Origin of the sequence: Streptomyces peucetius (genome assembly GCF_025854275.1) — a bacterium.
GTDB classification, from domain to species: Bacteria; Actinomycetota; Actinomycetes; order Streptomycetales; family Streptomycetaceae; genus Streptomyces; species Streptomyces peucetius_A.
Genome location: NZ_CP107567.1, coordinates 5,985,498 through 6,100,840 on the forward strand (window position 1 = coordinate 5,985,498; position 115,343 = coordinate 6,100,840).

Annotated in this window: 72 protein-coding genes and 2 pseudogenes (2 of these 74 cut by a window edge); 53 read left to right on the top strand and 21 right to left on the bottom strand. The window is 71.7% G+C overall.

The features are described 5' to 3' along the window. The 17 genes from OGH68_RS27415 to OGH68_RS27495 form a co-directional block, all read left to right on the top strand. Positions 1-666, top strand: partial view of a beta-ketoacyl-[acyl-carrier-protein] synthase family protein gene (locus OGH68_RS27415; protein ID WP_264247676.1) — the 3' portion only. Its footprint begins 486 nt before the window's first position; only the last 666 of its 1,152 coding nucleotides appear in the window; its start codon lies off the left edge, out of view; its stop codon occupies positions 664-666. Next, positions 663-1,541, top strand: a complete 879-nt coding sequence (locus tag OGH68_RS27420; RefSeq protein ID WP_264247677.1) for a beta-ketoacyl synthase N-terminal-like domain-containing protein — start codon at positions 663-665, stop codon at positions 1,539-1,541. The genes OGH68_RS27415 and OGH68_RS27420 overlap by 4 nt, the downstream gene beginning before the upstream one ends. Next, on the top strand, positions 1,541-2,389 hold the full coding sequence (locus tag OGH68_RS27425) for an alpha/beta fold hydrolase (protein ID WP_264247678.1): 849 nt from the start codon (positions 1,541-1,543) through the stop codon (positions 2,387-2,389). Before OGH68_RS27420 ends, OGH68_RS27425 begins: the two co-directional genes overlap by 1 nt. Beyond that, positions 2,386-3,357 (top strand): thioesterase family protein, encoded by a 972-nt coding sequence (locus OGH68_RS27430; protein ID WP_264247679.1) that lies wholly within the window; start codon positions 2,386-2,388, stop codon positions 3,355-3,357. Before OGH68_RS27425 ends, OGH68_RS27430 begins: the two co-directional genes overlap by 4 nt. After that, positions 3,354-3,701 (top strand): DsrE family protein, encoded by a 348-nt coding sequence (locus tag OGH68_RS27435; RefSeq protein ID WP_264247680.1) that lies wholly within the window; start codon positions 3,354-3,356, stop codon positions 3,699-3,701. The genes OGH68_RS27430 and OGH68_RS27435 overlap by 4 nt, the downstream gene beginning before the upstream one ends. Continuing rightward, complete coding sequence (locus OGH68_RS27440; protein WP_264247681.1) at positions 3,702-4,109, top strand: hypothetical protein; 408 nt, start codon at positions 3,702-3,704, stop codon at positions 4,107-4,109. Then, positions 4,109-4,519 (top strand): hypothetical protein, encoded by a 411-nt coding sequence (locus tag OGH68_RS27445; RefSeq protein ID WP_264247682.1) that lies wholly within the window; start codon positions 4,109-4,111, stop codon positions 4,517-4,519. Before OGH68_RS27440 ends, OGH68_RS27445 begins: the two co-directional genes overlap by 1 nt. 90 nt (positions 4,520-4,609) lie before the next feature. After that, entirely contained in the window at positions 4,610-5,722 is a 1,113-nt protein-coding gene (locus OGH68_RS27450) for a beta-ketoacyl synthase N-terminal-like domain-containing protein (protein ID WP_264247683.1), read from the top strand. Positions 5,723-5,744: 22 nt separating this feature from the next. Further along, on the top strand, positions 5,745-6,014 hold the full coding sequence (locus tag OGH68_RS27455) for an acyl carrier protein (RefSeq protein ID WP_264247684.1): 270 nt from the start codon (positions 5,745-5,747) through the stop codon (positions 6,012-6,014). Continuing rightward, the gene (locus OGH68_RS27460; RefSeq protein WP_264247685.1) at positions 6,014-6,418 is read left to right on the top strand and encodes a 3-hydroxyacyl-ACP dehydratase FabZ family protein; all 405 of its coding nucleotides are present in this window, start codon (positions 6,014-6,016) and stop codon (positions 6,416-6,418) included. Before OGH68_RS27455 ends, OGH68_RS27460 begins: the two co-directional genes overlap by 1 nt. Then, positions 6,415-6,900 carry a 3-hydroxyacyl-ACP dehydratase FabZ family protein gene (locus OGH68_RS27465; protein ID WP_264247686.1) on the top strand — a complete coding sequence of 162 codons (486 nt, stop codon included), beginning with the start codon at positions 6,415-6,417 and terminating at the stop codon, positions 6,898-6,900. Before OGH68_RS27460 ends, OGH68_RS27465 begins: the two co-directional genes overlap by 4 nt. 25 nt (positions 6,901-6,925) lie before the next feature. Beyond that, positions 6,926-7,672 (top strand): 3-oxoacyl-[acyl-carrier-protein] reductase, encoded by a 747-nt coding sequence (gene fabG / locus OGH68_RS27470; protein WP_264247687.1) that lies wholly within the window; start codon positions 6,926-6,928, stop codon positions 7,670-7,672. A gap of 29 nt (positions 7,673-7,701) precedes the next feature. Beyond that, positions 7,702-8,340, top strand: coding sequence for a 2-hydroxychromene-2-carboxylate isomerase (locus OGH68_RS27475; protein WP_264247689.1), 639 nt, complete (start codon positions 7,702-7,704; stop codon positions 8,338-8,340). Positions 8,341-8,343: 3 nt separating this feature from the next. Next, entirely contained in the window at positions 8,344-8,559 is a 216-nt protein-coding gene (locus tag OGH68_RS27480; protein ID WP_264247690.1) for an MbtH family protein, read from the top strand. A 175-nt stretch (positions 8,560-8,734) separates the two neighbouring features. Continuing rightward, the gene (locus OGH68_RS27485) at positions 8,735-9,430 is read left to right on the top strand and encodes a thioesterase II family protein (protein WP_264247691.1); all 696 of its coding nucleotides are present in this window, start codon (positions 8,735-8,737) and stop codon (positions 9,428-9,430) included. Beyond that, complete coding sequence (locus OGH68_RS27490; protein WP_264247692.1) at positions 9,427-10,317, top strand: SDR family oxidoreductase; 891 nt, start codon at positions 9,427-9,429, stop codon at positions 10,315-10,317. The genes OGH68_RS27485 and OGH68_RS27490 overlap by 4 nt, the downstream gene beginning before the upstream one ends. A 39-nt stretch (positions 10,318-10,356) precedes the next feature. Further along, entirely contained in the window at positions 10,357-13,065 is a 2,709-nt protein-coding gene (locus tag OGH68_RS27495; RefSeq protein WP_264247693.1) for an amino acid adenylation domain-containing protein, read from the top strand. Here OGH68_RS27495 and OGH68_RS27500 read toward each other — a convergent pair. Then, complete coding sequence (locus OGH68_RS27500) at positions 13,056-13,646, bottom strand: hypothetical protein (RefSeq protein WP_264247694.1); 591 nt, start codon at positions 13,644-13,646, stop codon at positions 13,056-13,058. The genes OGH68_RS27495 and OGH68_RS27500 overlap by 10 nt on opposite strands. 158 nt (positions 13,647-13,804) lie before the next feature. Between OGH68_RS27500 and OGH68_RS27505 the strand changes: the two genes are divergently transcribed. Genes OGH68_RS27505 through OGH68_RS27520 form a run of 4 tightly spaced genes read left to right on the top strand, consistent with a single transcriptional unit; the run spans position 13,805 to position 50,696 of the window. Next, a complete protein-coding gene (locus OGH68_RS27505; protein ID WP_264247695.1) occupies positions 13,805-38,581 on the top strand; it encodes a non-ribosomal peptide synthase/polyketide synthase in 24,777 nt (8,258 codons plus the stop codon). A gap of 14 nt (positions 38,582-38,595) precedes the next feature. Next, positions 38,596-48,822, top strand: coding sequence for a non-ribosomal peptide synthetase (locus OGH68_RS27510; protein ID WP_264247696.1), 10,227 nt, complete (start codon positions 38,596-38,598; stop codon positions 48,820-48,822). A gap of 51 nt (positions 48,823-48,873) precedes the next feature. Beyond that, a complete protein-coding gene (locus tag OGH68_RS27515) occupies positions 48,874-49,905 on the top strand; it encodes an ATP-binding cassette domain-containing protein (protein WP_264247697.1) in 1,032 nt (343 codons plus the stop codon). Continuing rightward, the gene (locus tag OGH68_RS27520) at positions 49,902-50,696 is read left to right on the top strand and encodes an ABC transporter permease (RefSeq protein ID WP_264247698.1); all 795 of its coding nucleotides are present in this window, start codon (positions 49,902-49,904) and stop codon (positions 50,694-50,696) included. Before OGH68_RS27515 ends, OGH68_RS27520 begins: the two co-directional genes overlap by 4 nt. Positions 50,697-50,792: 96 nt before the next feature. Here OGH68_RS27520 and OGH68_RS27525 read toward each other — a convergent pair whose 3' ends face one another. The 4 genes from OGH68_RS27525 to OGH68_RS27540 form a co-directional block, all read right to left on the bottom strand. Beyond that, positions 50,793-52,754 carry an ABC1 kinase family protein gene (locus OGH68_RS27525; protein ID WP_264247699.1) on the bottom strand — a complete coding sequence of 654 codons (1,962 nt, stop codon included), beginning with the start codon at positions 52,752-52,754 and terminating at the stop codon, positions 50,793-50,795. Then, positions 52,751-53,296 (bottom strand): hypothetical protein, encoded by a 546-nt coding sequence (locus OGH68_RS27530; RefSeq protein WP_264247700.1) that lies wholly within the window; start codon positions 53,294-53,296, stop codon positions 52,751-52,753. Before OGH68_RS27530 ends, OGH68_RS27525 begins: the two co-directional genes overlap by 4 nt. Positions 53,297-53,440: 144 nt before the next feature. Next, complete coding sequence (locus OGH68_RS27535; protein WP_264247701.1) at positions 53,441-55,615, bottom strand: MMPL family transporter; 2,175 nt, start codon at positions 55,613-55,615, stop codon at positions 53,441-53,443. Between the two features lie 120 nt (positions 55,616-55,735). Beyond that, a complete protein-coding gene (locus OGH68_RS27540) occupies positions 55,736-56,458 on the bottom strand; it encodes a hypothetical protein (protein WP_264247702.1) in 723 nt (240 codons plus the stop codon). Between the two features lie 227 nt (positions 56,459-56,685). Here OGH68_RS27540 and OGH68_RS27545 point away from each other — a divergent pair, with 227 nt between their 5' ends. From OGH68_RS27545 to OGH68_RS27560, 4 genes are all read left to right on the top strand, one after another. Further along, positions 56,686-57,735 carry a polyprenyl synthetase family protein gene (locus OGH68_RS27545; protein ID WP_264247703.1) on the top strand — a complete coding sequence of 350 codons (1,050 nt, stop codon included), beginning with the start codon at positions 56,686-56,688 and terminating at the stop codon, positions 57,733-57,735. A 110-nt stretch (positions 57,736-57,845) separates the two neighbouring features. Further along, positions 57,846-59,393: an acyl-CoA carboxylase subunit beta gene (locus tag OGH68_RS27550; protein WP_413471037.1), complete on the top strand. Its 1,548-nt coding sequence runs from the start codon at positions 57,846-57,848 to the stop codon at positions 59,391-59,393. A gap of 10 nt (positions 59,394-59,403) precedes the next feature. Further along, the gene (locus OGH68_RS27555) at positions 59,404-59,628 is read left to right on the top strand and encodes an acyl-CoA carboxylase epsilon subunit (protein ID WP_264247704.1); all 225 of its coding nucleotides are present in this window, start codon (positions 59,404-59,406) and stop codon (positions 59,626-59,628) included. A 135-nt stretch (positions 59,629-59,763) separates the two neighbouring features. Then, positions 59,764-62,751 carry an AfsR/SARP family transcriptional regulator gene (locus OGH68_RS27560; protein ID WP_264247706.1) on the top strand — a complete coding sequence of 996 codons (2,988 nt, stop codon included), beginning with the start codon at positions 59,764-59,766 and terminating at the stop codon, positions 62,749-62,751. Between the two features lie 15 nt (positions 62,752-62,766). On the opposite strand, the gene OGH68_RS27565 is transcribed toward OGH68_RS27560, so the two are convergent. Continuing rightward, a complete protein-coding gene (locus OGH68_RS27565) occupies positions 62,767-63,072 on the bottom strand; it encodes a hypothetical protein (RefSeq protein ID WP_264247707.1) in 306 nt (101 codons plus the stop codon). 239 nt (positions 63,073-63,311) lie between these two features. Between OGH68_RS27565 and OGH68_RS27570 the strand changes: the two genes are divergently transcribed. Next, the gene (locus OGH68_RS27570) at positions 63,312-65,207 is read left to right on the top strand and encodes a transcriptional regulator (RefSeq protein ID WP_264247708.1); all 1,896 of its coding nucleotides are present in this window, start codon (positions 63,312-63,314) and stop codon (positions 65,205-65,207) included. Between the two features lie 96 nt (positions 65,208-65,303). On the opposite strand, the gene OGH68_RS27575 is transcribed toward OGH68_RS27570, so the two are convergent. Further along, entirely contained in the window at positions 65,304-65,543 is a 240-nt protein-coding gene (locus OGH68_RS27575) for a DUF6269 family protein (protein ID WP_264247709.1), read from the bottom strand. Positions 65,544-65,711: 168 nt separating this feature from the next. Here OGH68_RS27575 and OGH68_RS27580 point away from each other — a divergent pair, with 168 nt between their 5' ends. Beyond that, positions 65,712-67,409, top strand: coding sequence for a tryptophan 7-halogenase (locus OGH68_RS27580; protein WP_264247710.1), 1,698 nt, complete (start codon positions 65,712-65,714; stop codon positions 67,407-67,409). 194 nt (positions 67,410-67,603) lie between these two features. Beyond that, complete coding sequence (locus OGH68_RS27585; protein WP_264247711.1) at positions 67,604-69,187, top strand: HD domain-containing phosphohydrolase; 1,584 nt, start codon at positions 67,604-67,606, stop codon at positions 69,185-69,187. A gap of 22 nt (positions 69,188-69,209) precedes the next feature. Here the strand turns inward: OGH68_RS27585 and OGH68_RS27590 are convergent, their stop codons facing one another. The 3 genes from OGH68_RS27590 to OGH68_RS27600 form a co-directional block, all read right to left on the bottom strand. Continuing rightward, on the bottom strand, positions 69,210-70,028 hold the full coding sequence (locus OGH68_RS27590; RefSeq protein WP_264247712.1) for an alpha/beta fold hydrolase: 819 nt from the start codon (positions 70,026-70,028) through the stop codon (positions 69,210-69,212). Beyond that, positions 70,025-70,915 (bottom strand): alpha/beta fold hydrolase, encoded by an 891-nt coding sequence (locus tag OGH68_RS27595; protein WP_264247713.1) that lies wholly within the window; start codon positions 70,913-70,915, stop codon positions 70,025-70,027. Before OGH68_RS27595 ends, OGH68_RS27590 begins: the two co-directional genes overlap by 4 nt. Before the next feature lie 217 nt (positions 70,916-71,132). Further along, the gene (locus tag OGH68_RS27600) at positions 71,133-72,503 is read right to left on the bottom strand and encodes an FAD-binding oxidoreductase (protein WP_264247714.1); all 1,371 of its coding nucleotides are present in this window, start codon (positions 72,501-72,503) and stop codon (positions 71,133-71,135) included. A 105-nt stretch (positions 72,504-72,608) separates the two neighbouring features. On the opposite strand from OGH68_RS27600, the gene OGH68_RS27605 reads away from it, so the two are divergent. The 3 genes from OGH68_RS27605 (at position 72,609) to OGH68_RS27615 (ending at position 75,891) form a co-directional block, all read left to right on the top strand. Beyond that, the gene (locus OGH68_RS27605; RefSeq protein WP_264247715.1) at positions 72,609-73,298 is read left to right on the top strand and encodes a winged helix-turn-helix transcriptional regulator; all 690 of its coding nucleotides are present in this window, start codon (positions 72,609-72,611) and stop codon (positions 73,296-73,298) included. Between the two features lie 94 nt (positions 73,299-73,392). Further along, a complete protein-coding gene (miaB, locus tag OGH68_RS27610) occupies positions 73,393-74,919 on the top strand; it encodes a tRNA (N6-isopentenyl adenosine(37)-C2)-methylthiotransferase MiaB (RefSeq protein WP_264247717.1) in 1,527 nt (508 codons plus the stop codon). 264 nt (positions 74,920-75,183) lie between these two features. Further along, positions 75,184-75,891, top strand: a complete 708-nt coding sequence (locus OGH68_RS27615) for a class III extradiol dioxygenase subunit B-like domain-containing protein (RefSeq protein ID WP_264247718.1) — start codon at positions 75,184-75,186, stop codon at positions 75,889-75,891. 123 nt (positions 75,892-76,014) lie between these two features. Here OGH68_RS27615 and OGH68_RS27620 read toward each other — a convergent pair whose 3' ends face one another. Both OGH68_RS27620 and OGH68_RS27625 read right to left on the bottom strand, forming a co-directional pair. Continuing rightward, positions 76,015-76,254 (bottom strand): antitoxin, encoded by a 240-nt coding sequence (locus tag OGH68_RS27620; RefSeq protein WP_264247720.1) that lies wholly within the window; start codon positions 76,252-76,254, stop codon positions 76,015-76,017. Between the two features lie 42 nt (positions 76,255-76,296). Beyond that, a complete protein-coding gene (locus OGH68_RS27625) occupies positions 76,297-76,506 on the bottom strand; it encodes a gliding motility protein (protein ID WP_264247722.1) in 210 nt (69 codons plus the stop codon). Positions 76,507-76,752: 246 nt separating this feature from the next. Here OGH68_RS27625 and miaA point away from each other — a divergent pair, with 246 nt between their 5' ends. The 6 genes from miaA to hflX all read left to right on the top strand — a co-directional run bounded on the left by miaA (position 76,753) and on the right by hflX (position 84,654). Continuing rightward, positions 76,753-77,691, top strand: a complete 939-nt coding sequence (miaA, locus tag OGH68_RS27630; protein WP_264247723.1) for a tRNA (adenosine(37)-N6)-dimethylallyltransferase MiaA — start codon at positions 76,753-76,755, stop codon at positions 77,689-77,691. Positions 77,692-77,797: 106 nt separating this feature from the next. After that, entirely contained in the window at positions 77,798-78,244 is a 447-nt protein-coding gene (locus OGH68_RS27635; RefSeq protein WP_264250322.1) for a hypothetical protein, read from the top strand. A 34-nt stretch (positions 78,245-78,278) separates the two neighbouring features. Next, positions 78,279-79,193 carry a diaminopimelate epimerase gene (gene dapF, locus OGH68_RS27640; RefSeq protein ID WP_264247724.1) on the top strand — a complete coding sequence of 305 codons (915 nt, stop codon included), beginning with the start codon at positions 78,279-78,281 and terminating at the stop codon, positions 79,191-79,193. Positions 79,194-79,332: 139 nt separating this feature from the next. Continuing rightward, positions 79,333-81,414: a RelA/SpoT family protein gene (locus OGH68_RS27645; protein WP_264247725.1), complete on the top strand. Its 2,082-nt coding sequence runs from the start codon at positions 79,333-79,335 to the stop codon at positions 81,412-81,414. A 77-nt stretch (positions 81,415-81,491) separates the two neighbouring features. Next, entirely contained in the window at positions 81,492-82,982 is a 1,491-nt protein-coding gene (locus tag OGH68_RS27650) for a M1 family metallopeptidase (RefSeq protein WP_264247726.1), read from the top strand. Positions 82,983-83,163: 181 nt separating this feature from the next. After that, positions 83,164-84,654, top strand: a complete 1,491-nt coding sequence (hflX, locus tag OGH68_RS27655) for a GTPase HflX (protein WP_264247727.1) — start codon at positions 83,164-83,166, stop codon at positions 84,652-84,654. Between the two features lie 93 nt (positions 84,655-84,747). On the opposite strand, the gene OGH68_RS27660 is transcribed toward hflX, so the two are convergent. Together OGH68_RS27660 and OGH68_RS27665 are read right to left on the bottom strand one after the other, a co-directional pair. After that, positions 84,748-85,917: a trypsin-like serine peptidase gene (locus OGH68_RS27660; RefSeq protein WP_264247728.1), complete on the bottom strand. Its 1,170-nt coding sequence runs from the start codon at positions 85,915-85,917 to the stop codon at positions 84,748-84,750. 416 nt (positions 85,918-86,333) lie between these two features. Continuing rightward, complete coding sequence (locus OGH68_RS27665) at positions 86,334-87,509, bottom strand: trypsin-like serine peptidase (protein ID WP_264247730.1); 1,176 nt, start codon at positions 87,507-87,509, stop codon at positions 86,334-86,336. Between the two features lie 427 nt (positions 87,510-87,936). Between OGH68_RS27665 and OGH68_RS27670 the strand changes: the two genes are divergently transcribed. The 5 genes from OGH68_RS27670 to OGH68_RS27690 are packed head-to-tail and all read left to right on the top strand — an operon-like array spanning position 87,937 to position 96,175. Beyond that, positions 87,937-89,313 carry a diaminobutyrate--2-oxoglutarate transaminase family protein gene (locus OGH68_RS27670; protein ID WP_264247731.1) on the top strand — a complete coding sequence of 459 codons (1,377 nt, stop codon included), beginning with the start codon at positions 87,937-87,939 and terminating at the stop codon, positions 89,311-89,313. Positions 89,314-89,342: 29 nt separating this feature from the next. Then, positions 89,343-91,451 (top strand): IucA/IucC family protein, encoded by a 2,109-nt coding sequence (locus tag OGH68_RS27675; RefSeq protein WP_264247732.1) that lies wholly within the window; start codon positions 89,343-89,345, stop codon positions 91,449-91,451. A gap of 59 nt (positions 91,452-91,510) precedes the next feature. After that, the gene (locus OGH68_RS27680; RefSeq protein WP_264247733.1) at positions 91,511-92,272 is read left to right on the top strand and encodes a GNAT family N-acetyltransferase; all 762 of its coding nucleotides are present in this window, start codon (positions 91,511-91,513) and stop codon (positions 92,270-92,272) included. 59 nt (positions 92,273-92,331) lie between these two features. Further along, positions 92,332-94,152 (top strand): IucA/IucC family protein, encoded by a 1,821-nt coding sequence (locus tag OGH68_RS27685; protein ID WP_413471038.1) that lies wholly within the window; start codon positions 92,332-92,334, stop codon positions 94,150-94,152. Between the two features lie 52 nt (positions 94,153-94,204). After that, positions 94,205-96,175 carry an ATP-dependent DNA helicase gene (locus tag OGH68_RS27690; RefSeq protein ID WP_264247734.1) on the top strand — a complete coding sequence of 657 codons (1,971 nt, stop codon included), beginning with the start codon at positions 94,205-94,207 and terminating at the stop codon, positions 96,173-96,175. 162 nt (positions 96,176-96,337) lie between these two features. On the opposite strand, the gene lexA is transcribed toward OGH68_RS27690, so the two are convergent. Next, positions 96,338-97,123, bottom strand: coding sequence for a transcriptional repressor LexA (lexA, locus tag OGH68_RS27695; RefSeq protein WP_189888369.1), 786 nt, complete (start codon positions 97,121-97,123; stop codon positions 96,338-96,340). Positions 97,124-97,695: 572 nt separating this feature from the next. On the opposite strand from lexA, the gene nrdR reads away from it, so the two are divergent. After that, positions 97,696-98,208 carry a transcriptional regulator NrdR gene (gene nrdR / locus OGH68_RS27700; protein WP_264247735.1) on the top strand — a complete coding sequence of 171 codons (513 nt, stop codon included), beginning with the start codon at positions 97,696-97,698 and terminating at the stop codon, positions 98,206-98,208. 169 nt (positions 98,209-98,377) lie between these two features. After that, positions 98,378-101,260, top strand: coding sequence for a vitamin B12-dependent ribonucleotide reductase (locus OGH68_RS27705; RefSeq protein ID WP_264247736.1), 2,883 nt, complete (start codon positions 98,378-98,380; stop codon positions 101,258-101,260). 137 nt (positions 101,261-101,397) lie between these two features. Here OGH68_RS27705 and OGH68_RS27710 read toward each other — a convergent pair whose 3' ends face one another. Together OGH68_RS27710 and OGH68_RS27715 are read right to left on the bottom strand one after the other, a co-directional pair. After that, positions 101,398-101,928 (bottom strand): TerD family protein, encoded by a 531-nt coding sequence (locus OGH68_RS27710; protein WP_264247737.1) that lies wholly within the window; start codon positions 101,926-101,928, stop codon positions 101,398-101,400. A 54-nt stretch (positions 101,929-101,982) separates the two neighbouring features. Beyond that, a pseudogene (locus OGH68_RS27715) lies at positions 101,983-102,755 on the bottom strand (hypothetical protein). A 121-nt stretch (positions 102,756-102,876) separates the two neighbouring features. Here OGH68_RS27715 and OGH68_RS27720 point away from each other — a divergent pair. Then, complete coding sequence (locus OGH68_RS27720) at positions 102,877-103,482, top strand: YdbC family protein (protein ID WP_264247738.1); 606 nt, start codon at positions 102,877-102,879, stop codon at positions 103,480-103,482. Here OGH68_RS27720 and OGH68_RS27725 read toward each other — a convergent pair whose 3' ends face one another. Continuing rightward, a complete protein-coding gene (locus OGH68_RS27725; RefSeq protein WP_264247739.1) occupies positions 103,483-104,106 on the bottom strand; it encodes a TetR/AcrR family transcriptional regulator in 624 nt (207 codons plus the stop codon). It lies immediately after the preceding gene. Positions 104,107-104,242: 136 nt separating this feature from the next. On the opposite strand from OGH68_RS27725, the pseudogene OGH68_RS27730 reads away from it, so the two are divergent. The 3 genes and pseudogenes from OGH68_RS27730 to OGH68_RS27740 form a co-directional block, all read left to right on the top strand. Next, positions 104,243-104,547 (top strand): annotated as a pseudogene (locus tag OGH68_RS27730) (ATP-binding cassette domain-containing protein); the annotation flags it as partial. Positions 104,548-104,566: 19 nt separating this feature from the next. Beyond that, positions 104,567-105,226: a histidine phosphatase family protein gene (locus OGH68_RS27735; RefSeq protein ID WP_264247741.1), complete on the top strand. Its 660-nt coding sequence runs from the start codon at positions 104,567-104,569 to the stop codon at positions 105,224-105,226. 12 nt (positions 105,227-105,238) lie between these two features. Next, positions 105,239-106,153 (top strand): ADP-ribosylglycohydrolase family protein, encoded by a 915-nt coding sequence (locus OGH68_RS27740; RefSeq protein ID WP_264247742.1) that lies wholly within the window; start codon positions 105,239-105,241, stop codon positions 106,151-106,153. A gap of 207 nt (positions 106,154-106,360) precedes the next feature. Here the strand turns inward: OGH68_RS27740 and OGH68_RS27745 are convergent, their stop codons facing one another. Continuing rightward, the gene (locus OGH68_RS27745; protein WP_413471039.1) at positions 106,361-107,914 is read right to left on the bottom strand and encodes an MFS transporter; all 1,554 of its coding nucleotides are present in this window, start codon (positions 107,912-107,914) and stop codon (positions 106,361-106,363) included. A gap of 121 nt (positions 107,915-108,035) precedes the next feature. Here OGH68_RS27745 and OGH68_RS27750 point away from each other — a divergent pair, with 121 nt between their 5' ends. From OGH68_RS27750 to OGH68_RS27760, 3 genes are all read left to right on the top strand, one after another. Then, the gene (locus OGH68_RS27750) at positions 108,036-108,683 is read left to right on the top strand and encodes a TetR/AcrR family transcriptional regulator (protein WP_264247744.1); all 648 of its coding nucleotides are present in this window, start codon (positions 108,036-108,038) and stop codon (positions 108,681-108,683) included. A gap of 52 nt (positions 108,684-108,735) precedes the next feature. Then, positions 108,736-109,437 (top strand): ribonuclease HII, encoded by a 702-nt coding sequence (locus tag OGH68_RS27755; RefSeq protein WP_264247745.1) that lies wholly within the window; start codon positions 108,736-108,738, stop codon positions 109,435-109,437. A gap of 82 nt (positions 109,438-109,519) precedes the next feature. Next, positions 109,520-110,140, top strand: coding sequence for a hypothetical protein (locus tag OGH68_RS27760; RefSeq protein ID WP_264247746.1), 621 nt, complete (start codon positions 109,520-109,522; stop codon positions 110,138-110,140). Between the two features lie 72 nt (positions 110,141-110,212). Here OGH68_RS27760 and OGH68_RS27765 read toward each other — a convergent pair whose 3' ends face one another. Together OGH68_RS27765 and OGH68_RS27770 are read right to left on the bottom strand one after the other, a co-directional pair. After that, a complete protein-coding gene (locus OGH68_RS27765; protein ID WP_264247747.1) occupies positions 110,213-110,842 on the bottom strand; it encodes a hypothetical protein in 630 nt (209 codons plus the stop codon). A 219-nt stretch (positions 110,843-111,061) separates the two neighbouring features. Beyond that, complete coding sequence (locus tag OGH68_RS27770) at positions 111,062-113,233, bottom strand: RecQ family ATP-dependent DNA helicase (protein ID WP_264247749.1); 2,172 nt, start codon at positions 113,231-113,233, stop codon at positions 111,062-111,064. Between the two features lie 110 nt (positions 113,234-113,343). Here OGH68_RS27770 and OGH68_RS27775 point away from each other — a divergent pair, with 110 nt between their 5' ends. Further along, the gene (locus tag OGH68_RS27775; RefSeq protein WP_264247750.1) at positions 113,344-114,693 is read left to right on the top strand and encodes a DUF4192 domain-containing protein; all 1,350 of its coding nucleotides are present in this window, start codon (positions 113,344-113,346) and stop codon (positions 114,691-114,693) included. 404 nt (positions 114,694-115,097) lie between these two features. Then, a protein-coding gene (locus OGH68_RS27780; RefSeq protein ID WP_264247752.1) for an NUDIX hydrolase crosses the window boundary here: on the top strand, positions 115,098-115,343 show its 5' end (the start). 519 nt of this gene lie beyond the right edge of the window; the window shows 246 of its 765 coding nt (coding positions 1-246); it begins with the start codon at positions 115,098-115,100; its stop codon lies off the right edge, out of view.

The following is a 115,343-nucleotide window of genomic DNA, read 5'->3' on the forward strand; positions in this document are numbered from 1 at the left end:
CCCGACACCGTGATCGTCGCGGGCGTCGACGTGCTGACGGAGTCCATGTACGGGCTGCTCGAGCGCGTGCACCCGCAGCCGCCGGACCGGGTGCGGCCCTTCGACCGCAACCGCACCGGTGTGCTGATGGGCGACGGCGCCGCGGCGATCGTGCTGCGCCGCACCGAGCACGGCGCACCCCAGGTGCACGGCAGGCTGCGCGGCGTCGCCGTCAACTGCGACGCCTACCACGTCACCGCGCCCTCCCCCGAGGGCATCGCGGAAGCCATGCGCTCCGCCCACCGGCTCGCCGGCGTCAAGCCGTCCGACGTCGACCTGGTGATGCTGCACGGCACCGGCACCCTCCTCAACGACGAGGCGGAGGCCGCCGCGCTCGCCGACGTACTCGGCGACTGCGCATCCGGACCCCTGATGACCGCGGTGAAGTCCATGACCGGGCACACCTCGGGGGCGTCCGGTCTGATCAACCTGATCGTGGGCGTCCGCGCCCTGAACGAGGGGCGGGTGCCGCCGACCGTGGGCCTCGAGGAGCCGGTCGAGGAGGCCGCGCCCTTCCGCTTCGTCACCGGGGAAGCGGCCGGCTCCCGGCAGCTGAACGTGGCGCAGCTCAACGCCTTCGGATTCGGCGGCATCAACGCCGTCGCCATAGTGGAGGGCCCCCGATGACCACGCAGAGCACCGACACCACCGTGGTGGTCTCCGGCGCCGCCGTGCTGCTGCCCGGCGCCGTCACCGTACGGGCCCTCGCCGACGGCCCGGCCGCGGGCGGCGCCCCCGTCGAGCCGGCGGAGCACGTCGGCCGCAAGGGGCTGCGATACAAGGACCGGGCCACCCAGCTCGGCTACTGCCTGACCGCGGCGGCCCTGAAGGACGCCGGTCTGCTCGGCGACGACGGGCTCACCTGCGCCCCCGCGAGCGTGGGCGTGGTCGCCAGCTCCAACTTCGGCAACCTCGACACCGTGGCCCGGGCGCTGGACACCATCCGGGAGGAGACCGTCACCGCGACCAGCCCGATGGACCTCCCCAACGCGTCCAGCAACGTCATCGCCTCGTCCGCGGCCATCCGCTACGGTCTGCGCGGCCCCAACCTGATGGTCTGCAACGGCGAGACGTCCGGTCTGGACGCCGTCCACTGGGCGACCACGATGATCGCCGCGGGACGGGCCGAACGCGTCCTCGTGCTCGGTGTCGAACCGGACAACGACGTGGTGCGCAGGCTCCTCGGCGGCGCCCGGGCCCTGGACGGCGGCGCGGCACTCGTGCTCGAGTCCCGGCAGGCCGCCGAACAGCGCTCGGCGACCGTACGCGCGGTCCTCGGCCCGTACACCAGGAGCGCGGGCGCCCCCGGTCCCGCCCGCGGGCGCCGCTGGGAGCTGCCGGAGCACCTCGGGCGCGCCTCGGGCGCGCACGGAGTCCTCCAGTGCGCCGCCGCCGTCGGCTGGTTCGACGCGGGAGAGCGCGGCCCGGTCCACGCCGTCGCCGGCACCGCCGCCGACGACGCGAGCGCCGACCTGCTGCTGATGGCCCCCGAGGCGGCGTGATGACCACCCATGTCGACCTCCGGCCCGTGTCCGTGCAGCAGTGCACCGAGGGCTCCGGCCCCCGGGTGCTGCTGCTGCACGGCCTCGCCGCCAACGACAGCGTCTGGGCGCGCACGCTGCCGCTGCTCCAGGGCGACTACGAGCTGTGGACCGCGCGTCTGCCGTGGCGCACGGAGACCATCGCCGAGTGGGGCGAGCAGCCCAACCTCAGAGGCTGGCTGGCCAAGGCCCTGGAGGCGGTGCCGGGCGGGCCGACGGTGGTCGTGGCGCACTCCATGGCGGCGAACGTGCTGCTGGACCTGCTCGACCAGAAGAACCGGGGCGGCGTCGACGCGCTGCGTCAGTTCGGCATCCGCGCCCTCGTCCTCGTCTCGCCGTTCTACCGCGGGTCGGCCGACGAGTTCGACTGGAACACCATCAGCTACTACCTCAACGACTTCCATCTGATCATGGAGGAGGGGATCCGGGTCCACTCGGACGGCCGGTTCCCCGCCGACCTGCAGGGGGCCATGGGCCGGCGGGTGCGCGACCGGGTCGGGCCCTACGGCTGGTTCCGGTTCTTCGACCTCTATCTGCGCACGCCGACCCTGCAGACCGGCCGCATCACCGTCCCCACCCTGGTCCTGGGCGGCGAGAGGGACTTCGCCGCCCGCCCGGACGAGAGCGTGGCGCTCGCCGGCGCGCTCCCCGACGCGGTCTCCCGCGTCCTGCCCGGCTGCGGGCACTTCCCGATGCTCGAGGCGGCAGAGGAATTCGCCGCCGCGGTACAGGACTTCGTCAACCCGACCATGGGCGTCACCCCCCAGCGCGGGACCGCCCCCCTCAACGCTCTGGAGCCCCAGCGATGACCCTCGTCACCGACACCGCCGTCAAGGCGCTCCTCGACACCACCACGACCACGCAGGTGCGCCCCCGCTACGAGGGCTCCAACATCTGCACCTGGATCGGCTTCAAGCACGTCAACTACCTCGTCGAGGAAGCCGTACTGGACCACTTCCGGCAGGCCGGACTGCCCGCCCGCGCGCTCTACGAGGAGCACGGTCTCGGCCTCGACATCGTCTCCATCGACAGCCGGATCCTGCACGCCTTCCACATGGACGACATCGCCGACGCCGAGGTCGTGCCGTGGACGAAGGAGGACGACTCCACGATCGGCTTCAAGGTCACCATCCAGTTCGAGCGCGGCGGTGAGATCCACAAGGCCGTGACCTCCAAGGTCCGCGTCTCGCTGCGCATCGACACCTACCTCGAGGCGGCCGGTGAAGTCCCCGCCCCGCTCACGCGGTTCGCCGTCGCGACCCTCGGCGACGACCTGGAGCGCGAGGCGGGCGCCACCGCCCCGGCCGAGGAGGAGATCCTCGCCTCGCTCACCGCCGGCCAGAACGCGTACGCCTGGAAGTGGAACATCCCGTACCCGTACTGCCACTTCACCGAGCGCATCCAGATGTCCGGCTACCTGCGGCTGATGGAGGAGGGCAAGGACCGCTTCGTCGCCGACCGCGGCATCTCCATCAAGACCCTGCTCGACGACCGCCGCTGGATCCCGGTCGTGCCCCGCTCCGACATCCGCATCCTCGACGAGGCGCTGATGGAGGAGGACCTCTACACGGTCTACACCGTCGAGGAGGTCTTCAAGGACTTCACCTACACCTCCCGCATGGACTTCTACGTCCTGCGCGACGGCAAGCTGGTCAAGACCGCCACCGGCCGCATCGTGCACGGCTACGCCGTCATCGAGAACCGCCGCGACTGGAGCCTGGTCAACTTCGACCAGCGGGTGATCGACGCGATCAACGGCAAGGCGCCGCAGGCGTGACGGAGATCTGGGAGAGCGGCGGCCCGCCCCGGCTGCTGCTCATCGAGAGCCAGGGACGCGTCGCGCAGGACACCGGTTTCCGGCGCGACGCCGTCACCCAGGTGCTCACGGGGAGCTCCGTGCTGCTCTTCCTGGTGCAGGACGGTGTCCTGCTGGCGGTGCCCGGCAGCGACGAGGACCTGGACCGGTTCCAGAAGGGCGGCGGGGTGCTCGCCGCCGACGGGTTCTCGCTCGCCCAGCGGGGACTCGACACGGATCTGCTCAGACCCGAGCTGCGGGTCGTCGGCATGGACGAAGTGGCGGGCTGGCTCCTCGACCCCGCCGTCCGGGTGGTGTGGCACTAAGTGGCCAGGAGGATTCCCGAGACCGATGTGCTGATCACCCTCATGGGTGCCCCGCACGGCAGCGACCAGGTCACCAGCGCACTGCGGCTGACCCAGGCACTGCTGGAGCGGGGGGCCAGTGTGCAGGTGTGGACCTGCGGCTACGCCACGCTGCTCACCCAGCGCGCGCTGGGCCCGGACAAGCCGCGCAACCTCGCCGACTGGAACCGCGACTACCCGTCCACGGCGGCACTGGCCGAGGAGCTGCTCACCGCATTCCCCGGCCGGCTGTACTGGTACGGCTGCCGGTTCTGCAGCGACGACCGGGGCGCCGCGGAGCATCTGCCCCAGGTGGTGCTGCGTCCGCCCGCCGGATACGCCGCCAATGTGGCCGCCGCCGGCAAGACCATTCTCGTCGGAGTGATCTGATGGCCTTTCAGGAACACCCCGACGGACGGGTGCTCGCCATCGTGGAGCACGGCTTCCGGGGCGCGCTGGAGAAGCAGTTCTTCGACGAGCTCTACCTCGCCACCGAACTGCACCGGCAGCTCGGCGGTCTCGACATCCTGCTGCGCGGCCAGGCCGTGACCTACGCCCTGGACGCGCCGCCCGTACCGCCGCTGCGCATCGGCAACCGCACGGTGGACACGCTCAGCGACCCCCGACAGGGGCTGCGCACCCTCCTCGACGCGGGAGTGGGCGTCTGGGCGGAGGAGCCGGGGCTCGCCGCACTCGGCGCGGCCGGCTCACCCGGTCGTCTGCTGGCCGGCATCCACATCGCGCGGGAGGACGAGACCGCCGCCCGCTGGACCGACTACCGGATGGTCTGTTTCTTGTGACCGCCGCACGAACCGCCGCACCGACGGCGTGCGGGCTGCTGTGACTTCGCGAGCTCGACGAGCTCGATGAGCGGAAGGAATACGACGGACATGTCCACACTCACCACCGGCGCCGGACGCCCGGTGATCACCGCATGGTCGGCCGTGTCGTCGTACGGCATCGGCAGGGCCGCGTTCACCGAGGGCCTGCGCGAACGGCGCCGGACCGTGGCGGAACTCGGCACCGAGCACGGCGAGACCCCCGACGGCACCGGCTGCGTGGTGCCCGGCTTCGACATCCGCAAGGTGCTCGGCAAGAAGGGCACCCGCTCCATGGACCGGGTCACCGGCCTGGCCGTCACCGCCGTCGGCGCCCTCCTCGACGACGGCGACCGCAACCGCGCGGTCGGCACCGGCGAGGGCGCCGCCTTCGCGCTCGGCACCACCACCGGCAGCGCCCAGTCCATGATGGACTTCACCAGGGACTCCCTCACCGGCGAACAGCCCTTCTTCGTCGACCCGGCGCGCTTCCCCAACACCGTGATGAACTGCGCCGCCGGCCAGAGCGCCATCTGGTACCAGCTCAAGGGCCCCAACGCCACCATCGCGGGCGGCCGCACCGCCGGTCTGCACGCGCTCAACTACTCGCGCAGGCTGCTCACCGCCGGCCGCGCCCGTACCGTCCTGTGCGGCGCGGCCGAGGAGTTCTCGCAGGCTCGCGCCTGGCTGGAGCGCCGGGCCGGTGAGGAGGGCGAAGGCGCCACGGGCGCCCCGCTCGGCGAGGGCTGCGCCATGCTCCTGGTCGAACCGCAGAACCCGGACGACACCACCCAGCCGGTCCTCGCCGAGCTCGTCGCCGTCGAACTCGGCGTCGTCCAGGGCGGCGACACCCGTCCCGCTCTGGTGTCCTGCCTGCGCTCCGCGCTGCGCCGGGCGGGCGTCGAGGCGGACCAGGTCGTGGCGGTCGCCCGCTCCGGCGCACCCGGACGCGAGGGCTGCGGGGAGGCCGACGCCGTGGCCGAGGTCTTCGGCGGCGTCGACCACGCCGACCTCACGCCCACCGGGCTGATCGGCGACACCGGGGCCGCCGCCGCGGCCTTCCAGGCAGCGGCACTGCTGTCGTACGCCGCCGACCGGCCCGAGGCGGCGGCCGGCCGGATCGGCGTGATCACCTCCGTGGACCGCACCGGCACCGTCGGCTGCGCCCTGCTCGGCCTGCGCTGAGCTCCGCCCCACCCACCAGCTGATGAGAGGAACGCCAACCGTGCTGGACAAGGAAGAACTGCGCGCCGTCGTGGCGCAGGTGCTGGACGTCGACGAGTCCGAGATCACCGACGACGCCAAGTTCGTCGACGACCTCGAGGTCGACTCGCTCATGGCCCTGGAGATCGTCGTCGTACTGGAGAAGAAGTACGGCATCAAGCTGCCCGAGTCCGAGCTCAAGCAGATCGTCACCCTGCAGAGCGCCTACGACCTGCTGCTCGGCAAACTCGACGCGGCACAGCGGGCCGCCTGATGCCCGCCGCGAGCCCGCTCGCGGGACTGGTCGAGGTGCTGCCGGCCGAGGACGAGTCGCACACCGCCGCCCGCTTCACCGTCGAGGACGGCGAGAGGGTGCTGCCCGGCCACTACCCGGGCTTCCCGATCTTCCCCGGGGTCTGCCTGGTGGAGTGCACCCATCTCGCCGCTCTCGCCACCGCTCCCGACGGTGCGAAGGACGGCGAGCTGGCGGCCGTGGAGTCCACCCGGTTCACCGGGCCGGTCTTCCCCGGCGACCGGCTGGAGATCGCCATGGGCTGGAAGCAGACCGCGGCCGGTGACTGGCAGTGCCGGGCCAGGCTCGCCACCCGCCGCGGTGACGCCGCGACGGTACGGCTGCGCTACCGCCCGCGTGCCACGGCCCCGGAGGTCGCCGCATGACCGGCCAGCGCGACATCCGGGCACGGCTGCCGCACCGCTTCCCGATGCTGCTCGTCGACCGGGTCGTCGACGTCGTACCCGGCGAGCGGCTGACCGCCCTCAAGGCGGTCACCTGCAACGAGCCCTGGTACGAGAAGCTCGGCCCGGACACCCCCGAGGAGGACTTCGCCTACCCGAGGTCGCTGCTGGTGGAGTCGTGGTGCCAGTCGGCGGGGGTCCTCGCCACCTGGGACGGCCCCAATCCGGACGTCCTCGACGGGCAGGTGATGCTCTTCGGGTCCATGACCGGTGTCGAGTTCCTCCGGCCCGTGCTGCCCGGCGAGGTCCTGGAGCACCGCGTCAGGCTCGACCGCCGGGTCGACGACACCGTTCTGTTCGAGGGCGAGAGCCGCTCCGCCGGCGAAACGGTGATGACCGTCGGCCGGATCGTCATGGCCTTCCGCCCGGCCGAGGCGCTGCGCCCCACCGCCCAGGCCACCTGACCCCGCACACTCACGGAGAAACCTCATGCCAGACACCACGAACCGGGTGGCCCTCGTCACCGGCGGCTCACGCGGCATCGGCCGCGCCACGGTCCACGCGCTGGCCCGCGACGGATTCGACGTCGCCTTCTGCTACCGCTCGGACGACGAGGCCGCCCGCACGCTGGAGAAGGAGACCGCCGACCGCGGTGTGCGCGTGACGGGAAGCCGGGTCGACGTCGCCGACGCCGAGTCCGTACGCGCCTGGATCACCGCCACCGAGGAGGAGTTCGGGCAGATCGACGCGGCCGTCACCGCCGCCGGCATCACCCGCGACAACCCGCTGGTCCTCATGGAGGACGAGCAGTGGCGGCAGGTCATCGACACCAACCTGGACGGCGTCTACCACGTCTGCCGGTCCGTCGTCTTCGGCATGATGAAGCGCCGCACCGGAGCGATCGTCAACATCTCCTCCGTCGCCGGCGTGTACGGGCACGGCACCCAGACCAACTACTCCGCATCCAAGGCCGGGATCATCGGCTTCTCCCGCGCCCTGGCCAAGGAGACCGGCCGGTCCGGCATCCGGGTCAACGCGGTCGCCCCCGGCTTCATCGAGACCGACATGGTCGCCGCGATGAACGACAAGGCCCGCAAAGAGGCGCTCTCCTCGATCCCGCTGCGCCGCATGGGCACGGCGGAAGAGGTGGCCGACCTCGTCGCCTACCTCGTCTCCGACCGCGCCGCCTACATCACCGGAGCCGTGCTCCAGATCGACGGCGGCATCACCATCTGAACCACCCGCGAACCCCCTTGGAGGCGGTGATGGCACGACGCGGACCACGCTGGTACTTCTCCTTCCGCAGCCCGTACTCCTGGATGGCCTACCGGGACCTGACCGGCAGCCACCCGGACGTGGCGGAGCGGATCGAGTGGCTGCCCTTCTGGGAGCCGGACGAGTCCGCCCGGGACCACCTCGAACGCAACGACATCACGCTGCCGTACGTGGCGATGTCCAAGGAGAAGCACCTCTACATCCTTCAGGACGTCCGCAGGCTCGCCCGGGCCCGCGGCCTCGAAATGGTGTGGCCCGTGGACCCGGCGCCGCGCTGGGAGGTGTCGCACCTCGCCTATCTGGCGGCGGAGGAACTCGGCGCCGGGCGGGAGTTCATCGACGAGACCTACCGCGCCCGGTGGCAACTCGGCGACGACATCTCCGATCCGGAGACGATGGGACGGATCGGCAAGACCCTCGGTCTCGACCCCGACGCGCTCGCCGGGGCGCACGAGGACCCGCGGATCCGCGAGCGCGGCCTCGCGGCCCTGGCCTCCCTGCACCGCGACGGAGTGTTCGGGGTGCCCTTCTTCATCAGCGGATTCGACAAGTTCTGGGGTGTGGACCGGCTGTCCGACTTCGTCGGGACGGCCCGCGCCCACCTCGACCGACACACAGTGAAGGACTGAATCATGGCCACGAACCCCTTCGAGAACGACGACGCCCGCTACCTCGTCCTCGTCAACGAGGAGAACCAGCATTCGCTCTGGCCGGTGTTCGCCGAGGTGCCGGCCGGCTGGACCGTGGTGTACGGGGAGGACAGCCGCCAGGCCTGCCTCGACCACATCAACGAGAACTGGACCGACATGCGGCCCAAGTCGCTGGCCGTCGCGATGGACGCCGCCTGACATCCGCAAGAGCAACCACCCCTTCCGGGCGGCCCGGCAACGGGCGTTGGCAGCTATGTGCAACGCCCGTTGCCCGACGGCCTCGCCGATGTGACCGTGGCACTGACGCCGCTGCGAGCGTGGCGACCGCGCCGCCTCGAGGGAAGCAGCACCCTTTCAGAAAGCGATGCCGCTCATGACCCATGCACTGGTGTGCCTCCCCTTCGCGGGAGGCGGCGCCGGTTTCTACCGCGCCTGGAAACAACTGCCCGACCACGCTCCGCGCATCGTGCCCCTCCAGCTCCCGGGCCGCGAGGAGCGGTTCATCGACGATCCGTTCCGGGACGTGATCGAGGCCGCCGACGCGCTCGCCCCGCAGATCCCCGACCTGGCCGGGGACGCCCCGGTGGCCCTCTTCGGGCACAGCCTCGGCGCCGTCCTCGCCTACGAGCTCGCCCGCCGGCTGGAGCACGACGGCGCCGTCGAGCTGAGCCACCTCTTCGTCAGCGGCTCCCCGGGGCCCTGGACCGGCCGGAGCCGCCGGGCCACCGGCCTGCCGGACAGCGAGTTCCTCGCCCGGGTGCAGGAGTTCGCCGGCTACGAGCACGACGCCCTCGCCGACCCGGACATGCGGGAGTTGCTGCTGCCGATCCTGCGGGCCGACGTGGAGATGCACGAGAACTACAAGCCCGTCTCCGACGAACCGCTGCGCACCCCCGTCACATCGCTGCGCGCCACCGGGGACCAGCTCGTCACCCGGGAGCAGGCCGAGGAGTGGCAGCACGCCACCACCGGGGCCTTCCGCCTGGTCGAGCCCGACGGCGGCCACATGTACCTCATCGACTCACCGCTGCCGCTCATCGACGCGGTCACCGCGGCGCTGCCGTCATGACGGCAGCCGGCGCTCACCACGGGGCCGCCGCCCTGACGTCCGGCGGGGACCGGGCACCGCGCGCACTGCTGCGGGGCAAGGCCGCCGTCGTCACCGGCGCCGCCCGGGGCCTCGGCAGGGCCTGCGCGGTGCGCTTCGCCGAGGAGGGCGCCGACCTGGTCCTCGTCGACGTCGGCGGTGACCTGCCCGGGGTCCCGTACCCGCTCGGCTCCGGGACCCAGCTGGAGCACACGGCGAAGCTGTGCCGGGCGCACGGCGCCGCCGTCGTCACCGTCGCCGCCGACGTGCGGCGGCCCGAGGCCGTCGAGGAGGCGGCCCGGCAGGCGCTGGACCGGTTCGCGACCGTGGACGTCCTGCTCAACAACGCCGGCATCGCCGCCCCCTCCGGCAAGGCCGTGCACGAGATCGCCGAGGACGAGTGGGACCTGATGGTCGGCATCGACCTCACCGGTGCCTGGCGGATGATGAAGGCCGTGGTGCCGTCCATGGTGGAGCAGCGGTCCGGCAGCGTCATCAACGTGGCGTCCACGGCGGGGCTCGTCGGCTACCGCCACTTCGCCGGCTATGTCGCGGCCAAGCACGGCCTGATCGGCCTGACCAAGGCCGCCGCACTCGACTACGCGCCGTTCCGGGTGCGGGTCAACGCGCTGTGCCCCGGTTCCGTGCGCGACGACCCGCTCAACGAGGGCCGGATGCTCGCCGAGATCGCGCGCTCCCTCGAAGTCGACGTCGACGAGCACGAGGAGATCTTCGTCCAGTCCCAGCCGATGAACTCCCTCATCGAGCCCCAGGACATCGCGGGCGCGGCCGTCTGGCTCGCCGGGGACGACTCCCGGCAGGTCACCGGGACCACGCTCACCGTCGACGGCGGTTTCAGCGCCCGCTGACCACCCCCACACACCTCGCACTGCTTCAGGAGTCCCGCCATGTCGAGAAGTCAGGCCAGGTCCTGCCACAGCCTGGTGGTCCGGGTGCCGGGCCCGGTCGATGCCGCAGAACTTCAGCGCCGTCTGCGTGCCGGGGCCACCGGCTCCTGGCCCGGGACGGCCGCCCGGCTCCGGCTGTGGGAGGAGGCGCTGCCCTTCGACGCCGGCCACCCCGCCGCCCGGCACCGGGTCGCCGCGGAGGCCGAACGGCCGCTGCACGCCGACGGGCCGCCGCTGCGCGCCGTGCTCGTGCGCTACGCCGACGGCGACGCCGACCTCGTCCTGGTGGCCCGGCACGAACTCACCTTCGACGAGCCCCGCTTCACCTTCGGCCGGAGCCCCGCGGCGGCCCTGCCGGGCGAGGACGCGACGCCGCCGGAGTGGGGCCTGGGCGACCCGGCCCAGTCGGGCCGCACCGGTGACGTGCCGGTTCCGCTGCCCGGCACCGTACGCGCCGACGACGCCCTGCTCACCGGGGCGGTCCTGCTGGTCCTCGCCCGCTACGGGACGGGTCGGCCTCTCGACGAGTCGCAGCGCACCGGCGACTTCCTGGCGTCGCTGAACGGGGCGGAGGCCGAGCCCCTGCCGGGTGTCGGCCTGCGCATCGACACGGCCAGACCCGGGGAGCGGCGGCTGCCGTCCCTCGCCCCGGCCGGACCCGCGGAACTCCACTTCCTGCGGCACGAGGACGGCAGCGCCACCGGCGTGCTCCGCCACGACCTCGGCGCTCTGTCCCCGGCCGTCGCGGAGCGCTTCGCCGGTCATGTCGCCCACGTGGCGGGCCAGTTGGCCGGTGACCCCGACCGCGCCCTCGACGCCGTGGAACTGATGACGGAGGACGAGTCCCGGTCGGTGCTGCGGCTGGGCGTCACGCCTCCCGTGGGCAGTGCCCGAGCGGCCGGACGGACGCTGCACGGACTCTTCGCCGACGTCGCCCGCGAGCACCCCGACGCGATCGCCCTCACGGCCGGCGACACCAGCCTCACCTACGCCGAGCTCGACGCCCGGTCCGAGCGGACCGCGGCCGGTCTCTCGGCCCTCGGCGTGACCCCGGGCAGCCTGGTCGGCGTCGCCCTGGAGCGCAACGCCGACCTGGTGGTCACCCTGCTCGGCATCCTCAAGGCCGGCTGCGCCTATGTGCCCATGGACCTGCGCTACCCGCAGGAGAGGCTGCGCTACACGGTGGAGGACGCCGGGGCGTCCGTCGTCGTCGGCGGTGCCGACGAGCCGTTCCCCGACATCGAGGGCGTACGGGTCGTCACCCCCGGCGAACTGCGGGCCCTCGGCGACGGCGGCAGCGCTCCGCTGCTCGCGGAGGACGGCTCGGCCACCGCCTACGTCATCTACACCTCCGGGTCGACCGGGCGGCCCAAGGGCGTCGTCGTGCCGCACCGCAACGTCGCCGCCCTCCTGGAGGCGACCCGCGAGGACTTCGGGCTCAGCGGGGACGACGTGTGGACGCTGTTCCACTCGAGCGCCTTCGACTTCTCCGTCTGGGAGATCTGGGGCTGCCTGCTCACCGGCGGGCGCCTGGTCGTCGTCGACTACTGGGTGACCCGGGACACCGACCTCTTCCACGAGCTGCTCGTCCGCGAGCACGTCACCGTGCTGAACCAGACTCCGTCCGCGTTCGCCCAGATCGTCGAGGCGGACCGGCAGCGGCGCGCGGAGCTCTCGCTGCGCCTGGTCGTCTTCGGCGGCGAGCCGCTCGACGTGCGGATGCTCGCCCCCTGGTTCGCCCGGCACTCCCACACCGAGTGCCGGCTGGTGAACATGTTCGGCATCACGGAGACCACGGTCCACGTCACGGCGCACACCGTGACCCCCGCCGACGTCCTCGCCGCCGGCCGCAAGGTCGGTCCCGCACTGCCCGGCTGGTCCCTCTCGGTGCGCGACCCCCGTGGCAGGCTCCTGCCGCTCGGCGTCCCCGGCGAGATCTGCGTCGGCGGCGCCGGAGTCGCCGACCGCTACCTCGGCCGGCCCGAACTCACCGCCGACCGCTTCGTCACCGACCCGTACGGCGGCGGCCGGATCTACCGCAGCGGCGACTGCGGGCGGCTGCGCCCCGACGGGAGCCTCGACCACCTCGGCCGGCTCGACAGCCAGGTCAAGGTGCGCGGCCACCGCATCGAGCTGGACGAGATCCGCAACGTGCTGCTCAGCCACCCCGCCGTCGCGGGCGCGGCGGCCGTGCTGAACCACGACACCCCCGGTGACTCCGCGACCGCCAGGATCGACGCCTACGTGGCGCTGCGCGCGGCGGCCTCGACCGCCGATGTGCTGGCCCACGCCCGGGGCGTGCTCCCGGCGTACATGGTCCCGGCCTCCGTGACCGAACTCCCCTCGATCCCCCTGACCATCAACGGCAAGGTGGACACGGCGGCACTGCCGGCGCCCGAGGCGGCGAGGCCGGGCCGGGAGCGTCCGACGGCCGGGACGGGGAGCGCCGGGACGAAGGAGCCGGCGGCGTCGATCGACGGTGAATCCGACAGGCTGACCGAGCAGATTCTCGGGCTCTGGGGACACGCCCTCAACACCGACGTCACCCTGAAGGACAATTTCTTCGAGCTCGGCGGCAATTCACTGCTCGTCATCCGGGTACTGCGGGAAATGCGCGAACAAGGCCTGCCGAAGGTTGCGACGCAGGACTTCTATCGCAACTCGACGGCAGGCCGGTTCGTCGAACTCGTCAGGGATGCTCAGGGCTGACCCTGGCTGTCTGCGGGCCGCTGCTCCGAGCGGCCCGCAGACTTCTTGCGCCCGCCGTCGACCCGACGCTTGATCGCGGCCAGAATGGCGATCCTGATGACCCCGCTCGGCACCCGGATCACCGCCCAGTAACGGCCGAAGCTGCGCCGGGTCCGCTCGTCCGTCGCGAGAATCCGGGTCTCCGTGGCCAATTTCCCGTCGTGGTAGAGCATATTGAAACCGACCTTGGTGCAGCCGGGCTCCGCATAGTCCCGGAACACCTCGTGCATCGGCTGCTCTGGGGTCACGGGGCCGGCCTGCGAGCCGATGCCGCCGTAGAGGAACTCGTTGTCACCCAGGGCGAGTACGGTGTCACCGCCCATGGCGAAGTCGTCGAGCACCCGGCCGTCCGGACGCAGCCGGTTGCGCGTGAACGCCAGCAGGAAACGGGCCACCGGCGCCTCGCGCCAGGTGATCTCCCGGGCTGCTCGCAGGACTTCCTCGCGCGGTGCCTCCACCGCCACCCAATGATGCTCGCGGAAATGCCATTTCGGCATGTGGTGATCGAGCAGCGTTGCCTCTGATTTTCTGTCTCCGGTCATACCGGCGACGCTAGCACGCGTGCCCGCGAGGGGACTTGGCGTCGGGTGGCAACTTTCTGCAAGCGCCGTTGTCCCGGCCGAAACGGGGCTGTTAGACATGGCCAAGTTGTCATGCTTGGCAATTCTCGTTTACATCACTGCATTGAGGGTGAGTGGCTGTGTCAGACGTTCGGGGCGCCCTTCTTCCGCTGACCGCTGCCCAGTCGGGTGTGTGGTACGCGCAGCAGTTGAATCCGCAGAACACGATCTTCAACACCGGTGAATTCCTGGAAATCGCGGGACCGGTGGACGCCGGCCTGTTCGAGGCCGCTCTGCGCCGGGTCGTCGCCGAGGCAGAGACCCTGCGGCTGCGCTTTTTCGAGGCGGACGGCGGCCCCGTCGCCCGGATCGTCCCGGCCGACAGCTTCGACCGGTACCTGCACGTGGTGGACGTCAGCGCCGAACCCGACCCGACGGCCGCGGCCCGCGCCTGGATGGCCGAGGACTTCGCCAAGCCCCTGGACACCGAGCACGACCAGCTCTTCCTCTTCGCCCTCTTCAAGATCGCCGACGACCGTTACTTCTGGCTGCACCGCTACCACCATCTGCTGGTCGACGGCTTCACCGTCAACATGGTCGCCCGCCGGACCGCGGAGGTGTATTCGGCGCTGGCGGCCGGCGAACCCGTGCCCGGCACCCCCTTCGCCCCGCTGACGCGCCTCCTCGACGAGAAGGCCGACTACCAGGACTCCGAGCGGTTCGCGCGCGACCGCGCCTACTGGATCGACCGGCTCAAGGAGTGCCCGGAGCCGGTCAGCCTCTCCGGCGAGCAGCCCACCCTGGCCCGTTCCCTGGCCCGCCGCACCGCCCATCTCGCCCCGGCGGACACCGACCGGCTGCGCGCCCTGGCCTCCGACGCCTCCGTCACCTGGCCGCCCGCGCTGATCGCGGCCGTGGCCGCCTGGCTCCAGAACCTCACCGGCGCCCCGGAGGTCGTGCTCGGCCTGCCGGTGTCCACCCGGCTCGGCCGTACCGGCCGGAGCGTCCCCGGCATGGTCTCCAACGTGGTGCCGCTGCGTATCGCCGTCGAACCCGGCCTCACCGTCGAAGAGCTGCTGACCCGGGTGTCCGCGGAGACGCGCGCGGCGATGAAGCACCAGCGCTACCAGTTCGAGGACCTGCGGCGTGATCTCGGCATGCTCGCCGACGAACGACGCCTGGTCGGACCGCACGTCAACATCATGATGTTCGACTACGACGTCACCTTCGGCGGACACCCCGCCAAGCCGCACAACCTCTCCATCGGCCCCGCCGACGACATCTCCTTCATCGTCTACGACCGGGGCACCGGCGCCGGGCTGCAGATCGACTTCGACGCCAACCCCGACCTGTACGAGGACGACGCGCTCCGCGCCTACCAGGAGACCTTCCTCGACTTCCTGCACCGGCTCGGCTCCGCCGCCCTGGACGAGCGGGTCGACTCCATCGCGCTCGACGCCGAGCAGGTCGCGGCCCTGCCCGTACGCCGGCAGACCGCCGGGCGGACCGGGCAGGAGCCGCTCGGGGCGGGCGGGCACCGGGCGCCGCGCACCGCGCAGGAGGAGGCGCTGTGCCGTCTCTTCTCCGAGGTGCTCGGCGAGGACGTCGTCTCCGTCGACGACAACTTCTTCCTCCGGGGCGGAAGTTCGCTCCAGGTGACCCGGCTCGTCGGCCGTATCCGCCGGGAGCTGAACGCGGAACTGACGCTGCGCACCGTGTTCGAGAACGCCACCGTCGCCACACTCGCCGAGGCGCTCGGCTTCGCGCCCGGCGCCCGGCCGGCCCTGACGGTCCGTCCCCGGCCGGAGCTGCTGCCGCTGTCGGCGGCGCAGAACCGGCTGTGGTTCCTGAACCAGATGGAGACAGGCGGCGCCGCCTACAACGACGGCCTGACGGTGGAGCTGTCCGGCCGGCCGGACGTCGAAGCGCTGCGCACGGCGCTGGCGGACGTGGTGGCGCGGCACGAGAGCCTGCGGACCGTGTTCCCCGTCCGTGACGGCGCCCCGCACCAGTACGTGTCCGCGCCCGAGGACGCCCGGCCCGAGCTCCTCACCGCCGACGTCACCGACGGCGAGCTCGAGGGTGAGCTCGCCGCGGCGGCACACCGCGGTTTCGACCTCGCGTCCCAGATCCCCGTCCGGGCGCACCTGTTCTCCACGGCACCCGAGCGGCACGTCCTGCTCGTGGTGGTGCACCACATCGCGGGCGACGGCTGGTCGGTGGCGCCGTTCACCCGTGACCTGTCGGCCGCCTACGTGGCCCGGCTGGGCGGCGCCGCGCCCGAGTTCACGCCGCTGCCCGTCCAGTACGCCGACTACACGCTCTGGCAGCAGGAGCTTCTCGGCGACGAGAACGACCCCGCGAGCGTCCTCGCCCGGCAGATCGCGCACTGGCGCACCGCGCTGGCCGGCCTGCCGGAGGAACTCGCCCTGCCGGTGGACCGGCCGCGCCCCGCGGTGGCGAGCCACGAAGGCGGCAAGATCGCGCTCCGGCTCGGCCCCGACGTCCACGCACGACTGCGGAGCATCGCCCACGAGAGCGGCGCGAGTGTGTTCATGGTGGCGCAGGCCGCCCTCGCGGCGCTGCTGAACCGGCTCGGCGCCGGCGACGACATCCCGGTCGGCACGGTCATCGCCGGCCGTACCGACGAAGCCCTCGGCGACCTCGTCGGGTTCTTCGTGAACACCCTGGTGCTGCGTACGGACGTGTCCGGCGACCCCACGTTCCGTCAGCTGGTGGACCGAGTACGGGAGACGGACCTGGCGGCGTACGCGAACCAGGACGTGCCGTTCGAGCGGCTGGTCGAGATCCTCAACCCGGTGCGTTCGCTCGCCCGGCACCCGCTGGCCCAGGTCACCCTCGCCCTCGAGGACAACGAGGCACCGGTGCTCGACCTCCCCGGGATCAGCGCGTCCCCCCGCCACCTGGAGACGGACACCGCCAAGTTCGACCTCGGGTTCCGCCTCGGCGAGCGCTTCACCGGCACCGGGGAACCGGCCGGTGTCGACGTCCGGCTCGAGTACGCCCGCGACCTCTTCGACGAGTCCACCGCGGCCGGCATCGGGGAGCGCTTCCTGCGGCTCTTCGAGGCCGTCACCGCGGACCCGGACGGCCGGGTCGCGGCCGTCGACATCCTGTCCGGCGACGAACGCGAAGACCTCCTCACCGGCTGGAACGACACCGCCCAGGACGTCCCGTACGCCACCGTCCCCGAGTTGTTCGCCGAACAGGTCCGCACCACACCGGACGCCACCGCCCTCGTCGCCGACGACGTGTCCTACGGCTACCGGGAACTCGACGCCCGGGCCGCCCGCCTGGCCGCACTCCTGCGCGACCGCGGCGTCCGCCGCGGCTCGGCGGTGGCCGTCGCCCTGGGCCGCTCCGCCGACACCGTCGTCTGTCTCCTCGCCGCGATGAAGGCCGGCGCCGCCTACGTGCCCGTCGACCCCGCCTACCCCGCGGACCGCATCGCGTACATCCTCGGCGACGCGCGCCCCGCGCTCGTCGTCACCACCCGCGCCCTCCAGGACGCGCTCCCCGGCGACGGACCCGAGCGGCTGCTCCTCGACGAGACCGAGCTGCCCGCCGAAGGCCACGGGGCGACCCGCCTCGTGCCGCTGGACGCCGCGTACGTCATCTACACCTCGGGCTCCACCGGACGCCCCAAGGGCGTCGTCGTCACCCACACCGGCGTCGCCAGCATGACCGCCGCCCACCGCAGCTGGTTCGGCGGCGGCGCGGGCCACCGGGTGCTCCAGTTCTCGTCCCCCAGCTTCGACGCGTCGATGTGGGAGATCCTCACCACGCTGCTGAACGGGTCCACCCTGGTCGTCCCGTCCGCGGAGCGGCTGGCCGCCGGCGAGCCCCTGGCCGGCCTGCTCGCCGAGCGGCAGGTCACCCACGCCACCCTGCCCCCCGTCGTGCTCTCCGCGATGGGCGAGGCGCAACTGCCCGCCGCGATGACCCTGGTCACCGCCGGAGAGGCCTGTTCCGCGGAGCTCGTCGACCGCTGGGCCCCCGGCCGGAAGATGGTCAACGCCTACGGCCCCACGGAATCCACCGTCTGCGCCACCATGAGCGCACCCCTGCGCCCCGGCGTGGGCACCCCCACCATCGGCCGGCCCATCACCAACACCCGCGTCTACGTGCTCGACGCCGGCCTGCGGCCCGTACCCGCCGGCGTCCCCGGCGAGCTGTACCTCACCGGCGCCGGACTCGCCCGCGGCTACCACGACCGCCCCGCGCTCACCGCGGAACGCTTCCTCGCCGACCCGTACGGCGCTCCCGGCTCACGTATGTACCGCACCGGCGACCTCGTGAGATGGAGCGCCGACGGCGAACTGGAGTACCTCGGCCGCGTCGACGACCAGGTCAAGATCCGCGGCTTCCGCATCGAACTCGGCGAGATCGAGGCACGGCTGCTCGCCCACGACGACGTCGCCCAGGCCACCGTGATCGTCCGCGAGGACCGCCCCGGCGACAAGCGGCTCGTCGCCTACACCGTCGCCGCCGACCCGGCCCGCCCCGCCGCCGACCCGGCCGCACTGCGCGGACACGTCGCCGCCGCCCTGCCCGACTACATGGTGCCCGCCGCCGTCCTGACCCTGGACCGGCTGCCGGTGACGGTCAACGGCAAGCTGGACCGCAAGGCGCTGCCCGCCCCCGACTTCACCCGGCTCAGCACCGGACGCGCCCCGCGCACCCGCCGGGAGAGCGTGCTGTGCGAGCTGTTCGCCGAGGTCCTCGACCTCGAAACCGTCACCGTCGACGACGGCTTCTTCGACCTCGGCGGCCACTCGCTGCTCGCCACGCGCCTCATCAGCCGCATCCGGACCGCCCTCGGGGCCGAACTCACCGTACGCAACCTCTTCGAGACGCCCACCGTCGCCGCCCTCGCCGAACACCTCGGCGGCGCCGGACAGGCCCGGGAGGCGCTGACCGTACGCGAGCGCCCCGCCGAGATCCCCCTCTCGCACGCCCAGCGCCGCCTGTGGTTCCTCAGCCACCTCGAAGGCCCGAGCGGCACCTACAACCTGGGACTGTCCCTGCGGCTCACCGGGCGCGTCGACACCGACGCCCTCGAGGCGGCCCTCGCCGATGTCACGGCACGCCACGAGGCGCTGCGCACCCTGTTCCCCGACGTCGACGGCCGGCCCCGTCAGATGGTCCTCGACGCCGCCGACACGGCGGCCCGGCCCCGGCTGCACCTCGCCGGGACGGACCTCGACGCACTCGACGAGACGCTGAGCGCCGCCGCCGCACAAGGGTTCGACGTGGCCCGCGAAATCCCCGTCCGGGCTCACCTGTTCACCCTCGCACCGGACGACCACGCACTCCTGGTCGTCGTCCACCACATCGCGGGCGACGGCTGGTCGCTCGCCCCGCTCGCGAAGGACCTGTCGACGGCGTACGCGGCCCGGCTGGGCGGCGGCGCGCCCGGCTTCGCGCCGCTGCCGGTGCAGTACGCGGACTACACGCTGTGGCAGCGGGACGTGCTCGGTGACGAGGACGACCCGGACAGCGAGCTCTCGCGCCAGGTCGACCACTGGCGCGCCGAGCTGGCGGACCTGCCCGAGGAGCTGGCACTGCCGGCGGACCGACCGCGCCCCGCGGAGATGAGCCACCGCGGCGAGACACTCGACTTCACCGTCCCCGCCGAGCTGCACGCCCGTCTCTCCGAGGTCGCCCGGGAGACCGGCACCAGCCTCTTCATGGTCTTCCAGGCCGCACTGGCCACCCTGCTGCACCGCCTGGGAGCAGGGACGGACATCCCGATCGGCTCGCCGATCGCCGGCCGCACGGACGAGGCGCTCGACGACCTCGTCGGCTTCTTCATCAACACGCTGGTGCTGCGCACGGATGTGTCCGGTGACCCGACGTTCCGTGAACTGCTGGAGCGGGTGCGGGAGACGGATCTGGCGGCGTACGCGAACCAGGACGTGCCGTTCGAGCGGCTGGTGGAGGTGCTCAACCCCGAGCGCTCCATGGCCAGGCACCCGCTCTTCCAGGTCTCCCTCCAGCTCCAGAACATCCCGGCGTCCGACATCGCCCTCCCCGATGTCGAAGCCCGCCGCCAGCCCGTCCGTCTGAACACCGCGAAGTTCGATCTGTCGTTCACGTTGGCGGAGACGGCCGAGGGTGTGGAGGGGAGTGTGGAGTTCGCGGTCGATCTGTTCGACCGGGTGTCGGTTCAGGTGCTGGCGGCGCGGTTGGTGTCGGTGCTGGACGTGGTGGCGGCTGATCCGGATGTGCGGGTCGGTGCGGTGGACGTGTTGGGTGCGGTCGAGCGTGAGCGGGTGCTGGGGGAGTGGGCCGGGGTCAAGTGTGCGCTGGAGCCGGTGACGTTCCACGGGTTGTTCGAGGCTGCGGTGGACCGGTGTCCGGATGCGCCGGCGGTGGTGGGTGCGGATGGTTCGGTGTTGTCGTATGCGCAGGTGGAGGCGTGGGCGAACCGGTTGGCGGGTTGGCTGGTGGGCCGGGGTGTGGGGCCGGAGGGTGTGGTGGCGTTGGTGCTGCCGCGTTCGGTGGACATCGTGGTGGCGCAGTTGGCGGTGCTGAAGGCGGGGGCGGCGTATCTGCCGGTGGATCCGGACTATCCGCAGGAGCGGATCGACTACATGCTCCAGGACGCCCGGCCGGTGCTGGTCCTGCGCGAGCTGCCGGAGATCGACGAGCAGGCGGACGGTGGCCGTCTCGCGGTTTCGGTGGCGTCGTCGAGTCCGGCGTATGTGATCTACACGTCGGGGTCGACGGGGCGGCCGAAGGGTGTGGTGGTTCCGCATGCGGGGCTGGCGTCGTTCGCGGCGGCGGAGGTGGAGCGGTTCGCGGTCGATGCGCAGAGCCGGGTGCTGCAGTTCGCGTCGCCGAGTTTCGATGCGTCGGTGCTGGAGCTGGTGATGACGTTCGCGGCGGGTGCGGCGTTGGTGGTGCCTTTGCCGGGTCCGTTGGCGGGTGAGGTGCTGGCCGAGGTGCTGGTGTCGCAGCAGGTGTCGCATGCTCTGGTGCCGCCGGCGGCGTTGGCGAGTGTTCCGGCGGGTGAGTATCCGCACTTCCGGTCGTTGGTGGTGGGTGGTGATGCGACGTCGGCGGAGCTGGTGGACCGGTGGGCTCCGGGGCGGCGGATGGTCAACGCCTATGGTCCGACCGAGTCGACGGTGGCGGCGACGATGTCGCAGCCGTTGGTGGCGGGTTCGGGTGTGCCGTCGATCGGTACGCCGATCGCGAACACGCGGGTGTATGTGCTGGACGGTGGTCTGCGTCCGGTGCCGGCGGGTGTGGCCGGGGAGTTGTACATCGCGGGTGCGGGTCTGGCGCGCGGCTATCTGGGTCGGCCGGGGTTGACGGCGGAGCGGTTCGTCGCCGATCCGCACGGCCCGGCGGGTACGCGCATGTACCGGACGGGGGATGTGGCGCGCTGGTCGCGTGCGGGTGAGCTGGAGTATCTGGGCCGGGCGGACGATCAGGTCAAGGTGCGTGGTTTCCGCATCGAGCTGGGCGAGATCGAGACGGTTCTGGGTGCGCATGAGGCGGTCGCTCAGGTGGCGGTGGTGGTGCGGGAGGACCAGCCGGGCATCAAGCGTCTGGTCGCCTACCCGGTCCCGGCCACCGACGAAGGCGTGGACGTCGACGCCCTGCGGGCCCACGTCGCGGCGAGTCTGCCGGACTACATGGTGCCCTCGGCGTTCGTCGTCCTCGACGCGCTGCCGTTGACCGTCAACGGCAAACTCGACCGCAAAGCCCTCCCCGCCCCCGAGTTCACCGGAGCCGGTCAGGGCCGGCAGCCGCAGACCGTCAAGGAAGACATCCTCTGCGGCATCTTCGCCGAGCTGCTGGGTCTGGAGTCGGTGTCGGTCGACGACAGCTTCTTCGAGCTGGGTGGCGACAGCATCGTGTCGATCCAGTTGGTGAGCCGGGCGCGTAGGGCCGGGTTGGTGTTCTCGGCGCGTGAGGTGTTCCAGCACCGTACGCCGGAGGCTCTGGCGGCCGTGGCGGTGTCGTCTTCGTCGGTGCGGGCGGAGGATCCGGCGGCGGGTCTGGGGCTGGTGCCGGAGACGCCGATCGTGGGCTGGCTGCGTGAGCTGGGCGGCCCGGTGGACGGGTTCAATCAGGCGATGCTGGTGCGGACGCCGGCGGGCGCGACGCTGGAGCGGATCGAGTCGGCGTTGCAGCGGGTGCTCGACCACCACGACGTGCTGCGCTCGCGGCTGGTGCGCGGCGACGGCACCTGGAACCTCGAGGTCGCCGCGCCCGGTGCCGTTCGGGCAGCCGGCCTTCTCCGCCGTGCCGAAGGTGACATCGCCGCCGAGGCGCGTGCCGCTCAGGAGCGGCTGGCGCCGGACGCGGGTGTGATGGTGCAGGCCGTCTGGTTCGAGGACACGGACCGGCTGCTGCTCATGGCCCACCACCTCGTCGTCGACGGCATCTCCTGGCGCCTTCTCCTCCCCGACCTGGCCCTGGCCTACGAGGGCGCGGACCTGGAGCCGGTGGGCACGTCGTTCCGCCGGTGGGCGCAGGAGCTGCGGGCTCTCGCCGAGGACCGGACGGCGGAACTGCCGCTGTGGCAGGAGATGCTGGCCGGTGACGACGCGCCGATCGGCTCTCGTCCGCTGGACCCGGCCGTCGACACCGCCTCGGCCGTCCGGCACCTGTCCCTGACGCTCCCCGCCGACGTCACCGCACCGCTCCTCACCCGCGTCCCCACGGCCTACCGGGCGGGCATCAACGATGTGCTGCTCACCGGCTTCGCGCAGGCGGTGGCCCGGTGGCGGGGCGACGGTTCGTCCAGCATCCTCGTGGACCTGGAGGGCCACGGCCGTCAGGACGTCGTGGACGGGGCGGACACGTCCCGCACGGTCGGCTGGTTCACCAGCATGTTCCCCGTCCGGCTCGACGCCGGCCGGGACAGCGACCCGGGTCGTGCGCTGAAGGCGGTCAAGGAGGAGCTGCACGCCCTGCCCGACAACGGCATCGGCTACGGCCTCCTGCGCCATCTCGCCCCGGAGACCTCCGCCGCGCTCGCCGAACTCCCCTCGCCGCAGATCGGCTTCAACTATCTGGGCCGTTTCGACGCCGCTGACAACGCCGGCACACAGGCCGCCGACTGGTCCCTGTGCTCCGACGCCGACCTCGGCGACGGCCGCGACCCCGGTATGCCCCTCACCCACGCCCTCGACCTCAACGCCGTCACCCAGGACCACGCCGACGGCCCGCGCCTGGTGGCCGACTGGTCCTGGCCCGCGGAACTCTTCTCCGAGGACGAGGTGCGGGCGCTGGCCGAGGGCTGGTTCGCCGCTCTCCGCGCTCTTTCCGAGCACGCGGCCCAGCCGTCCGCCGGTGGTCTGACGCCCTCCGACCTGCGTCCGCTGGTCTCCGTGACCCAGGAGCAGATCGACGCCCTGGAGGCCGAGCACGGGCGGATCGCGGACATCCTCCCCCTCTCCCCCCTCCAGCAGGGCCTGTTCTTCCACGCCGTCTACGACGAGCAGGGCGACGACGTCTACACCGTCCAGCTCGCCCTCGACATCGAAGGCCCCCTGCGGGCGGACGCCCTGCGCGCCGCCGCCGGCACACTGCTCGCCCGGCACGCGGGCCTGCGGGCGGCCTTCCGCCACGAGGGCCTCGACACCGCCGTGCAGGTCATCCCGGAGAGCGTCGGACTGTCCTGGTCCCAGGTGGACTTCAGCGCAGTCCCGGTCGCGGACCGGGACGCGGCCGTACGCCGCTGGATGGACGACGACCGGGCCGCACGCTTCGATCCCGCCCGCGCTCCGCTGATGCGCTTCGCGCTGCTGAGGACCGCCGGCGACCGGCACCGACTGGTGATCACCAATCACCACATCCTGCTCGACGGCTGGTCCATGCCCGTCCTGGTCAAGGAACTGCTGGCGCTCTACGGCCACGCCGGGGACGGCACCCGGCTGCCCCATGTCACCCCCAACAGGGAGTATCTGACCTGGCTCGCCGGCCAGGACCGCACCGCCGCGGAGGCGGCCTGGCGGCAGGTCCTCGACGGGCTCGACGAGCCGACCCTGGTCGCCCCCGGCGGCCGGGACGGCAGCCCCGCCGCGCCCGACCGTGTGACGGTCGAGCTCCCGGCGGCGCTCACCGAACGGCTCACCGCCCTCAGCCGGACCGGTGGAGTCACCCTCAACACCCTGTTCCAGGGCGCCTGGGCGATGGTCCTCGGTCAACTCACGGGCCGTCAGGACGTCGTCTTCGGCGGCACGGTCTCCGGCCGCCCGCCGCAGGTCCCCGGCATCGAGTCCATGGTCGGCCTGTTCATCAACACCCTCCCGGTGCGGGTCACCCTCGACCCGGCCCAGCCTCTCGGCGCGCTGCTGGAGCGGCTCCAGGACCAGCAGGCCGCTCTCATGGACCACCAGTACCTCGGTCTCACCGACATCCAGCAGGCGACCGGACTCGGTGAACTCTTCGACACCCTGGTGGTGTTCGAGAACTATCCGCTCGACGCGGACGTACTGGAGATCGGGCACGGCCTCACGGTCACCGGCATCGAAGGACACGACGCCACCCACTACCCGCTGATCCTCACCGCCGTCCCCGGCGAGCGGCTGCAACTGCGGCTGGACTTCCGTACCGACCTGTTCGACACCGCCGCCGCCGACACCCTGATGGGCCGGCTGGTGCGGCTGCTGGAGAACGCCGCCGAGCAGTTCGGCACGCCCGTCGGCCGGATCTCCCTCCTCGGCCCGGACGAGCGCCACCGGCTGCTCGTCACCTGGAACGAGAGCGAGGGCGACGAACGCGACGACCGGGCGGTGCCCGCCCTCTTCGGCGACCTCGCCTCCTGGTCGCCGTCCGCCGCGGCCGTCGTCGGTGACACCGGCACCGTCTCGTACAAAGAACTCGACGCGCGGGCCAACCGGCTGGCGCACCGGCTGCTCGCCGCGGGCGTCGGGCCGGAGGACCGGGTCGCGCTGTACATGGAGCGCTCGGCCGACCTGGTGGCCGCCCTGCTCGCCGTCCTGAAGGCGGGCGGCGCGTACGTGCCGCTCGACCCCCGGTTCCCTCAGAGCCGGATCGGTCACATCCTCACCGAGACGGGCGCCACCTTGCTGCTCGTGGACTCGGCCGCCGACGTTCCCGGTGCGGCGTCCGGACTGACGGTGATCGAGGCCCAGGCGGCCCTCGCCGCGGCCGACGCGCCCTCGCACGACACGGGCGTCACCGTGCGCCCCGACCAGCTGGCGTACGTCATGTTCACCTCCGGGTCCACCGGTCTGCCCAAGGGCGTCGCCGTCACCCACCGCGACATCGCCGCGCTGGCCGCCGACCGCCGCTTCGAGGACGGGCACGAGCGCGTGCTGCTGCACTCGCCGACCGCCTTCGACGCGTCCACCTACGAGCTGTGGGTCCCGCTGCTCGGCGGCGGACAGGTCGTCGTCGCCCCGCCCGGGGACCTCGACGCGGTGACACTGCGCGACCTCGTCGACCGGCACGGGGTCACGGCCCTGTGGCTGACCGCGGGCCTGTTCCGCCTGATCGCCGAGGAGGGCCCCGGCTGCCTCGCCCGTGTCCGCCAGGTGTGGACCGGCGGTGACGTCGTCCCGGCCGCCGCCGCCCGGCGGGTGCTCGAGGCGTGCCCCGGAGTGGTGCTCGTCGACGGCTACGGACCGACGGAGACCACGACCTTCGCCACCACCTGCCGTGTCGAGTCGGCGTCCGAGGTGCCGCAGTCCCTGCCGATCGGCAGGCCGCTCGACGGCATGCGGGTGTACGCACTGGACGCGGCCCTGCGCCCGGTGCCCGCCGGAGTCGCCGGTGAGCTGTACATCGCCGGCGCCGGCCTGGCCCGCGGCTACCTCGGCCGGCCCGGCCTGACCGGTGAGCGGTTCGTCGCCGATCCGTTCGGCCCGGCGGGCAGCCGGATGTACCGCACCGGTGACCTGGTCCGCTGGAACGCGCACGGCCAGGTCGAGTACCTGGGCCGCACCGACGACCAGGTGAAGGTCCGCGGCTTCCGTATCGAGCTCGGTGAGATCGAGGCGGTGCTCGCCCGTCACGGGAGCGTCGCGCAGGCGTCGGTGATCGTCCGTGAGGACCGTCCCGGTGACCAGCGGATCGTCGCCTACGCGGTGCCCGCCGAAGGCGCCGCGGCCGACCCGGCGGCGCTGCGCGACCATGTGGCCGCCGCCCTGCCCGAGTACATGGTGCCGTCCGCGTTCGTCACCCTCGCCGCCCTTCCGCTGACCGGCAACGGCAAGGTCGACCGCAGGGCGCTGCCCGCGCCGGAGCTGGGTGCCACGGCGTCCGGGCGCGGCCCGCGCAGCGCCCAGGAGGAGATCCTCGCCGGGCTGTTCGCCGAAGTGCTCGGCCTGCCCGCGGTCTCCGTCGACGACAGCTTCTTCGACCTGGGCGGCCACTCGCTGCTGGCCACCCGGCTCGTCAGCCGCATCCGGTCCGTCTTCAGCGCCGAACTCGCCGTCCGCGCCCTGTTCGAGGCGCCGACCGTGGCCACCCTCGCCGGCCGCATCGCCGGTGCGGGAGGCGCGCGCACGGCACTGACGGCACGGACACGGCCGGAGGAGATCCCGCTGTCCCCGGCCCAGCGCCGCCTGTGGTTCCTGAACCGCTTCGAAGGGCCCGGCGCCACCTACAACCTGCCGCTGGCGCTCCGCCTCACCGGACACCTCGACCCGGCCGCCCTCCATGCCGCGCTCGCCGACGTGGTCGCCCGGCACGAGAGCCTGCGCACCGTCTTCCCCGAGGTAGACGGGCGGCCCCGCCAGCTCGTGCTGACGGCCGACGCGTCCAGGCCCGCCCTGCCGACGGTGGACGTCGCAGCGGACGAACTCGACACCGTCCTCGGCGAAGCCGCCGCGGAAGGCTTCGACCTCGCCTCCCAGCCGCCCCTGCGGGCACGGCTGCTGCGGATCTCCGCGACCGAGCACGTGCTGCTCGTCGTGGTGCACCACATCGCCGGCGACGGCTGGTCCATGGCCCCCTTCGCCCGCGACCTCGGCCTCGCCTACGACGCACGGCGCGGCGGCGCCGCCCCCGCGTGGGAGCCGCTGCCCGTCCAGTACGCCGACTACACGCTCTGGCAGCGGGACGTCCTCGGTGACGAGACGGACCCGGACAGCCCCCTGGCCCGGCAGATCGACCACTGGCGCACCACCCTCGCCGGGCTCCCGGAGGAGCTGTCCCTCCCCGTGGACCGGCCGCGTCCCGCCGAGGTCACCTACCGCGGCGACAGCATCCCGCTGCGGCTGCCGGCCGAGGTCCACGAGCGGATCGTCGCCGTCGCCCGGGAGAACCGCGCCAGTGTCTTCATGGTGGTCCAGGCCGCTCTGGCGTCGCTGCTGGGCCGTCTCGGCGCGGGCGAGGACATTCCCGTCGGCAGCGTGATCGCGGGCCGTACGGACGAGGCGCTGAACGACCTCGTCGGGTTCTTCGTGAACACCCTGGTGCTGCGGACCGACCTCTCCGGCGACCCGACCTTCCGTGAACTCGTCGAACGGGTACGAGAGACGGATCTGGCGGCGTACGCCAACCAGGACGTGCCGTTCGAGCGGCTCGTGGAGATCCTCAACCCGGTCCGCTCACTCGCCCGCCACCCGCTGTTCCAGGTGATGCTGGCCTTCCAGAACAACGCGGAGGCCACCCTCGGCCTCGACGGCGTGCGGGCGGACGCCCTGCCGATCGGGCTCGCGGCCGCCAAGTTCGACCTGCTGTTCTCCCTCGAGGAGACCTTCACCGAGGACGGCGCCCCCGCCGGACTGAGCGGCGTCGTCGAGTACTCCGCCGACCTGTTCGACCGCACGACCGTCGAGGCCGTCGGCGAGCGGCTCGTCCGCCTGCTCGACGCCGTCACCGAGGCACCCGACACCCGCATCGGCTCCGTCGACGTGCTCACCGGCGCGGAGCGGCACCGGGTCCTCACCGAGTGGAACGACACCCACCGGGAGGTCCCGCCCGCCACGCTGCCCGAGCTGTTCCAGGACCAGGTGGCCCGCACGCCCGGGAAGGCGGCCGTCGGGCACGCCGGCCAGGAACTGCGCTACGCGGAGCTCGACGAGCGTGCCAACCGGCTCGCCCGTCTGCTGATCCGGCACGGTGCCGGGCCGGAGCAGTTCGTCGCGCTCGCCCTGCCACGCTCCGCCGAGATGATCGTCGCGCTGCTGGCCGTACTGAAGTCCGGTGCCGCCTATCTGCCCGTCGACCCGGGCTACCCGGCCGACCGCATCGCCTTCATGCTCTCCGACGCCCGGCCCACGCTGGTGCTCACCACGAAGGAGGCGGCCGCCGCACTCCCGGAGGGCACCGACGCGCTGCTGCTCGACGACCCGCGACACCGGCGCGAACTGGCGGCACTCCCGGGCGGCGCCCCCACCGACGCCGACCGGGTCCGCCCGCTCACCCCGGACCACCCGGCGTACGTGATCTACACGTCCGGCTCGACCGGCCGCCCCAAGGGCGTCGTCGTCGCCCACCGCAGCGTCGCCGACTTCGCGGCCTGGGCCGTGTCCGACATCGGCGAGGAGCGGCTGTCCGACGTCCTCGCCGCGACCTCGCTCAACTTCGACGTCTCCGTCTTCGAGATGTTCGGACCGCTGCTCAGCGGCGGCAGGATCGAGGTCGTCCGCGACGTGCTCGCCCTGCTGGAGAGCACCGAGGACCGCACGTACAGCCTGATCAGCGCGGTGCCGTCGGCCCTCGCGCACACCATCGGCCAGGGCGGACCCGCCCGGTTCGGCGCCGGTCTGGTCGTGCTCGCCGGTGAGGGCCTGTCCGCCCACACCGCGAACGCCGTCCGGGCCGCCGTCCCCGGCTCCACGATCGCCAACATCTACGGGCCGACAGAGGCCACCGTCTATGCCACCGCCTGGTACGGCGGCGACACGGACACCGACCGCACGCCGCCGATCGGCAGGCCGCTGCACAACACCCGCGCCCATGTGCTCGACGCCGGGCTGCGCCCGGTGCCGCCGGGCGTGCCGGGAGAGCTCTATCTCGCGGGCACGGGCCTCGCCAGGGGCTATCTGAACCGGCCGGCGCTGACCGCTGAGCGGTTCGTCGCCGACCCGTTCGGCCCGGCGGGCAGCCGGATGTACCGCACCGGTGACCTGGTGCGGTGGAACGCCGACGGCGAGATCGAGTACCTCGGCCGCACCGACGACCAGGTGAAGGTCCGCGGCTTCCGCATCGAACTCGGCGAGATCGAGGCCGTGCTCGCCCGCCACGAGGCCGTCGCCCGCACCGCCGTCGTCGCCCGTGAGGACCGGCCGGGCGACCAGCGGATCGTCGCCTACACGGTCCTGGCCGAGGGCGCCGGCACCGACGCGGCCGCGCTGCGGGAGCATGTGGCCGCCGCGCTGCCCGAGTACATGGTGCCGTCCGCGTTCCTGTTCCTGGACGCACTGCCGCTCAACCCGAACGGCAAGCTGGACCGGCGGGCCCTGCCCGCACCCGACTTCGCATCGGACGCCGGCACCGGCCGGGCGCCGCGCACCGAGCGCGAGCACACGCTCTGCGCACTGTTCGCCGAAGTCCTCGGCGTGGAGCGGGTCTCCATCGACGACAGCTTCTTCGACCTGGGCGGCCACTCCCTGCTCGCCACCCGGCTCGTCAGCCGGGTGCGGACGCTCTTCGGCGCCGAACTCGTCGTCCGCGCACTGTTCGAGAGCCCGACGGTCGCCGCCCTCGCCGAGCAGCTCGGCGACAGCGCGGCCGCCCGGCCCGCCCTGGTGGCCCGGGTGCGCCCGGAGAACGTGCCGCTGTCCCCGGCCCAGCGCCGGCTGTGGTTCCTGAACCGCTTCGAGGAGCGCAACGGCACCTACAACCTGCCCCTGGCCGTGCGCCTCACCGGCGACCTCGACCCGCACGCCCTGCAGGAGGCGCTCGGTGACGTGGTGACCCGCCACGAGAGCCTGCGCACCGTCTTCCCCGACACCGACGGCCGGCCGCGCCAGCTGGTCCTGGCGCCCGAGCAGGCACGCCCCGGACTCCCCGTGTGCGACCACGACCCGCAGGCCCTCGCCGCGGCCGCGGCCCAGGACTTCGACCTGGCCGCCGAACCGCCCCTGCGGGCACGGCTGTTCCGGATCTCCGCGACCGAGCACATCCTGCTCGTCGTCGTCCACCACATCGCGGGGGACGGCTGGTCCATGGCGCCCCTCGCCCGTGACCTGGGCCAGGCGTACCGGGCACGGTGCGCCGGCGAGGCGCCCGCCTGGCAGCCGCTGCCCGTCCAGTACGCCGACTACACGCTCTGGCAGCGCGACGTGCTCGGCGACGAGGACGACCCGGACAGCGGACTCGCACGGCAGACCGCGTTCTGGCAGCACACCCTCGCGGGACTCCCGGAAGAGCTGGCGCTGCCGGCCGACCGCCCCCGCCCCGCGGAGATGAGCTTCCGCGGCGACACCGTCCCGCTGGAGATCCCGGCCGCGGTGCACGCACCGCTGGCGGCGCTGGCACGCGAGAGCCGGGCCAGTGTCTTCATGGTGGTGCAGGCCGCGCTCGCCGCACTCCTCGGCCGGCTCGGCGCCGGCACGGACATCCCGATCGGCTCGCCGATCGCGGGCCGCACGGACGAGGCTCTCGACGACCTGGTCGGCTTCTTCGTCAACACCCTCGTCCTGCGCACCGACGTGTCGGGCGACCCGACCTTCCGCGAGCTGGTGGAACGGGTGCGGGAGACCGATCTCGCCGCCTACGCCCACCAGGACGTGCCCTTCGAGCGGCTCGTCGAACTCCTCAACCCGGAGCGCTCCCTCGCCAGGCACCCCCTGTTCCAGGTCATGCTCTCCCTCCAGAACAACGCGGAGGCCGCCCTCGACCTCGACGGCCTGCGGATCGAGCCGCACGACACCACGGTGGACGGCGCCAAGTTCGACCTGTCGTTCCAGCTGGCGGAGCGGTTCGCCGAGGACGGCAGCCCGGCCGGCATCGGCGGACGCGTCGAGCTCGCCACCGACCTGTTCGACCCGCAGACCGTGCGGGAGCTCGCGGAGCGCCTGGTGCGGCTGACCGCCGAACTGGTCACCGACCCCGACCGGCGGCTGTCGGCGGTGGACGTCCTCACCGAGGAGGAGCGCCACCGCGTGCTCCACGAGTGGCGGGGCACCACGCGTGACGTTCCCGCCTCGACGCTGCCGGAGCTCTTCGCGCAGCAGGCGGCACGCACCCCGCACGCCGTCGCCCTCGTCGCCGGCGACACGCGCCTGACCTTCGCCGAACTCGACGCCCGCGCGGGCAGGCTGGCCCGGCTCCTCATCGGCCACGGCGTCGGCCCGGAGCAGTACGCCGCCGTCGCCCTGCCTCGTACCGCAGACCTGGTCGTCGCCGTCCTCGCCGTCATGAAGGCGGGTGCCGCCTATGTGCCGGTCGACCCGTCGCTGCCGGCGGACCGGATCGCGCTCCTGCTCCGGGACGTCGGCACCAGCGCCGTGCTCACCTCGCAGGCCACCCGCGACGCGATCCCCGCGGACCGCGGCCCGATCCGTATCGAGGTCGACGCCCCCGCCGTCGTACAGGCGCTGGAGGAACTGCCGGGGACGGCTCTGGACGACTCCGAACGGACCGCCGCCCTGCGGCCCGACCACCCGGCCTACGTCATCCACACCTCCGGCTCCACCGGCCGTCCCAAGGGCGTCGTGGTCGCCCACCGCTCTCTGGGCAACCTGTTCCACCACCACTTCGACGAGCTGTACGCCGACCTGATCGCCGATGCGGGCCGGCCGCTGCGCGCCGCCCTCACCGCCGCCGTGTCGTTCGACGCCTCGCTCGACCCGCTGCTGTGGATGGTGGCGGGCCACGAACTGCACCTCGTCGACGACGACACCCGCCGTGACCCGGCCGCGCTGATCGCCTGCGTACGCGACGCGGGCATCGACTTCATGGAGCTCACGCCGTCCTACGCCGAACAGCTCATGGAGGAAGGACTCGTACGGGACCCGGCGGCACGGCCCCGGATCCTCGCCCTCGGCGGCGAGGCCGTGAGCCCGGCTCTGTGGCGCGAGCTGGCCGAGACGCCCGGCGTCACCGGCGTCAACCTCTACGGGCCCACCGAGACCACCGTCGACACGCTGACCGCACGCACCGGCGAAACGGCGCGGCCGCTCATCGGCCGGCCCGTCGGCAACAGCCTCGTCCAGGTGCTGGACGAGGCACTGCGGCCGGTCGCGCCGGGTGTGGCGGGCGAGTTGTACATCGCGGGTGCCGGTCTGGCGCGCGGCTACCTCGGCCGGCCAGGGCTGACGGCGGAGCGCTTCGTCGCCGACCCGTACGGCCCGGAGGGCTCGCGGATGTACCGCACCGGGGACGTCGTGCGCTGGACCCGTGACGGCGAACTGGAGTACTTGGGCCGGGAGGACGACCAGGTCAAGGTGCGTGGTTTCCGGATCGAACTCGGTGAGATCGAGTCCGTGCTGTCCCGCTACGAAAACTCCGCGCAGGTCGCGGTGGTGGTACGGGAGGACCGTCCCGGCATCAAGCGCCTGGTCGCCTATCTCGTACCGCGTGCGGGGGAACTGGACACGGTGGCGGCCCGCGCCCATGTGGCGCAGGCGCTTCCCGAGTACATGGTCCCTTCCGCCTTCGTGGCACTGGACGCGCTGCCGCTCACCGCGAACGGCAAGCTGGACCGGCGAGCCCTGCCGGAGCCCAAGGCCACAGGCAGCGGCACCCGGCGGGCCCCGCGCACCGAGCGCGAGGAACTGCTGTGCCGGCTGTACGGCGAGCTGCTGGGTCTGGAGTCGGTGTCGGTCGACGACAGCTTCTTCGAGCTGGGTGGCGACAGCATCGTGTCGATCCAGTTGGTGAGCCGGGCGCGTAGGGCCGGGTTGGTGTTCTCGGCGCGTGAGGTGTTCCAGCACCGTACGCCGGAGGCTCTGGCGGCCGTGGCGGTGTCGTCTTCGTCGGTGCGGGCGGAGGATCCGGCGGCGGGTCTGGGGCTGGTGCCGGAGACGCCGATCGTGGGCTGGCTGCGTGAGCTGGGCGGCCCGGTGGACGGGTTCAATCAGGCGATGCTGGTGCGGACGCCGGCGGGCGCGACGCTGGAGCGGATCGAGTCGGCGTTGCAGCGGGTGCTCGACCACCACGACGTGCTGCGCTCGCGGCTGGTGCGCGGCGACGGCACCTGGAACCTCGAGGTCGCCGCGCCGGGCACGGTGCCGGCCGTGGAGGTGCTGCGACGCGGGACCGGTGACATCGCCGCCGAGGCGCGTGCCGCTCAGCAGCGGCTGGCGCCGGACGCGGGTGTGATGGTGCAGGCCGTCTGGTTCGAGGACACGGACCGGCTGCTGCTCATGGTCCACCACCTGGTGGTGGACGGAGTGTCCTGGCGGATCGTGCTGCCGGATCTGGCCCTTGCCTATGAGGGTGGGGAGCTGGAGCCGGTGGGCACGTCGTTCCGCCGGTGGGCGCAGGAGCTGCGGGCTCTCGCCGAGGACCGGACGGCGGAACTGCCGCTGTGGCAGGAGATGCTGGCCGGTGACGACGCGCCGATCGGCTCTCGTCCGCTGGACCCGGCCGTCGACACGGCCTCGGCCGTCCGGCACCTGTCGCTGGCGCTTCCCGCCGAGGTCACCGGGCCGTTGCTCACCGAGGTGGCGGCCAGGTACCGGGCGGGCGTCAACGATGTGCTGCTCACCGGCTTCGCGCAGGCGGTGGCCCGGTGGCGGGGCGACGGTTCGTCCAGCGTCCTCGTGGACCTGGAGGGCCACGGTCGGGAGGACGTGGTCGAGGGGGTGGACACCTCCCGGACGGTGGGCTGGTTCACCAGCATGTTCCCCGTTCGGCTCGACGCCGGCCGGGACAGTGACCCGGGTCGTGCGCTGAAGGCGGTCAAGGAGCAGCTGCACGCCCTGCCCGACAACGGCATCGGCTACGGCCTCCTGCGCCATCTCGCCCCGGAGACTTCCGCCGCGCTCGCCGAACTCCCCTCGCCGCAGATCGGCTTCAACTATCTGGGCCGTTTCGACGCCGGTGACGGCGCCGGCACACAGGCCGCCGACTGGTCCCTGTGCTCCGACGCCGACCTCGGCGACGGCCGCGACCCGCAGGGCCGTGTCGCCCACGCGCTCGACGTCAACGCCGTCACCCTCGAACAGGCCGACGGCCCGCGTCTGGTGGCCGACTGGTCCTGGCCCGCCGGCCTGTTCTCGGACGACGAGGTGCGGGCGCTGGCCGAGGGCTGGTTCGCCGCCCTCCGTGCTCTCGCCGAGCACGCGGCCCAGCCGTCCGCCGGTGGTCTGACGCCCTCCGACCTGCGTCCGCTGGTCTCCGTGACCCAGGAGCAGATCGACACGCTGGAGGCCGGGCACGGGCGGATCGCGGACATCCTCCCCCTCTCCCCCCTCCAGCAGGGCCTGTTCTTCCACGCCGTCTACGACGAGCAGGGCGACGACGTCTACACCGTCCAGCTCTCGTTCGACATCGAGGGCTCCGTGGACCGCGACGCGCTGCGCGCCAGTGTGCGGACGCTTCTCGACCGGCACCCGAACCTGCGGGCGGCCTTCCGCCACGAGGGCCTCGAAGCGCCGGTCCAGATCCTCCCGGCCGACGTCGAACTCCCCTGGGAGGAGGCCGATCTGACCGGTCTCCCCGAGGCGGAGCGGGCCGCGGCCGCCGACCGGCTGGCCGCCGACGACCGGGTACGCCGGTTCGACCTCGCGGCGCCCCCGCTGATGCGGTTCACCCTCGTCACCACGGCGCCCGGCCGGCACCGGCTCCTCGTCAGCCATCACCACCTCCTGCTGGACGGCTGGTCCATGCCGGTCTTCCTCGGCGAGCTGTTCGCGCTGTACGGGAAGCAGGGCGACGGAGCCTCGCTGCCCCAGGTCACCCCGTACCGCGACTACCTCGCCTGGGTGGCCGGCCAGGACCGCACCGCCGCGGAGAACGCCTGGCGGCAGGTCCTCGACGGACTCGACGAGCCGACGCTGCTCGCCGCTCCCGACCCGTCCCGCCCGGCAGTGCTTCCCGTCCGCACACGACTGGAGCTGCCCGAGGAGCGGACCGCGGCGCTCGCCCGCTGGGCGCGCGAGCGCGGGATCACCGTCAACACCGTCGTCCAGGCCGTGTGGGCCATGGTGGTGGGGCAGCTGACCGGCCGTGAGGACGTCGTCTTCGGCGGTACCGTCTCCGGCCGCCCGCCGCAGGTCCCCGGCATCGAGTCCATGGTCGGCCTCTTCATCAACACCCTCCCGGTGCGCGTGGCGCTCGACCCGTCCGAGACGTTCGGCGCGCTGCTCGAGCGGCTGCAGGACCAGCAGGCCGAGCTCATGGACCACCAGCACCTGCCGCTCGCCGACGTGCAGCGGACGGCCGGCCACGGCGAACTGTTCGACTCGCTCGTCATCTTCGAGAACTATCCGCTCGACGCCGCCGATCTGCGCAGGTCCGCGGGCGGGCTGGGGATCGTCGGCGGTGACAACCACGAGAGCACCCACTACCCGCTGAGCCTCACCGTCAGCCTGGGCCGCTCGCTCGGCCTGGACCTGGCCCACCGGCCCGACCTGCTCGACCAGAACCGGATCGACGCGCTCGCCGCCTGTCTGCTGCGCCTCCTGGGAGAGGCCGCCGACCACGCGGAGCAGCCCGTCGGACGGCTGCGGCTGCTGGCGCCCGAGCACGAGCGGCAGGTGCTGGACCAGTGGGCCGGCACCGTCGAGCCCGAGTCCGGTCTCCCGACCCTGCTCGACCTGTTCGCCGAGCGGGTGGCGGCGACCCCCGACGCCCTCGCGGTGGTCTCGGGCGCCGAGCGCCTGTCCTACGCCGAGCTGGACGCCCGCTCCGAGAAGCTGGCGCGGGAGCTCACCGGGCGCGGCGCCGGACCTGAGAAGTACGTCGCCGTCGCACTGCCCCGGTCGGCCGGTCTGCTGGTCGCGCTCATCGCGGTGCGCAAGTCGGGTGCGGCCTATGTGCCGCTGGACCCGGAGCACCCGGCGGAGCGGATCGGCCACGTCCTCGAGGACGCCCGCCCGTCGCTGCTGCTCACCACGGCGGAGACCGCCGCCGTGCTGCCCGTCGGCGACACCCCGCTGTTGCTGCTCGACACACCCCGGACCGCGCCGGAGACCACGGCGCCCGGCCCCCGGCCCGCCGAAGGACGCAACCCGGCCTACGCGATCTACACCTCCGGGTCCACCGGCCGGCCCAAGGGCGTGGTGATCTCCCGGACGGCGCTGGACAACTTCCTCGCCGACATGTCCGCCCGCGTACCGATGGACGGCACGGACCGGCTGCTCGCCGTCACCACCGTCTCGTTCGACATCGCGGCCCTGGAGCTGTACCTGCCCCTGCTCGCCGGTGCCGGAGTGGTGATCGCGAGCAAGGACGAGGTCCTCGACCCCGCCGCGCTCGCCGCGCTGCGCACCGAGCACGGCTGCACCGTCATGCAGGCCACGCCGTCCCTCTGGCAGACGCTGGTCGCCCATGTGCCCGCCGCCCTCGACGGGCTGCGCATGCTCGTCGGCGGCGAGGCGGTACCGGGCGCCCTGGCGGAGGCGATGGCCGCGGCGGGCACGGCGGTCAACGTGTACGGGCCGACGGAGACCACCATCTGGTCGACCACGGCCGTGCTGGACGGCACCGCCGCCGCCCCGCCGATCGGCAGGCCGATCCGCAGCACCCGCGTGTACGTCCTCGACGGCGCCCTGCGCCCCGTCGCACCCGGCGTGCCCGGCGAGCTGTACATCGCCGGCACCGGCCTGGCCCGCGGCTACCTCGGACGGCCCGGACTGAGCGCCGAGCGGTTCGTCGCCGACCCGCACGGCGCACCCGGCACCCGGATGTACCGCACGGGTGACGTGGTCCGCTGGGGCGGCACGGGCGAACTGGAGTACCTGGGCCGCACGGACTTCCAGGTGAAGGTCCGCGGCTTCCGTATCGAGCTGGGTGAGATCGAGTCGGTGCTGGCCCGGCACGAGCAGGTGGCCCGGGTCGCCGTGGTCGTCCGCGAGGACCGGCCCGGCACCAAGCTGCTGGTGGCCTACACGGTCCCGGTGGACGAGGCGCCCGACGCCGCCGAACTGCGTGCGTACGCCGCCGCCGAACTGCCCGACTACATGGTCCCGGCCGCCTTCGTGGTCCTGGACGAGCTGCCGCTGAACACCAACGGAAAGCTCGACCGCAAGGCCCTGCCCGCCCCGGACTTCGGCGCACTCCCGGCCGGCCGGGCGCCCAAGGGGCCGCGCGAGGAGCTGCTGTGCCGGCTGTTCGCCGAGGTCCTGGGCCTGCCGGAGGTGGGCGCCGAGGACAGCTTCTTCACCCTCGGCGGCGACAGCATCGCCTCGATCCAGCTGGTCGGCCGGGCCCGCCAGGCCGGCCTGGTGCTCACCCCGCGCGAGGTCTTCAGGTACAAGACCGCGGAGGCGCTGGCCGCCGCGCTGCCTCAGAGCGCCGCCGAACGGGTGCTGGCCGCCGACCCGGAGGGCGCGGACCCGGCACTCGGGGCGGTGCCCGGCACGCCGATCATCCGCTGGCTGCGCGAACTGGGCGGACAGATCGACGGGTTCAACCAGTCGGTGGCCTCGCCCGTACCCGGCGACCTCACCCTCGAGCAGCTGACCGCGGTCGTCCAGACGGTCGTCGACCACCACGACGCGCTGCGCGCCAGGCTGGTGCGGACCGGCACCGACTGGGTGCTGCACATACCGGAGCGGGGCACCCTGCGTGCCGCCGACGTCATCCACCGCGTCGACGTCGCCGGCCTGGACGAGGAGCGGCTCGCCGCGGCCGTCGACGCCCAGGGCCGTGCCGCGCAGAACCGGCTGAGCCCCGGCGACGGGCTGATGGTGCAGGTCGTCTGGTTCGACGCCGGACCCGACGCCCTCGGCCGGCTGCTGCTGATCGTCCACCACCTGGTCGTCGACGGAGTCTCCTGGCGCATCCTGATGCCCGACCTGATGGCCGCCTACGAGGCCGTCACGGCCGGCCGGGAACCCGCCCTCGAACCGGTGTGGACCTCGTTCCGCCAGTGGGCGCGAGGACTGGTCGCGGCCGCCGCGGCACCCGAGCGGGTCGCCGAACTGCCGGTGTGGAACAGGATGCTGACCGGGCCTCAGGAGCCGCCGCTCGGCACCCGAGCCCTGGACCCGGCCCGTGACGTCGCCGGCACCGTACGCCAGCTCACCGTGACGCTGCCCGCGGACGTCACCCGGCCGCTGCTGACCACCGTCCCCACGGTGTTCCGCACCGGCGTCAACGACGTCCTGCTGACCGCCTTCGCGCTGGCCGTGACCGAGTGGAACCACGAGCGGGGCAGGCCGCACACCGACGGGGTGCTGCTGGACCTGGAGGGCCACGGCCGTGAGGAACTGCTCGCCGGGATCGTCCCCGACGCGGACATCTCCCGTACGGTCGGCTGGTTCACCAGCCTCTTCCCCGTCCGGCTCGACCCCGGAGTGACGGAGGCCGACCGGGCGGAGGTCCGGGCGGGCGGCCCCGCCGTCGGCCGGGCACTGGAACGGGTCGCGGAGCAGCTTGCCGCACTGCCCGACAACGGCGCCGGTTACGGCCTGCTGCGCCATCTCAACGACGAGACGGCCCCGGCACTGGCCGCACTGCCGACCCCGCAGCTCGGCTTCAACTACCTCGGCCGCTTCGCCTCCGGCGACGGCGAGGACAACGGGGACGGCGGTCTCGGCGGCAGCGACGACGCCATGCCCGCCGCGCACGCCCTGGAGCTGAACTCGCTGACGCAGGACCGGCCCGACGGCCCCCGGCTGGTGGCGTCCTGGTCGTGGCCCGCGGAGCTGTTCACCGAGGCCGAGGTGGCGGCGCTGGCCGACGGCTGGTTCCTGGCCCTGCGCGCCCTGGTGACCCACGCGGCCGACCCCGGCGCACGTTCCGCCGCCCCTGCGGCGCCGCGGAACACCGCGTCACTGGCGCCGCTCCTCGATCTCGACCAGGACGAGATCGACGCATTCGAAGAAGACCTCGGGTTCTGAGTGGAGATAGCGAAATGACAACGTCGAAGCCGCGGCTCGAGGGCATCCTTCCGCTCTCCCCGCTCCAGCAGGGCCTGCTCTTCCACGCGCAGTACGACACGGCCGGCCCGGACGTCTACACCATGCAGTTCGTCCTCGACATCGAGGGCGGCCTCGACACCGGGGCGCTGCACGCCGCCTGCGCCGGCGTGCTGCGCCGCCACCCCGGTCTGCGCGCCGCGTTCCGGTACCGCAAGAACGGCGAGCCGGTGCAGCTCATCCCGTCCGAGCTGGCCCCCGACTGGACCGTCCACGACCTGTCCGCGCTGCCCCCGGCCGACCGCGCCGAGGAGGCGGAAAGGCTGGTCGACGAGGACCGGGCACGCCGCTTCGACCCGGCGCGGCCGCCGCTGATCCGCTTCACCCTGATCGGCCTCGGAGACGGCCGTCACCGGTTCCTCCTCACCGCGCACCACATCCTCCTCGACGGCTGGTCCAGGGCCCTCCTGCTCGGCGAACTGTTCGAGCTGTACGGCCGCTTCAGCAGGGGCGCCGACGAGTCGTCGCTGCCGCCCGTCACCCCGTACCGCGACTACCTCGCCTGGGTGGCCGCGCAGGACCGCACCGCCGCGGAGAAGGCATGGCAGCAGGTGCTCGACGGGGTGGAGGAGCCGACGCTGCTCGCCGCGCCCGACCCGTCACGCGAGCCGGTGGCGCCCGCCCGGGCGAGGGTCGAGCTGCCGCAGGAGCCCACCGCCGCGCTGACCCGCTGGGCCAGGGAACGCGGGGTCACCGTCAACACCGTCGTCCAGGCCGCGTGGGCGATGGTCCTGGGGCAGCTCACGGGCCGCCAGGACGTCGTCTTCGGCGGTACGGTCTCCGGCCGGCCGCCGCAACTGCCCGGCGTCGAGTCCATGGTCGGCCTGTTCATCAACACCCTCCCGGTGCGGGTCGCCCTGGACCCGGCGGAGACGCTCGGCGCGCTGCTGGACCGGCTCCAGGACCAGCAGGCCGGGCTCATGGACCACCAGTACCTGGGCCTCGCCGACATCCAGCGGCTGACCCCCGTAGCCGGTGAACTCTTCGACACCCTGCTGGTGTTCGAGAACTACCCGGTGGACACCGACGGCCTGCGCCGCGCCGCCGGCGGCCTCGGCGTCGTCGACGGCCGCAGCCACGAAGGCACCCACTACCCGCTCGGCCTGATGGTCCACGCGGGCACCACCCTCGCGGTCGAGCTCAGCTACCGGCCCGACGTCTTCGAGCCGGCCGCCGCCACCGCGATCGGCGAGTCCCTGCTGCGGCTGCTGGCCGGCTTCCAGGCCGTAGAGGACTCGCCCGTCGGACGGCTGGACCTGCTCACCGCCGGTGAACGCGCACTGGTCCTCGACCGCTGGATCGACACCGCACACCCCGCGGCCCCCGAGACGCTGCCCGCCCTGTTCCGGCGCACCGCCGACCGCCACGCCGACGCCGTCGCCGTAGAACACGGCGACAGCAGCATCACGTACGCGGAACTCGACGCGCGGGCCAACCGGCTGGCCCGGCTGCTCGTCACCCACGGCGTCGGCCCCGAACGCACCGTCGCCCTGGCCGTCGCCCGCTCCACCGAACTGATCGTCGCCCTCTGGGCGGTGCTCAAGGCGGGCGCCGCCTACCTCCCGGTCGACCCGGCCTACCCGGCCGACCGCATCGCCCACATGCTGAGCGACGCGCGCCCGGTCCTCGTCCTCACCGACAGCGCCACCTCGCCCGTTCTCACGGCCGCAGTGCCGGACGCCGACGTACCCCGCCTGGTGCTCGACACCCCGGACACGGTGCGCGCACTCGCGGCGCTGCCGGACACCGACCTCGACGACACCGACCGGACCGCCGCGCTCTCCCCGCTGTCCCCGGCGTACGTCATCTACACCTCTGGTTCCACGGGCCGGCCCAAGGGCGTGGTCATGCCCGGCGCCCCGCTCGCCAACCTCGTCGCCTGGCACGAGGACGTGCTGCCGGGCGGACCGGGTGTGCGCACCGCGCAGTTCACCGCCGTCAGCTTCGACGTGTCGGCGCAGGAGATTCTTTCGACCACGCTCTCGGGGCGGACCCTCGTCATCCCCGACGAGGAGATCCGCCGCGATCCCGCCGCGTTCGTGCGGTGGCTCGACGAGCGGAGGATCGCCGAGGTGTACGCGCCCAACCTCGTCATCGACGCCCTGTGCGAGGAGGCCAACGGGATGGGCCTGGAGCTCCCCGCTCTCGCGCATCTGGCGCAGGCGGGCGAGGCGCTCGTCCTCAGCAAGCAGATCCGGGACTTCCACCACGGCACCGGCCGCGTCCTGCACAACCACTACGGCCCGACGGAGACCCATGTCGTCACCGCGGCCACCCTCCCCGCGCTCCCCGACCACTGGCCCGCCCGGCCGACGATCGGCCGGCCGATCCGCAACACCCGCACCTACGTCCTCGACGGCGCCCTGCGCCCGGTGCCCCCGGGCGTGCCCGGAGAGCTGTACCTCGCCGGGACCTGCACGGCCCGCGGCTATCTGAACCGGCCGGGCCTGACCGGCGAACGGTTCGTCGCCGACCCCTACGGCCCGGCCGGCAGCCGCATGTACCGCACCGGAGACGTCGTGCGGTGGACGCCCGACGGCGAACTGGACTACCTGGGCCGCAGCGACCACCAGGTCAAGATCCGCGGCTTCCGCATCGAACTCGGCGAGATCGAGGCGGCGCTCACCGCCCACCCCTCGGTCGCCCAGGCCGCCGTCGTCGCCCGCGAGGACCGTCCCGGCCTGAAGACCATCGCCGCCTATCTGGTGCCCGTGCCGGGGCAGACGCTCCCCGGCACGGCGGAGCTGCGGGCCCACGTGGCCGGCGCGCTGCCCGACTACATGGTGCCGTCCGCGTTCGTCGCCCTCGACCGGCTGCCGCTCACGCCCAACCGCAAGCTGGACCGGCGCGCGCTGCCCCTGCCGGAAGGAGCCGGCGCGGAGGGCAGGGCGCCGCGCACCGCACGGGAGGCGCGGCTGTGCGAGCTGTTCGCCGGTGTGCTGGGACTCGAGAAGGTCTCCGTCGACGACAGCTTCTTCGACCTCGGCGGCCACTCCCTCCTCGCCACCCGGCTGGTGAGCCAGGTGCGGACGGCGTTCGACGTGGAGATCGCCGTCCGCGTCCTGTTCGAGGCGCCCACCGTGGCGGCGCTCGCCGAACGGCTCGGCGACGCCGGCCGGGCACGCAAGCCGCTCACGGCCGTACCTCGCCCGGAGCAGATCCCGTTGTCGCCCGCGCAGCAGCGGCTGTGGTTCCTCAACCGGTTCGAGGACGCCGGCGGGAACTACAACCTGCCGCTGGCCGTACGCCTCTCCGGGGAGCTCGGCGTCGGCGCGCTGCGCGCCGCGCTCGGTGATGTGGTGGCCCGGCACGAAAGCCTGCGCACCGTCTTCCCGGAGGCCGACGGGCAGCCCCACCAGGTCGTCCTCGACGCCGGGCGGGCCGTGCCCGCGCTGCCGGTGATCGGCGTCGCGGAGCACGACTTGGAGGCCGCGCTCGCGGCCGCCGCGGGCAAGCGGTTCGACCTCACCACCGAAGCCCCCGTCCACGCCCGGCTGTTCGCGCTCGACGGCACCGAGTACGTCCTGCTGCTGGTCGTCCACCACATCGCCGCCGACGGCTGGTCCATGGCGCCACTGGCCCGAGACCTGAGCGAGGCGTACCGGGCCCGGTGCGCCGGTGAGGCGCCCGCCTGGCAGCCGCTGCCCGTGCAGTACGCCGACTACACACTCTGGCAGCGCGAGGTGCTCGGCGACGAGAACGAGCCCGGCAGCGAGCTGTCCCGGCAGGTCGATTTCTGGCGTACCGCCCTCGACGGCGTGCCCGAGGAGATCGGCCTGCCCGCCGACCGCCCCCGCCCCCCGGAGACGAGCTACCGCGGCGACACGGTCGACCTGGAGATCCCCGCCGACGTGCACCGGCGGCTGGCGACATTCGCCCGGCAGTCGGGTGCGAGCGTGTTCATGGTGGCGCAGGCGGGACTCGCGGCGCTGCTGTCGCGGCTCGGCGCCGGCACGGACATCCCCATCGGTTCGCCGATCGCGGGCCGCACCGACGAGGCGCTGGACGACCTCGTCGGGTTCTTCGTGAACACGCTGGTGCTGCGTACGGACGTGTCCGGTGACCCGACGTTCCGTGAGCTGGTGGAGCGGGTGCGGGAGACGGACCTGGCGGCGTACGCCAACCAGGACGTGCCGTTCGAGCGGCTGGTGGAGATCTTCAACCCGGAGCGGTCCCTGGCCAGGCACCCGCTGTTCCAGGTGATGCTCTCCTTCCAGAACAACGCGGAGGCCGGCCTCGACCTCGACGGACTCCGGGCCACCGGCAAGGGCATCGGGCTCAGGACGTCCAACTTCGACCTCTCGGTCGTCCTCGAGGAGCGGTTCGGCGACGACGGCGCGCCGGCCGGCATCGTCGGCGGCATCGAGTTCGCCACGGACCTCTTCGACCGGGAGACGGCCGCCGCGCTCGCCGCACGGCTGGTGCGGGTCGTCGGCGAACTGGTGGCCGACCCGGACCGGCGGCTGTCCGCGGTGGACGTGCTGACCGAGGAGGAACGCCGGCGGATCCTCGTCGACTGGAACGACACCGGCCGCGACGTGCCGCAGTCCAGCCTCACCGGACTGTTCGAGCAGCAGGCAGCGCGTACCCCGAACGCCACCGCCCTGGTCTTCCAGGACGTACGGCTGACCTTCGCGGAGCTCAACGGATGGGCGAACCGGCTGGCCCGCCGGCTCGTCGCGCGCGGCGTACGCCCCGAGCAGCCGGTGGCCGTGCGCCTGCCGCGCGGCGCGGAGCACGTCGTCGCCCTGCTGGCGGTGCTGAAGGCGGGCGCGGTGTACGTCCCCGTCGACCCGGCCTATCCCGAGGACCGCATCGCCCACATGCTCGAGGACGCCCGGCCCGCCGTGGTCCTCGAGGACCCGGCGGAACTCCACGGCCCGTCCCTGGCCCTGTCCGCGCAGGACTTGACCGACGACGAGCGGGGAGGCCCGCTGCGCCCCGGCAACGCCGCGTACATCATCTACACCTCCGGCTCCACCGGACGCCCCAAGGGCGTCACCGTCGAGCACCGCAGCATCGTGAACCTCTTCCACGACCACTTCGAGCGGCTCTACGCCCCGCAGGTCGAGGCCGTCGGCCGGCCGCTGCGGGTCGCGCTGGTGGCGTCCTTCTCCTTCGACGCCGCGTTCGACCCGCTGTTGTGGATGATCGCCGGACACGAGCTGCACCTCATCGACGACGAGGCGCGTCACGACGCGGCCGTGCTCCTCGACCATGTGCGGCGGGCCGGCGGCATCGACCACTTCGACACCACCCCCGCCCACTTCCGGGAACTCCACGACCTCGGTCTGACGGCCGACCCGGCGACCCGGCCGCTGGTCGTCAGCCTCGGCGGCGAGGCGCTGGGCGAGGCCCTGCGCGAGGAACTCGCCCCGGTGGACGGGCTGGTCACCTACAACCTCTACGGTCCGACCGAGACCACGGTCGACGCACTGGGCCAGCGGATCGACGAGAGCAGCCGGGTGCTGGTGGGCCGGCCGCTCTCCAACTACCGGGCCTACATCCTCGACGAGTTCCTCCGGCCGGTCGCCCCCGGCGTGGCGGGCGACCTGCACATCGCCGGCGCGGGACTCGCGCGCGGCTACCTGGGCCGCCCCGACCTGACCGCCGAGCGCTTCGTCGCCGACCCGTACGGCCCGGCCGGCACGCGGATGTACCGCACGGGCGACCTGGCACGCTGGACCGGGGACGGCAGGATCGACTGCCTCGGCAGGGCCGACGACCAGGTCAAAATCCGCGGCTTCCGTATCGAACTCGGCGAGATCGAGACCGCGCTGGCGGCCCACGACGACGTCGCCCAGGCCACCGTGACCGTGCGAGAGGACCGCCCCGGCATCAAGGAACTCGTGGCCTACGCCGTGCCGGTGGCCGGCCGGCGAGTGCCCGACGCCGACGCACTGCGCCGCAGCCTCGGCGAGCGGCTCCCCGACTACATGGTGCCCACCGCGTTCGTCACCCTCGACCGGCTGCCGGTGACGGTCAACGGCAAGCTGGACCGCAAGGCGCTGCCCGCGCCCGGCCCGCGCACCGGCAGCGCCGGCCGTGCCCCACGCACGGCCCAGGAGAAGGCGCTGTGCGACATCTTCGCCGAGGTGCTGGGCCTGGAGCAGGTGTCGGTCGACGACGGCTTCTTCGACCTCGGGGGGCACTCGCTGCTCGCCACCCGCGTGGTCAGCCGTGCCCGTTCGCAGCTCGGCGCCGAACTCGCCGTGCGGACCCTCTTCGAGACACCCACGGCCGCCGCCCTCGCCGAGCGCCTCGGCGACGCCGGCCAGGCCCGGGAGCCGCTGACCGCACGGGAGCGCCCGGCCGAGATCCCGCTGTCGCCCGCGCAGCGCCGGCTCTGGTTCCTGAGCCGCCTCGAAGGCGCCGGCGCCACCTACAACATGCCCATGGCGGTACGGCTCACCGGCGCCCTGGACGTCGACGCGCTGACGGCCGCGCTCGGCGACGTCGTGGCCCGGCACGAGAGCCTGCGCACGGTCTTCCCCGACACCGGCGGCCGGCCGCGCCAGCTGATCCTTGCGCCGGAGGAGGCCCGGCCGGCAGTGGAAAGGGCCGGCTTCGACGCCGAGGCGCTGGCCGCCGCCGTCGCGCGCGGCTTCGACCTCGCGTCCGAGATCCCGCTGCGGGCGAGCCTGTTCACCGTCTCCCCGGACGAGCATGTGCTGCTGCTGGTGGTGCATCACATCGCGGGCGACGGCTGGTCCATGGGCCCGCTGGCCGACGACCTGTCGACGGCGTACGCGGCCCGGCTGGGCGGCGGCGCGCCCGGCTTCGCGCGGCTGCCGGTGCAGTACGCGGACTACACGCTGTGGCAGCGGGACGTGCTCGGTGACGAGGACGACCCGGTGAGCGAGCTCTCGCGCCAGGTCGACTACTGGCGGGGGCAGTTGGCCGGCGCGCCGGAGGAACTGGCGCTGCCGGTGGACCGGCCGCGTCCCGCCGAGATGAGCCACCGCGGAGACACGGTGGCATTCCGGGTCTCACGGGAGACGCACGCGCGCCTGCTGCAGGTCGCCGGAGAGTCGCGCGGCAGCCTGTTCATGGTGGTCCAGGCCGCACTGTCGCTCCTGCTGTCGCGGCTCGGCGCGGGCGAGGACATCCCCGTGGGCAGCGTCATCGCGGGCCGCACGGACGAGGCGCTGGACGACCTGGTCGGGTTCTTCGTGAACACGCTGGTGCTGCGCACGGATGTGTCCGGTGACCCGACGTTCCGTGAGCTGGTGGAGCGGGTGCGGGAGACGGATCTGGCGGCGTACGCGAACCAGGACGTGCCGTTCGAGCGGCTGGTGGAGGTGCTCAACCCGGCGCGCTCCATGGCCAGGCATCCGCTCTTCCAGGTGATGCTCGCCTTCCAGAACACCGGCGAGGCGACGCTCGAACTCGACGGACTCCGTATAGCCCCCGAGGACATCACTCTCGACGCCGCGAAGTTCGATCTGTCGTTCACGTTGGCGGAGACGGCCGAGGGTGTGGAGGGGAGTGTGGAGTTCGCGGTCGATCTGTTCGACCGGGTGTCGGTTCAGGTGCTGGCGGCGCGGTTGGTGTCGGTGCTGGACGTGGTGGCGGCTGATCCGGATGTGCGGGTCGGTGCGGTGGACGTGTTGGGTGCGGTCGAGCGTGAGCGGGTGCTGGGGGAGTGGGCCGGGGTCAAGTGTGCGCTGGAGCCGGTGACGTTCCACGGGTTGTTCGAGGCTGCGGTGGACCGGTGTCCGGATGCGCCGGCGGTGGTGGGTGCGGATGGTTCGGTGTTGTCGTATGCGCAGGTGGAGGCGTGGGCGAACCGGTTGGCGGGTTGGCTGGTGGGCCGGGGTGTGGGGCCGGAGGGTGTGGTGGCGTTGGTGCTGCCGCGTTCGGTGGACATCGTGGTGGCGCAGCTGGCGGTGCTGAAGGCGGGGGCGGCGTATCTGCCGGTGGATCCGGACTATCCGCAGGAGCGGATCGACTACATGCTCCAGGACGCCCGGCCCGTCCTCGTGCTCCGCGGACTTCCCGAGCTGGACGAGGCTTTGCCCGCCACGGCCCCTGAAGTGCAGGTGTCCGGTTCCAGTCCGGCGTATGTGATCTACACGTCGGGGTCGACGGGGCGGCCGAAGGGTGTGGTGGTTCCGCATGCGGGGCTGGCGTCGTTCGCGGCGGCGGAGGTGGAGCGGTTCGCGGTCGATGCGCAGAGCCGGGTGCTGCAGTTCGCGTCGCCGAGTTTCGATGCGTCGGTGCTGGAGCTGGTGATGACGTTCGCGGCGGGTGCGGCGTTGGTGGTGCCTTTGCCGGGTCCGTTGGCGGGTGAGGTGCTGGCCGAGGTGCTGGTGTCGCAGCGGGTGTCGCATGCTCTGGTGCCGCCGGCGGCGTTGGCGAGTGTTCCGGCGGGTGAGTATCCGCACTTCCGGTCGTTGGTGGTGGGTGGTGATGCGACGTCGGCGGAGCTGGTGGACCGGTGGGCTCCGGGGCGGCGGATGGTCAACGCCTATGGTCCGACCGAGTCGACGGTGGCGGCGACGATGTCGCAGCCGTTGGTGGCGGGTTCGGGTGTGCCGTCGATCGGTACGCCGATCGCGAACACGCGGGTGTATGTGCTGGACGGTGGTCTGCGTCCGGTGCCGGCGGGTGTGGCCGGGGAGTTGTACATCGCGGGTGCGGGTCTGGCGCGCGGCTATCTGGGTCGGCCGGGGTTGACGGCGGAGCGGTTCGTCGCCGACCCGTACGGCCCGGCGGGTACGCGCATGTACCGGACGGGGGATGTGGCGCGCTGGTCGCTTGCGGGTGAGCTGGAGTATCTGGGCCGGGCGGACGATCAGGTCAAGGTGCGTGGTTTCCGCATCGAGCTGGGCGAGATCGAGACGGTTCTGGGTGCGCATGAGGCGGTCGCTCAGGTGGCGGTGGTGGTGCGGGAGGACCAGCCGGGCATCAAGCGTCTGGTCGCCTACCCGGTCCCGGCCACCGACGGAGGCGTGGACGTCGACGCCCTGCGGGCCCACGTCGCGGCGAGCCTGCCGGACTACATGGTGCCCTCGGCGTTCGTCGTCCTCGACGCGCTGCCGTTGACCGTCAACGGCAAACTCGACCGCAAAGCCCTCCCCGCCCCAGAACACGACAGCTCCGCCGGCGGCCGCGGTCCGCGGTCCGCGCAGGAGGAGGTGCTCTGCGGGCTCTTCGCCGAAGTGCTCAACGTCGACCGGGTCGGCATCGACGACAGCTTCTTCGAACTGGGCGGCGACAGCATCACCTCGATCCAGCTGGTGAGCCGCATCCGCAGCGTGCTGGGCGTCAAACTCAGCAACCGGGGCATCTTCGAGACACCCACGGTCGCCCAGCTGATGGACAAGCTGGGGGCGGGCACCGACAGCGACGGCTTCGAAGTGCTGCTGCCGCTGCGCACCGGCGGGGAGCGGCCTCCGCTCTTCTGCGTGCACGGCGCCGGCGGGCTCGCCTGGCCGTACTCGTCGCTGCTGGGGCACATCCCGGCCGAGTTCCCCGTCTACGGGCTCCAGGCCCGCGGCCTGGACGGTCAGGGAGGGATCGCGACCGGTGTCGCGGAGATGGCGGCGGACTACGTGGAACAGATCCGCGTGGTCCAGCCGTCGGGCCCGTACCACCTCGTCGGCTGGTCCTTCGGCGGCCTGGTGGCGCACGAGATCGCCACGCTTCTCGCCGAGGCGGGGGAGAGGGTGGCGCTGCTCGCCAACCTCGACCAGACGCCGTACGACGAGTCCTGGGAGGACGACGACTACGCCCTTCCCACCGAGCGGGACGTGCTGGAGACCCTGCTCGACTTCGTCGGCCACGACCTGGCCGACCTGCCGGACGGACCGCTCGACCACCAGTGGGTGATGGAGATCATCCGCGGCCGGGACAGCGCGCTCGGCAGCCTGGAGGAACACCACATCACGGCGTTCATGCAGGTGGGCATCAACAACCACAAGCTCAGCGCCGACTATCGGCCGCGGCGCTTCGACGGCGACCTGCTGCTGTTCGTGTCCACGGTCGGCACGGACGACCCGGCGCGCAAGACGGCCGAGTCGGTCGGATCGTGGCAGCCGCATGTGGCGGGCGCGGTCCGTACTCACCCGGTCGACGCGCACCACGGCCACCTGCTGCAGCCGGAGCCGGCCGCCGAGATCGGCCGGGTCCTTCACCAGAAGCTCTCCGAACTCGACTGACGCACGACCTGGGTTCGACGAAACCGACGCAACGAAATGGAGTGGGCCGTCATGGAAACGGCAATAACGGCGGAGGGCCTCCGCAAGCGCTATGGCGACCACCAGGCGCTGAGCGGCATCGACCTCTCCGTCCCGGCCGGGACGATCCTCGGAGTGCTCGGCCCCAACGGCGCGGGCAAGACCACGACCGTCCGGATCCTGGCCACACTGCTGGAACCGGACGAGGGCCGGGCCACCGTGGCCGGGTACGACCTCACCACGCATCCGCTGGAGGTCCGCCGCAACATCGGCCTGACCGGCCAGTACGCGGCGGTCGACGAGCGGCTGACCGGCCGCGAGAACATCGAGCTGATCGGTGTACTGCTGCACCTCGGGCGCCGAGCGGCCAAGGTGCGGGCGGCCGAGCTGCTCGAACAGTTCGGGCTCACCGACGCCGCCGACCGGATGGCGAAGACGTACTCCGGCGGTATGCGCCGACGGCTGGACCTCGCCGCCAGCCTCGTCGCCCGGCCGCCGGTGCTCTTCCTCGACGAGCCGACGACGGGTCTCGATCTCACGAGCCGGCTCGCCCTGTGGGGCATGATCCGGGAGCAGGTGGTGGCCGGCACGACCGTGCTGCTCACCACGCAGTACCTGGAGGAGGCCGACCAGCTCGCCGACCGCATCGCGGTCATCGACAAGGGCACGGTCATCGCCGACGGCACGCCCGACGAGCTCAAGCGCAAGGTCGGCGGCGAGCGCCTGGAGGTGTCGGTGGCCGACGCCATCGACCTTCCCGCGGTGGCCCGCACACTGGCCGCCGTGTCGCCCGCCGTCCCGGCCGTCGACGAAGAGGCCCGCACGGTGTCCGTGCCGCTCACGGGCGGTGTGTCCACCATCGCCTCCGCGGCGGCCGGACTCGAGACACTGGGCATCGAGCCGGAGGACTTCGCGGTGCGCCGCTCGTCCCTCGACGACGTGTTCCTCGCTCTGACCGGCCAGCCGGGCAGGACCGGCGGGCCCGCCGCGTCCGACACCTCCGTGACCCCGGACGCCGACACCGCCACCAGCAGCACGAAGCAGAAGGAGAAGGAGCCGGCATGACCGAGGCACTGAGCGACTCATTCGCCCTCGTGGGCCGTCAGATGCGGCACATCCGGCGGATGCCGGAGCAACTGCTCGGCATCACGGTCATGCCGGTGGCGTTCGTCATCGTCTTCGGCTACCTCTTCGGCAGCGCGATGCAGGTGCCGGGCCAGGGCGGCTACAAGGAATACATCATGGCCGGCATCTTCGCGCAGGTGATGCTCGCCAACATCACCACCACCGCCGTCGGTGTGGTGAACGATCTCAACAACGGCCTGGTGGACCGCTTCCGGGCACTGCCCATCTCCCGTTCGTCCGTGCTCATCGGCCGCACCGTCGCGGACGCCGTGCTGGTCACCTGGACCTGCGCGGTGATGGCCCTCGTCGGCTACCTGATCGGCTGGCGTGCGCACAACGGCATCCTGCAGACCCTCGCCGGCTTCGGCCTGCTGCTTCTCATGGGCTTCGCGATGTCGTGGCTGGGCGCCCTGATCGGGCTCACCCTGCGCAACGTGGAGACGGTCAGCGCGCTGTCCGGCGTCATCATGATGCCGCTCGCGTTCCTCTCGAACGCCTTCGTGCCGCTGGACGGGCTGCCGGGCTGGCTGCGCGCGATCGCGGAGTGGAACCCGGTCAGCTCGGTGGTGTCCGCCAGCCGGGAACTGTTCGGCAACGAACAGGGAGCTGCCTCAGGGGCGCTGCCGGCCCAGCATCCGATCGCGACCGCGCTGATCGTGCTGGTGGTCCTGCTCGTCGTGGTGGTGCCGCTCGCCGGAAGGGCGTACCAGAAGGCGGCCGCGCAGCGCTGAAGCGGCCCCCGGCACGCGCCGCAGGAACGGACGAGAGCCCGGCCCCCTCGTGAGAGGGGAGCCGGGCTCTCGTCCGTCGTGGGCGCACCGCCGCCGTCAGCGCCGTCTCGGGCCGCCGACCATCAGGAACAGCACACGCATCACGAGCACACAGCTGATCACCAGCAGGTTGTAGCCGAACAGCTCGAAGAGCCCGAGGCCGTCGCTGATCCGCGGACCGCCGGACGTACGCAGCAACTGCACACCGACCAGCCCGATCATGCCGCCCAGGAAGGCCAGCAGCACCTCGTGCACCAGGGAGCGGACGAAGCGGCGGTCCTCCGGGTCGGCGAACATTCGTACGCCGACGACCAGTTGGCCGCTCTCGACCGCACCTCCGATGCGTTCGATACGCCGGGGCAGCCGGCGCAGCATCGGCACGACGCTGATCAGCTCCTCGGTCAGCGTGCGCCCCAGCGCCTCGGGCCTGAGCTTGTGCAGATGCTGGGTGACCGCGAACGACCGGGCCTCCGTGACGATGTCGAAGCCGGGCACCAGCCGGTCCAGCGAGCCCTCCATGGTGGCCAGCGCACGGAAGACGGCCGCGATCTCCGGCGGCACGCTGATGCCGTACCGGGACACGATCGAGAACAGGTCGGCGAACATCTCCCGGTCCGGCTTGATGCCGGGGGCGAAGTGGCGGGCCAGGAACTGCCCGAGAGCCCGTTCCAGCTGCCGTTCGTCGATGTGCTCCGGCTGGGCCACCAGTTCCAGCAGGCTGTCGCAGAGCCCGGGCGGGTCGCCGCGGTGCAGGGCGAGGAGCATGCTGCGCAGGGTGGAGCGGAGCGACCGGTCGATACGTCCGACCGAGCCGAAGTCCAGCATGCCGAGCCGGCCGTCCTCGAGCAGCAGCAGATTGCCGGGATGCGGATCGGCGTGGAAGACGCCGCTGGTCATGATCTGGCCCAGCAGGCATTCGAGCATCGCGCGGGCCAGCGCGCCCCGGTCCAGGCGGCGTTCGTCGAGAGCGGCCGACACACTGTGAAGGGGTATGCCTTCCATCCACTCGGTCACCAGCACCCGCCGGCTGCACAGCTTCTCGTGGACCGCGGGCACGCGGATGACGGAGTCGCCGCTGGAGGACTCCTCGATCGCGGCGGCCACCGACAGGGTGTTGCGGGCCTCGATCCGGAAGTCCAGCTCCTCCTGGAGGGAGACGGCGAAGCCCTGTGCCAGTGCCATGGCCCCCACGCTGCGGCCCCAGTCGGAGTGCAGCTCCACCTTGGCGGCGAACCGGTAGAGGATGTCCAGGTCGTCGACGACGATGGAACGCGCCCCGGGGCGCTGCACCTTGACCGCCACCTGTTCGCCGGTGTGCAGCCGTGCCCGGTGCACCTGGGCGATCGAGCCGGCGGCGAGCGGCCTGTGGTCGAACTCGGCGAACACCTCGCCGGGCGGCGCCCCCAGCTCTTCGGCCAGCACCCGTTCCACGGCGGGCCAGGGCTCCGAGGTGGCCTGGTCCTGGAGCTTGCTGAGCTCCTCGATGAACTCGGGCGGCATCAGGTCGTAGCGGGTGGACATCACCTGGCCGAGCTTGACGAAGGTGACCCCCGCCTCCTCCAGCGCCTTGCGCAGCGAGGGCGCGAGCAGCGCCCGCTCGGCGGGGGCGCCCGGTCCGCGCCGTGACTTGCCGCTGAAGAACCGGCCGAGACCGTGGCGGACGAATATCCGGCTGAGCCGGGCGTATCTGCGGGTGCGGGCGAAGCGGCGGCGCACCGCCTGCGGCAGCCGCACCAGGCCGGGCAGCGTCCCGCTGGGGACCACCACCTCCGTCACGGCCAGGAACGCCATGGCGACCAGCAGCGACACCCCGATCTCCAGGCTGATCAGCGCCAGTGGCTGCACATCGCGCAGTGGCCGGCTGATCAGGGTGCCGGCGGTGAGCCCGACTCCGGCCGTGAGGACGGCACGTCCCTTGCCGATGCTGATGCCGAGCAGCCGCCGGGCGCCGGAGGCCAGCCCGGTGAGGAAGATCGTGAGGGAGAGCGCGGCAAGGAGGACGAGTACCGCGGTGTTCATCGTTCCCGCCTGCGCCGCAGGTGGTAGGAGACGGTGACGGCGGCGAGCAGCGGGCCCCACAGCAGCAGCGGGGCGTAGCACCAGCCCATGAAGGCCCGGTGGGCGCCCGTGAGGGTGCCCTCGTCCACGGTGTCCCAGATCATCAGCTGGCTGAACGTCACCAGTGCGAGGATCACGGCGCCGACGGCCGCCGGTACGACCGCGGCCATCGGACGGACGGGCCTGCCGCCGATGAAGGGGATCCAACGGGGCGCGACGAGACCCCAGTTGCTGACCAGTCCGAGCGTGAGCAGGGCGGCCGCCTCCTGCGCGACGGTGATCAGCGGCAGGATGAGATAGCCGGCGCCCGGAATGTCGTAGTCGGTGCGCAGTACTTCGTCGCTGTAACCGACCGGCAGGCCCGCGGCCATCGCGAGGCGCCAGAGCGACGACGGCAGGGCGATCAGGGGGACGGCGTGAGCGGCCCAGCGGGCCCAACGCGGCGGCGGAGGAGTGGTGATGCTCGGGGGCTGACCGGTGGCGCTGCTGGTTTCTGTGGTCATGAGCGTAAGACTGCCCATCATCTCGTATGCGGTGCAACCGGCCGAAGCCCGGCACACCTTGCCGTCGTCACGGATGGCAGGGTGCGCCGGGCAGCGCCGGTCGAGTGGTCGTGAGCGCGGCCGGCCACCTGGCCGGCCGCGCCGTCAAATGCGGCCGGAGGTACCGGAGTTGGCCGGTTCCGGGGTTCCGGAGTCCGCCGTGCCGGCCGGTCCGTCGTGCGCCGGCGGGACGCTGCGCCGGCCGCCCGGCCACCAGGCCCGGTCGCCCAGCAGCGTGGTCACCGCCGGAACCAGCAGCAGCGCCATCACGAAGGCGGTCAGCAGGATGCCGAACGCGACCGCGAAGCCCATCTGCTGGAGCATGGTGTTCTCGGCGAGCAGCAGCACACCGAAGGTGCCCGCCAGGATGACGGCTGCGGCACCGATCGTGGACGCGGAGTGGATGATCGCCTGTCGTACGGCCTCCGCCGGGCTGCTGCCGCCCCGGATCTCCTCACGCAGCCGGGCCACCATGAGGATGTTGTAGTCGGTGCCGATCGCGACGACGAAGAGGTACACGATCACCGGCAGGGTGAAGAGCAGCCCCTGCTCGCCCTTGACGTTCTGGAACAGCCACACCGTGGAGCCGAGCGTCGCGGTGAAGCCGAGACCGACGGAGAGCATCAGGTACCAGGGGGCGACGACGCTGCGCAGCAGCAGGCCCAGGATGATCATGATGGCGAGACCGGCGACGGGGAAGACCAGGGAGTAGTCGCGGGTGGTGGCGTGCTGGATGTCCGCGAGCACCGCAGTCGTGCCTCCGACGAGCACGCGCGTGCCGTCCGGGGCGGCGTCGTGGGCGACGTCCCGCAGCGTTCCCGAGACCAGCTCGATGGCCTCCTCGCCGGCCGGCTTGTGCTTCAGCACCACGCCGATCTGGGCGGCATCGCCCCCGGGCCCGAGTGCGGCGGGGGTGACCTGGCCGAGTCCGGCCTCGCCGAGCTTCTTCGCGTACGCGTCGATCTGCGACTGCTCGAGCCGGCCGCCGTCCTCCGCCTCGACGATGACCCATGTCGGGTCGCTCTGTCCGGCAGAGAAGCCGCGCTGCAGATCCTCCATCGCCCGGACGGACTCCAGGTCCTTGGGCAGCGAACCGGTGCTGTCGAACTGGGGGGTGAAGCTGAAGACGCCGACCGCGAGCACGGCGAGCAGCCCGCCGGACACGGCGGCGACACCGCCGGGACGGCGTGCGGTGAGTGACCCGACGCGGTGGGCGAGGCCGTGCTTCGGCTGCTTGCGCCAGGCCTTGGACGGCCAGAACGCCTTGGTCCCGAGCAGGGAGAAGACCGCCGGTACCAGCGTCAGAGCCGCGACGAGAGTGACGGCCACCGCGATCGCCAGGGCCGGGCCCATGGCGCGCAGCATGCCGAGGCTGGACAGCAGCAGCGCCAGGAAGGCGATGATCACCGCTCCGGCCGCGGAGGCGATGGTCTCGCCGACCCGGGCCACGGCCTCGCTCATGGCCTCCTTGGGCGGCCGGCCCTGCCGCAGGAACTCCCGGTAGCGGAAGAGCAGGAACAGGATGTAGTCGGTGCCGACGCCGAACAGCACCACGATGAGGATCGAGCTGATCGAGGCGTCGGCCTGGAGGCCGCCCAGTTCGGCCGTGGCCGAGATCAGCCCGACCGCCACGCCGAAGACCAGCCCGATGATGAGCACCGGGAGGATCGCGATCAGGGGGCTGCGGAAGATCAGCGCGAGCAGCACCACGATCAGCAGCAGCGTCGCCATCATAATCATGGCGTCGGTGTCGCCCGACGACTCCTGGGTGTCCAGCGCGGTCGCCGCGGAGCCGGTCACGCCCATCTGGAGCGAGGTGCCCTCGAGCAGCGGCTTCGCCTTCTGGCGCAGCTCCTTCACCGACTCGATCAGTTCGGCGTCGTACGGGTTCTTCGTGGTGGCGACGATGCTCGCCAGCGCGATCTCGCCCTTGGGGGAGATCGACTGCGGTCCGGTCTCGACCTTCTTGATCTTCTTCAGGCCCGCACCGTCCAGGGCCGCGGCGATCTCGGTCACCTCGGCCTTGTCGGCGTCGGTCAGCACGCCGTTGTCCGAGCGCCGGAACACCGCGATGGACGCGGGCTGCTCCTGCTGCGGGAAGGCCCGCTCCTGGACCTTGGCCGCCTGCACCGACTCGTAGTGGGACGGAAGGAACTCGGCCTGATCGCTGACCGCCTTCAGCGGTGGCGCCAGCGAGGCCGCCGCGATCGCGGCGATCAGCCACGCGAGGATGGTCAACCAGGGGTGTCTGACGGCGGACCGCCCGATCCTTCCGAACATGGTGCTCCTTCGAGGGGCTTGCCAGGGCCCCACGATTGTGGGCTCCTGGCAGCCCTCGCACACGGCGCGGCCGCGGTATCTGGCATCAACATGCCGTCACCGCCTGCCGGGCCGGCCGGTTCACTCGCAGCCGCGCTGCCAGTTCCAGCCGATGAAGCTGTGCTTCAGCTCGACGTCGAAGCGGCACGACGCCGTGCCGTCGGCGTTCAAGGTCACGTACGAGTGGTGGGTGTTGGCGTACCAGTCGCCGGACGGGTCGAAGAGCCCCTGGTAGGAGAACTCGGCGTGGGCCTCGTTGTGGGAGACCGCGCAGTCGGTGAGGCAGTCGGTGCTCTTTCCGGAGGACTCCAGCGACCAGCCCGCGTTCCACGGTTCGCGGTTCCACTCCTGGGTCGCGTCGGTGGACACGGCGGTGACCGTGGTGCCGTCGGCGTCCCAGCTGGACGTCGTGTAGAGGCCGGTCATACGGATGTTGCAGCAGTCGTACATCTCGGACCGGCTCCTGACCTGGCGCGTTCCCGAGGTCACGGCGCCTGCCGCGGTGCTGCCGGCCGCGGCGCTCGTCGCGGCGGCTTCCGTCTTCGGCCCGGCCTTGGACACCAGCCGGGCCGGGCCCAGTACCGGTGTGCAGTCGGGGCCGATGGTGACCTGCTGCCGCACGGCCATGCCGGGCGGCGGTACGGGCAGCGCCCCGGACAGCTTCACGTCCGCGCAGGCCTCTCCGGCACCGGTGGCGGCGGGACCCGTCGGGGTGCCGTCCGCCGGTGCGGCGGACGCCGGGACGGCCGTCAGGGAGAAGAGTCCGGCGGCGGCCGCGGCGGCGAGTGCGATTCGGTTGCGCAATTCCCTTGCCTTTCCTAGCAGTTTCGACGACGGAGCGTATCCGCGCCTTTCCGCGCCGGAACGGCAGGAGGAAAGGTTGGCACGAAGCTGACAATCCCGTGTCGCCCGACGCGCCGTGCCCTCCTGGCACCTTCATGTCAGCGCCGTTGTCCGGCGGTCGGCCGCGACGGAAGGTGGTGGCCGATATTCGGATAAGCGTTCCGCCGGTGCGACAGAGGGGTTTCCTCGTGGGCGTTCATCACATGTACGAGGACCCGGTGCCGGTGCGGGAACGCCCTGCGGGGCTGATCGGCAGGCTCGTTCCCGACGAACCCGTGTTCCGGCTCCGGATCGCGGATGCGCTGGCCAAGGCGGAGAAATGGCTCCAGGACTGTACGAACAGCGCCCCCGACCCGCATGTCGTCACCCTCACCGGGCATCTCGCGGCGGCGGGCGGCAAACGGCTCCGGCCGCTGCTGGTGCTGCTCGGGGCCGAGTTCGGTGAACCGTGGCGGGACGGTGTCACCCAGGCGGCCGTCATCGCGGAACTCGTCCACATCTCCTCGCTCCACCACGACGACGTGATGGACCGTGCCGAGACCCGGCACGGGGTCCCGAGCGTCCACGCCCGATGGGGGGAGCGGGCCGCCGTGTTCAGCGGCGACTGGCTGCTCGCGCGGGCCGCCCGGCTCGCCGCCGACCTCGGCACCGAAGCCATCCACCTCAACGCGCAGACCGCCGGGCGGCTGGTGGCCGGGCAGTTGCGCGAACTGACCGGCCCGGCGCCCGGTGAGGACCCCGTCGAGCACTACTTCCAGGTGACGGCGGGCAAGACCGCCGCGCTGCTGTCCATGTCCCTGGGCATCGGCGCCGTCCAGGCCGGCGCCCCCGCCCCGTACCTGCCGGCCCTCACCGAGTACGGCGAGCAGCTCGGCGTCGCGTTCCAGATCGCCGACGACCTGCTGGACCTCACGTCCCCCGCCGAGGTCACCGGCAAGGACCAGGGCAAGGACCTGCTCGCCGGGGTCCCGAGCCTGCCGGTCCTGCTGGCCCTCGCCGGCAAGGGCCGCGCCGACCGGGAACTGCGCGCCCTGCTCCGGGCCGGACCCACGTCCGACGCCGCGGCACACCGCCGCGCCCTGGAGCTCTTCCGCCGCTCACCGGCGACCGCGGAGGCGCAGGCGCTGATGCGGGAACGGCTGGACCTGGCCCGCGCCGCCCTGGGGGTGCTGCCGGACCTGCCGGCGCGCCGCGCGCTCACCGAGCTCTGCGACGTGATCGCCCCGCGGCCGGTCTGAACGGTCCTCGGAGCACCGAACGGCACCGCAGGACCCGGCGGCCTGTGCCGTGCACCACCGCCGGACGACGCGAGCCGCCCCCGCCGGATGACACGACGAAGGAGTTGGTCATGACGATGTACGAGCGGGTCGGTGAACTCGCCCGGATCCGGGGCGAGGTCCTCGACGGCGTGCCCCAGGCGACCGAGGCGCAGCATGCGAAGGGCAAGCTGACGGCTCGGGAGCGGATCGCGTTGCTGGTGGACGAGGGTTCGTTCCGTGAGGTGGAGCAGTTGCGCCGGCATCGGGCGACGGGTTTCGGCCTGGAGGCGAAGAAGCCGTACACCGATGGTGTGGTGACGGGCTGGGGGACGGTCGAGGGCCGGACGGTCTTCGTGTACGCGCATGATTTCCGGATCTTCGGCGGTGCGCTGGGCGAGGCCCATGCCACGAAGATCCATAAGATCATGGACATGGCGATCGCGGCGGGTGCGCCGCTGGTGTCGCTGAACGACGGTGCGGGCGCGCGTATCCAGGAGGGTGTGTCGGCGCTGGCCGGTTACGGCGGGATCTTCCAGCGCAACACCAGGGCCTCCGGGGTCATCCCGCAGATCAGTGTGATGCTGGGTCCGTGCGCGGGCGGTGCGGCCTACAGCCCGGCCCTGACGGACTTCGTGTTCATGGTCCGTGACACCTCGCAGATGTTCATCACCGGTCCGGACGTGGTCAAGGCGGTCACGGGCGAGGAGATCACGCAGAACGGCCTGGGCGGTGCGGACGTGCACGCCGAGACCTCGGGCGTGGCGCACTTCGCCTACGACGACGAGGAGACCTGCATCGCCGAGGTCCGCTACCTCCTGTCGATGCTCCCCGCCAACAACCGTGAGAAACCACCCCGTTCGGCCTCCGCCGACCCCGCCGACCGCCGCTGCGAGCGGCTGCTCGACATCGTCCCGCTGGACGGCAGCCGCCCGTACGACGTACGCGCCGTCATCGAGGAACTCGTCGACGACGGTGAGCACATGGAAGTCCACGAACGCTGGGCCACCAGCGTCATCACCACCCTCGCCCGGCTCGACGGCGACGTCGTCGGCATCGTCGCCAGCCAGCCCCAGGCCCTCGCCGGGGTGCTCGACATCCACTCGTCCGAGAAGGCCGCCCGCTTCGTGCAGATGTGCGACGCCTTCAGCATCCCGCTGGTCACGCTCGTCGATGTACCCGGCTTCCTGCCCGGCGTCGACCAGGAGCACGGCGGCATCATCCGCCACGGCGCCAAACTGCTCTACGCGTACTGCAACGCCACCGTTCCCCGTGTGCAGGTGATCCTGCGCAAGGCGTACGGCGGTGCCTACATCGTCATGGACTCCCGTTCCATCGGCACCGACGTGTCCCTCGCCTGGCCGGCCAACGAGATCGCCGTGATGGGTGCGGAAGGGGCCGCCAACGTGGTCTTCCGCCGCCGGATCCAGGCGGCCCAGGACCCGGACGCCATGCGGGAGCAACTGGTCAAGGAGTACAAGGCCGAACTCATGCACCCGCACTACGCGGCGGAGCGCGGCCTCGTCGACGACGTCATCGACCCCGCCGACACCCGGGCGGCGCTCATCGGCGCGCTCGCGATGCTCCGCACCAAGCACGCCGACCTGCCGTCCCGCAAGCACGGCAACCCACCCACGTGAGGAGACCCCGATGTCCGCACCGGCACTCGAAGGCCCGCTGGGCCCGTCCCTGTTCAAGGTGATCAGCGGCTGCCCCACCCCGGAGGAACTCGCCGTCGTCACGGCGCTCCTCAGCGCCCTGACCGCCTCCGCCGCCACGACCGCCCCCGACGGCTCAAAGGCGCCCGGGCCCGCACCCGCCGCCTGGGGCCGGCCGGAAACGTTCCCCCCGGTGTCCTGGATGGCACGGCGGTGAGACGGTCCGGCGGCCCCGGAATGGCAGCTTGCTGACGTCGTCGTTGCGGGCCCGGACAGCGCCCTGCTACTCAGTGAGGAAAACGGCGAAACCGGTCGTACGGGTACGGCTGCGGCGGCGATCAGGAGGCGGTTCGTGCTTCAGGTGGTGTTCCGGATCCTGGGGCCGCTGGACGTCAGCGCCGACGGGCGGCCGGTCGTGCTCCAGGGCGCCCGCCAGCGCACCATCATGTCGATGCTGCTGCTCGCGCCCAACCGTGTCGTGTCCGTCGACACCCTCGCCGACGCCGTCTGGCGCGGCAGCCCGCCCGCGACCGCCCGCAACCAGATCGCCATCTGCGTGTCCGCGCTCCGCAAGACGATCAAGAACGCGGTCGGCGTGGAGGACCTCCTCGTCACCAGTCACCCCGGCTACATGCTCTACGCCGGCGAACACCGCATCGACGCGGTCGAGTTCGAGGACCGCGCCGCCAAGGGCCGGGAAGCCGCCCGCCGCGGAAGGCCCGAAGAGGCGTGCGCCCATTTCGAGGAAGCCCTCGCCATGTGGCGCGGTCCCGCACTCGAAGGCGTCCTGGCCGAACGCGTCGAGGCGGAGGCCGCCCGGCTCACCGAGATGCGCCTCGACGTCTACGAGGAGCACGCCGGGCTCCGTCTCCAGCTCGGCCAGCACCGCGAGATGATCGGCGAACTCAGCGCCTTCGTACGCGAACACCCGCTCCGGGAACAGGCCAAGGCCCATCTGATGCTCGCCCAGTACCGCTCCGGCCGCCGCGCCGAGGCGCTGGAGACCTACCGCGACGGCCAGCGGCTGCTCGCCGGCGAACTGGGCATCGACCCCGGCCCGGCGCTGCAGGAACTGCACGAGGAGATCCTCGCCGACTCCCCGAAGCTCAGCCTCCCCCCGGAGACCACCGCCCTCGTGCCCCAGCCGACCGTGCCGGCCCACCTGCCGCCCAGCGTCGCCTCCTTCACCGGCCGCCACACCGAACTCGCCACGCTGGACCGGCTGCTGGACCACCTCGACGGCAGCGCACTGCCCGTCGGCTCCATCACCGGCACCGGCGGCGTCGGCAAGACGGCCCTCGCCGTCCACTGGGCCCACCAGGTCGCCGCCCGCTTCCCCGACGGCCAGCTCTTCGCCGACATGCGCGGCTACGACGGGGAAGAGACGCCTCGCAGACCCGGCGCCGTGCTCGACCGGTTCCTGCGCGCGCTCGGTGTGCCGGGGCCGCAGATCCCCGCCGAGCAGGCCGAGCGCACCGCCCTGTTCCGCAGCGTCCTCGACGGCCGGCGGGTACTCATCGTGCTCGACAACGCCCGCTCCTTCCAGCAGATACGGCCCCTGCTGCCCGGCAACGGGCGCTCCTGCGTCCTCGTCACCAGCCGCGACAGCATGGGCGGCGCGCTCGCCGGCGACTACTTCTTCGTGCCCCTGCACCTCGGCTCGCTCGAACAGGACGAGTCCATCGCACTGCTCTCCCGCGTCGCCGGTGACGACCGGTTCAGCGGTGACCCGGTGGGTGCCGCACGCCTCAGCGAACTCTGCGACAGGCTGCCGCTGGCGCTGCGCATCGCCGCCGCCCGGCTCGCCGCCAAACCGCACTGGTCGGTGCGGACCCTGGTGGCCCGCCTGGAGGACCAGCACCGCAGGCTCGACGAACTCAGCCTGGACGAACGCGGTGTCCGGGCCGGTCTGCGGCTCAGCTACCGCGATCTCCCGCCGGACACCGCCCGGATGTTCCGGCTGCTGGGCACCCTGGGAGTCCCGGACTTCGCGGCCTGGGCGGGCGCGGCACTCCTCGGCATCGACCCGGTCGACGCGGAGGACCTGATCGAACAGCTCGTCGACGCCCAGCTCCTTGAGCCGCTCAGCGCCACCACCGGCCATGTCCGCTACCGGTTCCAGGACCTGCTGAGGCTCTTCGCCCGCGAGTGCGCGGAGGCCGAGGACAGCGAGGAGGACCGGCGGGCCGCCACCCGGCGTGCCTGCGGGGCGTGGCTGGGCCTGGCCGGCGAGGCGCACCGCCGCGTCTACGGCGGCGACTACACCGTCATCCACGGACCGGCGCGGCTGCACCCGCTGCCCGGCCACCTCGTGGGAAGCCTGCTGGACGACCCCATGGAATGGTTCGAGAGCGAACGCTCCTCCATCACCGCCCTCGTGGAACAGGCGGCGAAGGACGACGCGTCCGCGTACGCCTGGGACCTGGCCATGACCAGTGTGACCCTCTTCCAGAACCGCAACTACCTGGAGGACTGGCGCCACTGCGGCGAACGTGCCCTCGAAGCGGCCGTCCGGGCCGGCGACACGCTCGGCGAAGCGGCGATGCTCCACTCGCTCGGCACCCTGGAGATCGTCCAGTGGGCGTACGACTCGGCGCACGAACGCCTCAGCCTGGCCCTGCGGCTGTTCGAGGCGCAAAGGCAGGATCAAGGGCGCGCCCTGGTGCTCCGGAACCTGGCGCTGTGCGAACGCCATCGCGGAGACATGGATCGTGCCAGGCAGATGGGACACCGGTCGCTGGAGATCTTCCGCGCGGTCGGTGACCACTACGCCGAGGCCCATGTGCTGGGGCTGCTGGCGCAGATCGAACTGGAGCGGGGCGACCCGCAGGCAAGTCTGGTGCTGTCCTCGGAAGCGGTCGCCAGGAGCCGGGGCCTCGGGACCGCGAGGGGAGAGGCGCAGAGCACCGTCAGGCTCGCCGAGGCCCTGCTGCACCAAGGGGACGGGGAGCGGGCGGAGGAGGCGGCCCGGCGCGCGCTCGATCTCGTCAGGGGCAGTGGTGACCGCCGGGGCGAGGCTCACGCGTTGCGCACGCTGGGCGAGGCGCTGTGGCGCCGTGGGAAGACGGAGGAGGCCGAGGCGGTCCTGCGGGATGCGCTGGCGACCTCGGGCAAGGTGCCCGACCGCTATCTCGAGGCGCGGGCGGCGATCGTGCTCGGTTGTGTGCAGGTCCTGCACGCGGACCGGGCGGGCGCGGCGGGCAGTTTCAAGGCTGCGGAGGACCTCTTCGCCGATGTGGGGGCGCCGGCCTGGCAGGAACGGTGCACGCAGCTGCTGGCGGTGCTCGGCGACGGCGGACAGCTCGACGCGCAAAGACTGTTCGCGCTGGTCCGGCCGTGACCGGGGCAGGGTGCGTCAGGTCCACGGGTCGTCGGCCTTCGTAGCCGGGGCGACCGTCCACGGATCGTCCTCGACGCCGGCCGGGGCGCTCGTCCACGGGTCGTCGCCGGCCGGGACGCTCGTCCACGGGTCGTCCTTCGCGACGACCGTCCACGGATCGTCGGCCGCCACGGTCACGCCGGCCGGCTCCGCGGCCGCCGCCGAGGCTCCGGCGCCGTACAGCGTGCCCGCCACCGCCAGGAGAAGCGCCCCGCCGGCCGCCATCCGGCGCGCCCTCGCCGTCGCCGCTGCGGACGGGGCCGAGGTGATGAAGCTCCTCATGGTGTTCCTCCTGGGGGCGAGGCCCGTGTGCCGGGCCTGGGTACGGGTTCGGACTCCCGCTGCGGGCGGTTGCCCTGCGGTACGCCATGAACGTTAGGGACGCCCCTTTTTGAGGCTCTTTCGGATCGATTTCGAAGCCGCGAAATCCAACCGATGCCGATGAAAAAGCCCAGCTCAGTAGCTTTTTCCGGCAGACGGCCCGGCGACCGGAGCGGGCCCGCGGAACGGGGGAGGCCCTCATGGACTTCAAGATCCTCGGACCCGTGTCGGCCGGACTCGACGGCCACGCGGTCGCACTCGACGGCAGCAAGCAGCGCACCACCCTCGCGGCCCTTCTCCTCGCCGACGGGAAGGTCATGCCCGACGAGCGGCTGACGGCCATCCTGTGGGGCTGGGAACCGCCGGCCACCAGCACCCGGCAGCTCTACACCTATGTGTCCCGGCTGCGCACCCGCCTCGGCACCGGCGTCCGCCTGGAGCGTCAGGGACCCGGCTACCGGATGGACATCGGCGACGCCTCCCTCGACTGGTCCGGCTTCCGCGGGCTCGCCGGCACCGGCCGCGCCGACCTGCTCGCCCGGCGGTACGAAGAGGCGGAGCGCCGACTGGCCCAGGCCCTCGCCCTGTGGCACGGACCGGCCCTGACGGGCGTCACCGAACATCTGCGGGACGCCGAAGGGCCGCTCATGGAAGAGGCCAGGCTCACGGCGCTGGAGGACCACGCGGAAGCGGCGCTCGCCCTCGGCCGCCACACCGACATGGTCCCCGCGCTCACCCGGCAGGTGACCCGGCAGCCGGTCCGTGAACGGCTCCGCGGCCAGCTGATGACCGCACTGTTCCGCAGCGGCCGTCAGGCCGACGCGCTCGCGGTGTACGAGGAGGGGCGCCGGGCCCTCGCCGACGAACTCGGCATCGACCCCGGACCGTCGCTCCGCGCCCTCCACCAGGAGGTCCTGACGGGCACGCTCGCACCGCCCGCGGCACCGGAACGCCGTACCGTCACGCTCCCGGCACCGCCCGCATCGCCCGGCCCGCCCACCGCGCCCGCCGGGCGCCGGACCGCGACCGAGGGGACGGCGGCCCCTGAGCCCGAGCGGACCCCGCACCCGGACGGTGCCGGCCGCGGGGTACCGATCCCGGCGACTCTGCCGGCGTCTCCGGCCGACTTCACGGGCAGGGTCACCGAGACCGAGGAGGTCGTCACCGCACTCCGCGGCCCTCACGACGTCGTCATCACCGGTGCGTCGGGCACCGGGAAGTCCGCCCTCGCGCTGCGGGCGGCCGACCGGTGCCGTGACGACTTCCCCCAAGGCCGCCTCTACGCGGATCTGCGGACCGCCGAGGGCGGCCCCCGCGCTCCGGCCGAAGTGCTCGGCTGGTTCCTGCACGCCCTGGGCGTCGAACCGGACCGGACGCCCGCCGCGCTCGACGAGCGGATCCAGCTCTACCGGACGCTGCTCGCGGGCCGCCGGATGCTCGTCGTCCTCGACAACGCGTCCGACGACGCACAGGTGCGTCCGCTGCTTCCGGGCGGCGGCGCGTGCCGCACCGTCGTCACCGGCGTCCGCTCCCACCTGGCCTCGCTCGAAGGCACCCGGCTGGTGCGGCTCGGCCCCCTGCCGCCCGCCGACGCGGGACGGCTGCTCGCCGCTGTCGCCGGCCCCGGACGCTTCACCGCGTCGCCCGAGGCCGCCGCGCGCATCGCCGAGTCCTGCGACCGGCTGCCGCTGGCTCTGCGCATCGCGGCGGCCCGGCTCGCGGCCCACCCGCACTGGCCGGCCGAACTGCTCGCCGACCGGCTCGCACGGCCGGAGCGCCGGCTGGCCGAACTGCGGCTGGGCAGCCTCGACATCCGGACGGGCCTGCGCAGTGTGGTGGACGGGCTGGACCCGGCCACCGGGGCGGCGCTGCGCGTCCTGGCGGCGGCCGATCTGTCGCGGCTGACCGCAGGGGACGCCGCCGCACTGCTCGACACCGGGCCGGACGCGGCGGAGGAGCTGCTGGAACGGCTGGTCGACTCCCAGTTGCTGGAGGCATGGAGCATCGACGGCGACGCACGGCTGTGCTACCGCTTCCTGCCGCTCGTCCAGCTCTTCGCCCGCGCCGGTCACGCGCCCCAACTCGTCGCCCCCTGACCCTGCTTCCGCTGCCCCGTGCGTTGCCTTTTCTCCTGCTGCCGGCCCGCGGCCGGCCGTTGTCTCGGCCGGCCGCGGGCCTGCTTCACGTCCGGGTCAGCCGCAGCCGCCCGCGTGCCCCTCGTCCAGTCCGTATCTCGGTATCCCCGCCTCGGCGTGCGTCCCCTGGGCGGCCAGTGCGTTCAGGGCGTCGACATAGTCCGCCAGCAGTTCGGACCACGGGGTGGAGCTGTCCCGCAGCAGCACTTCCTCGTCGACATTGCCTTGCTGCTCGATCTCCGTCAGAACTTCCAACGGGTGCTGGACCCGGGACCAGCCGGTTTCGGCGTCGAACATTGTTCCTCCTGTAGGTGAGTCCGGGTCCCGTTCAGGTCCCGCACCGACAGGTTCGGCCGGTTCGACATATGAATTACCCAGAGGATGTGCAGTCGCCGATACACACCGATACACACCGGTACAGCTCCGGTACAGATGCCGTACAAGGAATACGGACAGGCTTTTTCCATGGACAGTCACATCACGCGAATTGTCGTTGTGGGCGGCACGGCAGCCGGCTGGACGGCCGCCGCGCGCCTCGCGTCCGCGTTTCGCGAAACCGTCTCCGTCACCGTGCTGGAGACGCCGTCACGGTCGGATTTCCAGGAGACAGGCCAGGTCGCAGCCGTCGGACCGGAGATCCAGCGGGACCTCTTCGACCGTCTCGGCGTGCCGGAGGAGGAATGGATGCGCGCCTGCTGCGCGTCGTTCTCAGTGGCTGTCCGTCACGTCAACTGGCGCACCGAAGGGCCGGCGGAAATCGCGGCCCGCACCATGGCGGGCGGCGGTGTGGATCATTTCTACAGTCCGTGCTCAGAAATTCCGGAGTGCGAGGATTCGCTGCTCTCCGACCACTGGCACTACCGCAGGAAGAACGGCGAGACGATCGAGCCCTTCGACCATGCGTGCTTCCGCGAACCACCGCTGATGGACGCCGGGAAATCGCCCCGATGGCTGGACGGCCGGGCGGCCCTGCCGTACGGCTGGCATGTGGACAGCCGAATGTTCACGGAATTCCTGCGCAATCTGGCAACAGGACGATTCGGCGTCCGGGCCGTTCGGGACGAACTGCTCCACGCGGAGCGGGACGCGGACGGAATGCTCACCGTGCTGCACACGGCCAAGGGCCGCGCCCTGCCGGGTGAGTTCTTCCTCGACTGCTCCGGACCGGAGGGTCTGCTGATCGCCGGAACACTTCAGGAGCCGTTCACCGGCGCCCGCGACCGGCTGCCGTGCGACAGCGCGGTCACCGTCACGGTCCCGCACGACCACACCGCTCACGGCATCGAACCCTTCGCCACCGCCACCGCGCTGCCCGCCGGACGGGCCTGGAAGATGCCGCTGCCGGGCAGGTTCGGCGCCGGGTACGTCTACGCGCGCGAGTGGACGGACCCGGACGAGGCGGCGAGCACGCTGTGCGGCCTGTGGGGTCTGCGGCCCGAGCGGGCCGTCGTGCGGCACATCGCTCTGCGGACCGGGCACAGCCGCCGGTCCTGGGTGAAGAACTGCGTCGCCGTCGGCCCCGCCGCCTGCTCGCTCGAGCCGCCGGCGGCCGGACCGCTGAGCGGCGGCGTCCTGGACTCCCTGGACCGGCTGGTCCGCGACTTCCCCAGCCGGCAGGACAGGGAGGGCCCGGCGGCGCGCTTCAACCGTGCCGTCGGAGCCGGCTCGGCGCGTGCCCGCGACGCGGCGCAACTGCTCTACCGTGCCGCCCCCCGTGCGGACACCCCGTTCTGGAAGTCCCAGAAGGAACTGCCGCTCTCCGCGGAGCTGGCGGACTGCCTGGCCGCGTACCGGGCGGGTCTGACCCCGGACGGCCAGGAGCTGGACCACGTCGGAGTGCTGGCGGCGCTGGCCCCGGGCCGGGCCGCCCCCCGGGCCGCCCTCGCCCACCGGCAGGACGTCCGGGACGTGGCCGACGCGCACTTCCTGCGGATCAAGCGCCAGCAGCAGATCCTGCTGGAGACCCTGCCCACGGCGGAGCAGTACCTGCGGCGGCTCCACGGCCGGCCAGCACCGGCTCAGGATTCGGGGAGAACGGCGCACCGCCTAACCTTGTCGCATGATCGCGCAGGACACCCGCCACCGCAGGCAGGAGATCCGCACCTAGGGGTGGTGGCTTTCCCAGAAGCCCAGAAGGGATCCGACCTCGCTCTTTCGGAGTAAGCGGTCCGGTGACGTCAACTGGCGTGGTCGCCCGCTTCCGGCATCGGCGTCGGCTCGCCGCAGATGCTGACGCGCTGCGAAGAGATCATGCGCATCGTGTGCAAGTGACAGCTCACGTCACCCGTACCTTCACGCCATACCTGTGCATGACCATCCGAACGATATTTCGCGACAAACGGCATGATGGAAGGTGCATGGGGAAATGGGCATGCGCCAGAGGCTGGGGAGCGATCATGCGGGACCAGTTGCGGTTGACGGATCTGCTGGCCGCCCTGTCAGTGGCCACCGATCTCGGCATGGGGCAGCCGCCGGACAAGGCGATCCGGTCCTGCCTGCTGGCGACCGGTCTGGCCCGCGCCCTCGACCTGCCCGACCGGGAGGTGCGTGACGTCTACCTCACCTCCCTGCTGCGCCACCTCGGCTGTACGGCCACCGCGGCCATCGAGGCCCGCCTCTACGGGGGTGACGAACTGACGTCACGGTCGGCCGCCGAACCCGCGGACTTCGGCGACGCCCGGGAGATGCTCGCCTTGACCCTCGGCACCGGACGGGGCACGGGGCTGCACCGGCCGGGCCTGCTCACCCGGGCCGTGCTGGGCAACATCCAGCAGGGAAGAGAGATCTTCCAGTCCATCTGCGAGGCGGCCTCGCTGCTCGCCGGACGGCTCGGGCTCGGCCAGGAGGTCCGGGACTGTCTGTACCAGCAGTTCGAGCGGTGGGACGGTAAGGGAGTGCCCCAGGGGCTGGCCAAGGAGGAGATCGCGCTGCCGGCCCGGATCGGTGAAGTCGCCAATCAGGCACTGCTGTTCCACCTCAAGGGCGGGCCGGAGGCGGCCATGGCCATGGTGGAGCGACGGGCCGGTGGATGGTTCGACCCGTCGGTCGTCGACGTCTTCGAACGCCACGGGAGCGCCCTGCTGCACGAGCTCGACGCCGTCGACCCCTGGGAGGCGGTCCTCCAGGCCGAGCCGTCGCCCGTGCGGTACATCACCCCGGGCGAGCTCGACCAGGTGGCGCGCGTCTTCGCGGACATGGTCGATCTCAAGGCGACATGCACGCTGGGACACTCGGCGGGAGTCGCCGAGCTGGCCGAAGGCGCCGCCCGCTCGCTCGGGCTGGCGGAACGCGAGGCAGAGGATCTCCGGCGCGCCGCCCTCCTGCACGACCTGGGGCGGGTCGGGGTCTCCAGCGGGATCTGGGACAGGCCCGGCCCTGTGACCCGTACGGAACGCGAGCGGATCCGGCTGCACCCGTACCACACGGAACGGATCCTGGCCTGCTCACGAGTGCTCGCACCGCTGGGGCGCATAGCGGGTCTGCATCACGAACGACTGGACGGCAGCGGCTACCACCATGGGCTGTCGGCCGCCGGGATCCCTGTGTCCGCCCGGATCCTCGCGGTCGCCGACACCTTCCAGGCGGCAACGCAGGACCGCCCTCACCGGCCGGCCCGAAGCCCGGCCCGCGCCGCCGACCTGCTGGCCGAGGAGGCCGCGGCCGGCCGTCTCGATCCCGACTGCGTACGGGCCGTCGTCGAGGCGGCCGGGCAGGCGCCGCCGCCGGTGCGGTCGCACCTGCCCGCCGGGCTCACGGGGCGGGAGGCTGACGTTCTGCGTCTGCTGGCCCGCGGTCTGACGAACAAGGAGATCGCCGGCCGGCTCGTGATCTCGCGCCGTACCGCCGAGCACCACGTCCAGCACATCTACGGCAAGATCGGCAACTCCACTCGCGCGGCCGCCGCCCTGTTCGCCATGGAACACGATCTCCTGCGGGTCTGAGCCGCCGTACCGGTCCGAGCGGTCACGGCGCGAGGAACTCCCGTACGACGGCCGCCACCATGGCGGGCTCCGTCCGGTGGGCGATGTGCGCATGACCGTCGAGGACGCGGATCCGGGCGCCGGGGATCGCCGCCGCTGCCGCGGCGGTGGCCTGCTTGAGCGCCGGTGGGCTCTGCGAGCCGGACAGCAGCAGTGTCCTCGCCGTGATTCCTTCGAACTGGCCCGGCCGGTACGCCCAGTCCTCCTCGGCGCGTGCCTCCCGTACCACGGTCGGTGCCACGGCGACGCGGCGGGCCCATTCCGGGCCGGAACGCATGGCCGCGATCTGGTCGTCGGTGAATTCGAGTACGTCCCGCAGCACCAGGACGATGGCCTTCTCGTCGTCGCCGTCGGCGAGCGCCCTCTCGGCCCTCTCGATCCAGCCCTGGGGATAGGCGAGCCCGAGACTGGGCTCGTACAACAACAGGTGGCTGATGTTGCCCGTGAGTGTCGCGCCGCCCATCGCGAGACTCGCCCCGTAGGAGTGACCCCACACGGCGACCGGGCTGCCGACCCGCGCGGCGACCGTTTCGACGACGGCGGCGACGTCCTCGAACTCGCGCTCGATCGCGTAGTCGGCGCCGTCGCCGCTTGCGCCGAAGCCCCGGCGGTCCATGGCGAAGGTGGTGATGTCCGTACGGAGCTCGCCCAACAGGGCGGAGGAAATGGTGTGGTCCTGCAGCGAACCGTGCACCAGCACCAACGCGGGTCCCTCGCCCTCGACCCACACCGCGATCGCGGTCCCGTCCGGTGCCCGGACGTCGAACCGTTCGGCGGATAGGCCCTTGCCCATGCTGCTCATCTCCGTGCCTCCACATGGGCCGCGCTGCTCGACCGGGACATGAACGCCATGACGTCGTGCACGAACGCCTCTGGATGCGTCACGTGCGGAATGTGGCCCGCACCGGCGTAGACGACCTGCTCGGCCTGCGGCAGTAGTTCCGCGAGCCGGGTCAGCACCGGCCGGAACAGGGGCGGGCTCCGGTCGCCGGACGTGAGCAGCACCGGTCCCCGATACCGAGCCAGCGCGGCCCCATCGATGGTCCGGGCACCGGGGTCGTTCTGCTCGTCGAGGTACGTCGGAGCGTTCCGGATGAACGTCCGCCGCATGCCGTCGGGCAGCCGCGCCCAACTGCCGGGCCCGAGAGCCACCGCGTCCACGAACAGCTCGGCCGCACCGGCGTCGTCGCCCGCGGAGATGCGACGTGCCACCTCAGCGAGCGGCCCACGCTCGACAACCTCGCACGCGGCGGCCTCGTCACTGCCCTGCGGCAACACGGACCAGAGCGGCGGCTCGTGCACGATGATCCCGCGCAGCACGTCGGGGCGCGATGCGGCCAGCTGGAGTGTGATGACCGCGCCGGCCGAGTTGCCGATGACCCACGCGGGGGCCACCCCGAGACGTTCGACCAACGCGGCGAGGTCGGCCACGTCCTCGCCGAAGCTGCCCTGACCGGAGGGGCGCTCGCTGTCGCTGTGGCCCCGCCGGTCGTAGGTGACGACACGGAAATGAGGGACCAGACCGGGTACGACCGAATCCCAGTTGTGGTGCGAACCCCAACTGCCGTGCACGAGAACGAGCGGAACCGGCCCGTCACCGACCGCCTCGTACGCAAGACGCACCCCGTTGACCTGGACGAACTCCATGGGCTCCGTCGAGGCGACGGCGCCCCCGTCGATGTGTGCCATCGCTGCTGCTCCTTTCCTCGAAGGACAGCACCAGGCTCCCTCCACGACCGGCAGGCGCGCATCGGCAGACCTGCCCATCTGCCGGTGATCAAGGGCGAGCAGGTGACGGCTGCGGACACCGGCTGCTCAACCCGAGGGGAATGACAGCCCCCATGCCGACCAGCCGGACCTGGTCTGCGGTGGTAGGGGCACCCGGCCCGTGATCGTTTGCGAGCTCTCAGCCGGGGCGGATGTTCTTGTTGTGGTGGAAGGCGTTGTCGGGGTCGTACTTGGCCTTGATCTCGGCCAGTCGCCGGTAGACGCGATCGCCGTACGCCTCTCGAACCCGGCCGGTGCCGTCGTCGGCATCGAGGAAGTTGACGTAGACGCTGTCGGCGCGGTGCGCCCGGAGTGCATGGAGGAACCGCCGGGCCCACGCGGTCTCGGCTGCGGCGTGCTCGCCGGACTCGTCGGGGAGCCACACGGCGTCGATGACGATGTTGTGGGCGACATCACGCCCGGCGTAGGCGGTGGTGGCCTGGGGGACCCGGGCGACGGCGCCACCCATGTGGAACATTGCCGAGTACGACCGGCGCGAGCCGGCCCGGTAGGCGTGATCGGCGATGACGGCGATGGCGTCGTCGGAGAGGCCGGTGAGATCCGTGGCCTTCCAGTAGTAGTGCCATCCGTGGAGGACCGTGTCGTCGGTGGCGCCCTGGAAGGCGGCGTACGGCGTGGGAACGAGCAGGTCCACGAGCGGCGCCTTGAACCGTCGGAGGGCCCGCACCGCCCGCTCGCCGTCGTCGACCGTACCGGCGTAGCAGCAGACGACGGCGATGGCCGGCCGCCAGTGCAGGGCCTCGGGGATGACCGGCAGCGGGGGAACCGTGCCGAGACGGACGACGGTGCCGAGCTCGTCGGGTGCGTCGGCGACGAAGTCCCGGTAGAAGCGCAGCACGTCGGCGGTATCGTCAGCCGCCCAGAAGACGGGGCCGGCCAGGACGATCGGGCCGACGGGGTGCAGCGCGAAGCGGAACGAAGTGACCACCCCGAAGTTCCCGCCGCCGCCCCGCAGCGCCCAGAACAGGTCAGGGTGGTCGTCCGCGGACACCTTGAGGACGCTGCCTTCGGCGGTGACAACCTCGGCGGCCCGCAGGTTGTCGACCGCGAGCCCGCGGCTGCGCATGAGGAAGCCGATGCCGCCGCCGAGGGTGAGCCCGCCGACGCCGGTGTGGCTCACGATGCCGCCGGTGGTGGCCAGACCGTGGGCCTGTGTCTCGTGGTCGACGTCGCCCCACAGGGCACCGCCCTGCACGCCGGCCGTGCGGTCGGCGGGGTCGACCCACACCGCCCGCATCGCCGAGAGGTCGATGACGACCCCGTCGTCGCACACCGCGGTCCCGGCCACGTTGTGGCCCCCGCCCCGTACTGCTATCGCCAGGTCATGGTCGCGGGCGAAGCGCACGGCCGCGGCCACGTCGGCGGTCCCGCTGCATCGTGCGATCAGCCGGGGGTGCCGGTCGACGCTGCCGTTCCACACGGCTCGGGCGTTGTTGTAGTCGGCGTGGTCAGCGGTGATCAGCCGGCCCTGGAATCCGTCGATCTCCATGGCGATCGCCTCCTCGCTCAACACCCACCGCATCACCCGGGGCGGCGGTCGTGAAGTCAGGAATCTGGACCCCGGAGTCGTCGGCAGCAGTGCGACACTGGTGGCGTGCGGAGCTACGGCCAGTACTGCCCCATCGCCCGGGGCGCCGAGATCTTCGCCGAGCGCTGGACGCCAGTGATCATCCGTAACCTGTACCTGGGCTGCGGAAGCTTCGGCGAGATTCTGGAGGGCGCCCCCGGGCTCTCCCGCACCCTGCTCTCGCAGCGGCTCAAGCAGCTCCAACGGCTCGGCATCGTGAGGTCGGCACCCAAGACCGACGGGCGCGGAAACCACTACGAACTCACCCCCGCGGGTCACGACCTGTTCACGGTCTGCGTGTCGCTGGGCGAGTGGGGCGCGGCCTGGCTCGAGATAGCCCCCGAGCACCTCGATCCCTTCGTGGCGCTGTGGTCGATGTGCAACGTGCTTCGCCGAGACCGACTCCCGCATCGCCGCGTCGTCATCCGCTTCGACTTCACCGGCCGCCCGCACCCCGAGCGGTACTGGCTGCTGATCGAACGCGGAGAGACGGAGATCTGCAAGACGTACCCCGGCCACGACGAGGACCTCTACATCACGGCGGAGGCCGAAGCCTTCGTCAAATGGCACGCAGGCCAGCAGACCTGGGTCGGCGCCGTCCGCGACGGCCGCATCCAGCTCCACGGCCCCACCTGGCTGGTACGAGCATTCCCCACCTGGAACGCTCGCAGCGCCTTCGCCCACATCAAGCCTGCCCCTGCCGCCGCAGCGGGCTGATCGGCGCCGGAATCCGTCGAGGAGTGCGCTCGTGATGGCCGGTGTGTCCGAAGCGCCGGGCCGAGCTCCTTCGGGGAACGCCTACCCTTGACTCATGACCAGCAGCAGTGACCGGAGCCCGGCAGTGGACGTTCGATCATCTAAAACCTATGAAGTCCGAACCTACGGGTGCCAGATGAACGTCCACGACTCCGAGCGGCTGTCGGGCCTGCTCGAGGACGCCGGGTACGTACGCGCACCCGAAGGCGCCGACGGTGACGCCGACGTCGTCGTCTTCAACACCTGCGCGGTCCGGGAGAACGCCGACAACAAGCTCTACGGCAACCTCGGCCGGCTCGCCCCGATGAAGTCCCGGCGCCCCGGGATGCAGATCGCCGTGGGCGGCTGCCTGGCGCAGAAGGACCGCGACACCATCGTCACCAAGGCGCCCTGGGTCGACGTCGTCTTCGGCACGCACAACATCGGGAAACTGCCGGTGCTCCTCGAGCGGGCCAGGGTCCAGGAGGAGGCCCAGGTCGAGATCGCGGAATCGCTCGAGGCGTTCCCCTCCACCCTGCCGACCCGCCGCGAGTCGGCGTACGCGGCCTGGGTCTCGATCTCCGTGGGCTGCAACAACACCTGCACCTTCTGCATCGTGCCCGCGCTGCGCGGCAAGGAGAAGGACCGCCGGCCCGGCGACATCCTCGCCGAGATCGAGGCGCTCGTCGCCGAAGGCGTCAGCGAGATCACCCTGCTCGGACAGAACGTCAACGCCTACGGCTCCGACATCGGCGACCGCGAGGCCTTCAGCAAGCTGCTGCGCGCCTGCGGGAAGATCGAGGGCCTCGAGCGGGTCCGCTTCACCTCGCCGCACCCCCGGGACTTCACGGACGACGTGATCGCCGCCATGGCCGAGACGCCGAACGTCATGCCGCAGCTCCACATGCCGCTGCAGTCCGGCTCCGACACCGTGCTCAAGGCGATGCGCCGCTCCTACCGGCAGGAGCGCTTCCTCGGGATCATCGAGAAGGTGCGCGCGGCCATCCCGCACGCCGCGATCTCCACCGACATCATCGTGGGCTTCCCGGGCGAGACCGAGGAGGACTTCGAGCAGACGATGCACACGGTGCGGGAGGCCCGCTTCGCGAACGCCTTCACCTTCCAGTACTCGAAGCGCCCCGGCACGCCCGCGGCGACGATGGACGGGCAGATCCCCAAGGAGGTCGTCCAGGAGCGCTACATGCGCCTGGTCGCCCTGCAGGAGGAGATCTCCTGGGAGGAGAACAAGAAGCAGGTCGGGCGCACGCTCGAGGTCATGGTCGCCGAGGGTGAGGGACGCAAGGACGGTGCCACCCACCGGCTCTCCGGCCGCGCCCCCGACAACCGTCTCGTCCACTTCACGAAGCCCGGCACCGAGGTCCGCCCCGGCGACGTCGTCACCGTCGAGATCACCTACGCCGCTCCCCACCACCTGCTGGCGGAGGGCGCCGTGACGTCCGTGCGCCGGACCCGTGCCGGTGACGCGTGGGAGAAGCGCAACACCGCGGAGGCCGCGACGCCGGCCGGCGTGATGCTGGGTCTCCCCGCGGTGGGCGTCCCCGCACCGCTCCCGCCGGCCACGAACGGCTGCGCGACGACCTGACCTCCGCAAGCCGCGCGGCCGGGTCCGTCGCGCGTGCCCGCCCTGGGCCGCCGGGCTCGTCCTCGCCCGCCCCGGGGGCGCCGGCCCGAGACGGTCCTCCCCGCCCCTGGCGGCCGGAGCGCCTTCACCCGCCCCCGGCGGGCCGGAGCGGATGCGCTCTGCCCGCCCATGGGTGGGCAGAGCCCCGCACGCCGGCCCGTCCGCCCCGTCGCGGCGGCCCCGACCCGTCCCGTCGGGCCGCCGCAGCGGGCTAGGCTGCGGATCATGCTCGTAGCCGCCGCCGTGTGTCCGTGCCCGCCGCTTCTCGTGCCGGAGGTCGCCTCCGGAGCCGCGCCAGAGCTGGACGCGGTCCGCGCCGCGTCCGCCGACGCGGTGGCCGTGCTCGCGGCCTCCAGGCCGGACCTGCTCATCGTGGTCGGACCCGCCGAGCAGGCGCACCGCGGACCCCATACCGCCGGCGCGGCCGGTTCGTTCCGTGGCTTCGGGGTGGACCTCGAAGTGCGGCTCGGCGAAGGGCCCGGGCAGGAGCGGGCACTGGCGCCCTCACTCGCCGTCGGCGCCTGGCTGCTCGACCGCAACCGCTGGTCGGCCGCTCCCGTCGAGGGGCTCGGCGTCGGTGAGCCGCTCGACACCGAGCGCTGCGTGGCGGCGGGGCGCGAGCTCGCCGCCCGCGCCGAACGCGTCGCGCTGATGGTGATGGGCGACGGCAGCGCATGCCGCACGCTCAAGGCCCCCGGCTACCTCGACGCGCGCGCGGTGGACTTCGACCGGCGGGCCGCCGACGCGCTCGGCGCAGCGGACATCGACGGGCTCAAGGCGCTGGACGAGTTGCAGGCACGTGAGCTCAAGGTCTCGGGCCGCGCCCCCTGGCAGGTTCTCGCCGGGGCCGCGGAGGGAGCCGGCCTGGAGGGCCGGCTGCTCCACGAGGACGCCCCGTACGGGGTCGGCTACTTCGTCGCGGCCTGGTCGTAGGGGCCCGGGACACAGTGGAAGACGGCCGTGGAGCGAGGTGCTCCACGGCCGTCCTCCGCTGAACCGGCCCGGTACCGTTTGCTGAACCGGCCCGGTGCCCTCGGCGGAACCGGCCGGGTGCCCTCAGGCGGCCGGCGGTGTCGTCCCGCGGCCGTCCTTGTGCGCGATGCGGCCCAGGGCGTCCTTGGCCTTGCCGGTACCCGTTTCGATCTTGTTGCTGTACTTGCCCTTGGTCTTGGCGTCGACCGTCCGGGCGGCTCTCTCCAGGCCCTGCCCGATCCGACCCTCGTGCTGCTGGGCGAGGTCGGAGACCTTGTCCTTCGCGGGGCCGATCTTGGCCTTCAGGTTGTCCAGGAACCCCATGGAGCACCTTCCCTCGTAGCCGGAACCGCCGTCTGGCGGAAACTACTTCCGGGCGCCCTCGCCGGCCTCGCTGTCCGCCGCGTCCTCGGCCGACTGCTGCCGGGGAATCTCCACGGCCTCGGCCGGAGCGACCCCGTCGGCCTCGGCCCCTGCCTTGGCCTCGGGCTCTGCCTCTGGCGGCGCCGTACCGTCGGTCGCCTCAGGACGCTCCGCCGAAGCTTCCGCGGAGCGTTCCGAGGGTGCCGGGGTCACCGGGGACGCCGGAGCCTCCTCGGCAGCTGCGGGCTTACCGCGAAACCATGAAAAAACACCCATATCTACTCCATACACTACTCGTGCGGGCGAAGTTCCGCGCCGCTCGGAGCGTCCACTTGCGTCTCGCACGGGCACCGGTGCGAAAACCGGCATGCGGAACCTCGCAACAGGCAACGAGACCGCGCGTCCACCGTCACCTCGCTCGTTCGAGTACACGCTCTCCGGGTTTGGGAGACTGGGTCGGTGAGAAGTGCAGCTCCCGCACCGCGGGTCATCGCCGTCGTCGGTCCCACCGCAGCCGGAAAGTCGGATCTGGGGGTATTCCTTGCCCAGCAGTTGAACGGCGAAGTCGTCAACGCCGACTCCATGCAGCTCTACCGTGGGATGGACATCGGCACCGCCAAGCTGACGATGCAGGAACGCGGCGGAGTGCCGCACCGGCTCCTCGACATCTGGGACGTCACCGAGGCCGCGAGCGTCGCCGAGTACCAGCGACTGGCACGGACGGAGATCGACCGGCTGCTCGCCGAGGGCCGCACTCCGGTCCTCGTCGGCGGCTCCGGGCTCTACGTACGGGCGGCGATCGACGCCCTCGAGTTCCCGGGGACCGACCCGCAGGTGCGGGCCCGCCTGGAGGAGGAGCTGGCCGAGCGCGGCCCCGGCGTCCTGCACACCCGGCTGGCGGCCGCCGACCCGGAGGCGGGCCGTGCCATCCTGCCGAGCAACGGCCGGCGGATCGTCCGGGCCCTCGAGGTCATCGAGATCACCGGCAAGCCCTTCACCGCCAACCTCCCCGGACACGACGCCGTCTACGACACCCTCCAGATCGGCGTCGACGTCGCGCGGCCGGAGCTCGACGGGCGGATCGCGGTGCGCGTCGACCGGATGTGGGAGGCGGGCCTCGTCGACGAGGTGCGCACGCTCGAGGCGCAGGGGCTGCGCGAAGGGCTCACCGCCTCGCGCGCTCTCGGCTACCAGCAGGTGCTCACGGCACTCGCCGGGGAGTGCACCGAGCAGGAGGCGCGCGACGAGACGGTGCGCGCCACCAAGCGCTTCGCCCGCCGTCAGGACTCGTGGTTCCGGCGCGATCAGAGGGTGCACTGGCTGAGCGGTGCCGCCGACGACAGGACGGAACTTCCGCATCGAGCGCTGACGTTGATCGAACGAGCGGTCACAGCCTGATCACGTGATGGCATCGGGACGCTCCGCCCGTCATTCCGGCCCCCGGGGGCGTGCCATCATCGAGCATCGATCGACAGTTGAGTCCGAGTTGGGAGGGCGCGTGGCGATGGAGGCCGGCCCTCGCGACACGGAACAGCAGCAACGGCGGGACCCGGCGGACGGCAGCCCGTCCGGCCTCAGTCCCGACGGACCCGACGAGCAGGAGATGCTCGCGGAGGAGGTCGAGGTCGAGCTGCGCCCGCAGCGGCGGCTCAGAATCTGGCAGCTCGCCCCCATCGTCGGCCTGGCGGCCACCGGCTCCCTGATGTTCGCCTTCCCGCTCGCCTTCGGCACGGGGGACGGGGGAGCGGTCGTCGCCATGCTGGGCCTGCTGATCAGCTGCTGCGCCGCCGGCTGGGGCCTGATGGCCGCGCGCCGCGTCGGCCACACCTGGCCCGGCCTGCCGGCGCGCGGCTCCGGCGAGCGCCCGGACTGGCGCGTGATCGCGCTGTACGTGGGCATCGCCACGGTGCTCGTGGCCCTCGCGGTGTGGCGTGTGGCACGCCTGAGGTGACCGGCTCCGGCCGCTGTCGGACCGTCCTCGTACGATGGAGCACGTGAGCACCTCGCAGATGTCGCCCCTCCCCTTCCTCAAGGGCCACGGGACCGAGAACGACTTCGTGATCGTCCCCGACCCGGACAACACGGTCGGTCTTCCCGCCGCGGCCGTCGCCCGTCTGTGCGACCGCCGGGCCGGTATCGGCGGCGACGGCCTGCTGCACGTGGTGCGGTCGGCGGCCCATCCGGAGGCCCGGCACATGGCCGGCGAGGCCGAATGGTTCATGGACTACCGCAACGCGGACGGTTCCGTCGCCGAGATGTGCGGCAACGGTGTCCGGGTTTTCGCGGGGTATCTCCAGCGCGCCGGCCACGTCGAGGAGGGCGAGCTGTCCGTCGCGACGCGCGGCGGGATCAAGAAGGTGCGCCTCGCCAAGGTGCCCTCCGGGAGCGGCACCGCCACGGGCGACATCACCGTCTTCATGGGACGCGCCGAGCTCCCCGAGGACGGCGTCACCGTCTCGGTCGGCGCCCGCAGTTGGCCGGCGAGGAACGTGAACATGGGCAACCCCCACGCGGTCGCCTTCGTCGAGGACCTGGCCCACGCCGGTGAGCTGCGGACCGCGCCGCAGTGCACCCCGGCGTCGGTCTACCCGGACGGCGTCAACGTCGAGTTCGTCGTCGACCGCGGCGAACGGCACGTCGCGATGCGCGTCCATGAACGAGGCTCCGGCGAGACCCGCTCCTGCGGGACCGGCGCCTGCGCCGTCGCCGTGGCCGCCGCGCGCCGCGACCACCTGGACCCGGCCGTCACCGGCGTGGCCGTCACATACACGGTCGACCTGCCCGGCGGGCGTCTTGTGATCACGGAGCGGCCCGACGGCGAGATCGAGATGACCGGCCCCGCGGTGATCGTCGCCGAGGGGCTGATCGACCCCGTTCTCCTCGAAACCGTGACCGCATAGCGCTTCGCTCGAATGGGTGATCCGTTTCACGCTGAGAGAGAGCCGGACTGCGCCACGTGGTGGGCTCGGTAGCATCAAGCACCGGCCCGGAGGCACGCCAGTTCTCCGTACCGCCGGTCGAAGCTGCCGGAGGTGCCCCATGAGCGCAGAGGCCACCAACCCAGGTGCCCACAGCCGCAGGCGCGGCCGTCCGAGGATCGACCTCCGCAGGCTGGGCCGCGCCGCCGCACTGCTGGGTCCCACGGGGCGGGACCGGCTCCCCGACGCGATCGGCCATGTCGTGGAGGCCCACCGGGCGCACCACCCCGACGCCGACCTGGCTCCCCTGCACAAGGCGTACCTGCTCGCGGAGGCCTCCCACCGCGGGCAGTTCCGCAAGAGCGGCGAGCCCTACATCACCCACCCCCTCGCCGTGACGCTCATCCTGGCCGAACTGGGGGCGGAGACCACCACGCTCACCGCGTCACTGCTCCACGACACCGTCGAGGACACGGAAGTGACCCTCGATCAGGTGAAGGAGGAGTTCGGTGCCGAGGTCGGCTATCTGGTCGACGGCGTCACCAAGCTCGAGAAGGTGGACTACGGCGCCGCCGCCGAACCGGAGACCTTCCGCAAGATGCTCGTCGCCACGGGCAACGACGTCCGCGTGATGTCCATCAAACTCGCCGACCGGCTGCACAACATGCGCACCCTGACGGTGATGCGCCCCGAGAAGCAGGCACGTATCGCCAGGGTCACCCGCGATGTGCTGATCCCGCTCGCCGAACGGCTCGGTGTCCAGGCGCTCAAGAGCGAGCTGGAGGACCTGGTCTTCGCGATCCTGCACCCGGAGGAGTACGAGCGGACCCGCGCGCTCATCGCCGAGAACGCCACGTCGTGCACCGCGCTCGCCGCCTTCGCGGACGACTTCCGGGCCGCCCTGCGCGAGGCCGGCATCAGCGCCGAAGTGCTGATCAGACCACGGCACTTCGTGTCCGTGCACCGGGTCTGTCTCAAACGCTCGCAACTGCGCAGCACGGACTTCGGCCGGCTGCTGATCCTCGTCTCCGAGGACGCCGACTGCTACGCCGTCCTCGGCGAGCTGCACACCTGCTTCACGCCGGTGATCTCCGAGTTCAAGGACTTCATTGCGGCACCGAAGTTCAACCTGTACCAGTCGCTGCACACCGCGGTCGCCGGCCCGGACGGCGCCGTCGCCGAAGTCCTCATCCGTACGCATCAGATGCACAAGGTCGCCGAGGCCGGGGTGGTCGCACTGGGCAACCCGTACGTGCCCGTGGACGGGGCGGAGCCGGTGGACGGCGAGCGGGCCGACCCGACCAGGCCCGGCTGGCTGTCCCGGCTGCTGGAGTGGCAGCAGTCCACCCCGGACCCCGACACCTTCTGGACGTCCCTGCGGGCTGACCTGGCGCAGGACCGGGAGATCACCGTCTTCCGCGCCGACGGCCGTGCCCTCGGCCTGCCGGCCGGGGCGACCTGCGTGGACGCCGCCTACGCTCAGTACGGCGAAGCGGCGCACGCCTGCATCGGCGCGCGCGTCAACGGCCGTCTCGCCACGCTGAGCACGGTCCTCGGCGACGGCGACACCGTCCATGTCCTGCTGGCCCAGGACAGCGCCTCCGGGCCGTCCCCGCAGTGGCTCGACCACGCCCGCACCCCGGCCGCCCGTATCGCGATCACCAGCTGGCTCGACACGCACCCGGAGGGTGCCGCAGCCCCCTCCGCCGCTCCCCGCCGGCCCGCCCCGCTCCCCGCCGGCCGGCCGGTCTCGGCGAACGCCGTGGTGGACCTCCCCGAGGCCACGGTACGGCTCGCCGGCTGCTGCACCCCCGTACCGCCCGACGCCGTCACCGGGTTCCCCGTACGCGGCGGCGCCGTGACCGTCCACCGGCAGGAGTGCCCGGCGGTGGCGCGCATGACGGGCGTGGGACGCGAGCCGGTGCCGGTGCGCTGGGGCGACGCGGCCGAATGCCGCGTCACCCTGGTCGCGGAGTCGTTCGGCCGGCCGCGGCTGCTGGCCGACCTCACGGAAGCGATCGCCGGGCAGGGCGCCGCGGTCGTGTCGGCCACCGTCGAGCCTCCGGCCCAGCAGCGGGTCCGGCACACGTACACCCTCCAACTTCCCGATGCGGCGGGGCTCCCGGCCCTCATGAGAGCCATGCGCGACGTGCCCGGGGTGTACGACGTGAGCCGCACCCAGCATCCGGCGGCCACCGCCTGACCTCGTTCGGGTGGGCGCGCCGCCGCCTGTCGCGTGCCCTCACGCTCGGCACGGCCGGGCGCTGGTAGCGGTAGGGCATGCTGCACACATCCCGGCGCCGTATGCGTGCCGCCCTGCTGGCCGGCGCGTCGGCCACCCTCATCGCCGCGACCGTGCCCTCGCCCGAGCCGCTCGGCATCGGCGACCGGCTCTTCCCCCAACTGGGCAACCCCGGCTACGACGTTCTCGAGTACGACATCGCCCTCGCCTACGAGGGTCGCAACGACCGGCCGCTCGAAGCCGTCACGAAGATCGACGCCTGGTCGACCCGGGGACTCGACCGCGTCAACCTCGACTTCACCCACGGCACGGTCCGCTCGGTCATGGTGAACGACATCCCGGCCGACTTCGCCACCGCCGGCGAGGACCTCGTCATCGACCCGCCCGCGAACATCCCCGCCGGCTCGCGGATGCGGATCACCGTCACGCACACCAGCGACCCGCGGGGGCCGAAGGACGCCGGCGGCTGGGTGCGTACCGGGGACGGTCTGGTGATGGCCAACCAGGCGGACGCCGCGCACCGGGTCTTCCCCTCCAACGACCATCCGTCCGACAAGGCGTACTTCACCTTCCGTGTCACCGCGCCGCCGGACGTCACCGTCGTCGCCAACGGCCGGCGCGTCGCCAGGGCCGTGACCGACAGGCAGGCCTCGTGGGTCTACCGCACCGGCCACCCCATGGCCACCGAACTGGCCCAGGTCTCCCTCGGCCGGTCGACCGTCGTCGAGCGCCAGGGCCCGCACGGACTGCCCCTGCGCGACGTCGTCCCCACCGCCGACCGTGAGGCGCTGGAGCCCTGGCTGAAGAAGACGCCGGGCCAGATCGCGTGGATGGAGAAGAAGGTCGGCCGCTACCCCTTCGACACTTACGGTGTGCTGGTCGCCGACGCCGAGACCGGCTTCGAACTGGAGACGCAGACACTGTCGCTCTTCGAGCGCGCCCTGTTCATGTCGGGCACCCTCCCCGAGTGGTACGTCGACTCGGTCATGGTGCACGAGCTGGCCCACCAGTGGTTCGGCAACAGCGTCTCGCCGCGCACCTGGTCCGACCTGTGGCTGAACGAGGGCCACGCCACCTGGTACCAGGCGCTGTACGCCGAGGAGAAGGCGCAGCAGCCGCTCGAGACCCGGATGCGGCGTGCCTACGAACTCTCCGACGGGTGGCGGGCCGCGGGCGGACCCCCGGCGGCGCCCGCGGCGGCCGCGCCCGGCAAGAAACTCAGCATCTTCCGGCCGGTCGTCTACGACGGCAGCGCGCTGGTCCTGTACGCGCTGCGGCAGGAGATCGGCAAGACCGCCTTCGAGCGCCTGGAGCGCACCTGGGTCCAGGAGCACCAGGACGCCACGGCGACCACGGAGGACTTCACCCAGCTCGCATCCAGCATCGCGGAGCGTGACCTCTCGGCGTTCTTCCAGGGCTGGCTCCACGGCAAGAAGACACCGGAGATGCCGGGACACCCCGACTGGCGCAGCCAGGCCGTCCAGGACGGCAAGAGCGGCAAGAGCGGCGCCGAGGCCGGTCGCCACTGAAGGGCGCCGGAAATCAGGGTGACGGTCCCGGACGGCCCGTGCGACCATCAGCAGGTCGGCGCGGCTGCCGGGGCCGGAACCCCCTCGGGGAATCTTCCGCGGCATTCACGCGTTGTTCATGGCACCGGAGCAGTCCGGCACTATGCCGGCGGGCCGCTCCTCACATCGACGTAAGGATCCAATGACCTCCTCTTCATCCCCTTCCCAGGAAAAGCAGAGCTTCGCGGAGACGCGCGCCGAGAGCCTTCGGGCCGATGCCCTGATGGAAGAGGACGTCGCCTGGAGCTACGAGATCGACACCGAGCGGGACGGCGACCAGCTCGACCGCTCCGAGCGTGCCGCGCTGCGGCGAGTGGTGGGCCTCTCCACCGAGCTCGAGGACGTCACCGAGGTCGAGTACCGGCAGCTGCGACTCGAGCGCGTCGTGCTGGTCGGCGTCTGGACCTCGGGGACGGTGCAGGACGCCGAGAACTCCCTCGCGGAGCTGGCGGCCCTCGCCGAGACGGCCGGTGCGCTGGTTCTCGACGGCGTCATCCAGCGCCGCGACAAGCCGGACCCGGCCACGTACATCGGTTCGGGCAAGGCGCAGGAGCTGCGCGACATCGTGCTCGAGACCGGTGCCGACACCGTCGTCTGCGACGGTGAGCTCAGCCCCGGCCAGCTGATCCAGCTCGAGGACGTCGTCAAGGTCAAGGTGGTCGACCGGACCGCCCTGATCCTCGACATCTTCGCCCAGCACGCCAAGTCCCGAGAGGGCAAGGCGCAGGTGGCACTGGCGCAGATGCAGTACATGCTGCCCAGGCTCCGAGGCTGGGGTCAGTCGCTGTCCCGTCAGATGGGTGGCGGCGGCAGCGGCGGCATGGCCACCCGCGGTCCCGGTGAGACGAAGATCGAGACGGACCGGCGCCGGATTCGCGAGAAGATGGCGAAGATGCGCCGTGAGATCGCGGAGATGAAGACCGGCCGCGACATCAAGCGCCAGGAGCGCCGCCGTAACAAGGTGCCTTCGGTCGCCATCGCCGGTTACACCAACGCGGGCAAGTCGTCCCTGCTCAACCGCCTCACCGGCGCCGGTGTCCTGGTGGAGAACGCACTGTTCGCCACTCTGGACCCGACCGTCCGGAGGGCCGAGACCCCGAGCGGCCGCGGATACACTCTGGCCGACACCGTCGGGTTCGTACGCCACCTGCCGCACCACCTGGTCGAGGCGTTCCGTTCCACCATGGAGGAGGTCGGGGACTCCGACCTGATCCTGCACGTGGTCGACGGGGCGCACCCGGCACCGGAGGAGCAGCTGGCGGCCGTGCGCGAGGTCATCCGCGACGTGGGCGCGGTGGACGTGCCCGAGATCGTGGTGATCAACAAGGCGGACGCTGCCGATCCGCTGGTGCTGCAGCGCCTGCTGCGCGTCGAGCGGCACGCGATCGCGGTGTCGGCGCGGACCGGCGCGGGCATCGACGAGCTGATGCGGCTGATCGACTCCGAGCTGCCCCGGCCGAAGATCCAGATCGAGGCGGTCGTGCCCTACACCCAGGGCGGGCTGGTCTCGCGGGTCCACGCCGACGGCGAGGTGATCTCCGAGGAGCACACCACGGAGGGCACGCTGCTGAAGGCACGGGTGCACGAGGAACTGGCCGCGGCCCTGTCCCCGTATGTGCCCGCCGCGCACTGACCCGGGAGCCACCGGCTTCTGAACACGGCGAAAGGCCCGCCCCCGGTTGAACTCCAGGGGCGGGCCTTTCGGCTGTTCACACGGTCGCCGGGTCTACCGGCCGGCGAACTTGTCGCTCATCATCGTGTAGATCTGCTGGGCGTCCGCGTCCAGCCGCGGACCGGCCAGCCAGCCCGAAGTGACCGGGCCGATGGACGTGTTGGAGACCAGCGCGAGCTTGCCGTTCGGCTGCTCGGAGAACCAGCCGCCGCCGGACGAGCCGCCGGTCATGGTGCAGCCGATACGCCACATCGTCGGAGTGCCGGGAGCGATGGACAGCCGCCCGGGCCGGTCGACGCACTTGTGCATGAGCGCCCCGTCGTACGGCGGCGCGGCCGGGTAGCCCCAGGCGCCCATGGCGCGGATGTCCTTGGCCTCGGGGGCGTCGAAGTCGATGTCGAGGGCGACGCCGACCGTCTCCTCGAGGGACTTGGTGCCCTGCTCGGGCTTCACATGCATCACGGCGTAGTCGTACGGAGCGCCGGTGCCGCCGGTCGGGCCGCCCTCGTCGATCCACCCGCCGGAGGTCGCCACCCAGTCGGCCCAGTAGACGCCGTACGGCGCGATCTCCTGCGGCTGCGCGTTCTCCAGTGCGGCGGGGGACTTGCCCTGGTCGTTGTAGGCGGGGACGAAGGCGATGTTGCGGTACCAGCCGCCGCTCTTGCCGGCGTGGACGCAGTGGCCCGCCGTCCATACGAGATTGGACTTGCCGGGGTTCTTCGGGTCCTTGACGACGGTCGCGGAACAGACCATCGACCCTTCGGGAGCGTCGAAGAAGACCTTGCCGACCGGGGCGGCGTTCTTGTGGTACGGCCGCTTCTCCGGCTGTGCCCGGACCGGGCGAGGTTCGGGGTCGGTCACGCCCTGGTCGCCGGAGATGTCACCGGCCGCCATCGTCTTCGCCGGTGCCTTGGCCGTCGTCATCCGCTCGGGCTTCCACAGGCCCTCGATCACCGGGTTGACGAAGTCCTTGGCCTCACGCAGCCACGTGTCCTTGTCCCAGTTCTTCCACTCGCCGTTCTTCCACTTGTCCGGGTCGATCCCGCGCTCCTTGAGTCTGTCGGCCAGGTCCCCCGGAAGCGCGGCCCCGCTCTCGTCCGCGGCCGGGCCGGAGGCGGCCGGTTTGTCGGCCGCGTTCTCCTCACCCGGGCCGCAGGCGGTCGCCGTCAGGGCGAGAGCCGTAGCGAGGCCGGCGGCAGCCAGCAGTGGACGTATGGATCGCATGGAACGATTCCCCCTGAGAATTCTGTACGTGCCACGGAAGCATTGGGCGCTTGCCATGGACTTGTCATGGAAAAAGGCGGCCGTCAGTGGCCGCCTCACGCTGCGGCACCACTTTAGGCTCTGCTTACGGACGATCAGCCGTCGCGGTCCTCAACTGCACGGATTCTCCACGAGCGTGTGAGGCGGGGCCGCGCGGCCGGAGAAGCGAGAGCGGCGCGGCGCGGGGTGCGGGGCGTGCAGGAGGACGAAGAACTGGGGCCCCGACCATCATCACGGCCGGGACCCCGGTTGCGGATCGGTTGACGCGGACGCCTCTGTGCCCGGACGTCCTACCGTCCCGTCACTGTCCCTCCACTGCCGCGCGCATCACAGCGCGGCAGAACGTGTCTGAGGACATCACTGCGTGTCAGAGCGCGTCACTGCCCCGCGAACTTCTTGCTGACCGCGTTGTAGACGCCTTCGGCCTCCTTGCCGAGGCGCGGACCGGCCAGCCAGCCGGCCGTCACCGGGCCGATGGAGGTGTTGGAGACCAGGGCCGGCTTGCCGTCCTGGCCCTGCGCGACCCAGCCACCGCCGGACGAACCGCCGGTCATGGTGCAGCCGATGCGGTACATCGTCGGCTCCTCGGCGTTCAACGACAGCCGGCCCGGCTTGTCGGCGCACTGGAAGAGCTTCTGGCCGTCGTACGGCGGAGCCGCCGGGTAACCGGTGGCGGTCATGCTCTCGATCTCCGGCACGGCGGGGGCGCTGAAGTCGACCGGCAGGGCGGAACCGACCGTCTCCTCCAGGGACTTGCCGGTGCTGCCCTTCTCCGGGGTCACATGGATGACGGCGTAGTCGTACGCCGCGCCCTGGCCACCGGTCGCGGCGCCCTGGGAGATCCACTGGTCGGAGGTCTGGGCCCAGTCGCCCCACCAGACACCGTAGGGAGCGATCTCCTCCTTGGGCGTCTTCTCCAGCTCGGCGGTCTCCTTCGCCCCGTCGTTGTAGGAGGGGACGAAGGCGATGTTGCGGTACCAGCCGCCGCTCTTGCCGGCGTGCACACAGTGGCCGGCGGTCCACACCATGTTGGACTTCCCGGGGTTGGCCGGGTCCTTCACCACGGTCGCGGAGCAGACCATCGAACCCTGCGGGCCGTCGAAGAAGACCTTGCCGGCCTCCGCGGCGTTCGCGTGGTACGGGGCCTTCACGGCCTGTGCGTCGACCGGATCCGGTGCGGGGTCGGTGACACCTTCGTCGCCCGAGATGTCGTTGTCGACGGGCTTCTCCGGGGGCTTGTCGGCATCCCGCATCCGGTCCGGGTCCCAGAGGTCCTCGATGATCGGGTTGACGAAGTCCTGCGCCTCACGCAGCCACGTGTCCTTGTCCCAGTTCTTCCACTCGCCGTTCTTCCACTTGTCCAGGTCGATCCCGCGCTCCTTGAGCCGGTCCTTGAGATCGTCCGGAATGGTGATTTTGCCGTCGGCGGGCTGACTGGCCGGCGCGCTCGGCTTGTCGCCGGCGTTGTCCTCGCTCGGGCCGCATCCGGTGGCGGCAAGCGCCAGCGCCGCGGCCATCGAGGCCACTGCCAGCGTCGGGCGAATGGGTCGCATCTCTTGATCCCCCTGGGACTCCGGTGCTGCTGAACTGTTGAACTGCTCTGTCGTGCTCAGGTCTTACAGGTCTTACAGGTCTTGTTCGGGTGTTACAGGTCTTGCTCAGGTCCTACTCGGGCCGGACTCTGTGGAACTGCCGGAATCGCGCAGGAACTTCCTGACGAGCAAGTTCCCGGCTGCTCCGTGGCACTCGCGGACCGGAGTGCGGCCCCCACTATGCCGGTGCCGATGGTGACGGCGCGCAGCAGGTCCATGGTTCCGGAGCCGCAAGGATCTTCCGGTCGGCCCGTGATCCCCGGCGCCCCGCGTCGTTGGTACGTGCGGGGGAACCGTCGACACGACGACAGCCTTCAGTGCCGGTGCGCCCCACGCGAGTTCCGTACCGATGCGCAACGCAACTGTGACAGCCGGAGGACGAACAGCCGTGGCCGTGACCGAACCCGCTCCGGTGGCGCCGACCGCAGCTCACGAGGGGATTCTGCGGAGACAGTCGCTCCGTGAGTCGGCTGCCCGCACCTATGCGCGCTCACTGCCCATCGTGCCGGTGCGTGCCAGAGGGCTGACGATCGAGGGCGCCGACGGCCGCCGGTACCTCGACTGCCTCTCCGGCGCGGGCACCCTGGCCCTCGGGCACAACCACCCCGTGGTCCTCGAGGCGATCAAGAAGGTCCTCGACTCCGGCGCGCCGCTGCACGTTCTCGACCTCGCCACACCCGTCAAGGACACCTTCACCACCGAGCTGTTCGCCACGCTCCCGCGGCCACTGGCCGACGACGCGCGCATCCAGTTCTGCGGCCCCGCGGGCACGGACGCCGTGGAGGCCGCCCTCAAGCTCGTGCGGACCGCCACCGGACGCAGCGGCCTTTTCGCCTTCACCGGCGCGTACCACGGCATGACGGCCGGGGCGCTCGAAGCCTCCAGCGGCGCCGCGGACGTCCGGGTCACTCGCCTGCCGTTCCCGCACGACTACCGCTGCCCCTTCGGGATCGGCGGCGAGCGCGGCGCCGAACTCGCCGCCCGCTGGACCGAAAGCCTCCTCGACGACAGCAAGAGCGGAGTCCCCAGGCCGGCCGGCATGATCCTCGAACCCGTGCAAGGGGAGGGCGGAGTGATTCCCGCCCCCGACGACTGGCTCCGCAGGATGCGAGAGCTCACCGCGTCCCGCTCCATTCCGCTGATCGCCGACGAGGTGCAGACCGGCGTGGGACGTACCGGTACCTTCTGGGGCGTCGAGCACAGCGGAGTCGTACCGGACGTCATGGTGCTGTCCAAGGCCATCGGCGGGTCCCTTCCGCTCGCCGTCATCGTCTACCGCTCCGGACTCGACGCCTGGCAGCCCGGAGCCCACGCGGGCACCTTCAGGGGGAACCAGCTCGCCATGGCAGCGGGCGCCGCCACCCTTGCGCACGTTCGCGAGAACCGCCTCGCCGAGCGCGCCGCGACGCTCGGCGCCCGCATGATGGCCAGTCTCCAGGGGCTCGCCGCGGCCCACCCCTGCATCGGAGACGTACGCGGCCGGGGTCTGATGATCGGCGTCGAACTGGTCGACCCCGACTCCATGGCACCGGACGCGGTCGTCCCGCCTCCGGCGCCTCAGCTCGCGGCGGCCGTACAGCGGGAGTGCCTTCGCCGCGGTCTCATCGTCGAACTCGGCGGACGCCGGGCCGGTGTCGTGCGCCTGCTCCCTCCTCTCACCCTCACCGACGAACAAGCGGCGGCCGTCCTCGACAGATTCGCCGATGCCCTGGCCGCCGCAGAGCGCTCCACCGAAGGCCGCACCGACCACAGGCAGTCGCACTGACCCCGGACCACGTCACAAGGAAGCCCTCCGTGAACCCCACTCCCGCACCCGATGCGCCCGAGTCCCCTGACGGCCCCGCCGGCCACCACCGCGAGAAGGGCGGTACGAGCGGCTCCCTCACGGTGGAGCCCGCCACCGTGCCACGTCAGGCCGGGCGCCTCGACGAACAGCGCGGCGGTGCAACGGCCACGCCGACGCACACCGGCTCCTCCCCTCGCCACGACCGCCCCGGCGCCGCGGCGGACGACCCCGACCGCCTCGACCCGGTGGTCCGCCCGGGCCTTCTCGACCGCCTTGACCAGAGGGACGGCCCGGACCTCCCCGTCGCCGTCGACCGGGCGGCCCGCCCGGACCGCCGCGACCTCGGCCGGGTGGCCGGCCAGGACGGCTTCGGTGACCGTGCCCCGGCGGACGGCCCGGACCATCTCGACGACCTCGATGAGCGCCGCGCCGCGGACACGGCGACCGTGGAGAACCTGCTGCGCTGCTGGGTGCGGGAGAACGACCTGGCCCGCCCCGAAGGACGCACCCTGCGGATCCCCCTCGACGCCAGCGGCACCGCGCTGCTGGTCCCCGTCCGCTACTGGTCGGCCACTGGATGGCACCGCTTCGGACCTCCCGCCCTGGAGGGCAGCACGCATGAGGCCGTCCGGGCCGACGCCGTGACCGTCGCCGCGCTTCTCGGCCGCGAGGCCGGACACAAGGAGGGCAGCGATCTCGTGGCCCGGGTCGCCGACTCCGTGCGGCGCACGGCCGACTTCATCGCCGACCGGCGCCGGCGCCCCACCGCCCCGCCCGAGGCGGACCTGTTCCTCACCGCCGAGCAGTCGCTGCTGCTCGGTCACCCCCTCCACCCGACGCCCAAGAGCCGTGAAGGACTCTCCGAGGCCGAAACGCGCAGCTACTCGCCCGAGTTGCACGGCTCCTTCCCGCTGCACTGGATGGCTGTCGACACCTCGGTCCTGGCCGCCGAGTCGGCCTGGACCGAACAGGGCCGCGCCGTCACAGCCGAACAGCTCACCTCCCGTCTCGCGGGGGACCTCCCGCTTCCCGACAACACCGCCGCCCTCCCGCTGCACCCCTGGCAGGCACAGGACCTCACGAAGCGCCCGGCCGTCGCCGCGCTCCTGGACGCCGGCCTCCTGCATGACCTTGGTCCCCATGGCGACCGCTGGTACCCGACCTCCTCCGTCCGTACGGTGCACCGGCCCGGCGCCCCGGCCATGTTCAAACTCTCCCTCGGCCTGCGCATCACCAACTCCCGCCGGGAGAACCTCCGCAAGGAACTGCACCGCGGAGTCGAGGTCCACCGGCTGCTCCGCTCCGGTCTCGCCGAGCAGTGGCGGGCCGCGCACCCCCGCTTCGACATCGTGCGCGACCCGGCCTGGCTCGCCGTCGACACCCCGGACGCCGAACCCCTGCAGGGACTCGACGTCGTGATCCGCCACAACCCCTTCGGCCCCGGCGACGACGCGGTCTGTGTCGCGGCACTGACCACCCCCCGGCCATGGCCCGGACGGGTGGGCATGTGCTCCCGTCTCGCCGTCACCGTCGAGCACCTCGCGGCCCGTACCGGCCGGCCGGTGACCGCGGTGGCGGCCGAGTGGTTCCTTCGCTACCTCGACCATGTCGTGCGCCCCGTGCTGTGGCTGGACGCCACAGCGGGCATCGCCCTCGAGGCCCACCAGCAGAACACGATCGTGCTGCTGGACCCCGACGGCTGGCCGGCCGGTGGCCGCTACCGGGACAATCAGGGCTACTACTTCCGCGAGTCCCACCGCGATCGCCTCGACGCCCGCCTCCCGGGCGTCGGGACGGACAGCGACACCTTCGTGTCCGACGGTGTCACCGACGAGCGCTTCGCCTATTACCTCGGCATCAACAACGTCCTGGGGCTGATCGGCGCCTTCGGGGCGCAGCGCCTCGCCGACGAGCGCGTCCTGCTCGCCGCCTTCCGGCAGTTCCTCTCGTCCACGGCCGGCATGGGCACATCGCTGCCCGGTCAGCTGCTCGAGACACCCACGCTCCGCTGCAAGGCCAACCTGCTCACCCGGCTGCACGGACTCGACGAACTCGTCGGCCCCGTGGACACCCAGTCCGTCTACGTCACCATCGTCAATCCCCTCCGGTCTTCCTGAGGCACGGCAAACCCGACACCGCACCGCCCGACACCGCACCGCGAGAGGAGTACGCCGCATTGCCTCCCACCGATGCGCACACAGACAGCGGGCCCGGCCCCGCTCCTGGCCCGGGAGGAGGAGCCGAGGACACGCTCGACCTGCGGCTCCCGGACGACTTCCTCGCCCTGTTCCACGACAACGACCACGCTCTCCTTCCGGAGTCGGCGCGTGCCCGCCCCTGGTCGACGACCGGGGGCGCCACCGCCAAAGACCTGCTCGGCGACCTCGCCGAGTGGGGCCCGGCGGCCACGCCCGCCGGCGCCTTCCGGCTCGTTCCCGTGGCCCTCGAACGTGATCTCGCCCTCATCGTCCGATGGATGAACGACCCTGCCGTCGCCGCCTTCTGGGAGCTGGCGGGACCCGACTCCGTCACCGCCACGCACCTGCGTGCACAACTCGAGGGCGACGGCCGCAGCGTCCCCTGCCTCGGCGTCCTCGACGACACACCCATGAGCTATTTCGAGATCTACCGCGCCGACCTCGATCCTCTCGCCCGCCACTATCCGGCGCGTCCGCACGACACCGGTGTCCACCTGCTCATCGGTGGCGTCGCCGACCGCGGCCGCGGCGTCGGCTCCACCATCCTTCGAGCCGTTTCCGGTCTCGTGCTCGACAACCTGCCTCTGTGCACACGAGTCATCGCCGAACCGGACCTGCGCAACACCCCCTCCGTCTCAGCCTTTCTCAGCTCCGGCTTCCGTCTCTCCGAGGAGATCGACCTTCCGGACAAGCGAGCCGCCCTCATGGTCCGCGACCGCGCGCTGCGGAACCTGCTGTGAACAACTCGCTGACTTACATACACCGCTCGATCCGCATCGGTTCCACCTGAGGAGTCCCCGTGCCGAAATCCCCTGCCAGCCACGGCTCCGTCCCCTTCGTCCCGCCCGGCCTGACCAGCGGGAACTGGGACCGGGCAGCCGCTCGCCTGCTCGCCAAGATGCTCGGTGAATTCGCGTACGAGGAGATCATCGAGCCGGTCCCGGCCGAGCCGGACCACGCGGCACCGACGGCCTGCGGCGACCTCTACGCCCTCCCCGTCGACGGGACCGGCGTGTTCACGTTCCGGGCACGGCGCGGAGCCTACGGAAGCTGGCGCATCGCCCCCGACTCCGTGGAGTGCGACGGCCGCCCCTTCACCGACCCGCTCGCCTTCCTCGCACGGGCGAAGGACCTGCTCGGCCTCGACGGAGCCACGCTCGGCCACCTGCTGCGCGAAATGTCCGTCACCCTGACCGGTGACACCCGCCTCGACGGCACCGCACTGAGCGCCGCCGAGCTCGCGGATCTCGACTACGCCGATCTCGAAGGCCACCAGACCGGCCACCCCTGGCTGGTCCTCAACAAGGGACGTATCGGCTTCTCCGCCACCGACGCCGCCCACTGGGCTCCCGAAGCCCGCCGCCCAGTACGCCTTCCCTGGATAGCGGTGAAAACCGGGCTCGCGGCCTACCGCGCGGTTCCGGGGCTCGACCGTGCCGAGGACCTGTACAGCCGCGAGCTCGACGAACCGACCCGTGAGTCCTTCGCCGCCGTGCTGCGCGCCAGAGGCCTCGACCCCTCCGCGTACCTGTTCCTCCCGGTGCACCCCTGGCAGTGGGACGAAGTGCTGCTCCCCCTCTACGCGCCCGCGGTGGCACGCGGTGAGATCGTTCCGCTGCCCAGCGACGGCGACCGGCGACTGCCCCAGCAGTCCATCAGGACCTTCGCGAACATCGACCGGCCCGACCGCCACACCGTGAAGCTGCCGCTGTCCATCCTGAACACGCTGGTGTGGCGGGGACTGCCCACCGAGCGGACCCTCGCGGCGCCCGCCGTCACCTCGTGGGTACAGGGACTGCGCGACGCGGACCCCTTCCTGCGCGACCAGTGCCGGGTCATCCTCCTCGGCGAGGTCGCGTCCGTGACGGTCGAGCATCCGCTGTTCGACCATCTCGCCGAGGTGCCCTACCAGTACAAGGAACTGCTCGGCTCGATCTGGCGCGAACCGCTCCAGCCGCGGCTGGACGCGGGAGAGCGGGCCCGCACCCTCGCCTCGCTCCTCCACACCGATCCCCACGGCCGGGCGTTCTCCGCCGAACTCGTCGGCCGGTCCGGTCTCGCTGCGACCGTCTGGCTCCAGCGGCTCTTCTCGGCCCTGCTGCCGCCCCTGCTGCATTTCCTCTACCGCTACGGCACCGTCTTCTCGCCGCACGGGGAGAACGCCATCGTGGTGTACGACGACCACGACATCCCGGTCCGCCTCGCGATCAAGGACTTCGTCGACGATGTGAACGTGAGCGCACAGCCACTGCCCGAGCACGCGTCGATGCCGGACGAGGTGCGCCGGATCCTCCTGACCGAGGATCCGGGCTTTCTCACCCAGTTCATCCACTCGGGTCTCTTCGTGGGGGTGTTCCGGTATCTCGCTCCGCTCTGCGAGAAGCAACTCGGTGTCCCCGAGGAGAAGTTCTTCTCGCTCGTACGGGCCGAGATCCTGCGCCACCAGGCCCGCTTCCCCGAGCTCAAGGAGCGCTACGAGGCGTTCGATCTGCTCACTCCTCGTATCGAGCGCCTGTGTCTCAACCGGAACCGGTTGCACCTCGACGGGTACCGCGACCGCCCCGAGCGCCCTCACGCGGCCGTCCACGGCACCGTCCCCAACCCTTTGGCACCGGCCTGATGGACCGCTGCGTGATCCTGTTGTCGGTGGTGCCCCGTAGGGTGGTCGGGCTATGACGAAGCCATCCCTCCCCGAGCTCCTCCACGCCGCCGTGACCGCTGTCGGCGGTGTGGAGCGGCCAGGCCAGGTCACCATGGCCGAGGCCGTCGCCGGTGCCATCGACGACGATTCCCACCTGCTGGTGCAGGCCGGGACCGGTACCGGCAAGTCGCTCGGCTATATCGTCCCCGCCCTCGCCCACGGCGAACGAGTCGTGGTGGCCACGGCGACCCTGGCACTGCAGCGCCAGCTCGTGGAGCGTGATCTGCCGCGTACGGTCGAGGCCCTGCATCCGCTGCTGCGACGCCGGCCCGATTTCGCGATGCTCAAGGGCCGGTCGAACTACCTGTGCCTCCACCGCCTGCACGAGGGCGTTCCGCAGGACGACGAAGACGGCCTCTTCGACCAGTTCGAGGCTGCGGCGCCCACGAGCAAGCTCGGCAAGGACCTGCTGCGCATGCGGGACTGGGCCGACGAGACGGAGACCGGTGACCGGGACGATCTGACCCCGGGTGTCTCCGACCGCGCCTGGAGCCAGGTCTCCGTGTCCTCCCGTGAATGCCTGGGCGCTTCCAAATGCGCCTACGGAGCCGAGTGCTTCGCCGAGATGGCGCGTGAGCGGGCCAAGCTGGCGGACGTCGTCGTCACCAATCACGCTCTGCTGGCGATCGACGCCATCGAGGGCGCCCCGGTGCTCCCGCAGCACGAGGTGCTGATCGTCGACGAGGCGCATGAGCTGGTTTCCCGTGTGACGGGCGTCGCCACGGGCGAGCTCACTCCAGGGCAGGTCAACCGAGCTGTCCGCCGTGCTGCCAAGCTCGTCAACGAGAAGGCGGCCGACGCTCTCCAGACGGCCGCCGAGTCCTTCGAGCGGCTCATGGAACTGGCCCTCCCCGGTCGTCTCGAGAAGATCCCCGAGGACCTCGGCTACGCCCTGATGGCGTTGCGGGACGCAGCCCGTACGGTGATCACGGCGATCGGCTCCACCAGGGACAGGTCCGTCCAGGACGAGGACGCCGTGCGCAAGCAGGCACTGGCCGCTGTCGAGAATGTTCACTCCGTAGCGGAGCGGATCACCCACGGTTCCGAGTACGACGTGGTCTGGTACGAGCGGCACGACCGCTTCGGGGCGTCGCTGCGGGTGGCGCCGCTCTCCGTCTCCGGGCTGCTGCGCGAAAAGCTTTTCGCGGAGCGGTCGGTGGTGCTCACCTCGGCCACGCTCAAGCTCGGTGGCGACTTCAACGGCGTCGGGGCCTCGCTGGGTCTCGCACCGGAAGGCAGCGGGGGAGAGGACGTGCCGCAGTGGAAGGGCCTCGACGTCGGGTCGCCCTTCGACTATCCCAAGCAGGGCATCCTCTACGTCGCCCGGCATCTGGCCACCCCCGGCCGCGAGGGCTCCCGTGGCGACATGATGGATGAGCTGGCGGAACTGGTGGAGGCCGCAGGAGGGCGCACCCTCGGGCTCTTCTCCTCGATGCGGGCCGCGAAGGCGGCCGCGGAGGAACTGCGCGGCCGGCTCGCCAATCCGATTCTGCTGCAGGGTGAGGAGACCCTGGGTGAATTGATCAAGTCGTTCGCCGCAGACCCGGAGACCTGTCTGTTCGGCACGCTCTCGCTCTGGCAGGGCGTCGATGTGCCGGGTGCGGGATGCCAGCTCGTCGTGATGGACCGCATTCCGTTCCCGCGCCCCGACGACCCGCTGATGAGTGCCCGCCAGAAGGCAGTGGAGGAGGCGGGTGGCAACGGGTTCATGGCCGTGGCGGCGACGCACGCCGCACTGCTGATGGCTCAGGGAGCGGGGCGCCTGGTGCGTGCGACCGGGGACCGGGGAGTGGTGGCCGTGCTCGATCCGAGGCTCGCCAACGCGCGTTACGGCAGCTATCTGCGGGCCTCGCTGCCCGACTTCTGGTACACGACGGACCGCAATCAGGTGCGCCGTTCACTGGCGGCCATCGACGAGGTGGCCAAGGCGGAGGGCAAGTAGGGCGGAGGCACATGGCGCCCCCTCATCGCCCGCAGGCGATCAGGCTGCCTTTGCGCGCGCAGGCCACCGCTGGAACGCTCGCTGCCGCACTCATTCAGGCAGGGCAGGACCCCGGGACCGGCGCAGTGGGTCCCGGGGTCCGGTCTGGGCCGGCGGGTGGTTTCACACCCGCCGCAGCACTGCCACCACCTTGCCGAGGATGGTTGCCTCGTCGCCGGGGATCGGCTGGTACGCGGCGTTGTGCGGGAGCAGCCAGACATGGCCGTTCTCCCGCTTGAAGCGCTTGACCGTGGCTTCGCCGTCGAGCATGGCGGCCACGATGTCCCCGTTCTCCGCGACGGGCTGGCGGCGCACGGTCACCCAGTCGCCGTCACAGATCGCCGCTTCGATCATCGAGTCTCCGACGACCTTGAGCACGAAGAGCTCACCGTCGCCGACCAGCTGGCGGGGGAGAGGGAAGACGTCCTCGACGGACTCCTCGGCGAGGATGGGGCCACCGGCCGCGATCCGGCCGACGAGAGGGACGTACGAGGCGGCGGGCTTGCCGGTGGTGTCCGTGGGCTGGGTGCTGGGCTGGTCGGAGCCCCGGACCTCATAGGCCCGGGGTCGGTGCGGGTCCCTGCGCAGGAATCCCTTGCGCTCCAGAGCCATGAGCTGGTGGGCCACGGACGAGGTGCTCGACAGGCCGACCGCCTGGCCGATCTCACGCATCGACGGCGGGTATCCCCTCCGCTGCACAGAGTCGCGGATGACCTCGATGACGCGCCGCTGCCGGTCCGTGAGACCGGAGCTGTCGGCCCGGATGCCAGGAGGTCGACCGGGCAGCGAGCGGCCGGGCTTCGGCCCCTCCGGGGTCGTGGCTGCGTCATTCATGGCATGCACCGACTCGAATCGGCTCTGTGAGCGGTCCTGGGCAGTGATGGTGGCACTGTCTGCGGTGGTGGTCACGTCGGCCCCTCTCGAATGGTCTCCCTAGCTGGACAACGGTAGTTGGTTTCGAAAGGTTGCGCCAAACACACGTTCGAGTGAAAAATCGCAGATTGCCTGACGTGGGCATTCTCCTGGGTGTAGTGCGAACGATCGAGCCGATCGTGCACCCGTTACGGTAGCCTTCGCCGGCGACCACGACGGAGCCGGGTCGTTCCGGCGCTTTCCGGTACCGCGCTTCCGGGTCGTCCTTCGATCTCGCAGTCTCGCATTCCGGCCGCCCCGGGACGGGGACGTCAGGGCCTCGTGTCGCATCGGGCGGACTCGTCCGCGCACGCTGCGCAGCCGTCCGGTACGGGCTGTGTCCGCGTGCCGCCGGTGCCCTTCCAGGTGCGTCGCGCAAGGCGACACGCGAAGCGAGCTGCAGTACGCCAAACCCCAGATCTAGTGGTTGGATTGGGTTGGCCACCCAGAAGTTGTGTCCCTGGTGCTTCACGGCCGAGGGCATCGCCTATGCTTGTGGCTGCTTCGCGGGGCCGTTTCCGGCCCGCAGAGGCATATCGGTCGTGCTCATGGAGGAGGGGTTGGGAGCCATGCACTGTCCCTTCTGCAGGCATCCCGACAGTCGTGTCGTCGACAGTCGCACCGCCGACGACGGGACGGCGATCCGCCGCCGCCGGCAGTGCCCGGACTGCGCCCGGCGATTCACGACGGTCGAGACTGCCTCTCTCATGGTGATCAAGCGCAGCGGCGTGACGGAGCCCTTCAGCCGCACCAAGGTCATCTCCGGTGTGCGTAAGGCATGCCAGGGGCGGCCGGTCACCGAGGACGCCCTCGCCCAGCTCGGCCAGCGGGTCGAGGAGGCGGTGCGCGCCACCGGAAGTGCCGAGCTGACCACCCATGACGTGGGTCTGGCCATACTCGGCCCGTTGCAGGAGCTCGACCTCGTCGCATACCTGCGCTTCGCGTCCGTGTACCGGGCGTTCGACTCACTCGAGGACTTCGAGGCCGCCATCGCGGAACTCCGCGCCGGGCGGCCTCCTGCTGAGGAAGGCGGGGGCGGCGGGACCGTCGAGGTCCCCGTGCCCGCCACCGCCGCCGACTGAGCGGGAGCGGCTGAACGGCCGGGGACACGAGGGCCCCCGCCGGTCGGCCCAGGGCGGCAAAGAACCTGCTCGTGGACGCCGTGTGTGGCGGCCGGAGCGACAGATACAAACCGTGCCCCGGGAAGATCTGGGCACTTCAGGGCGTTTTTGCCCGTATATGGGAGGCGGCATGACCGAGACGACGAGCGGCCCGGCACGAGGGTCCCGAGCCAAGGGATCCAAGGCGAGCAAGGGCCTGCGTATCGAGCGCGTCCACACCACCCCCGGCGTGCATCCGTACGACGAGGTGGTCTGGGAGCGCCGTGACGTCGTCATGACCAACTGGCGTGACGGCTCGGTGAACTTCGAGCAGCGTGGCGTCGAGTTCCCCGACTTCTGGTCGGTGAACGCGGTCAACATCGTCACCAGCAAGTACTTCCGCGGGGCGGTCGGCACCCCGCAGCGCGAGACCGGTCTCAAGCAGCTCATCGACCGGATCGTGAAGACGTACCGCAAGGCCGGCGAGGACCACAGCTACTTCGCCTCGCCCGCCGACGCGGAGATCTTCGAGCACGAGCTCGCGTACGCCCTGCTGCACCAGATCTTCAGCTTCAACTCGCCGGTCTGGTTCAACGTCGGCACGCCCCAGCCGCAGCAGGTCTCCGCCTGCTTCATCCTGTCCGTCGACGACTCCATGGAGTCGATCCTCGACTGGTACAAGGAAGAGGGCATGATCTTCAAGGGCGGCTCCGGCGCCGGCCTGAACCTCTCCCGTATCCGCTCCTCCAGGGAGCTGCTGTCCTCGGGCGGCAACGCCTCCGGCCCGGTCTCCTTCATGCGCGGCGCCGACGCCTCCGCAGGAACGATCAAGTCCGGCGGCGCCACTCGTCGCGCGGCCAAGATGGTCATCCTCGATGTCGACCACCCCGACATCGAGAACTTCATCGAGACCAAGGTGAAGGAAGAGGAGAAGATCCGCGCCCTGCGTGACGCGGGCTTCGACATGGACCTGGGCGGCGACGACATCACGTCCGTCCAGTACCAGAACGCCAACAACTCGGTGCGCGTCAACGACGAGTTCATGAAGGCGGTCGAGGCGGGCGGCAAGTTCGGCCTGCGCGCCAGGATGACCGGCGATGTCATCGAGGAGGTCGACGCCAAGGAGCTCTTCCGCAAGATGGCCGAGGCGGCCTGGGCCTGCGCCGACCCGGGCATCCAGTACGACGACACGATCAACCACTGGCACACCTGCCCGGAGTCCGGCCGGATCAACGGCTCGAACCCGTGCAGCGAGTACATGCACCTGGACAACACCTCGTGCAACCTCGCCTCGCTGAACCTGATGAAGTTCCTCAAGGACGACGGCAAGGGCAACCAGTCGTTCGACGTCGAGCGCTTCTCGAAGATCGTCGAGCTGGTCATCACGGCGATGGACATCTCCATCTGCTTCGCCGACTTCCCGACCCAGAAGATCGGCGAGAACACCCGCGCCTTCCGCCAGCTGGGCATCGGCTACGCCAACCTCGGCGCGCTCCTGATGGCGACCGGACACGCGTACGACTCCGACGGCGGCCGTGCACTCGCCGGTGCGATCACCTCCCTGATGACCGCCACCTCCTACCGGCGTTCCGCCGAACTGGCCGCGGTCGTCGGACCGTACGACGGGTACGCCCGCAACGCCGAGCCGCACAAGCGCGTCATGAAGCAGCACTCCGACGCCAACGCCACGGCCGTCCGCATGGACGACCTGGACACGCCGGTATGGGCGGCCGCCACGGAGGCCTGGCAGGACGTGCTCCGCCTCGGCGAGAAGAACGGTTTCCGTAACTCCCAGGCCTCGGTCATCGCCCCGACCGGCACCATCGGTCTCGCGATGTCCTGCGACACCACCGGCCTCGAGCCCGACCTCGCCCTGGTCAAGTTCAAGAAGCTGGTCGGCGGCGGTTCCATGCAGATCGTCAACGGCACGGTCCCGCAGGCCCTGCGCCGCCTCGGCTACCAGCCCGAGCAGATCGAGGCGATCGTCGCCCACATCGCCGATCACGGCAACGTGATCGACGCCCCGGGGCTGAAGAGCGAGCACTACGAGGTCTTCGACTGTGCCATGGGCGAGCGCTCCATCTCCGCGATGGGCCACGTCCGCATGATGGCGGCCATCCAGCCGTGGATCTCCGGCGCGCTCTCCAAGACGGTCAACCTGCCGGAGACGGCGACCGTCGAAGACGTCGAGGAGGTCTACTTCGAGGCCTGGAAGATGGGCGTCAAGGCACTCGCGATCTACCGCGACAACTGCAAGGTCGGCCAGCCGCTCTCCGCGAAGAAGAAGGAGCAGGAGAAGGCAGAGGTCACCGAGAAGGCCGAGGAGACGATCCGGGCCGCGGTCGAGAAGGTCGTCGAGTACCGCCCGGTCCGCAAGCGTCTTCCCAAGGGCCGCCCGGGGATCACCACCTCCTTCACGGTCGGCGGTGCCGAGGGCTACATGACCGCCAACTCCTACCCGGACGACGGTCTCGGCGAGGTCTTCCTGAAGATGTCGAAGCAGGGTTCCACCCTGGCGGGCATGATGGACGCCTTCTCGATCGCCGTCTCGGTCGGCCTGCAGTACGGCGTTCCGCTGGAGACGTACGTCTCGAAGTTCACCAACATGCGCTTCGAGCCGGCCGGTATGACGGACGACCCCGACGTGCGGATGGCGCAGTCGATCGTCGACTACATCTTCCGCCGCCTGGCGCTGGACTTCCTGCCCTTCGAGACCCGTTCCGCACTCGGCATCCACTCCGCGGAGGAGCGTCAGCGCCACCTGGAGACCGGTTCCTACGAGCCCGCGGACGACGAGCTGGATGTCGAGGCCCTGGCCCAGTCCGCTCCGGTGCAGCAGGATCTGAAGGCCGTCACCGCCCCGAACGCGGAGGTACCGGCGCCGAAGCAGGCCCACACGTCCGCCGAGCTGGTGGAGATGCAGCTGGGCATCAGCGCCGACGCCCCGCTGTGCTTCTCCTGCGGGACCAAGATGCAGCGTGCCGGTTCCTGCTACATCTGCGAGGGATGCGGCTCGACCAGCGGCTGCAGCTGATGACCGACGCCACCGGGTGAACCGGTGAGGGCGGGGGAGCCGATGAGGCTCTCCCGCCCTTTTGCCTGTCCGTGTGGTCACCGCCGCTGCTCTGTGCGGTCGCCACGCGCCCTGCTTCTCCGCGCCGGCATGCGCGATCAGCGGACGGGACGGCCCATCACCGTGAGATACGTCTGCGGGTCGGCGTCGAAACCGGCGAGCGTGCCGCTGAACGTCCACTCACCGGCCTCGCCGCGGACGAACTCGCAGACCGTCGCCGCCGTGGCGTCCGGGACGGTGGCGAAATCGTTCCCCCCGATCTCCGTGTGCCCCTCGACGACCCGTACCGAGGCGTTCGCGACATCGCCGAACGCCGTGCGACCGTTGCTCTGCTGGATCACGACTCCGACGACGACCCGGCCGTAGGCCGCCGCCAGCCGGTCGAATTCCAGGGTCATGACCTCGTCCGCCCCGAAGCCCTGCCCCGTCCTGCTCTCCCTCGCCAGGGTGATCGTGCCGTCGGGGGAGCGGCTGTCGAAGTGCACGACGTACGCCGGCTCGCCGAAAGGGGCCTCCGCCGGATACGTCGCGGCCACCAGATCGAGGTCATGGGGCGCCTCGCCGAGGGGGCTGGGATCCCACCTGAGGGCCACTTCCGCCTTCTGGACGCCCTTGTTGAGGCTGCTCACAGCTCATCCTTCCCCGTAACCACCGGAAATACTTCGTGCGTTGACCGTATCCGTTCAGTGAGGGATGCGGCGAGGAGGCCGCCGGCGCACCACCTCGTCGCGGAACGCCTCGATCTCACTGCTGACCTGGCCGATCAGATGGGTGTGCTCGATCCGGTCCAGATACAGGCAGCGCCGTGCGATCCCCTCGAGTTCGAAGGCGAAGCAGCCGTTCACAATGCTGGGACGGTCAGGGGTGGTGGCCTGGGCGTGTGCCACGGCATCGACGAAGAGAGCGCCCTCACGGGAGGCGCGGGGCACCGAGAACGCCCCGAGGTAGGCGCCGTCGGCCTCCAGAGTGGCGACGCTGGTCCTGTGCTCTTCGGGTGTACCCAGACCCGACTCGTCGCCCCGCATGAGGATGTCCGTGCCGCCGTCGACGAGTACCACCGCGTCGATGTCGTACCGCTCGATCAGTGCCCGGTAGGCGGCGCGCAACGGCTGGACGTCCACACGGGACAGGGCGAGGACGGTGTCGGGGTAGCCGAGGAGCGCCGGCCATCGCGCGAGCGAGCCCTCCGGGAAGTACGCCTGGTACGGCGCCGATTCCGGTGTGATCACAGCTACGTCGGGAGCGAGCCAGTCGTCGACCGGCAGGCCTTCGATGGCGCTGAACGTGAGGTTGGCCAGACCAGGTGGACCTCCTTGCCCTGGTGGAGGAGGGACAGGGCCACCGGCAGCCCCGCGTACACGTCGAAGCCGCCGCCGACGCCGACGACGAGGATGCGCTCGGCTGACGTGAGGCGGTTGAACAGCGGGTTGGTGTGCAGGGCCGTCGTGGTGATCATTGTGTGGGGTGACGAGCGTTCAGCGGTATGCGTCAAAAGACCGCGGGCGTACCCGTGCGGTGGGCGGGTGCTGTGACGCAGGGAGTGACCGGCGCCACGTTCCGGGCCGTACGATGGCGCGGTGCTGGTCAAGTGGATTCGCTGCACGGTGGTGGACCGCCGAGGGTTCGAACGCGGGCAGCGGAAATGGGCGGGGCTGCTGGGTGAGCCGGGATTCCGGGGGCAGGGCGGAGGGTGGAGCAGGATACGGCCGAACGTGGCCCATGTCTTCGCCTTCTGGGAGACACGGGCCTTCTACGACTCGTTCATGGCGCGCGCCCACGACCGGCTCGCGTCCGGACAGGCGGGCACGTACAAGGACATGCAGGCGAAGCTGTTCGACCACCGCTTCGACGTAAGGACCGGTTTCGAACCGCGGTTCACGGAATCCGACGTGGTCAGGGTGGCCCACTGCCGGGTCCGCGAGGACAGGGTCGAGCACTTCTCCCTGATGCAGGAAAAGGTGTGGAACCCGGCGATGGCGGGGTCGCCGGGGATGGTGCGCGGTGTGTTCGGGGAGGCACCCGGCAACGAGTTCCTGGTGATGTCCATGTGGCTGTCGGCGGCGGAGCACGGGAAGTACCGTGCCGAACGCGTCGAGCGGCTGCTGCTGCGCGCGCAGACGGAGGCGGACGTGTCAGCCCTGGCGGGGGACGTCGTGGCACTGGAGCCGTCCTGGACGGTGTGATCAGCTGTCCGCCGCGGCGGTGAAGACGCCGGCCCTCACACCCGCGACGACGGTCGCGGCCGCTTGGTCCGCGAGCGCGTGGCCGATCGGCTCCCGGGTGATGAACAGCCTGAAGTAGAGCGGCGCGGAGACGGCTCGGACCACCGCTCCCGCGTCCGTCCCGGGTGGAGCTTCCCCGCGCTCGACCGCACGGCGCACGATGGTCTCGCAGCGTGAGAAGCGCTCCGCGTAGAAGGCGTGCAGCGCGTCGGCCGCGCGATCGGACTGGAAGGCCGCGGCGATGATCGCGGTGGGCGCGGCAGCCTGCACCGGATCAGTGAACGAGTCGGCCGCCTCGCGCGCCAGCGCCCGCAGGTCACCTTGGAGGCTGCCGGTGTCCGGCGGGCTCCAGTCGTCCTCGCCCGCCAGCTCCAGAGCGTCGGCGACGAGTCCCTCTATCCCTCCCCAGCGCCGGTACAGGGTCGTCTTGTGGACGCCGGAGTGCTCCGCGACGTATTCGACGGTGAGGCCGGGGTAGCCGTGCTCACCCAGCCCGGTGAGAACGGCGTCGCGGACCGCGGCGCGGGTGCGGGCGGTGCGGCCGCCGGGACGGAGCGTGCCGGGTGCGGACTGTGCAGAGGTCAACCGCCACTCCTGTTGCGTTAGGTGGTTTGAGTGTGCCACACTCGCGGTAACGCGACAAGTGTTGCGTTAATGCCTTGTGGAGGTGTCCTTGCCCACTCAGATCTCCATGCGCGGAGTCACTCTGTCCCGTACCGAGGACGAGTTCGCAGACCTGCTGCTGTCCTACAGACTCTTCCGCCCGAGAGATCTGCATGTCGCCGTGGGAGCCCTTTCTGCCGGTCAGCCGGCGCCGCCTGGCTCTTGCCCGGCTGCTGGCCCGGCCGGCCGATCTGCTGTTGCTCGACGAGCCCGCCAACCACCTGGCGCTCGGACTGGTCGAGGAACTGGAGGAGCTCTGTCCGCCTGGACCGGTGCACTGGTGGTCGTCTCGCACGACCGCTGCTGCGCCGGCGCTTCGAAGGGAGGGTCCACAGGACGGCATCCGACCGACTGCTCGACTGAAAGGCCCTAGGGTCGTCTTATGGCGCGACCGCGACGTATCGTCCTCGTCCGGCACGGAGAGTCGGTGGGCAATGCCGATGACACGGTGTACGAACGCGAGCCCGACCACGCTCTCGGGCTGACCGCCGTCGGCCTGGCGCAGGCCGCGGAGACGGGAACACGGCTGCGGGAGCTCTTCGGACGCGAACGGGTCAGCGTCTACGTCTCCCCGTACCGCCGCACCCATGAGACGTTCAGGGCCTTCGGACTGGACCCGGAGCTCGTCCGGATCCGGGAGGAGCCGAGGCTGCGGGAGCAGGACTGGGGCAACTGGCAGGACAGGGACGACGTACGGCTGCAGAAGGCGTACCGGGACGCGTACGGCCATTTCTTCTACCGCTTCGCCCAGGGGGAGTCCGGGGCCGACGTGTACGACCGGGTCGGTGCGTTCCTGGAGAGTCTGCACCGGAGCTTCGAGGCCCCCGACCATCCGCCGAACGTGCTCCTGGTGACCCACGGACTGACCATGCGCCTGTTCTGCATGCGGTGGTTCCACTGGACGGTGGCGGAGTTCGAGTCGCTGTCCAATCCGGGCAACGGCGCGACCCGCATACTGCAGCGCGGCGACGACGGGCGGTACCGCCTCGACCGGCCCTTCGAGCGCTGGAGAACCCCGAAGCCGTACGGCGCCACCGGATAGAGTGGCAGGAAGATGACCGTTGATTCCGCATCCGACCGGCGCTTCGTACGCGCTCTGGACAGCCTGCGAGGCCTGTCCGTGGGAGACGCCCTGGGCTCCCAGTTCTTCGTTCCCTCCAACTATCCGCTGCTGAAACGGCGCGAGCTGCCGCCCTCCGTCTGGCAGTGGACGGACGACACCGAGATGGCCTGCTCCGTTCTGGCCGTGCTTGTCGACCGCCACCGTGTGGACCAGGACGCCCTCGCCCGGTCCTTCGCCGAACATCACGACTTCGACCGTGGTTACGGCCCCGCGGTCAACCGGCTGCTCCGGCTGATCAGGGAGGGCGGCGACTGGCGCGAGCTGTCGGCCGAGCTCTTCCAGGGGCAGGGATCGTGGGGCAACGGCTCCTCCATGCGGATCGCGCCTCTCGGTGCCTGGTACGCGGACGACCCGGAACAGGCCACGCACCAGGCCGAGATCTCTTCGTACCCCACGCACCAGCACCGGGAGGCCGTGGTCGGCGCCATGGCCGTGGCCGCGGCGGCCGCGCTGGCAGCCGCCCCCGCGGGGCCGCCGGCACCGGCGGACCTGCTGGGCGGTGTGATCGCCCTGGTGCCGCGCAGCGCGGTGGGCGCCGGTCTGCGCCGGGCGCGGGACATGCTCGACTACAACGACGCCGGAACCGTCGCCGCCGTACTGGGCAGCGGCCGACGCACCAGTGCCCATGACACGGTGCCGTTCGCGCTGTGGTCCGCGGCCCGGTCGCTCGGGGACTTCGAGCAGGCGTTCTGGACCACGGCACAGGTCGGCGGCGATGTCGACACCACCTGCGCCATCGCCTGCGGAGTCGTCGCCGCGAGCAAGGCCGCGCAGCCGCCGGCGCACTGGCTGGAGCGCACGGAGGAACTGCCCGACTGGCTGCCCGGAGCGGACCGCCGGGACTGACGCCGGGGGCCGTGGCGCCAGGAGTGGCAGAAGTGCCGGCGAGAAGCTGTGGCGACGCCAGGAGGGCGAGGCGGTAAGCCGCGGCGTCGGAGACGGCCCGGCGGGGGACAGCCCTGATGGTGGGAGCGCGAGACGGGGGCGGTCCGTCGCCGGACCGTCATGACGCGGGTGCAGGCCGTCCTCTCGGGCGCGGCCTGCACCGGCGTGTCACGCGGCGTGGCCGCCGGGCCCCGCCGCTCCGCTGAGTGCCTCCAGGTCGCTCTTGCGGACCCGCACCACGAACAGGGCTGTCACCACGGCGAGCGCGACCAGGCCCACTCCGGCCCAGAACGCGGTCGAGATGCCTTCGGCGAGGACCTGGTGTCCCCATGGGGGCGGCAGCTCGTGGGTCTTGGCGAAGGCCTCCTGCTGGGCGGGCGTCGCCTCGGCGAGGAACGACGGCAGCTGCCGCTCGGCCTCGTCGCGGCTCGCCGTCCCGAACACGGTCATCAGGATCGACAGGCCGAGGGAACCTCCGACCATCTGCGTGGCATTGAGCAGGCTGGATGCGGCGCCCGACTCGTGTTGCGCCACTCCCGACACAGCGGTCAAGGTCGCTGTCACGAACACCAGACCCATGCCGAAGCCGAAGAGCAGCATCGGCCCGAGCACTCCGCCTCCGTAGGAGCTGTCGGGGGATATGAACGTGAGCCACGCCATGCCGCTGCCCGTGAGCACGGCGCCGGCGACGAGGAAGGGCTTGGGCCCCAGCACCGGCAGCAGTTTCGAGGAGAGGCCCGCCGCGATCACGATCATCACCGTCACCGGCAGGAACGCGAGGCCCGAGGTGATGGGGCTGTAGCTCAGCACGTTCTGCACGAACAGGACGATGAAGAAGAACATGCCGAACATCGCCGCCGCGAGGCTCATCATGATCAGATACGTGCCGGACCTGTTGCGGTCGGCGAACATGCGCAGGGGCGTGATCGGCTCGTGTGCCTTGCGCTCGATCAGCACGAAGGCCGTCAGAAGGACCACCGCGGTGGCGAACGCGCCCAGCGTGAGCCCGTCGCTCCAGCCGTCCTCAGAGGCTCGGATGAAGCCGTAGACCAGCGACGCCATGCCGACGGTGGAGGTGAGCGCGCCCGTCACGTCGAACCGGCCGGGGTGGCGCTCCGACTCGTTGATGAACAGGGGCGCCAGAACGGCGATCAGGATGCCGATGGGCAGGTTCACATAGAAGACCCAGCGCCAGTCCAGCCACTCCGTGAGCATGCCGCCTGCCAGCAGCCCGATGGCCGCGCCGCTGGCGGAGACGGCCGCGAAGATGCCGAAGGCGCGGTTGCGTTCCGGTCCTTCACGGAAGGTCGTGGTGATCAGCGCGAGCGCCGTGGGCGAGGCGATCGCTCCGCCCACCCCCTGAAGCGCGCGGGCCGCGAGCATCTGCCACGGCTCCTGCGCGACCCCGCACAGCAGCGACGCGAAGGTGAAGAGCAGCACACCGGCGACGAACACCCGGCGACGCCCGAGGATGTCGCCCGCTCTACCGCCGAGGAGGAGAAGTCCGCCGAAGGTGAGCGTGTAGGCGTTCACCACCCACGAGAGCTGAGTCGTGCTGAACTCGAGCGCTCCCTGGATGTGGGGGAGCGCGATGTTCACAATCGTGGTGTCGAGGACCACCATGAGCTGCAGGGCGGCGATGACGGTGAGTGCCATGCCGGGGCGCCCTTGCCGGCGGGCCGCCCCCGGTGGAGCAGGTGCTGTTAACTGAGAGGTTGTCACTACGAATCCCCCACGCGTGAGTTAGTGAACGACGCCGTTCACTTTTCCGTCAACCGTAGAGAGTCCCCGTCAGTGAACGCAAGCGTTCACTGAACCTCCCGTCCCCAACGGAGATATGACGATGGCCACTTCGCGCTGGACCAGTGCCGCGCAGGCTCCGTCGGCCCCCCTGCGCCGACGAGGTCCCGTGCTCGAGCGGGCGATCCTCGAAGCCGCCCTGGAGCAGCTGAGTACGGTCGGCTGGAACGGATTTACGATGGAAGGGGTCGCCGCAGAGGCGCAGACGGGAAAGGCGGCCGTCTACCGGCGCTGGCCCTCCAAGGAGGACCTTGTCGCCGACGCGCTGGAGGCAGGGCTCCCACGGCTCGACGAAGCCGCCGACCAGGGCGGCATCCGGGAAGACCTCTTCCATGTCTGCCGACGGGTGCGTGACGCGATGTTCTCCCGCACCGGCATCGCGCTGCGATCAGTGCTTTACGAATGCGATGCCGCTGCGGCCGAACGCTTCCAGGGCCTGATCGTCAGCCGGGTGGTCGAGCCATCCGTGCAGCTCTTCCGTGCGGTGGTGCAGCGGGGTGTGAACCGTGGTGACGTCCGGGCGGACGCGCTCTGCGAACTGGTTCTCGATGTGATCCCGAGCCTGCTGATGTACCGCTCCAAGGTGTGCGGGAGCGAATGGCGCGACCAGGACATCGCCAAGATGATCGATCAGGTCATGCTCCCGCTGCTCCGGCCGCACAGCTGCCGTACGACCGCGTGCGGATCGTGACCTCCATCCGGTTGTCATCCGGGCACCCCGGCGGCGTACCCTTGCTGGCGCCATGCCCTACGAACCACCCACTCACGCAGTCGAGCGCTCGATCCGGGCCACCACCCGCGCCAAGATCGTCGCAGGTATCGACGAAGTCGGGCGCGGAGCGTGGGCCGGACCGGTGACGGTGTGCGCGGCGGTCACCGGACTGCGCAGGCCGCCCATCGGCCTGACCGACTCCAAGCTGATCACTCCCAAGCGCCGTGAGGAACTGGCAGGGCTGCTCGAGGGCTGGGTCACCGCTCACGCCCTCGGCCACGCGTCGCCGGAGGAGATCGACGAGCTGGGAATGACGGCAGCCCTCAGGCTGGCAGCCGGCCGGGCCCTGGAAGAACTGCCGGTCCGGCCTGATGCCATCATCCTCGACGGCAAGCACGACTACCTGGGAGTGCCCTGGCAGGTGCGTACGGTGATCAAGGGTGACCAGTCGTGCGTGGCCGTCGCCGCCGCATCGGTGATCGCCAAGGTGCGCAGGGACGCGCTGATGGCCCAACTGCCTGAGGACTTCGCCGCTTTCGGCTTCGCCGAGAACGTCGGTTACCCCTCGCCCGTGCACAAGGCGGCTCTCCGGGAACTGGGCCCCACGCCGTACCACCGGCTCTCCTGGGCGTATCTCGACGCCCTGCCCCGGTGGCGGCACCTGAAGAAGGTCCGTATCTCCCCGGAGGCGGCCGAACTGGAAAGCGGGGGCCAGCTCGGCTTCGACTTCTGAACTTGCCCTGCCATCAGCCCGGTCGCACTGTTCGTGCCACCCGCCGATGCCTTCCGCACCAGCATTTGATAGACATCCACCCATGCCTCTCATTCCCGAGGAGCCTCAGATTCACGAGAGCGCCCAGGGTCCCCGCGTCACTCCGGCCACCGGCCGTACCGCGCCGACCCCCCGTCCCGTCCCCGGTCCGCGGTCCGCGGCCTCGCCGCGTCCCGGTCACCCGGGCCCCGGCCCGTCCAGGCCCGCCCCGCCTGCGCAGCGCGCATCCGGTGCTGCCGGGAAGCCGAAGCCACCCCGGCCGGAGAATCGTTCCGCGCCGCAGATCCAGCTGGTCCCCGCAGCTGCCGACGCCGCACTGGACGCCGCCGACGAGGCGGTCGACCTGCTGCTCGACTCCGGCCGCGCCCCTGGCGACGTGCTGGTGTTCACCACGGGTGACCCGCACCCGTGGGCCGCTCACGAGCTGTCGTTCGGCGAGAGCGCCTACTGGGGCCAGCACGACGCCCGCGACGACGTCTTCTACGCCGACGCCGCATCGGTGGACCGTGCCGCGGCCCGGCCCGTCGTCGTGGTCGCTGTCAACGGCGGCAGGGACGACATCGCTGCCCGTGCGCTGCCGGCCGCACTGAAGAAGGCTTCGGCGCTTCTCATCGTCTGCGGTGACCCCCAGCGCATCAACGCCGTTCTCGGTGCGGGCGTCTGACCCGGACCTCCTGAACGGGGCGTACGGTCGATCGTGGTCCGGCTGCCCGGTCATGGGCAGCCGGTGGACGATTCAGCGGGCCGCCGTGCGCCGGAGTGCGTCAACGGCGCCGCCTGCCGTACGCAGAGGCACCGGATCGGCGTCGGTACCCGCGTCGGCCAAACGGCCGGGTGACGACGTCGAGTTGGGGTGGCGCCCGCCGCGCCCCTCGCCCAGCACCTGCCAACCGCCGCGCGTCAGCGTGATGTACGCGCCGCAGCGCAGGCCGTGGAGCGTGCACGCGTCCCGCAGGCCCCACATCCATGCCCCGTCCTCCTCCGTCCACCGCTCGTCGCCCTCACGGCAATAGAGCAGCACGGCGGTGCGCACGGGTGTGCGCCGGCGGAGGTCGTGCGGAATCACCCGCCGCAGATGGGCCAGCAGTGCGTTGCGGAACTCCCAGCCGTCCGCGGACACGGCGCGCCGGGAGAACGACGCGCTGGCCGCCAGCCGTTCCTCGTGATCGAGCACGGCGACGACTGCCGTCGTGGGTGCGGGACGGTGCCGGGCATGCAGTCCACCGACCACCTCGCGCGGGTTGCGCAGCAGCGGGATACCGGCTGCTGCCCATTCGGCCGGCTCGAGCAACCGGGCAAGGCGGTTGGCGGAGTTGGCCGATGCGGTGATCGAGGTGGCTGCGGACGAAGCGAATCCGAAGGTCACGGTCCTCCCTTCGCATACGCGCCCACAGTGCGGGCAGGGTCGGGTGAGGGCGCGCCACGGCATGGCCCTTGGGGACCGCGAACGGGCCGTGCGGGGGAGCACTCCAATTCTTCCTGGCGCATGGGAATGCGGCAACGAGCAATTCGGCACCACCGGTGGAAAACAGCGGGTATGACGTTCATATCCCTTCCCTCTTCGGCCCCGGACGACCCCTTCGCTTCAGGACTGGATGGCAAGGACCAGCGGGAACACCCCCTGCGCGCCCGCCCTGCGCAGCAGCCGTGACGCAACGGCCAAGGTCCAGCCGCTCTCCGAGTAGTCGTCGACCAGCAGCACCGGACCTCCCGCGGCGGCCAGCGCCTCCGCCAACTGCGGGGGCACGACGAGCGCCTCGTGCAGCGCTCGCACCCGCTGGGCGCTGTTGGTACGCGGGATACCCGAGTCCAGTACCTCCGGCACGTATTCGACGGATCCCAGCAGCGGCATCCGGCCGACCTCCCCGATGCGTCCGGCGAGGGAACCGATCAGACGTGGCCGACTGCGGGAGGCGACCGTGACCACCCCCGCGGGGCGCTGCGGCGCGTCCGCGGCTCCTGAGGCCCAGCCGCCAGGTCCCCTGGCCCAGTCGGCGAGCACGGTCACGACCGCCTCTGCCATGTCGTCGGGCACCGGGCCGTCCGGCGCCTGTGGCGTGAACATCGGACGGAGCCGGTTGCCCCAGCCGATGTCCGAGAGCCGCCCCAGAGCCCGCCCGGTGAAGGACTGCTCACTCTCCGGGATGCGGCCCTTGAGGCTGATGCCGACGGCGGGCAGCCCCGTCGGCCACATCTTGCGCGGCTCGACCTCCGCACCGGGCCTGCCGAGCTCCCCCCGAGCCGCGTCCAGTGCCGCAGCGGACACTTTGTCGCTGAACCGCGCGCCGGAGCAGTTGTCGCAGCGGCCGCAGCGCGACGCCTCCTCGTCGTCCAACTGGCGTCGCAGGAACTCCATCCGGCAGCTGGTGGAGCTCACGTAGTCGCGCATCGCCTGCTGCTCGGCAGCGCGCTGCCGGGCCACCCACGCATACCGCTCCGAGTCGTACGACCAGGGCTGTCCGGTCGTGGCCCAGCCGCCCTTCACCCGTCGTACGGCGCCGTCGACGTCGAGCACCTTGAGCATGGTCTCCAACCGGGTGCGCCGCAGCTCCACCAGCGGCTCCAGCGCCGGAAGCGAGAGGGGGCGGTCGGCCTGCGCCAGTACGTCGAGTGTGCGGCGCACGAGATCCTCGGGCGGGAAGGCGACGGATGCGAAGTACTGCCAGATCGCCTCGTCCTCCTTGCCCGGCAGCAGCAGCACCTCCGCAAGCTCCACGCCGCGGCCGGCGCGGCCCACCTGCTGGTAGTACGCGATCGGGGACGACGGCGAACCGAGGTGCACCACGAAACCGAGATCCGGCTTGTCGAAGCCCATGCCAAGCGCCGATGTCGCCACCAGCGCCTTGACCCGGTTGGCGAGCAGGTCCTCCTCCGCCTGCTGCCGGTCGGCGTTCTCCGTGCGTCCGGTGTAGGAGGTCACCGTGTGGCCGCACTGGCGCAGATAGGCGGTGACCTCCTCAGCGGCGGCGACCGTCAGTGTGTAGATGATGCCGGACCCCGGCAGCTCGCCGAGATGATCGGCGAGCCAGGCCAGACGGGTCGCGGCGTCCGGGAGCTGCAGCACGCCGAGGCTCAGGCTCTCCCTGTCCAGCGGGCCGCGCAGCACCAGGGCGTCGGTGCCCGCTCCCGTGCCGAGCTGCTCCGCCACGTCCGCCGTGACCCGCGCGTTGGCGGTGGCGGTCGTGGCAAGGACCGGGACGCCCGCGGGGAGGTCGGCGAGCATGGTGCGCAGCCGGCGATAGTCGGGCCGGAAGTCGTGGCCCCAGTCTGAGATGCAGTGTGCCTCGTCCACCACGAGCAGCCCGGTCGCCGCGGCCAGCCTGGGCAGCACCTGGTCGCGGAAGTCCGGGTTGTTGAGCCGCTCGGGACTGACGAGCAGCACGTCGACCTCACCCGACGCGATCTCGGACTGGATGGTCTCCCACTCCTCGGGGTTGGACGAGTTGATCGTCCGGGCATGGATACCGGCCCGCGCCGCAGCCTCCACCTGGTTGCGCATCAGCGCGAGCAGCGGAGAGACGATCACGGTCGGGCCGCTGCCGCTCGCCCGCAGCAGCGACGTGGCGACGAAGTAGACAGCGGACTTGCCCCATCCCGTCCGCTGGACGACCAGGGCCCTGCGCTTGTCCGCGACGAGTGCCTCGATCGCGCGCCACTGGTCCTCGCGCAGCCGGGCGCGGCCCGAGGTGTCGGAGACGAGCCGGGCCAGGACGGAATCGGCGGAAGCCCTGAGCTCCGCGCGGTCTGCGTTGGTCATGCACCCATGCAACCCGATGGCACCGACAAACCGCGAACGAGCCGACGAGCCTGTGGACAAAGTTATCCACAGGGGTCGCGGCGTTCGGATCTTCGCGGGACCGTCGTCGCATGAACAAGCACCACGACCTCACCGGTTCCGACCAGCAGATCACCCTGCGCGGCCCCGCCGAACTCGCCGACGCCCTCCCGTACATGATGGGGTTCCACCCGACCGATTCCATCGTCCTCGTCGCCCTGCACGGCAGCAACGGACGCTTCGGCGGACGACTCCGGCTCGGCATCCCACGCTCGCCGCATGAATGGGCCCCCGTCGCCGCGCAACTCGCCGAATGCCTGATCCAGGGCTGCCGGCGCCGAGGGGCCGGACCCGACGGCATCGTGGCCTTCCTCTGCCAGGACCCTGCAGAGGGCGAGAGCGGACAGCAGGTCATGGAGCGGCTGCGCCCGCTGGCACAACGACTGCGCACCGCCTGCGGCACCCTCGAGGTGCCGGTGTACGAAGCGCTGTGCATCTCGGACGGCCGTCTCTGGAGCTACTGCTGTCCCGACGCCCGCTGCTGTCCGCCCGACGGCACGCCCCTCGCACTGCCCGGCACGTCGGTGATGGCCGCCGCGGCGGCCTACGCGGGAATCACGGTGCGCGGCAGTCTCCGCGACATGGAGCAGCGGTTCGCGCCGTCGACGTCCCCCGAAGCTCAGGACCAGGTGCGAGCACTCGATACGGCAGGTGCCGCGGTCACCTCCAGGATCCTCGACGCCCAGGGACGGCAGCAGGTCGCCGACGAGACGGTGACGCTCGCCCGCCGTCTGCTGGAACGCATGGCGGATACCCCTCGCGCCGACGACGACCCCGGCGCCGACGTGGCGGACGACCGGCTCGTCGCCGCGGACGAGGCCGCGGCGGTGATCCTGGGTCTGCAGGACCGGGAGACAAGGGACCGGGCGGCGCAGTGGATGGAGGGCGCGGAAGCGGCTCCGGCACTGCGTGTCTGGCGGGTCCTGTCACGGCGATGCGTGCCCCCGTACACGGAGCACGCCGCGGCGCCCCTCACGCTCGCGGGGTGGGTGTCGTGGTCCCTGGGCGACGAACCCGGCGCTCGGGTCGCTCTGGGGCTCGCGCTCAAGGCCGATCCCGAGTATGTGTTCGCACGCCTGTTGCACCAGGCGTGCAACGAAGGGTTGGATCCGGAGACGGTGCGCCACTGTTTGCGACAGGCACGCGATGCTCAGCCGCCGACGCCACCTTCCGCACCGCCTTCCGCATCGCCTTCCGCGGACGCCCGCACGCGGACCCGGCGGCGTCGCACCAGGCTCCTCGGGAGGTCCGCCGCCAAGCCGGAGCTGCAGGGGCCCCGGGCGCGGAGCCGCCGTCCCGCACCCGCCCGGCCACGCAGCGGCACGGCGACCGCCCGGGCCCGCACGCGTGCCGGCCGGCGCGGCACCCGAAGGGGGCGGTGACGGCCGTGGGGGTGCGCTCCGGCTTTGGGGCCGCCGCAGCCGGCCGGCCGGCTGCGTGCGGTGCGTATCAGCCGGCCGGGCCCCGACGAGGTCGAGCGGGCTCGGTCCGAGGACCGGCATCGACCTGTCGAACGAGGTCGCGCTGCTTCGCCCGGCTCGGCGAACGGCGAAGAGCCGCACACCGTAGAGCCGGCGCAGGACGTCGGCCGGCCGCAGCTCCCCTCCGAGCACCCGCCGGGCCGGAGCGGATGGGCGCCGAGCGGCTCCGCCGCGATACCGCCGGCAGACGGCCCCAGTTGGGGACGTGGGCCGACCGCGGCGGGTGACCACGACCGAGTGAGGAAACCAGCCGTGCAGGTGGCGAAGGGTGTGTTTATCGTCAGGCAGACGACTATGATCGCGGCATGTCGCCCTACGACCCGTCGGCCTTTCCGCCCTTTGCCGTCACCGTCGATCTGGTCGTGCTCACCGTGCGCCGGCACGCGCTCTGCGCTCTGGTCGTGCGCCGCGGTGAGCCGCCGTTCCAGGGCAGGTGGGCGTTGCCCGGCGGCTTCGTCAGGGGCGACGAGGACCTGGCAGCGGCAGCGGCACGCGAACTGTCCGAGGAGACGGGCCTGTGCGCGCACGACCCGGCTTCCCCGGGGGCGGCC

What these genes read in the sequence shown, in the direction of transcription:
- OGH68_RS27420 (WP_264247677.1), top strand. Translation starts at nt 663, where the DNA reads ATGACCACGCAGAGCACCGACACCACCGTGGTGGTCTCCGGCGCCGCC.
- OGH68_RS27425 (WP_264247678.1), top strand. Translation starts at nt 1,541, where the DNA reads ATGACCACCCATGTCGACCTCCGGCCCGTGTCCGTGCAGCAGTGCACC.
- OGH68_RS27430 (WP_264247679.1), top strand. Translation starts at nt 2,386, where the DNA reads ATGACCCTCGTCACCGACACCGCCGTCAAGGCGCTCCTCGACACCACC.
- OGH68_RS27445 (WP_264247682.1), top strand. Translation starts at nt 4,109, where the DNA reads ATGGCCTTTCAGGAACACCCCGACGGACGGGTGCTCGCCATCGTGGAG.
- OGH68_RS27450 (WP_264247683.1), top strand. Translation starts at nt 4,610, where the DNA reads ATGTCCACACTCACCACCGGCGCCGGACGCCCGGTGATCACCGCATGG.
- OGH68_RS27455 (WP_264247684.1), top strand. Translation starts at nt 5,745, where the DNA reads ATGAGAGGAACGCCAACCGTGCTGGACAAGGAAGAACTGCGCGCCGTC.
- OGH68_RS27460 (WP_264247685.1), top strand. Translation starts at nt 6,014, where the DNA reads ATGCCCGCCGCGAGCCCGCTCGCGGGACTGGTCGAGGTGCTGCCGGCC.
- OGH68_RS27465 (WP_264247686.1), top strand. Translation starts at nt 6,415, where the DNA reads ATGACCGGCCAGCGCGACATCCGGGCACGGCTGCCGCACCGCTTCCCG.
- fabG (WP_264247687.1), top strand. Translation starts at nt 6,926, where the DNA reads ATGCCAGACACCACGAACCGGGTGGCCCTCGTCACCGGCGGCTCACGC.
- OGH68_RS27475 (WP_264247689.1), top strand. Translation starts at nt 7,702, where the DNA reads ATGGCACGACGCGGACCACGCTGGTACTTCTCCTTCCGCAGCCCGTAC.
- OGH68_RS27480 (WP_264247690.1), top strand. Translation starts at nt 8,344, where the DNA reads ATGGCCACGAACCCCTTCGAGAACGACGACGCCCGCTACCTCGTCCTC.
- OGH68_RS27485 (WP_264247691.1), top strand. Translation starts at nt 8,735, where the DNA reads ATGACCCATGCACTGGTGTGCCTCCCCTTCGCGGGAGGCGGCGCCGGT.
- OGH68_RS27490 (WP_264247692.1), top strand. Translation starts at nt 9,427, where the DNA reads ATGACGGCAGCCGGCGCTCACCACGGGGCCGCCGCCCTGACGTCCGGC.
- OGH68_RS27495 (WP_264247693.1), top strand. Translation starts at nt 10,357, where the DNA reads ATGTCGAGAAGTCAGGCCAGGTCCTGCCACAGCCTGGTGGTCCGGGTG.
- OGH68_RS27500 (WP_264247694.1), bottom strand. Translation starts at nt 13,646, where the DNA reads ATGACCGGAGACAGAAAATCAGAGGCAACGCTGCTCGATCACCACATG.
- OGH68_RS27510 (WP_264247696.1), top strand. Translation starts at nt 38,596, where the DNA reads ATGACAACGTCGAAGCCGCGGCTCGAGGGCATCCTTCCGCTCTCCCCG.
- OGH68_RS27515 (WP_264247697.1), top strand. Translation starts at nt 48,874, where the DNA reads ATGGAAACGGCAATAACGGCGGAGGGCCTCCGCAAGCGCTATGGCGAC.
- OGH68_RS27520 (WP_264247698.1), top strand. Translation starts at nt 49,902, where the DNA reads ATGACCGAGGCACTGAGCGACTCATTCGCCCTCGTGGGCCGTCAGATG.
- OGH68_RS27525 (WP_264247699.1), bottom strand. Translation starts at nt 52,754, where the DNA reads ATGAACACCGCGGTACTCGTCCTCCTTGCCGCGCTCTCCCTCACGATC.
- OGH68_RS27530 (WP_264247700.1), bottom strand. Translation starts at nt 53,296, where the DNA reads ATGACCACAGAAACCAGCAGCGCCACCGGTCAGCCCCCGAGCATCACC.
- OGH68_RS27535 (WP_264247701.1), bottom strand. Translation starts at nt 55,615, where the DNA reads ATGTTCGGAAGGATCGGGCGGTCCGCCGTCAGACACCCCTGGTTGACC.
- OGH68_RS27550 (WP_413471037.1), top strand. Translation starts at nt 57,846, where the DNA reads ATGACGATGTACGAGCGGGTCGGTGAACTCGCCCGGATCCGGGGCGAG.
- OGH68_RS27555 (WP_264247704.1), top strand. Translation starts at nt 59,404, where the DNA reads ATGTCCGCACCGGCACTCGAAGGCCCGCTGGGCCCGTCCCTGTTCAAG.
- OGH68_RS27565 (WP_264247707.1), bottom strand. Translation starts at nt 63,072, where the DNA reads ATGAGGAGCTTCATCACCTCGGCCCCGTCCGCAGCGGCGACGGCGAGG.
- OGH68_RS27570 (WP_264247708.1), top strand. Translation starts at nt 63,312, where the DNA reads ATGGACTTCAAGATCCTCGGACCCGTGTCGGCCGGACTCGACGGCCAC.
- OGH68_RS27575 (WP_264247709.1), bottom strand. Translation starts at nt 65,543, where the DNA reads ATGTTCGACGCCGAAACCGGCTGGTCCCGGGTCCAGCACCCGTTGGAA.
- OGH68_RS27580 (WP_264247710.1), top strand. Translation starts at nt 65,712, where the DNA reads ATGGACAGTCACATCACGCGAATTGTCGTTGTGGGCGGCACGGCAGCC.
- OGH68_RS27585 (WP_264247711.1), top strand. Translation starts at nt 67,604, where the DNA reads ATGGGGAAATGGGCATGCGCCAGAGGCTGGGGAGCGATCATGCGGGAC.
- OGH68_RS27590 (WP_264247712.1), bottom strand. Translation starts at nt 70,028, where the DNA reads ATGAGCAGCATGGGCAAGGGCCTATCCGCCGAACGGTTCGACGTCCGG.
- OGH68_RS27595 (WP_264247713.1), bottom strand. Translation starts at nt 70,915, where the DNA reads ATGGCACACATCGACGGGGGCGCCGTCGCCTCGACGGAGCCCATGGAG.
- OGH68_RS27600 (WP_264247714.1), bottom strand. Translation starts at nt 72,503, where the DNA reads ATGGAGATCGACGGATTCCAGGGCCGGCTGATCACCGCTGACCACGCC.
- miaB (WP_264247717.1), top strand. Translation starts at nt 73,393, where the DNA reads ATGACCAGCAGCAGTGACCGGAGCCCGGCAGTGGACGTTCGATCATCT.
- OGH68_RS27615 (WP_264247718.1), top strand. Translation starts at nt 75,184, where the DNA reads ATGCTCGTAGCCGCCGCCGTGTGTCCGTGCCCGCCGCTTCTCGTGCCG.
- OGH68_RS27620 (WP_264247720.1), bottom strand. Translation starts at nt 76,254, where the DNA reads ATGGGGTTCCTGGACAACCTGAAGGCCAAGATCGGCCCCGCGAAGGAC.
- OGH68_RS27635 (WP_264250322.1), top strand. Translation starts at nt 77,798, where the DNA reads ATGGAGGCCGGCCCTCGCGACACGGAACAGCAGCAACGGCGGGACCCG.
- dapF (WP_264247724.1), top strand. Translation starts at nt 78,279, where the DNA reads ATGGAGCACGTGAGCACCTCGCAGATGTCGCCCCTCCCCTTCCTCAAG.
- OGH68_RS27645 (WP_264247725.1), top strand. Translation starts at nt 79,333, where the DNA reads ATGAGCGCAGAGGCCACCAACCCAGGTGCCCACAGCCGCAGGCGCGGC.
- OGH68_RS27650 (WP_264247726.1), top strand. Translation starts at nt 81,492, where the DNA reads ATGCTGCACACATCCCGGCGCCGTATGCGTGCCGCCCTGCTGGCCGGC.
- hflX (WP_264247727.1), top strand. Translation starts at nt 83,164, where the DNA reads ATGACCTCCTCTTCATCCCCTTCCCAGGAAAAGCAGAGCTTCGCGGAG.
- OGH68_RS27660 (WP_264247728.1), bottom strand. Translation starts at nt 85,917, where the DNA reads ATGCGATCCATACGTCCACTGCTGGCTGCCGCCGGCCTCGCTACGGCT.
- OGH68_RS27665 (WP_264247730.1), bottom strand. Translation starts at nt 87,509, where the DNA reads ATGCGACCCATTCGCCCGACGCTGGCAGTGGCCTCGATGGCCGCGGCG.
- OGH68_RS27690 (WP_264247734.1), top strand. Translation starts at nt 94,205, where the DNA reads ATGACGAAGCCATCCCTCCCCGAGCTCCTCCACGCCGCCGTGACCGCT.
- nrdR (WP_264247735.1), top strand. Translation starts at nt 97,696, where the DNA reads ATGCACTGTCCCTTCTGCAGGCATCCCGACAGTCGTGTCGTCGACAGT.
- OGH68_RS27705 (WP_264247736.1), top strand. Translation starts at nt 98,378, where the DNA reads ATGACCGAGACGACGAGCGGCCCGGCACGAGGGTCCCGAGCCAAGGGA.
- OGH68_RS27735 (WP_264247741.1), top strand. Translation starts at nt 104,567, where the DNA reads ATGGCGCGACCGCGACGTATCGTCCTCGTCCGGCACGGAGAGTCGGTG.
- OGH68_RS27740 (WP_264247742.1), top strand. Translation starts at nt 105,239, where the DNA reads ATGACCGTTGATTCCGCATCCGACCGGCGCTTCGTACGCGCTCTGGAC.
- OGH68_RS27750 (WP_264247744.1), top strand. Translation starts at nt 108,036, where the DNA reads ATGGCCACTTCGCGCTGGACCAGTGCCGCGCAGGCTCCGTCGGCCCCC.
- OGH68_RS27755 (WP_264247745.1), top strand. Translation starts at nt 108,736, where the DNA reads ATGCCCTACGAACCACCCACTCACGCAGTCGAGCGCTCGATCCGGGCC.
- OGH68_RS27760 (WP_264247746.1), top strand. Translation starts at nt 109,520, where the DNA reads ATGCCTCTCATTCCCGAGGAGCCTCAGATTCACGAGAGCGCCCAGGGT.
- OGH68_RS27770 (WP_264247749.1), bottom strand. Translation starts at nt 113,233, where the DNA reads ATGACCAACGCAGACCGCGCGGAGCTCAGGGCTTCCGCCGATTCCGTC.
- OGH68_RS27775 (WP_264247750.1), top strand. Translation starts at nt 113,344, where the DNA reads ATGAACAAGCACCACGACCTCACCGGTTCCGACCAGCAGATCACCCTG.